At 61.5% G+C, this 109,676-nt stretch carries 114 protein-coding genes, 1 tRNA gene and 3 riboswitches (2 of these 118 cut by a window edge); of the genes, 33 read left to right on the forward strand and 82 right to left on the reverse strand.

What is annotated here, in order from left to right:
• Positions 1-154, forward strand: partial view of a heme exporter protein CcmD gene (gene ccmD / locus AC02Y0_RS19285; RefSeq protein WP_476380548.1) — the 3' portion only. It extends 26 nt beyond the left edge of the window; only the last 154 of its 180 coding nucleotides appear in the window; its start codon lies off the left edge, out of view; it ends in the stop codon at positions 152-154.
• A complete protein-coding gene (locus AC02Y0_RS19290; protein WP_476380550.1) occupies positions 151-741 on the forward strand; it encodes a DsbE family thiol:disulfide interchange protein in 591 nt (196 codons plus the stop codon). The genes ccmD and AC02Y0_RS19290 overlap by 4 nt, the downstream gene beginning before the upstream one ends.
• A 6-nt stretch (positions 742-747) precedes the next feature.
• On the opposite strand, the gene AC02Y0_RS19295 is transcribed toward AC02Y0_RS19290, so the two are convergent.
• The 11 genes from AC02Y0_RS19295 to AC02Y0_RS19345 all read right to left on the reverse strand — a co-directional run bounded on the left by AC02Y0_RS19295 (position 748) and on the right by AC02Y0_RS19345 (position 11,321).
• Positions 748-1,329 carry a DUF2585 domain-containing protein gene (locus AC02Y0_RS19295; protein ID WP_476380552.1) on the reverse strand — a complete coding sequence of 194 codons (582 nt, stop codon included), beginning with the start codon at positions 1,327-1,329 and terminating at the stop codon, positions 748-750.
• Complete coding sequence (locus tag AC02Y0_RS19300) at positions 1,326-1,967, reverse strand: septation protein A (protein ID WP_476380554.1); 642 nt, start codon at positions 1,965-1,967, stop codon at positions 1,326-1,328. The genes AC02Y0_RS19295 and AC02Y0_RS19300 overlap by 4 nt, the downstream gene beginning before the upstream one ends.
• Before the next feature lie 27 nt (positions 1,968-1,994).
• Positions 1,995-3,347, reverse strand: a complete 1,353-nt coding sequence (gene ftsY / locus AC02Y0_RS19305; RefSeq protein ID WP_476380556.1) for a signal recognition particle-docking protein FtsY — start codon at positions 3,345-3,347, stop codon at positions 1,995-1,997.
• Positions 3,348-3,366: 19 nt separating this feature from the next.
• A complete protein-coding gene (gene mtaB / locus AC02Y0_RS19310; protein WP_476384091.1) occupies positions 3,367-4,584 on the reverse strand; it encodes a tRNA (N(6)-L-threonylcarbamoyladenosine(37)-C(2))-methylthiotransferase MtaB in 1,218 nt (405 codons plus the stop codon).
• Positions 4,585-4,655: 71 nt separating this feature from the next.
• Positions 4,656-5,564 carry a diaminopimelate epimerase gene (gene dapF / locus AC02Y0_RS19315; protein WP_476380558.1) on the reverse strand — a complete coding sequence of 303 codons (909 nt, stop codon included), beginning with the start codon at positions 5,562-5,564 and terminating at the stop codon, positions 4,656-4,658.
• Between the two features lie 87 nt (positions 5,565-5,651).
• Positions 5,652-6,257 (reverse strand): thiamine phosphate synthase, encoded by a 606-nt coding sequence (locus tag AC02Y0_RS19320; protein ID WP_476380560.1) that lies wholly within the window; start codon positions 6,255-6,257, stop codon positions 5,652-5,654.
• Positions 6,254-7,030: a thiazole synthase gene (locus tag AC02Y0_RS19325; RefSeq protein ID WP_476380562.1), complete on the reverse strand. Its 777-nt coding sequence runs from the start codon at positions 7,028-7,030 to the stop codon at positions 6,254-6,256. Before AC02Y0_RS19325 ends, AC02Y0_RS19320 begins: the two co-directional genes overlap by 4 nt.
• Before the next feature lies 1 nt (position 7,031).
• Complete coding sequence (gene thiS / locus AC02Y0_RS19330; protein ID WP_476380564.1) at positions 7,032-7,229, reverse strand: sulfur carrier protein ThiS; 198 nt, start codon at positions 7,227-7,229, stop codon at positions 7,032-7,034.
• Positions 7,226-8,209 (reverse strand): glycine oxidase ThiO, encoded by a 984-nt coding sequence (thiO, locus tag AC02Y0_RS19335; protein WP_476380566.1) that lies wholly within the window; start codon positions 8,207-8,209, stop codon positions 7,226-7,228. Before thiO ends, thiS begins: the two co-directional genes overlap by 4 nt.
• The gene (gene thiC / locus AC02Y0_RS19340; RefSeq protein ID WP_476380568.1) at positions 8,206-10,044 is read right to left on the reverse strand and encodes a phosphomethylpyrimidine synthase ThiC; all 1,839 of its coding nucleotides are present in this window, start codon (positions 10,042-10,044) and stop codon (positions 8,206-8,208) included. The genes thiO and thiC overlap by 4 nt, the downstream gene beginning before the upstream one ends.
• A gap of 92 nt (positions 10,045-10,136) precedes the next feature.
• Positions 10,137-10,257: riboswitch (TPP riboswitch) on the reverse strand.
• Between the two features lie 47 nt (positions 10,258-10,304).
• The gene (locus tag AC02Y0_RS19345) at positions 10,305-11,321 is read right to left on the reverse strand and encodes an MBL fold metallo-hydrolase (RefSeq protein WP_476384092.1); all 1,017 of its coding nucleotides are present in this window, start codon (positions 11,319-11,321) and stop codon (positions 10,305-10,307) included.
• Positions 11,322-11,697: 376 nt separating this feature from the next.
• Between AC02Y0_RS19345 and ffh the strand changes: the two genes are divergently transcribed.
• From ffh to trmD, 5 genes are all read left to right on the forward strand, one after another.
• Positions 11,698-13,269: a signal recognition particle protein gene (gene ffh / locus AC02Y0_RS19350; protein ID WP_476380570.1), complete on the forward strand. Its 1,572-nt coding sequence runs from the start codon at positions 11,698-11,700 to the stop codon at positions 13,267-13,269.
• A 10-nt stretch (positions 13,270-13,279) separates the two neighbouring features.
• Entirely contained in the window at positions 13,280-13,600 is a 321-nt protein-coding gene (locus tag AC02Y0_RS19355; protein ID WP_102021148.1) for a chorismate mutase, read from the forward strand.
• A gap of 67 nt (positions 13,601-13,667) precedes the next feature.
• Positions 13,668-14,042, forward strand: coding sequence for a 30S ribosomal protein S16 (gene rpsP, locus AC02Y0_RS19360; protein WP_476380572.1), 375 nt, complete (start codon positions 13,668-13,670; stop codon positions 14,040-14,042).
• A 389-nt stretch (positions 14,043-14,431) separates the two neighbouring features.
• Positions 14,432-15,010: a ribosome maturation factor RimM gene (gene rimM, locus AC02Y0_RS19365; RefSeq protein ID WP_102021146.1), complete on the forward strand. Its 579-nt coding sequence runs from the start codon at positions 14,432-14,434 to the stop codon at positions 15,008-15,010.
• A 7-nt stretch (positions 15,011-15,017) separates the two neighbouring features.
• Positions 15,018-15,710 (forward strand): tRNA (guanosine(37)-N1)-methyltransferase TrmD, encoded by a 693-nt coding sequence (trmD, locus tag AC02Y0_RS19370; protein ID WP_476384093.1) that lies wholly within the window; start codon positions 15,018-15,020, stop codon positions 15,708-15,710.
• Here the strand turns inward: trmD and AC02Y0_RS19375 are convergent.
• A complete protein-coding gene (locus AC02Y0_RS19375; protein WP_102021145.1) occupies positions 15,692-16,438 on the reverse strand; it encodes a sulfite exporter TauE/SafE family protein in 747 nt (248 codons plus the stop codon). The two genes, trmD and AC02Y0_RS19375, sit on opposite strands and share 19 nt — an antisense overlap.
• Before the next feature lie 277 nt (positions 16,439-16,715).
• On the opposite strand from AC02Y0_RS19375, the gene rplS reads away from it, so the two are divergent.
• Entirely contained in the window at positions 16,716-17,252 is a 537-nt protein-coding gene (gene rplS / locus AC02Y0_RS19380) for a 50S ribosomal protein L19 (protein ID WP_054150070.1), read from the forward strand.
• An 80-nt stretch (positions 17,253-17,332) separates the two neighbouring features.
• On the opposite strand, the gene AC02Y0_RS19385 is transcribed toward rplS, so the two are convergent.
• Both AC02Y0_RS19385 and leuC read right to left on the reverse strand, forming a co-directional pair.
• Positions 17,333-18,163 carry an EamA family transporter gene (locus tag AC02Y0_RS19385; RefSeq protein WP_476380574.1) on the reverse strand — a complete coding sequence of 277 codons (831 nt, stop codon included), beginning with the start codon at positions 18,161-18,163 and terminating at the stop codon, positions 17,333-17,335.
• Between the two features lie 184 nt (positions 18,164-18,347).
• Positions 18,348-19,757 carry a 3-isopropylmalate dehydratase large subunit gene (gene leuC / locus AC02Y0_RS19390; protein ID WP_476380576.1) on the reverse strand — a complete coding sequence of 470 codons (1,410 nt, stop codon included), beginning with the start codon at positions 19,755-19,757 and terminating at the stop codon, positions 18,348-18,350.
• A 328-nt stretch (positions 19,758-20,085) separates the two neighbouring features.
• Here leuC and ppk2 point away from each other — a divergent pair, with 328 nt between their 5' ends.
• Positions 20,086-20,979, forward strand: coding sequence for a polyphosphate kinase 2 (ppk2, locus tag AC02Y0_RS19395; protein WP_102021142.1), 894 nt, complete (start codon positions 20,086-20,088; stop codon positions 20,977-20,979).
• Between the two features lie 9 nt (positions 20,980-20,988).
• Here the strand turns inward: ppk2 and AC02Y0_RS19400 are convergent, their stop codons facing one another.
• On the reverse strand, positions 20,989-21,810 hold the full coding sequence (locus AC02Y0_RS19400) for an amino acid ABC transporter permease (protein ID WP_476380578.1): 822 nt from the start codon (positions 21,808-21,810) through the stop codon (positions 20,989-20,991).
• Between the two features lie 37 nt (positions 21,811-21,847).
• The gene (locus AC02Y0_RS19405) at positions 21,848-22,645 is read right to left on the reverse strand and encodes a basic amino acid ABC transporter substrate-binding protein (protein ID WP_476380580.1); all 798 of its coding nucleotides are present in this window, start codon (positions 22,643-22,645) and stop codon (positions 21,848-21,850) included.
• 226 nt (positions 22,646-22,871) lie between these two features.
• Between AC02Y0_RS19405 and AC02Y0_RS19410 the strand changes: the two genes are divergently transcribed.
• Complete coding sequence (locus AC02Y0_RS19410) at positions 22,872-23,378, forward strand: nuclear transport factor 2 family protein (RefSeq protein WP_476380582.1); 507 nt, start codon at positions 22,872-22,874, stop codon at positions 23,376-23,378.
• 69 nt (positions 23,379-23,447) lie between these two features.
• Here the strand turns inward: AC02Y0_RS19410 and AC02Y0_RS19415 are convergent, their stop codons facing one another.
• Together AC02Y0_RS19415 and AC02Y0_RS19420 are read right to left on the reverse strand one after the other, a co-directional pair.
• Complete coding sequence (locus AC02Y0_RS19415) at positions 23,448-24,278, reverse strand: aldo/keto reductase (RefSeq protein ID WP_476380584.1); 831 nt, start codon at positions 24,276-24,278, stop codon at positions 23,448-23,450.
• Between the two features lie 153 nt (positions 24,279-24,431).
• Entirely contained in the window at positions 24,432-24,989 is a 558-nt protein-coding gene (locus AC02Y0_RS19420; RefSeq protein ID WP_476380585.1) for a L,D-transpeptidase family protein, read from the reverse strand.
• Between the two features lie 125 nt (positions 24,990-25,114).
• Between AC02Y0_RS19420 and AC02Y0_RS19425 the strand changes: the two genes are divergently transcribed.
• Complete coding sequence (locus AC02Y0_RS19425) at positions 25,115-25,798, forward strand: response regulator transcription factor (RefSeq protein WP_102021136.1); 684 nt, start codon at positions 25,115-25,117, stop codon at positions 25,796-25,798.
• 122 nt (positions 25,799-25,920) lie between these two features.
• A complete protein-coding gene (locus AC02Y0_RS19430; RefSeq protein ID WP_476380587.1) occupies positions 25,921-26,376 on the forward strand; it encodes a cyclic nucleotide-binding domain-containing protein in 456 nt (151 codons plus the stop codon).
• A gap of 22 nt (positions 26,377-26,398) precedes the next feature.
• Here AC02Y0_RS19430 and AC02Y0_RS19435 read toward each other — a convergent pair whose 3' ends face one another.
• The 6 genes from AC02Y0_RS19435 to tesB all read right to left on the reverse strand — a co-directional run bounded on the left by AC02Y0_RS19435 (position 26,399) and on the right by tesB (position 33,874).
• The gene (locus AC02Y0_RS19435; RefSeq protein WP_476380588.1) at positions 26,399-27,205 is read right to left on the reverse strand and encodes an exodeoxyribonuclease III; all 807 of its coding nucleotides are present in this window, start codon (positions 27,203-27,205) and stop codon (positions 26,399-26,401) included.
• A gap of 115 nt (positions 27,206-27,320) precedes the next feature.
• Positions 27,321-27,977 carry an outer membrane lipoprotein carrier protein LolA gene (locus AC02Y0_RS19440; RefSeq protein ID WP_444556796.1) on the reverse strand — a complete coding sequence of 219 codons (657 nt, stop codon included), beginning with the start codon at positions 27,975-27,977 and terminating at the stop codon, positions 27,321-27,323.
• Positions 27,978-28,104: 127 nt separating this feature from the next.
• Positions 28,105-30,756, reverse strand: coding sequence for an FtsK/SpoIIIE family DNA translocase (locus tag AC02Y0_RS19445; protein WP_476380590.1), 2,652 nt, complete (start codon positions 30,754-30,756; stop codon positions 28,105-28,107).
• Positions 30,757-30,962: 206 nt separating this feature from the next.
• Positions 30,963-32,396 carry an ammonium transporter gene (locus tag AC02Y0_RS19450; protein WP_444556798.1) on the reverse strand — a complete coding sequence of 478 codons (1,434 nt, stop codon included), beginning with the start codon at positions 32,394-32,396 and terminating at the stop codon, positions 30,963-30,965.
• A 27-nt stretch (positions 32,397-32,423) separates the two neighbouring features.
• Entirely contained in the window at positions 32,424-32,774 is a 351-nt protein-coding gene (locus AC02Y0_RS19455) for a P-II family nitrogen regulator (protein WP_076396987.1), read from the reverse strand.
• Positions 32,775-32,989: 215 nt separating this feature from the next.
• Positions 32,990-33,874 carry an acyl-CoA thioesterase II gene (gene tesB, locus AC02Y0_RS19460; RefSeq protein ID WP_444556799.1) on the reverse strand — a complete coding sequence of 295 codons (885 nt, stop codon included), beginning with the start codon at positions 33,872-33,874 and terminating at the stop codon, positions 32,990-32,992.
• 83 nt (positions 33,875-33,957) lie between these two features.
• Here tesB and AC02Y0_RS19465 point away from each other — a divergent pair, with 83 nt between their 5' ends.
• Positions 33,958-35,172: a ubiquinone biosynthesis hydroxylase gene (locus AC02Y0_RS19465; RefSeq protein WP_476380592.1), complete on the forward strand. Its 1,215-nt coding sequence runs from the start codon at positions 33,958-33,960 to the stop codon at positions 35,170-35,172.
• A gap of 37 nt (positions 35,173-35,209) precedes the next feature.
• Here AC02Y0_RS19465 and AC02Y0_RS19470 read toward each other — a convergent pair whose 3' ends face one another.
• From AC02Y0_RS19470 to AC02Y0_RS19485, 4 genes are all read right to left on the reverse strand, one after another.
• Positions 35,210-35,407, reverse strand: coding sequence for a Trm112 family protein (locus tag AC02Y0_RS19470; protein WP_102021130.1), 198 nt, complete (start codon positions 35,405-35,407; stop codon positions 35,210-35,212).
• A 4-nt stretch (positions 35,408-35,411) separates the two neighbouring features.
• Positions 35,412-36,089, reverse strand: coding sequence for an LON peptidase substrate-binding domain-containing protein (locus tag AC02Y0_RS19475; protein ID WP_476380594.1), 678 nt, complete (start codon positions 36,087-36,089; stop codon positions 35,412-35,414).
• 87 nt (positions 36,090-36,176) lie between these two features.
• Entirely contained in the window at positions 36,177-37,145 is a 969-nt protein-coding gene (gene trxA / locus AC02Y0_RS19480) for a thioredoxin (protein WP_476380596.1), read from the reverse strand.
• Positions 37,146-37,209: 64 nt separating this feature from the next.
• Positions 37,210-37,713, reverse strand: a complete 504-nt coding sequence (locus AC02Y0_RS19485) for a prolyl-tRNA synthetase associated domain-containing protein (protein ID WP_476380598.1) — start codon at positions 37,711-37,713, stop codon at positions 37,210-37,212.
• Between the two features lie 273 nt (positions 37,714-37,986).
• Between AC02Y0_RS19485 and AC02Y0_RS19490 the strand changes: the two genes are divergently transcribed.
• The 4 genes from AC02Y0_RS19490 (at position 37,987) to AC02Y0_RS19505 (ending at position 40,663) form a co-directional block, all read left to right on the forward strand.
• Positions 37,987-38,061, forward strand: a tRNA-Gly gene (locus AC02Y0_RS19490).
• Positions 38,062-38,237: 176 nt separating this feature from the next.
• The gene (locus AC02Y0_RS19495) at positions 38,238-38,543 is read left to right on the forward strand and encodes a hypothetical protein (RefSeq protein WP_476380600.1); all 306 of its coding nucleotides are present in this window, start codon (positions 38,238-38,240) and stop codon (positions 38,541-38,543) included.
• Positions 38,544-38,851: 308 nt separating this feature from the next.
• Positions 38,852-39,025 (forward strand): hypothetical protein, encoded by a 174-nt coding sequence (locus AC02Y0_RS19500; RefSeq protein ID WP_476380601.1) that lies wholly within the window; start codon positions 38,852-38,854, stop codon positions 39,023-39,025.
• Between the two features lie 33 nt (positions 39,026-39,058).
• Positions 39,059-40,663: a hypothetical protein gene (locus AC02Y0_RS19505; protein ID WP_476380603.1), complete on the forward strand. Its 1,605-nt coding sequence runs from the start codon at positions 39,059-39,061 to the stop codon at positions 40,661-40,663.
• Positions 40,664-40,900: 237 nt separating this feature from the next.
• Here AC02Y0_RS19505 and AC02Y0_RS19510 read toward each other — a convergent pair whose 3' ends face one another.
• The 9 genes from AC02Y0_RS19510 to AC02Y0_RS19550 form a co-directional block, all read right to left on the reverse strand.
• Entirely contained in the window at positions 40,901-41,983 is a 1,083-nt protein-coding gene (locus AC02Y0_RS19510; protein WP_476380605.1) for a beta family protein, read from the reverse strand.
• 20 nt (positions 41,984-42,003) lie between these two features.
• The gene (locus AC02Y0_RS19515) at positions 42,004-42,510 is read right to left on the reverse strand and encodes an ImmA/IrrE family metallo-endopeptidase (RefSeq protein WP_476380607.1); all 507 of its coding nucleotides are present in this window, start codon (positions 42,508-42,510) and stop codon (positions 42,004-42,006) included.
• Positions 42,511-42,525: 15 nt separating this feature from the next.
• Positions 42,526-42,930 carry a hypothetical protein gene (locus AC02Y0_RS19520; protein WP_476380609.1) on the reverse strand — a complete coding sequence of 135 codons (405 nt, stop codon included), beginning with the start codon at positions 42,928-42,930 and terminating at the stop codon, positions 42,526-42,528.
• A gap of 116 nt (positions 42,931-43,046) precedes the next feature.
• On the reverse strand, positions 43,047-43,613 hold the full coding sequence (locus AC02Y0_RS19525; protein WP_476380611.1) for a DUF4376 domain-containing protein: 567 nt from the start codon (positions 43,611-43,613) through the stop codon (positions 43,047-43,049).
• Position 43,614: 1 nt separating this feature from the next.
• Positions 43,615-44,649 (reverse strand): hypothetical protein, encoded by a 1,035-nt coding sequence (locus tag AC02Y0_RS19530; protein WP_476380613.1) that lies wholly within the window; start codon positions 44,647-44,649, stop codon positions 43,615-43,617.
• 39 nt (positions 44,650-44,688) lie between these two features.
• Positions 44,689-47,664, reverse strand: a complete 2,976-nt coding sequence (locus tag AC02Y0_RS19535) for a hypothetical protein (protein WP_476380615.1) — start codon at positions 47,662-47,664, stop codon at positions 44,689-44,691.
• Entirely contained in the window at positions 47,665-49,062 is a 1,398-nt protein-coding gene (locus tag AC02Y0_RS19540; protein ID WP_476380617.1) for a hypothetical protein, read from the reverse strand.
• Positions 49,063-49,126: 64 nt separating this feature from the next.
• Entirely contained in the window at positions 49,127-49,582 is a 456-nt protein-coding gene (locus AC02Y0_RS19545; protein ID WP_476380619.1) for a hypothetical protein, read from the reverse strand.
• Positions 49,575-50,147, reverse strand: coding sequence for a hypothetical protein (locus tag AC02Y0_RS19550; protein WP_476380621.1), 573 nt, complete (start codon positions 50,145-50,147; stop codon positions 49,575-49,577). Before AC02Y0_RS19550 ends, AC02Y0_RS19545 begins: the two co-directional genes overlap by 8 nt.
• A gap of 196 nt (positions 50,148-50,343) precedes the next feature.
• Here AC02Y0_RS19550 and AC02Y0_RS19555 point away from each other — a divergent pair, with 196 nt between their 5' ends.
• The 5 genes from AC02Y0_RS19555 (at position 50,344) to AC02Y0_RS19575 (ending at position 52,516) form a co-directional block, all read left to right on the forward strand.
• Entirely contained in the window at positions 50,344-50,514 is a 171-nt protein-coding gene (locus AC02Y0_RS19555) for a hypothetical protein (protein ID WP_476380623.1), read from the forward strand.
• A gap of 415 nt (positions 50,515-50,929) precedes the next feature.
• A complete protein-coding gene (locus AC02Y0_RS19560) occupies positions 50,930-51,127 on the forward strand; it encodes a hypothetical protein (protein WP_476380625.1) in 198 nt (65 codons plus the stop codon).
• 11 nt (positions 51,128-51,138) lie between these two features.
• Positions 51,139-51,780 carry a recombinase family protein gene (locus AC02Y0_RS19565; protein ID WP_476380627.1) on the forward strand — a complete coding sequence of 214 codons (642 nt, stop codon included), beginning with the start codon at positions 51,139-51,141 and terminating at the stop codon, positions 51,778-51,780.
• A gap of 38 nt (positions 51,781-51,818) precedes the next feature.
• Complete coding sequence (locus AC02Y0_RS19570; protein ID WP_476380629.1) at positions 51,819-52,079, forward strand: hypothetical protein; 261 nt, start codon at positions 51,819-51,821, stop codon at positions 52,077-52,079.
• A gap of 185 nt (positions 52,080-52,264) precedes the next feature.
• Positions 52,265-52,516 (forward strand): helix-turn-helix domain-containing protein, encoded by a 252-nt coding sequence (locus AC02Y0_RS19575; protein ID WP_476380631.1) that lies wholly within the window; start codon positions 52,265-52,267, stop codon positions 52,514-52,516.
• Positions 52,517-52,641: 125 nt separating this feature from the next.
• Here the strand turns inward: AC02Y0_RS19575 and AC02Y0_RS19580 are convergent, their stop codons facing one another.
• The 6 genes from AC02Y0_RS19580 to AC02Y0_RS19605 all read right to left on the reverse strand — a co-directional run bounded on the left by AC02Y0_RS19580 (position 52,642) and on the right by AC02Y0_RS19605 (position 59,844).
• A complete protein-coding gene (locus AC02Y0_RS19580; protein ID WP_476380633.1) occupies positions 52,642-52,929 on the reverse strand; it encodes a hypothetical protein in 288 nt (95 codons plus the stop codon).
• Between the two features lie 15 nt (positions 52,930-52,944).
• Positions 52,945-53,550 carry a hypothetical protein gene (locus tag AC02Y0_RS19585; RefSeq protein WP_476380635.1) on the reverse strand — a complete coding sequence of 202 codons (606 nt, stop codon included), beginning with the start codon at positions 53,548-53,550 and terminating at the stop codon, positions 52,945-52,947.
• 295 nt (positions 53,551-53,845) lie between these two features.
• Positions 53,846-56,692: a DUF3987 domain-containing protein gene (locus AC02Y0_RS19590; protein WP_476380637.1), complete on the reverse strand. Its 2,847-nt coding sequence runs from the start codon at positions 56,690-56,692 to the stop codon at positions 53,846-53,848.
• A gap of 119 nt (positions 56,693-56,811) precedes the next feature.
• Positions 56,812-57,129, reverse strand: a complete 318-nt coding sequence (locus AC02Y0_RS19595; protein ID WP_476380639.1) for a hypothetical protein — start codon at positions 57,127-57,129, stop codon at positions 56,812-56,814.
• Between the two features lie 88 nt (positions 57,130-57,217).
• The gene (locus AC02Y0_RS19600) at positions 57,218-58,108 is read right to left on the reverse strand and encodes a hypothetical protein (protein ID WP_476380641.1); all 891 of its coding nucleotides are present in this window, start codon (positions 58,106-58,108) and stop codon (positions 57,218-57,220) included.
• Positions 58,109-58,575: 467 nt separating this feature from the next.
• Complete coding sequence (locus AC02Y0_RS19605) at positions 58,576-59,844, reverse strand: tyrosine-type recombinase/integrase (protein WP_476380643.1); 1,269 nt, start codon at positions 59,842-59,844, stop codon at positions 58,576-58,578.
• A 91-nt stretch (positions 59,845-59,935) separates the two neighbouring features.
• Between AC02Y0_RS19605 and AC02Y0_RS19610 the strand changes: the two genes are divergently transcribed.
• Positions 59,936-60,073: a hypothetical protein gene (locus AC02Y0_RS19610; RefSeq protein ID WP_476380645.1), complete on the forward strand. Its 138-nt coding sequence runs from the start codon at positions 59,936-59,938 to the stop codon at positions 60,071-60,073.
• A 57-nt stretch (positions 60,074-60,130) separates the two neighbouring features.
• On the opposite strand, the gene AC02Y0_RS19615 is transcribed toward AC02Y0_RS19610, so the two are convergent.
• The 5 genes from AC02Y0_RS19615 to AC02Y0_RS19635 form a co-directional block, all read right to left on the reverse strand.
• Positions 60,131-61,141: an aldose epimerase family protein gene (locus tag AC02Y0_RS19615; protein WP_476380647.1), complete on the reverse strand. Its 1,011-nt coding sequence runs from the start codon at positions 61,139-61,141 to the stop codon at positions 60,131-60,133.
• 46 nt (positions 61,142-61,187) lie between these two features.
• A complete protein-coding gene (locus tag AC02Y0_RS19620; RefSeq protein ID WP_476380649.1) occupies positions 61,188-62,372 on the reverse strand; it encodes a vWA domain-containing protein in 1,185 nt (394 codons plus the stop codon).
• A 90-nt stretch (positions 62,373-62,462) separates the two neighbouring features.
• A complete protein-coding gene (gene metA, locus AC02Y0_RS19625) occupies positions 62,463-63,389 on the reverse strand; it encodes a homoserine O-acetyltransferase MetA (protein ID WP_444556805.1) in 927 nt (308 codons plus the stop codon).
• A 92-nt stretch (positions 63,390-63,481) separates the two neighbouring features.
• Positions 63,482-63,559, reverse strand: a riboswitch (SAM riboswitch).
• Between the two features lie 1,151 nt (positions 63,560-64,710).
• Positions 64,711-64,917, reverse strand: coding sequence for a DUF1737 domain-containing protein (locus tag AC02Y0_RS19630; protein ID WP_113459052.1), 207 nt, complete (start codon positions 64,915-64,917; stop codon positions 64,711-64,713).
• Complete coding sequence (locus AC02Y0_RS19635; protein WP_476380651.1) at positions 64,914-65,834, reverse strand: HpcH/HpaI aldolase/citrate lyase family protein; 921 nt, start codon at positions 65,832-65,834, stop codon at positions 64,914-64,916. The genes AC02Y0_RS19630 and AC02Y0_RS19635 overlap by 4 nt, the downstream gene beginning before the upstream one ends.
• A gap of 110 nt (positions 65,835-65,944) precedes the next feature.
• Here AC02Y0_RS19635 and AC02Y0_RS19640 point away from each other — a divergent pair, with 110 nt between their 5' ends.
• Positions 65,945-66,175: a hypothetical protein gene (locus AC02Y0_RS19640; RefSeq protein WP_476380652.1), complete on the forward strand. Its 231-nt coding sequence runs from the start codon at positions 65,945-65,947 to the stop codon at positions 66,173-66,175.
• Positions 66,176-66,345: 170 nt separating this feature from the next.
• Positions 66,346-66,951, forward strand: coding sequence for a 3-isopropylmalate dehydratase small subunit (leuD, locus tag AC02Y0_RS19645; protein WP_476380654.1), 606 nt, complete (start codon positions 66,346-66,348; stop codon positions 66,949-66,951).
• Between the two features lie 58 nt (positions 66,952-67,009).
• On the opposite strand, the gene AC02Y0_RS19650 is transcribed toward leuD, so the two are convergent.
• Positions 67,010-67,942: a pyridoxal-phosphate dependent enzyme gene (locus AC02Y0_RS19650; RefSeq protein ID WP_476380656.1), complete on the reverse strand. Its 933-nt coding sequence runs from the start codon at positions 67,940-67,942 to the stop codon at positions 67,010-67,012.
• A 176-nt stretch (positions 67,943-68,118) separates the two neighbouring features.
• Between AC02Y0_RS19650 and leuB the strand changes: the two genes are divergently transcribed.
• Together leuB and AC02Y0_RS19660 are read left to right on the forward strand one after the other, a co-directional pair.
• Positions 68,119-69,231: a 3-isopropylmalate dehydrogenase gene (leuB, locus tag AC02Y0_RS19655; RefSeq protein WP_102021119.1), complete on the forward strand. Its 1,113-nt coding sequence runs from the start codon at positions 68,119-68,121 to the stop codon at positions 69,229-69,231.
• Between the two features lie 316 nt (positions 69,232-69,547).
• The gene (locus tag AC02Y0_RS19660) at positions 69,548-70,420 is read left to right on the forward strand and encodes an RNA polymerase factor sigma-32 (RefSeq protein WP_102021118.1); all 873 of its coding nucleotides are present in this window, start codon (positions 69,548-69,550) and stop codon (positions 70,418-70,420) included.
• 68 nt (positions 70,421-70,488) lie between these two features.
• On the opposite strand, the gene AC02Y0_RS19665 is transcribed toward AC02Y0_RS19660, so the two are convergent.
• The 4 genes from AC02Y0_RS19665 to thiB form a co-directional block, all read right to left on the reverse strand.
• On the reverse strand, positions 70,489-71,988 hold the full coding sequence (locus AC02Y0_RS19665) for a M48 family metalloprotease (protein ID WP_476380658.1): 1,500 nt from the start codon (positions 71,986-71,988) through the stop codon (positions 70,489-70,491).
• Between the two features lie 249 nt (positions 71,989-72,237).
• The gene (locus AC02Y0_RS19670) at positions 72,238-72,981 is read right to left on the reverse strand and encodes a thiamine ABC transporter ATP-binding protein (protein ID WP_476380660.1); all 744 of its coding nucleotides are present in this window, start codon (positions 72,979-72,981) and stop codon (positions 72,238-72,240) included.
• The gene (gene thiP / locus AC02Y0_RS19675; RefSeq protein ID WP_476380662.1) at positions 72,971-74,629 is read right to left on the reverse strand and encodes a thiamine/thiamine pyrophosphate ABC transporter permease; all 1,659 of its coding nucleotides are present in this window, start codon (positions 74,627-74,629) and stop codon (positions 72,971-72,973) included. Before thiP ends, AC02Y0_RS19670 begins: the two co-directional genes overlap by 11 nt.
• A 6-nt stretch (positions 74,630-74,635) precedes the next feature.
• Complete coding sequence (thiB, locus tag AC02Y0_RS19680; protein WP_476380664.1) at positions 74,636-75,661, reverse strand: thiamine ABC transporter substrate binding subunit; 1,026 nt, start codon at positions 75,659-75,661, stop codon at positions 74,636-74,638.
• Positions 75,662-75,706: 45 nt separating this feature from the next.
• A riboswitch (TPP riboswitch) is annotated at positions 75,707-75,823 on the reverse strand.
• Positions 75,824-75,948: 125 nt separating this feature from the next.
• Between thiB and AC02Y0_RS19685 the strand changes: the two genes are divergently transcribed.
• Entirely contained in the window at positions 75,949-77,727 is a 1,779-nt protein-coding gene (locus tag AC02Y0_RS19685) for an ABC transporter ATP-binding protein/permease (protein WP_476380666.1), read from the forward strand.
• Between the two features lie 19 nt (positions 77,728-77,746).
• Here AC02Y0_RS19685 and AC02Y0_RS19690 read toward each other — a convergent pair whose 3' ends face one another.
• From AC02Y0_RS19690 to AC02Y0_RS19700, 3 genes are all read right to left on the reverse strand, one after another.
• The gene (locus AC02Y0_RS19690; RefSeq protein WP_102021113.1) at positions 77,747-79,576 is read right to left on the reverse strand and encodes an ABC-F family ATP-binding cassette domain-containing protein; all 1,830 of its coding nucleotides are present in this window, start codon (positions 79,574-79,576) and stop codon (positions 77,747-77,749) included.
• 4 nt (positions 79,577-79,580) lie between these two features.
• Complete coding sequence (locus tag AC02Y0_RS19695; protein ID WP_476380668.1) at positions 79,581-80,234, reverse strand: thiamine diphosphokinase; 654 nt, start codon at positions 80,232-80,234, stop codon at positions 79,581-79,583.
• Positions 80,235-80,457: 223 nt separating this feature from the next.
• Positions 80,458-80,748, reverse strand: coding sequence for a cold-shock protein (locus AC02Y0_RS19700; protein ID WP_476380670.1), 291 nt, complete (start codon positions 80,746-80,748; stop codon positions 80,458-80,460).
• A 361-nt stretch (positions 80,749-81,109) separates the two neighbouring features.
• Between AC02Y0_RS19700 and AC02Y0_RS19705 the strand changes: the two genes are divergently transcribed.
• Positions 81,110-81,949, forward strand: a complete 840-nt coding sequence (locus AC02Y0_RS19705; RefSeq protein ID WP_476380672.1) for an AAA family ATPase — start codon at positions 81,110-81,112, stop codon at positions 81,947-81,949.
• Positions 81,950-82,043: 94 nt separating this feature from the next.
• Here the strand turns inward: AC02Y0_RS19705 and bfr are convergent, their stop codons facing one another.
• From bfr to AC02Y0_RS19730, 5 genes are all read right to left on the reverse strand, one after another.
• Positions 82,044-82,529: a bacterioferritin gene (gene bfr / locus AC02Y0_RS19710; protein ID WP_143708350.1), complete on the reverse strand. Its 486-nt coding sequence runs from the start codon at positions 82,527-82,529 to the stop codon at positions 82,044-82,046.
• A gap of 226 nt (positions 82,530-82,755) precedes the next feature.
• Complete coding sequence (locus tag AC02Y0_RS19715; RefSeq protein ID WP_102021108.1) at positions 82,756-83,079, reverse strand: (2Fe-2S)-binding protein; 324 nt, start codon at positions 83,077-83,079, stop codon at positions 82,756-82,758.
• A gap of 117 nt (positions 83,080-83,196) precedes the next feature.
• Positions 83,197-86,577 carry an error-prone DNA polymerase gene (locus AC02Y0_RS19720; protein ID WP_476384094.1) on the reverse strand — a complete coding sequence of 1,127 codons (3,381 nt, stop codon included), beginning with the start codon at positions 86,575-86,577 and terminating at the stop codon, positions 83,197-83,199.
• 15 nt (positions 86,578-86,592) lie between these two features.
• Positions 86,593-88,020, reverse strand: a complete 1,428-nt coding sequence (locus AC02Y0_RS19725; RefSeq protein WP_476384095.1) for a Y-family DNA polymerase — start codon at positions 88,018-88,020, stop codon at positions 86,593-86,595.
• A 40-nt stretch (positions 88,021-88,060) separates the two neighbouring features.
• Entirely contained in the window at positions 88,061-88,981 is a 921-nt protein-coding gene (locus AC02Y0_RS19730; RefSeq protein ID WP_476380674.1) for an ImuA family protein, read from the reverse strand.
• Between the two features lie 159 nt (positions 88,982-89,140).
• On the opposite strand from AC02Y0_RS19730, the gene AC02Y0_RS19735 reads away from it, so the two are divergent.
• Positions 89,141-89,584: a metallopeptidase family protein gene (locus tag AC02Y0_RS19735; protein WP_444556822.1), complete on the forward strand. Its 444-nt coding sequence runs from the start codon at positions 89,141-89,143 to the stop codon at positions 89,582-89,584.
• 69 nt (positions 89,585-89,653) lie between these two features.
• Here AC02Y0_RS19735 and ftrA read toward each other — a convergent pair whose 3' ends face one another.
• Positions 89,654-90,679, reverse strand: a complete 1,026-nt coding sequence (ftrA, locus tag AC02Y0_RS19740; protein WP_476380676.1) for a transcriptional regulator FtrA — start codon at positions 90,677-90,679, stop codon at positions 89,654-89,656.
• A gap of 69 nt (positions 90,680-90,748) precedes the next feature.
• On the opposite strand from ftrA, the gene AC02Y0_RS19745 reads away from it, so the two are divergent.
• On the forward strand, positions 90,749-91,159 hold the full coding sequence (locus tag AC02Y0_RS19745) for a rhodanese-like domain-containing protein (protein ID WP_476380678.1): 411 nt from the start codon (positions 90,749-90,751) through the stop codon (positions 91,157-91,159).
• Positions 91,160-91,213: 54 nt separating this feature from the next.
• On the opposite strand, the gene AC02Y0_RS19750 is transcribed toward AC02Y0_RS19745, so the two are convergent.
• Positions 91,214-91,468, reverse strand: coding sequence for an Atu4866 domain-containing protein (locus AC02Y0_RS19750; protein WP_476380680.1), 255 nt, complete (start codon positions 91,466-91,468; stop codon positions 91,214-91,216).
• The gene (locus AC02Y0_RS19755) at positions 91,465-91,986 is read right to left on the reverse strand and encodes a hypothetical protein (protein WP_476384096.1); all 522 of its coding nucleotides are present in this window, start codon (positions 91,984-91,986) and stop codon (positions 91,465-91,467) included. Before AC02Y0_RS19755 ends, AC02Y0_RS19750 begins: the two co-directional genes overlap by 4 nt.
• A 180-nt stretch (positions 91,987-92,166) precedes the next feature.
• Here AC02Y0_RS19755 and AC02Y0_RS19760 point away from each other — a divergent pair, with 180 nt between their 5' ends.
• Complete coding sequence (locus AC02Y0_RS19760; RefSeq protein WP_476380682.1) at positions 92,167-93,072, forward strand: LysR family transcriptional regulator; 906 nt, start codon at positions 92,167-92,169, stop codon at positions 93,070-93,072.
• Positions 93,073-93,081: 9 nt separating this feature from the next.
• Here the strand turns inward: AC02Y0_RS19760 and AC02Y0_RS19765 are convergent, their stop codons facing one another.
• The 10 genes from AC02Y0_RS19765 to obgE form a co-directional block, all read right to left on the reverse strand.
• Positions 93,082-93,615: an RNA pyrophosphohydrolase gene (locus AC02Y0_RS19765; protein ID WP_476380684.1), complete on the reverse strand. Its 534-nt coding sequence runs from the start codon at positions 93,613-93,615 to the stop codon at positions 93,082-93,084.
• 7 nt (positions 93,616-93,622) lie between these two features.
• Entirely contained in the window at positions 93,623-94,804 is a 1,182-nt protein-coding gene (locus tag AC02Y0_RS19770; protein WP_476380686.1) for a divergent polysaccharide deacetylase family protein, read from the reverse strand.
• Positions 94,805-94,888: 84 nt separating this feature from the next.
• The gene (locus AC02Y0_RS19775) at positions 94,889-96,208 is read right to left on the reverse strand and encodes a S41 family peptidase (protein WP_102021100.1); all 1,320 of its coding nucleotides are present in this window, start codon (positions 96,206-96,208) and stop codon (positions 94,889-94,891) included.
• Positions 96,198-97,610, reverse strand: coding sequence for a murein hydrolase activator EnvC family protein (locus AC02Y0_RS19780; protein WP_476384097.1), 1,413 nt, complete (start codon positions 97,608-97,610; stop codon positions 96,198-96,200). The genes AC02Y0_RS19775 and AC02Y0_RS19780 overlap by 11 nt, the downstream gene beginning before the upstream one ends.
• 147 nt (positions 97,611-97,757) lie before the next feature.
• Positions 97,758-98,240: a 23S rRNA (pseudouridine(1915)-N(3))-methyltransferase RlmH gene (rlmH, locus tag AC02Y0_RS19785; RefSeq protein ID WP_006724334.1), complete on the reverse strand. Its 483-nt coding sequence runs from the start codon at positions 98,238-98,240 to the stop codon at positions 97,758-97,760.
• Between the two features lie 103 nt (positions 98,241-98,343).
• Positions 98,344-98,754, reverse strand: a complete 411-nt coding sequence (gene rsfS, locus AC02Y0_RS19790) for a ribosome silencing factor (RefSeq protein ID WP_245408013.1) — start codon at positions 98,752-98,754, stop codon at positions 98,344-98,346.
• Positions 98,755-98,885: 131 nt separating this feature from the next.
• Entirely contained in the window at positions 98,886-99,476 is a 591-nt protein-coding gene (locus tag AC02Y0_RS19795) for a nicotinate-nucleotide adenylyltransferase (RefSeq protein ID WP_307374661.1), read from the reverse strand.
• Positions 99,477-99,513: 37 nt separating this feature from the next.
• Positions 99,514-100,797, reverse strand: coding sequence for a glutamate-5-semialdehyde dehydrogenase (locus AC02Y0_RS19800; protein ID WP_476380688.1), 1,284 nt, complete (start codon positions 100,795-100,797; stop codon positions 99,514-99,516).
• A complete protein-coding gene (gene proB / locus AC02Y0_RS19805; protein ID WP_476380690.1) occupies positions 100,790-101,965 on the reverse strand; it encodes a glutamate 5-kinase in 1,176 nt (391 codons plus the stop codon). The genes AC02Y0_RS19800 and proB overlap by 8 nt, the downstream gene beginning before the upstream one ends.
• Positions 101,965-103,053, reverse strand: a complete 1,089-nt coding sequence (obgE, locus tag AC02Y0_RS19810) for a GTPase ObgE (RefSeq protein WP_476380692.1) — start codon at positions 103,051-103,053, stop codon at positions 101,965-101,967. The genes proB and obgE overlap by 1 nt, the downstream gene beginning before the upstream one ends.
• A gap of 87 nt (positions 103,054-103,140) precedes the next feature.
• On the opposite strand from obgE, the gene AC02Y0_RS19815 reads away from it, so the two are divergent.
• A complete protein-coding gene (locus AC02Y0_RS19815; protein WP_476380694.1) occupies positions 103,141-104,004 on the forward strand; it encodes an endonuclease/exonuclease/phosphatase family protein in 864 nt (287 codons plus the stop codon).
• Positions 104,005-104,037: 33 nt separating this feature from the next.
• Here the strand turns inward: AC02Y0_RS19815 and AC02Y0_RS19820 are convergent, their stop codons facing one another.
• From AC02Y0_RS19820 to phnE, 8 genes are all read right to left on the reverse strand, one after another.
• Positions 104,038-104,625, reverse strand: a complete 588-nt coding sequence (locus AC02Y0_RS19820) for a GNAT family N-acetyltransferase (protein WP_476380696.1) — start codon at positions 104,623-104,625, stop codon at positions 104,038-104,040.
• Positions 104,622-105,260, reverse strand: coding sequence for a GNAT family N-acetyltransferase (locus AC02Y0_RS19825; RefSeq protein WP_102021091.1), 639 nt, complete (start codon positions 105,258-105,260; stop codon positions 104,622-104,624). The genes AC02Y0_RS19820 and AC02Y0_RS19825 overlap by 4 nt, the downstream gene beginning before the upstream one ends.
• A gap of 126 nt (positions 105,261-105,386) precedes the next feature.
• Entirely contained in the window at positions 105,387-105,656 is a 270-nt protein-coding gene (gene rpmA, locus AC02Y0_RS19830) for a 50S ribosomal protein L27 (protein ID WP_102021090.1), read from the reverse strand.
• Positions 105,657-105,692: 36 nt separating this feature from the next.
• On the reverse strand, positions 105,693-106,007 hold the full coding sequence (gene rplU / locus AC02Y0_RS19835; protein ID WP_076396955.1) for a 50S ribosomal protein L21: 315 nt from the start codon (positions 106,005-106,007) through the stop codon (positions 105,693-105,695).
• Between the two features lie 319 nt (positions 106,008-106,326).
• Positions 106,327-106,926, reverse strand: a complete 600-nt coding sequence (gene phnN / locus AC02Y0_RS19840) for a phosphonate metabolism protein/1,5-bisphosphokinase (PRPP-forming) PhnN (protein WP_476380699.1) — start codon at positions 106,924-106,926, stop codon at positions 106,327-106,329.
• Positions 106,926-108,062 carry an alpha-D-ribose 1-methylphosphonate 5-triphosphate diphosphatase gene (locus AC02Y0_RS19845; protein ID WP_102021088.1) on the reverse strand — a complete coding sequence of 379 codons (1,137 nt, stop codon included), beginning with the start codon at positions 108,060-108,062 and terminating at the stop codon, positions 106,926-106,928. The genes phnN and AC02Y0_RS19845 overlap by 1 nt, the downstream gene beginning before the upstream one ends.
• Positions 108,063-108,066: 4 nt before the next feature.
• Positions 108,067-108,768 carry a DUF1045 domain-containing protein gene (locus AC02Y0_RS19850; RefSeq protein ID WP_476380701.1) on the reverse strand — a complete coding sequence of 234 codons (702 nt, stop codon included), beginning with the start codon at positions 108,766-108,768 and terminating at the stop codon, positions 108,067-108,069.
• A gap of 53 nt (positions 108,769-108,821) precedes the next feature.
• Positions 108,822-109,676, reverse strand: partial view of a phosphonate ABC transporter, permease protein PhnE gene (gene phnE, locus AC02Y0_RS19855; RefSeq protein WP_476380703.1) — the 3' portion only. The gene runs 672 nt beyond the window's last position; 855 of the gene's 1,527 nt are visible here — the last part of the coding sequence; its start codon lies beyond the right edge, outside the window; it ends in the stop codon at positions 108,822-108,824.

The following is a 109,676-nucleotide window of genomic DNA, read 5'->3' on the forward strand; positions in this document are numbered from 1 at the left end:
GTCGTATGCCTTGACCGCCGGCATCTGTCTGGTCCTGACCATCTGGATCTATCTCGACGGTCGGGCGCGGCAGGCTGAACTGAAGACGCTGGAAGCACAAGGGATCCGGCGACGCTCGGCCTCAGCCTCTTCCGTACAGGATCCGAGCGCATGACGCAGCAGAGCGAAAGCGATGTACCGGTCGCAAAGGGTCGCGGGCGATACCTGATAGCCGCGCTGCCACTGTTGCTGTTCGCGGGCCTTGCCGCAGTGTTCATGACCCAGCTTCAATCCGGCCGGGACGTTTCCGAGATCCCGTCAGCGTTGTTGGGCACCAAAGCGCCGCTGCTGCAAATGGAGGCACTCGACGGGTCCGAGCGTCCGGCGCTCACCACCGCGGCAATTGACGGCAAGCTCACGCTGGTCAACGTGTTTGCCTCCTGGTGCGTGCCTTGCCGCCAGGAGCACCCGATGTTGCTTGAACTTTCGAAGGACCCCCGGGTCAACGTCGTTGGCATCAACTACAAGGATCGCAACGACAATGCATTGCGGTTCCTCGGGGAACTCGGCAATCCCTATGCGGCGATCGGTGTTGATCCAAACGGGAAGGCTGCTATCGACTGGGGTGTCTACGGCATTCCGGAAAGCTATCTCGTCGGTCCTGACGGCACGATCCTCTACAAGAAGGTGGGCCCGTTCGATCCCGAGACCTTCCAGACGCAGCTGATGCCAGCGATCGAAAAGGCGCTCGCCGGTCTCTGAGAGACCTTAGAGAGCGCCCTGCCAGGTCTTCACCGCCTCGATCGGCCAGACCAGCATCAGAACGTTGAGGGTCAGGTTGTCTCTGATGACGATAGCCGTGAGAATTTCGAAGCCCAGCGCGATGATGACAGTCAGCCAGATCGGCATGCGGGCCGCAAAGAAGAAGCCTGCAATCATCGCCACCATGTCCATTCCGGAATTCAGAATGCTGTCGCCGGTATAGCCTACCGCCATGGTCGCTGTTCGATAGCGATCGATCACGATCGGCGAGTTTTCCAGGATCTCCCAGGCGGCCTCGATCAGCGCCGAAAGCGCAAGCTTGGCGGTGATCGGCTTCCTGCGCATCACCAGCCAGCCCAGGCCGTAAAACAGGAAGCCATGGATGATGTGTGACGGCGTGTACCAGTCGAACAGGTGCTGCGAGTTGCCGGGCGTATTCACACCGGCTTCAAAGAGCTTCACGTAGCCGCATTCACAGATCCAGATCCGACCCATGAGATACTGGGAGACGATCTGAACCAGGATGATGACGAAGGTCACCGACGCCCAAAAACGAGTCGTGGAGTGTTCGCTGCCCTCGCTGGTCATTTCTGTTCCTTGTCTTCCAGCGAGTGCTTCATAATCAGCGGCATCTGCGCCAGCGTGAAGAGGATGGTGATCGGCATCGTGCCCCAGACCTTGAAGCTGACCCAGACATCATCCGAAAAGTTGCGCCAGATGACCTCGTTCAGCACTGCAAGGAAGAGGAAGAAGATGCCCCAGCGCAGCGTCAGCTTGCGCCAGCCCTCTGCATCCAGCTGGAAGGCTGCATTAAAGACATAGCCCAGCAGCGATGTGCCGAAGGCGAGGCCACCGAGCAGAACAACGCCGAAGAGCGTGTTGACGATGGTCGGCTTCATCTTGATGAAGGTGTCGTCCTGGAGCCAGATCGACAGGCCGCCGAAGACCATGACGACGATACCCGAGACGAAGGGCATGACCGGCAAGTGCTTGAAGACGATCTTGGAGATGATCAAAGACAGCACTGTCGCGCCCATGAAGAGGGCGGTCGCAATCAAGAGCGGTCCGCCGATCGCGGTCAGTCCCGGAAAGGTCTTCGCCAGCCACTCGCCGCGCAGGTTTCCGAAGAAGAAGATCAGGAGCGGCCCGAGTTCGAGCGCCATCTTCAATACGGGGTTCCGCTTTTCGGCTTTGGAGGCGTGGGTATCGGTGGATGTATCCGACATGGTGTCGTTTCCTAATGTTTCCGGCGCTCAGCGCGCGATGCCGGCGATGGCGCTGGCGAAATCTTCCGCCTCGAAGGGTTCAAGGTCGTCGATGCCTTCGCCGACGCCGATGAAATAGACGGGCAGCTTATGTTTGGCCGCGATGGCAACCAGGATGCCGCCGCGCGCCGTGCCGTCGAGCTTGGTCATGATCAGGCCGTTGACGCCCGCCACGTTGCGGAAAATCTCGACCTGCTGCAGGGCGTTCTGGCCTGTCGTTGCGTCTAGCGTCTGCAGCACGGTATGCGGCGCATCCGGATCGAGCTTGCCGAGAACGCGGACGATCTTTTCGAGTTCCGCCATCAGCTCCGTCTTGTTCTGCAGACGGCCGGCGGTGTCGATGATCAAGACGTCGGCTTTGTCGGCCTTGGCTTTTTCGAAGGCTTCATAGGCAAGGCCTGCGGCATCGGCGCCGAGTTTGGTGCCGATGAAGGTCGAGCCGGTGCGATCGGCCCAGATCTTCAGCTGCTCGATGGCGGCCGCACGGAAGGTGTCGCCGGCGGCGAGCATTACCTTTAGCCCCGAGCCCGATAGCTTTGCGGCCAGCTTGCCGATGGTCGTCGTCTTGCCGGTGCCGTTGACGCCGACCACCAAGATTACATGCGGCTTGTGGCTGAGATCGAGTGCCAGCGGTTTGGCGACCGGCTTCAGTACCTTGACGATCTCTGTCGCCATGATCTTGGTCACGTCCTCGCCGGTCACATCCTTGCCGTAACGCTCGGAGGCCAGCGTGTCCGTGACGCGGAGTGCCGTTTCGACCCCGAGGTCGGCCTGGATCAGCAGGTCTTCCAGTTCTTCCAGCGTCTCATCGTCCAGCTTGCGCTTGGTGAAGAGCGCGGTGATCTGGCTCGTCAGCTGCGAGGAGGTGCGGAAGAGGCCAGCCTTCAGGCGCTGGAACCAGCTCAGCTTTTCCGCAGGCGCTGGGGCTTCGGGCTCCGGAGCTCTCGCCTCAGCCGCCGCGAAACCTTTGGGCAGAACGGGGACAACGGGCTCCAATGCCGAATCCGAGACGGCCGCAGATTCACCTTCTGCTTCCGGCTCGTCGGCCGTCACGGCTTGAGCTTCTTCAACCTCTTCCTCGGCTTCCGCTTCAAGCAGTTCGAGGGGCACCATCGAGAGATCTTCAGGCGAAAGATCATCGGACGGTCCGCCGGCCGTTTCCATTTCTTCTGCGAGAACCGGATCCTCGGCCAAAGGCAAATCTTCGTCGCGACCTTTCGGCTCGCTTTCAGCCGAAATTGCAGCCTTCTCCTCGGCCGTCAGCTCCGCCGGCACCGCAGGCGCTTCTGCGGGCTTCTCCTTGCCGAAGGTGAAGACTTTCTTGATGAAGCCGAGGGCCATGGTCACTCTATTCCGTGTGTCAGGCAGCCGCGCTTGCTGCTGCCGATGCAATCGTCAGATGGCGACCGTTATGGCCGCCAATCGAGACCTCGACGAGGCTGCCGGGGTTCATGCCGGGCGCTGCGACGAGGGTGAAGTCTTCCGTATGCGCCATTTCGTTGCGCTCGACCAGCAGCTTCTGGCGGGTGCCGACATGCGAAGCCAGATGCACAGCCTGCAATCTTTCGGCCACCGCGCGAAGCTCTGCAGCCCTTGTCTTGACGAGCGCCCGGTCGAGTTGCGGCATCCGGGCCGCCGGCGTGCCGGGGCGGGGGCTGTATGGAAAGACATGCAGATGCGCGATGCCGATTTCCTCGGCGAGGCGCGCGGAGTTGGCCGCCATCTCCTCGGTCTCTGTCGGGAAACCGGCGATCATGTCGGCACCGAAGGCAAAGCCGGGGCGCAGGCGGCGGACCTGTTCGGCAAAGGCAATCGCATCGGCGCGTGAATGCCGCCGCTTCATGCGCTTCAGGATCATGTCGTCGCCATGCTGCAGCGACAGATGCAGATGCGGCATGAAACGCGGCTCCTCGGCAATCAGGTCGAAGAGATGGCTGTCCGCCTCGATGCTGTCGATCGAGGAGAGACGCAAGCGCAGGATCTCCGGCACCTGTTTCAAAAGCGTCTTCGCGAGAAGGCCGAGGGTCGGCGTGCCTGGTAGGTCGGCTCCATAGCTGGTCGCGTCCACTCCGGTCAGCACTACCTCCCGATAGCCGTTTTCGACGAGCTTGCGCGCCTGCTCGACGACGGCCCCCATCGGCACCGAGCGTGAGTTGCCGCGGCCATAGGGGATGATGCAGAATGTGCAGCGATGGTCGCAGCCATTCTGCACCTGCAGGAAGCCGCGCACATGGCCGTCGATATGCGCCACCATCTGCGGGGCCGTTTCGGTCACGCTCATGATGTCGTTGACGGTTACCTTCTCTTCCGCCGAGACACCGAAATCCGGCAGGCGGCGATAGTGCTCGGCCTTCAGCTTTTCCTCGTTGCCGAGGACGGCGTCGACCTCGGGCATATCAGCGAAGTTTTGCGCCTCTGTCTGAGCAGCACAGCCGGTGACGATGATGCGGGCTTCCGGGTTCTCCCGACGCGCCCGGCGGATCGCCTGGCGGGCCTGGCGTACGGCCTCGGAGGTGACCGCACAGGTGTTGACGAGGATGGCATTGTCGAGCCCGGCCTTGGCGGCTTCAGCTTTCATGACTTCGGATTCATAGGTGTTCAGGCGACAGCCGAAGGTGATGACCTCGACGGCGCCGTGTCGCGCGGAGGTCACTGGGTAGCAGCCTCTGCCTCGGTACTGGCATCGCGATGCCAGTGGCCAGTAGCCGGATCAACCATGCCTGACCACTCCCATTCGGCGGGGCCTGTCATGACGACCTTGTCGTCGGGGCGCCAGTCGATGGTCAGCGTGCCGCGATTTGGGCTCGACGCCACCGTGATTGTCACCTTGCGTTCCGTGCGCCCGGTGCGCGCTGCGGAGACACCAGCGGCGCAGGCGGCAGAGCCGCAGGCGAGCGTCAGGCCGGCGCCGCGTTCCCAAGTGCGGGTGATCATTGATGTCTTCGAGGTGACGTGGGCCAGCGTGATATTGGCCTTTTCCGGGAAGATCGGATGGTTTTCCAGAAGCGGACCGAAGCGTTCCAGGTCATAGGTCATCGGATCGCGATCGACCCAGAAGACGGCATGGGGATTACCCATCGACATGGCCGAGGGCGAATGCAGGATCGGCGCGTCGATCGGGCCGATCTGCAGCTCGATGCGGCTGGTATCGTGGAATTCTTCCGAGAGCGGGATCTTGTCCCAGGCAAAGACTGGCTTGCCCATGTCGACGGAGATCGTGCCATCCGCATGCTCGACGGCGTTTAGAATGCCGGCGATGGTCTGGAAGGTGAAGCTCTTGCGACCGGTTTCGCTGGCAAGCGCCTGCACCACGCAGCGGGTGCCATTGCCGCAGGCCTGGGCCTTCGAGCCATCGCAGTTCAGGATGTCGATATAGGCGTCGGTGCCGTCGACCTTTGGATCATGGATGGCCATGATCTGGTCGAAGGCGGTCGCGGGGTCGGCGGCGAGCGCGACTGCGGCAGTCGGGGTCACCCGGTCGGTGCGACCGCGCATGTCGACGACCAGGATCTTGTTGCCAAGCCCGTTCATCCTAGCGAATTCGACCCGATCCGACATCGTCACTCCATACAACTGCACTTTCAACCTATATGGCGGAAATACAGCCAAATTACCAGTAGAGCGACCAAAACCGCGCAACCGTGGTCAACGCCATGGCTCGGTCACTTCAAGCCATTCCCGGGTTCGCGCCTCGGGATCGGCATGCAAGGTGATGTCCGTCACCACCGCCGCACTATCAGCGCCGGCCGCGAAGACACCGGCAAGCCGGTCAGGCCGAAGCCCGCCGATCGCGACCAAGGGCAGGGGGCCGATCTTTTCCTTCCACACCGTCAGCCGTTCCAGACCCTGCGGCGCCCAGGGCATTTTTTTCAGGATCGTCGGATAGACGGGGCCGAGGGCGACATAATCAGGCTTTGCGGCCAGCGCCGTTTCGAGTTCGGCCTCATCGTGCGTCGAGAGGCCAAGCTTCAGACCCGCGCTGCGGATCGCGGCGATATCCGCCGTTGCAAGATCCTCCTGGCCGAGATGAACGAAGTCGCAGGCCTCGTCGATGGCGATCTGCCAGAAGTCGTTGACGATGAGCTGGCAGCCATGATCGGCACAGCATTGCCGGGCGCGGCGGATGTGCTGGCGAAGCACGATTTCCTCGGCGTCTTTCATCCGCAGCTGCACCAGTTTGACCCCCAGCGGCACAAGCCGCTCGATCCAGTCGGCACTGTCGACGATGAGGTAGAAGGGATCGAGCTTCATGCGAAGACCCCCTTTCCGATCACAGGCGTCGAGGGCACGGCCATGTCGCGCGGTTCCAGCATGCCGGCCTGATGGGCGATGTGTCCTGCCTCGATCGCCTTGGCGAAGGCCTCGGCCATCTCAGCCGGATCTCCGGCCGAGGCAACAGCGGTGTTGAGCAGCACGGCGTCGTAGCCGAGTTCCATCACCGCCGTGGCATGGGACGGACGCCCGATGCCGGCATCGACGATCAGCGGCACGTCGGGAAATTCCGCCCGCATGGATTTGAGCGCCGGCAGATTCTGCGGCCCCATGGCGCTGCCAATCGGCGCGCACCAGGGCATCAGCACCCGGCATCCGGCGGCAAGCAGCTTCTCCCCGACCACCAGATCGTCGGTGGTATAGGGGAATACCTCGAAGCCCTCGGTAACAAGGATCTTTGCCGCTTCCACCAGTTCGAAGACATCAGGCTGCAGCGTGTCGTGATGGCCGATCACCTCGAGCTTGATCCAGGTGGTGCCAAAGACCTCGCGTGCCATCTTTGCCGTCAGCACCGCCTCGCGGGCGCTGTGGCAGCCGGCGGTGTTGGGCAGAACCTGAACGCCGAGGTCGCGGATCAGCTGGAAAAAGGCCCCGCCCGCCTTGCCGCCTGCGGTTTCCCGGCGCAGCGAAACGGTGACGATCTCGGTCTTCGATCGCCGCACCGCCTCCGCCAGGATCGCGGGCGAGGGGTAGCGGGCGGTGCCGAGCAGGAGGCGCGACGAGACGGTCTTGCCATAGAGTTCCAGAGCCATTTCAGCCTCCCTGCATGGGCGAAAGGATCTCGATCCGATCGCCATCGTTCAAGGGATGGGCGGCGCGCTCCTCGCGGTGAACCAGGTCGCCATTGACGGCGGTTGCCAGCCAGTCGCCCTGGTAGTCGAGCTTGGCGAGCAGATCGGCGAGGTTGCCCGCATCGAGCTCTCGCGTTTCTCCGTTGATGGTGAGCTTCATGCCCTCCTCCTTCTCTCGAATGCGTTTGTTTTCGTGAGCCTGTCTGCCGCCTCACGCGCCAGTGCCGGCGCGAGCAGAAAGCCGTGGCGGTGCATGCCGGCGACCGCCAGTCCTTCGGATGTTTCGATGAGGCGGGGCACATTGTCCGGGAAAGCTGGGCGGATGCCGGTGCCGGTTTCCACGATGCGGGCCTCGGCAAAGGCCGGGTGCAGCGCATAGGCGGTGTTGAGCAGTTCCATCATCGAACGCGCGGTGATCGGCCCGTCATCCTCCGCCTCGATCATGGTCGCGCCCAACATGAAGCGCCCGTTGCCGCGCGGCACGATGTAGAGAGGGTGGCGGGGATGCAGGAGCCGCACGGGGCGGGAGAGGGTGACATCGCCCGTCTGCAGATAGAGCATCTCTCCCCGCACACCGCGCAGCCCTTCGATCTCGCCGATGGCCTGTGGGCCCCGGCAATCCACGACGCTCGCATAGTCTCCCGTCTCACCGACCACCTCCCCGAAGCGGAAGGAGACACCGAGTTGCCGCGCCGCCTGATAAAGACCCCGTAATGCCTTGCGGGGATCGAGATGGGCCTCCTCTGAAAAGAAGAGGCCGCTGCCGAAGCGCCCTCCGAGATCCGGCTCGAGTTCTGCGATCTCTTCCTCGCCCAGCCAGCGATGGCCGCGCGTACGGGTCGCAAAGCGCTTGAGGTCGGCGAGATCTCGCGGGTTGGCCAGCACAAGCGTGCCCCGGCGTTGGACGAGACCGGGCACAGCCTCGTCCCACCAGTCGGCGGCCAAGAGACCTGATGTCAGCACGATCTCTTCCGCTGCCTCCCGTTCGCAATAGGGGGCGAGCATGCCGCCCGCCCAATGGGAGGCGCCAAGCCCGATATCGGCCCGACGCTCCACGACTTCCACAGGAACACCCCTGCGTGCCAGTTCCAGCGCCGTCGCCAGCCCTGCGACACCGGCGCCTTTCACCAGAACGGTCATGACAGTTCCCCCGTCTCCAGCGCTGCGATCTCGTCTGCCGTCATATAGAGATCGCCGCCCGCCCGATATTTCTCGGCCATCGCGGTCAGGCCCTCTTTCTGGGCCTCTGCGCGGATGTCATGGGAGATGCGCATCGAGCAGAATTTCGGCCCGCACATCGAGCAGAAATGGGCGACCTTGTGCGCCTCCTTCGGCAGCGTTTCGTCATGGAAGGCGCGCGCCGTTTCCGGGTCGAGCGACAGGTTGAACTGGTCTTCCCAGCGGAATTCGAAGCGGGCGCGGGAAAGCGCATCGTCGCGCAGTTGTGCCGCCGGATGACCCTTGGCGAGGTCTGCGGCGTGCGCTGCGATCTTGTATGTGATGACGCCGGTCTTCACATCGTCGCGGTCGGGCAGACCCAGATGCTCCTTCGGCGTGACGTAGCAGAGCATCGCCGTGCCAAACCAGCCGATCATCGCAGCCCCGATCCCGGAGGTGATGTGGTCGTAGCCGGGCGCAATGTCCGTGGTCAGCGGCCCCAGCGTATAGAAGGGGGCTTCACCGCAGGTCTTCAGCTGCTTGTCCATGTTCTCCTTGATCTTGTGCATGGGAACATGGCCGGGTCCCTCGATCATCACCTGGCAATCCTTAGCCCAAGCGATCTGCGTCAGCTCACCCAGCGTCTCCAGTTCGGCAAACTGGGCGGCATCATTGGCATCGGCAATCGAGCCTGGACGCAGGCCATCGCCGAGCGAGAAGGAAACGTCGTAGGCGCGGCAGATATCGCAGATCTCCTCGAAATGCTCGTAGAGGAAGCTCTCCTTGTGATGATGCAGACACCACTTGGCCATGATCGAGCCGCCGCGCGAAACGATGCCGGTGACGCGGTTCACGGTCAGCGGGATGTAATGCAGCCGCACGCCGGCATGGATGGTGAAATAGTCCACCCCCTGTTCGGCCTGCTCGATCAGCGTGTCGCGATACACTTCCCAGGTCAGGTCCTCGGCAATGCCGCCGACCTTTTCCAGCGCCTGGTAGAGCGGCACGGTGCCGATCGGCACGGGCGAATTGCGCAGGATCCAGTCGCGGATGTTGTGAATGTTGCGGCCGGTCGAGAGATCCATGACCGTGTCGGCGCCCCAGCGGATCGCCCAGACCATTTTCTCGACTTCTTCCGCCATGGAGGAGGTGACGGCGGAATTGCCGATGTTGGCGTTGATCTTCACCAGGAAGTTCCGGCCGATGATCATCGGCTCGAGTTCCGGATGGTTGATGTTGGCCGGGATGATCGCCCGGCCTGAGGCGATCTCTTGGCGGACGAATTCCGGCGTCACGTGATCGGGGATCGCGGCGCCGAAGCTTTCGCCGTCTCGGACGAGCGCTTCCTTCATGGCCTTGCGGCCGAGGTTTTCGCGGATCGCCACATATTCCATTTCCGGCGTGATGATGCCGGCGCGGGCATAGGCGATTTGCGTCACGGCCTTGCCGCCCGTTGCGCGAAGCGGCTGATGTTTCACGGGAAACGCCGGTGTCAGCTTATCGGCAGAGACGAAGCCGTTGTCCTCCGGCTTTACATCGCGGCCGTCATAGGCCTCGACATCGCCGCGTGCCTGGACCCAGGCAGTCCGGTGCCGGGCAAGCCCCTGGTCGATGCCGATGGTCGCCCGCGGGTCGGTATAAGGTCCCGATGCGTCATAGACATTGACCGGTGGTTCGCCCGAAGTCGGGTGTAGCGCGATCTGGCGCAGGGGCACGCGGATATCCGGGTGGATGTCTCCGGGCAGGAAGATCTTGGTCGAGGCGGGAAGCGGCCCTGTGGTGACGTCGGGCCTGTTGAAGTCAGGGGCAATGTTCATCGTGGAGCTCCAAGTGTTCAGGTTGGAGACCCAGTCATGTCAGCCGGAATGATGGAAAGACGCCACGGGATTCGGGTTTCCGAATCGTCGTTGTTGCAGCGCTCGCACCGTCCCTACGCCAGTATGAACTGGATCAGGTTCAACGGGTCACCGCGCTGCCATCTCGGCGTAGCGATATCTCAGCCCCTTGTCGGGACACCCCTGGTGAATGCGTGAAGTGTGGTCAAAAGCGTGGGCCGTGTCAACGAGCCCTTTGGCTCTCAAGTGTTTGTGAGAGGCACCTCGAACTGCTGGCCGGGCCGCAGGCCCTTGAAGCGCTCATTGCCGATACCGGCCGCAGACATGGCCGTCACAAGCGCCTTCGGCGGATCGTCGATGCCTTCATTGGTGAGCTGGAAGGTACCGAAATGATGGCCGATTCCGAAGGCCGCTCCGCTCAAGCCGAAGCCTGAAATCGCTTCCTCCGGGTTCTGATGCTGCGCCTTCATGAACCAGCGTGGCTCGTAGGCGCCGATCGGCATGATGGCGAGCCTGATGTCGCGGTGTTTTTCGCGCAGTTCGCGATAGTGTTTGCCCTCGGCATAGCCGGTGTCACCGATATGGTAGATCTTGCCGCCAGGGGTTTCGATGACAAAGGCGGCCCAGAGCGCCATGCGTCGGTCGCCCATGCCGCGCGCCGACCAGTGGTGGCAGGGCTCGCAATGGATGGTGACACCATTGTTGGCCTCGATGCTATCGCCCCAATCCATCACATCAGCCTCAATGTCTGGCACATCGCTACGAATGATCGTGTCATTGCCGAGCGGCGTGACGAGGCGCGGCCTGTCGCGCTCGATGAGGCGTTTCAAGGTTACGATGTCCAGATGGTCGTAGTGGTTGTGCGTCACGATGACGATATCGATCGGTGGCAGGTCGTCGAAGGCGACGCCGGGTGGGTTGTTGCGTTTCGGCCCAGCAAACGAGACGGGACTTGCCCGTTCCGACCAGACGGGGTCGGTCAGAATGTTCAGGCCCGCCGTTTGAATGAGCAGCGTCGCATGGCCAACCATGGTGACGACAAGCCGGCTTCCCTGGACACGTTGCTCGGGTTTCGTCGTGACGAAATCCGCTGCCGCCACCGCCTTGGGCCAGTCAATCTTGCCGCCGCCGAATTGCCAGCGGAGCAGATCGGTGAAGCCACGCGGCTCTTCACCACCTGGATTGAAGAAGATCTTGCCGTCAAAGTGATCCGAGAGCGGACCTGAATAATAGCGGTTGCCGGCCTGTGCTTCACGCATGCCGAGGCCTCCGAGTGTGGCGGCAACGAGCCCGAAGCCCGACCATTTGAGAAAGCTGCGTCTGTTCATGGCTCACCCATATGTGGTTTCGTCAATTCTACGACAATAGGGCTGATGTAGATCGCTGAACGGGGCCGAATCCCTGAAAATCGGGGCTTCGCTTGACTTCCAGGCTATTTTCCTGTTTATCCCGCGCAATCTGCGACGAGACAAGCACTCCGAGCCGCCGACCGGGACCCGTTAAGGTATAAAGAGATCCCGGAGGTCAACACCCGACAGCGCGTTGCGCCCTCGGGTGCTTTTTGGCTTTGCGTCTTGTTTTCCGCGTGGAGAAGACCGAGGTTTCGGGTGTCCGAAACCATGCAAGGAAGAGCCGATGTTTGAAAACCTCCAGGACCGTCTTGGTTCCATTCTGAATGGACTGACCGGCCGTGGCGCCCTGTCCGAGGCGGATGTCTCGGCAGCGATGCGCGAGGTCCGTCGTGCGCTTCTCGAAGCCGACGTCGCGCTCGAAGTCGTCAAGGGCTTCACCGACCGTGTTCGTGAAAAGGCCGTTGGCGCCGCCGTTCTGAAGTCGATCAAGCCCGGCCAGATGGTCGTGAAGATCGTCCATGACGAACTGGTCGAAATGCTGGGCACCGATGGTGTCGGCGTTGACCTGATGGCTGCCGCCCCTGTCGTGATCATGATGGTCGGCCTTCAGGGCTCGGGTAAAACCACCACGACCGGCAAGATTGCCAAGCGGCTGACGGATCGCGAGAAGAAGAAGGTCCTGATGGCCTCCCTCGACACGCGTCGACCGGCCGCCCAGGAGCAGCTTCGCCAGCTCGGCGTCCAGACCGGCATCGATACGCTTCCGATCATTGCAGGCCAGTCGCCCACCGATATTGCATCGCGTGCTGTGCAGGCCGCGAAACTCGGCGGCCATGATGTCGTCATTCTCGACACCGCCGGCCGTACGCATATCGACGAGCCGTTGATGATCGAGATGGCCGAGATCAAGGCCCGCTCGAAGCCGCATGAAATTCTGTTGGTCGCCGATGCGCTGACCGGTCAGGACGCCGTCAATCTCGCCCGCAATTTCGACGAGCGCGTCGGCATCACCGGCCTCGTGCTGACCCGTATGGACGGCGACGGACGCGGCGGTGCAGCCCTTTCGATGCGTGCTGTCACCGGCAAGCCGATCAAGCTGATCGGCGTCGGCGAAAAGATGTCGGAGCTCGACGAGTTCCATCCGCGCCGTATCGCCGACCGTATCCTCGGCATGGGCGATATCGTCTCGCTGGTCGAGAAGGCCGCCGAGAACATCGACGCGGAAAAAGCCCGCGCCATGGCCGAGAAGATGGCCAAGGGCAAGTTCGACCTCAATGACCTGGCCGAGCAGATCAAGCAGATGCAGGCCATGGGCGGCATGGGCGGGATCATGGGCATGATGCCGGGCATGGCCGGCATGAAGGACAAGATTTCGGCCGCCGGCCTCGACGACAAGGTCTTCAAGCGCCAGCTCGCGATCATTTCTTCGATGACCCGCGCCGAGCGCGCCAACCCGGATATCCTCAAGCATTCCCGCAAGAAGCGCATCGCGGCCGGCTCCGGCACCGACGCCTCCGACATCAACAAGCTGCTCAAGATGCATCGCCAGATGGCCGACATGATGAAGGCCATGGGCGGCAAGAAGGGCGGCGGTATGATGAAGCAGATGATGGGCGGCCTTGCCTCGAAGATGGGCCTCGGCGGCATGGGCGGCGGCATGGGCATGCCGGACCTGTCGAAGATGGATCCGAAGCAGCTCGAGGCACTCGCCAAGCAGGCGGAAGCCGCTGGCATCAAGCCGGGTGGTCTGCCCGGTCTGGGCGCCGGTGGCCTGCCGGGTCTCGGTGGTCCGAAGCTCCCCGGTCTTGGCGGCGGCGGTTTCCCGGGCCTTCCCGGCCTGCCGAAGAAGAAGTGAGGAGGGGCGCATGACAGATCAGAGTGTGAAACAGCAGCTCGCCGGTTACCGGCAGTCGATTGACAATATTGACGCGGCGCTGGTGCACATGCTGGCCGAGCGCTTCCGCTGCACCAAGGCCGTCGGCGTGCTGAAGGCTACCTACGAATTGCCGCCGGCAGACCCGGCGCGCGAAGAATACCAGATCGCCCGCCTGCGCCGCCTGGCCCAGGATGCTCATCTGGATCCGGATTTCGCCGAGAAGTTCCTGAACTTCATCATCACCGAAGTCATCCGGCATCATGAAGCCATTGCCGCCGAACATGGCGGTGCAACCGAAAAGACCGCCTGACGGCGGCCTCAACAAGAAAAACAGGCATGCCCCGGCAGCCTGCATCGAAAACCTAAGGAGTAATACAATGTCCCTCAAGATTCGTCTCGCCCGCGGTGGTTCCAAGAAGCGCCCGTACTACCAGATCGTTGTTGCTGACGCCCGCGCTCCGCGCGACGGCCGTTTCCTCGACAAGGTCGGTTCCTGGAACCCGATGCTCGGCAAGGACAACGAAAAGCGCGTTGAGCTGAACGTTGAAGCCATCAAGGCATGGGTTGCCAAGGGCGCCCAGCCGACCGACCGCGTCCTGCGCTTCATGGCAGAAGCCGGTCTCGCTGAGCGCGCTGCCCGCGTAAACCCGGACAAGGCAAAGCCGGGCAAGAAGGCCCAGGAACGTTCCGCTGAGAAGGCACAGAAGGCAGCCGACGCTGCTGCAGCTGCTTCGGAAGCCGCCGCAGAATAATCGGCATCCAGCCGTTTACAGCGGGCGGTGGGTCACCCCACCGCCCGTTTTTGCGTTTTCTTTCCCCGTCCGTTCCGCCTAATACCAAGTGTCGATGATAGGAACCTATAGGATGGCTTATTGTGGGTCGCTGGCTAGACGCGGTGCGCCGGGCGATGCTGTCGCATCGGCCAAGCGGCGCAACAACGCCAGGGGCCCACAATAAGCCACCTTTGGTCGGCTTCCCGCCCGTTCTGGCGTCGTCGAGCTCCTTGACCGATGCGACAGCATCGCTCTTCGGACCTCTCCTAGCCAGAAAGGGCGGTCGAGCCGATCCTATGGGTTCCTATCATCGACACGTGGTATAAAAGGAATGTCGAACCGATGCCTCTGCAGGACCGTTCTCACCCATGAGCAAGCTTGAAAACCCGATACTGATGGCCGTGATCGGCGCTGCCCAGGGGCTGCGCGGCGAAGTGCGGGTGAAGACATTCACCGAAGACCCGCTTGGCCTCGGCGACTATGGCTTCCTCTTTGCGGCCGACGGTCGCAAATTCGAGATCCTGGAGATCCGTGACGGCAAGACCGTTGCCATCGTGCGCTTTCGCGGCATCAATGACCGCAACGCTGCCGAGGTGCTGAACGGGACCGAGCTCTTCGTCGATCGCGATGCCCTGCCGGATGATGATCTTGACGAGGACGAGTTCTATTATGCGGATCTCGAGGGCCTCGAGGTCTATGACGCCGAGAACAATCACTACGGTGCCGTAACGGCTGTCTATGACTTCGGCGCCGGTGATCTCCTCGAACTCAAGGGGCCGGGCAAGCGCCCCGTGCTCATTCCGTTTTCCGAAGCCGCAGTGCTCGAAATCGATCTCGAAGGCGGCCGGCTTCTGGTCGATCCGATTGCCGCTGGCCTGAAGGATGACGGCGAAGAGAAGCCCTATGGCAATGCCGGCGGCAAGCCCCGCCCGAACAATGGTCGCTGAGCGCCCGATGCCCTTCAAGGCCTCCATCCTGACGCTCTATCCGGACATGTTTCCGGGTCATCTGGGTCTTGCGCTCGCAGGACGCGCGCTTGAGCGTGGCGACTGGGAAATCGAGGCGGTGCAGATCCGCGACTTCGCCGAGGACAAGCACCGCAGCGTCGACGATACCCCCTCGGGTGGCGGTGCTGGGATGGTGCTTCGACCCGATGTACTTGCGCGCGCGATTGATTCCATAGCCGACGATGGACGGCCGCGGCTGCTGATGAGCCCGCGTGGCCGACCCCTGACGCAGGAGCGGGTGAGGGAGCTCGCTGCAGGCGAGGGCGTGGTCATCGTCTGTGGTCGTTTCGAGGGCGTGGATCAGCGTGTGATCGATGCGCGCCAGCTCGAAGAGGTCTCGATCGGCGACTACATACTTTCCGGCGGCGAGCCTGCGGCACTCACAGTGCTCGATGCCGTCGTGCGCATTCTTCCGGGGGTCATGGGAAACCAGCTCTCGGGCGTGCATGAGAGTTTCGAAGGCGGGCTGCTCGAGCACCCGCAATATACCCGCCCCCAGGTCTTCGAGGGCCTAGATATCCCCGAGGTTCTGACCTCAGGCAATCATGCTCTCATCGAGAAATGGCGGCATGAGCAGGCTGTCGCGCTGACCCGCGAGCGTCGCCCCGATTTGCTGTCGCCTCAGCCGGTGAAGAAATAGTAGGCCGCGAGCCCGAGCCCTGCCGCAACCACCATCCAGCGCAGCACGGATTGCGGCACCTTTTTTGCCATGGCCACACCCGCGTAACCGCCAGCGGCCACGGCCGGGATCATGATCGCGGCATGCAGCCAGGAGATAGCGCCTGCGCTCGCGAAGATCACTATGGCGACGGCGGCGATGACGATCGACAGGAAGTTTTTCAGCGCGTTCAAGCGATGATAGTCACCGCCGCTCGCAAGCCCGAGCGAGGCGAGCATCATGATGCCCATGCCTGCGCCGAAGAAGCCGCCGTAGAACGAGGTGATGGCCTGAAGCGCGAGCCCGAGCGGACTTGCCGGGTGGCTTTCGCCCTTCGTCTTCGGCCTCAGTTTCGGGCCAGCTGCAAAGATCGCGGTGGCGCCGAGCAACAGCCACGGCACCATGGAGCGAAAGGCTGGATTCGACAGTGATATCAAGAAGAGCGAGCCGCCGACGGCACCCACGGCCGAAATGAGGCCGAGCACGATCGCGCTGCGCTTCATCTCTTTCAATTCGTTGCGATAGGCGAGCGTCGAGGTGATATAGCCGGGGAACTGGGTCACGGAAGAGGTGGCATTGGCACTGATCGGCGGCAGGCCGGCAAGTGTCAGCGCTCCGAAGGTCAGGAAGGTGCCGCCGCCTGCGATCGCGTTCACGGCGCCGGACAGGAAGCCGGATGTGAAGAGCAGGAAAATCATGGCAATGGTCATGCGACAGCGCTCCCGATACTTGGAGGCGAAGTCTTAAGGGCAGGAATCCAACGCAGCAAGGCGTTCAGGGTGCCTCGCATGCACGAAATTTGTCTTGTATGGGGTGACAAGCCGGCCTGCTTGGTGTAATGGCCCCCTCGGAAATGGGCTCATTGCCCGTCTGCCAAAACAAAGAACTGCGAATTCGCTCCGACCCATCAGGGTCAATATCCTGCGGCATAGACCTGGGGATGACAGTTGAGCGCTCTGGCTGTTTCAGAAGAAACCGAGGTTAGACATGAACATCATTCAGCAGCTGGAAGCCGAACAGGCCGCCAAGATCGAAGCCAAGCGCAAGCTTCCGGAATTCTCCCCGGGCGACACGGTTCGCGTCAACGTGACCGTCAAGGAAGGCAACCGTACCCGCGTGCAGGCCTATGAAGGCGTTTGCATCGCTCGTTCGGGCGGCGGCATCAACGAGAGCTTCACGGTTCGCAAGATCTCCTACGGCGAAGGCGTCGAGCGCGTATTCCCGGTCTACTCGCCGCTCGTCGAAAGCGTCGAAATCGTTCGCCGTGGTAAGGTCCGTCGCGCCAAGCTGTACTACCTGCGCGATCGTCGCGGCAAGTCGGCTCGTATCGTCGAGAACACCGGTACCCGCGCCCGCAAGCTGAACGACGCCGAGCGCGCCGCCGTTGCCGAAGAAAAGGCACGTCTGGAAGCCGAGAAGGTCGCAGCAGCACAGGCTCTGGCCGCCGAAAAGGCAGCAGCCGAAGCCGCTGAAAAGGCCGCTGCCGCTGAAGCTGCAGCAGCAGCCGAAGCTTCTGCCGAATAAGCAGACGCAAAACGCATTGATGAAAGGCTCCGGTTTCCGGAGCCTTTTTTCGTTTGGGCCTATGGAAGCAGGTTGGTCGCTCAGAGGCTGATGCTGATCGCACCACCGGCCACGATCATGCAGGCTAGCAGCCTGCGAACGGTGAGCGGTTCGCCCAACAGGAACGCCCCGATCAGCACTGCAAAGACAACGCTTGTTTCCCGAACTGCGGTGACCAGGCCCGCAGGTGCATAGGCATAGGCCACCACGACAAGCCCGTAGGCCAGCATGGCGACCACGCCGCCAGCGGCAGCTTTCCAGGTGAGCGGAGATCGCACGTCGATGACAAGGCCCCTTCGGGTCACCGCGAAGGCGATCGTGATCATGATGCCGAAGAGAAACAGCACCCAGAGCGCATAGGCGACTGGTTGCTCGACCAGTTTCACTCCCCGAGAGTCGACCGTGGAATAGCAGGCGATGATCAGGCCGGTCGCAAGTGCAAAGAGGATGGATGAGGTTGCAGCGCGGCTCTTGCCGAGCGACAGGCTCATGATGCCGGCGGCAATCAGGATGACACCCAGTGTTTGCCAGAGCCCCAGCACCTCACCAAAGAAGAGGAGGCCGCCCAGAGTGACCAGCAGCGGCACGGTGCCGCGAACGATCGGGTAGACCTGGCCCAGTTCGCCATGCCTGTAGGCCGCAACCAGGAACAGGCTGTAGCCAACCTGGAGGCCCGCCGACAGCAGGATGTAGGGCCAGGCGGCTGCTCCGGGGACGGGAAACATGAACAGCAAGGGCAGGGTGATGATGCTTCCGGCGAGGCTCATCACTGTGATCGACCAGAGCCGGTCCGCTCCGGTGCGCAGAAAGGCATTCCAGCTGGCATGCAGAACGGCAGCTATCAGCGCCAGGCCGATGGCGACGGTACTCACGGCCGCAGCCTGCGGGTCGAGAGATCTAATTCACGGATGTTCATGGAAGACCTGCAAGGCGGCATATGACATTTTTGTGACAGCCCGACGATAGCGGCTTTGGGTGCCTTTGCAACGGTCCGGCCAAAAGAAAACCGCCCGCTTTTCAGCGGGCGGCTACGGTGCATACCAGCGTGTCGATGTCTTACTTGAAGCTGCGGATGTCTACGAAGTGACCCGCAACAGCGGCAGCTGCCGCCATTGCCGGCGAGACGAGATGCGTGCGGCCCTTGAAGCCCTGGCGGCCTTCGAAGTTGCGGTTCGAGGTCGAGGCGCAACGCTCGCCCGGCTTCAGACGGTCGTCGTTCATGGCGAGGCACATCGAGCAGCCCGGCTCGCGCCAGTCGAAGCCTGCAGCCTTGAAGATCTTGTCGAGGCCTTCCGCTTCCGCCTGTTCCTTCACCAAGCCAGAGCCCGGGACGATCATGGCCGATACGGTGGAAGCCACCGTCTTGCCTTCGACGACCTTGGCCACTTCGCGCAGGTCCTCGATACGGCCGTTGGTGCAGGACCCGATGAAGACGCGGTCGACGGCGATGTCGGTGATCTTGGTGCCCGGCTTCAGACCCATATAGTCGAGGGCGCGCCACTTGGAGGTGCGCTTCGTCTCATCCTGGATGTCATCCGGGTTCGGAACGATGCCCTCGATGGAGACGACGTCCTCGGGCGAGGAGCCCCAGGAGACGATCGGCGGCAGGTTGGCAGCGTCGAGAACGACGACGCGGTCGAAATGTGCACCTTCATCGGACTTCAGCGTCTTCCAGTAGGAAATCGCCTGCTCCAGCGCGTCGCCCTTCGGCGCGCGGGGCTTGTCCTTGATGTATTCGAAGGTCTTTTCATCGGGTGCGATGAGGCCAGCGCGGGCACCGCCTTCGATCGTCATGTTGCAGACGGTCATGCGGCCTTCCATCGACAGCGCTTCGATCGCTTCCCCGGCGAATTCGATGACGTGGCCGGTGCCACCTGCCGTGCCGATCTCGCCGATGATCGCGAGGATGATGTCCTTTGCTGTCACGCCTTCGGGCAACTTCCCGTCGACGCGCACCAGCATGTTCTTGGCCTTCTGCTGGATCAGCGTCTGGGTCGCGAGCACATGCTCGACTTCAGACGTGCCGATACCATGGGCCAGCGCGCCGAAGGCGCCATGCGTCGAGGTGTGGCTGTCGCCGCAGACGATGGTCATGCCGGGCAGGGTGAAGCCCTGTTCCGGGCCGACGATGTGCACGATGCCCTGGCGCTTGTCGGACGCGGAGTAGTATTCGACGCCGAATTCGGCAGCGTTGGTGGCGAGCGCCTCGACCTGGATGCGGCTTTCCTCGTTCTTGATGCCGAGATGGCGGTCCGGCGAGGTCGGAACGTTGTGGTCGACCACGGCCAGCGTCTTCTGCGGTGCACGAACCTTGCGGCCGGCCATGCGCAGCCCTTCGAAGGCCTGCGGAGACGTCACTTCATGGACGAGGTGACGGTCGATGTAGAGAAGACAGGTGCCGTCGTCCTGGCGATCAACGACGTGGTCGTCCCAGATCTTGTCGTAAAGGGTGCGGGGTGCGCTCATGGGTTAAGTTCCGTCCAGACTGAGGAAAAGGGATTTCGGTTTTTAGGATGCAACAAGGTCGGCCGCAGCCGAAGGCGGTCAGCCGCGAAGGCTCGCCAAGGCCCCTTGAACGCGCGCGAAAAAGCGTGCCGGCAGACGCTTGTGGTCCTGCAGCACGATAAACTGGTTCGCGAGGCATCCGAATTTCGATCCCATGAGCGGCGTCTTACCAGTTTTCGCTGTTGTCGGCAATTGCTTCGCTGGTCCTATGACATCCGTCTGTCATGAAGCAGTCGTGCAAGCATGATTGATCTTCGTCAGTATAGATCATCCTCTCGGAACCCGCGTCATGAACGAAGACATCCATCGCATCAAGAATGAGATCCTCGACAGTTTTGATGAGGAACTGGAGCAACAGCTGGACGAGGATCGTCTCGACGATCTCGTCGCGGACGGGATGTCGGAACCGACGATCGACAGACGAATCTATTTCCGCGAACTCTTTCGCCTGCAGCATGAGCTGGTCCGTCTGCAGGACTGGGTTCAGTACAAGAAGCTGAAGATGGTCGTACTGTTCGAGGGCCGCGATTCAGCCGGCAAGGGCGGCGCGATCAAGCGTGTTACCCAGCGGCTCAATCCGCGCGTCTGCCGGGTCGTGGCCCTTCCCGCCCCGACCGAACGCGAGCGGAGCCAGTGGTATTTCCAGCGCTATGTGCAGCATCTGCCGACGGCTGGCGAAATGGTTCTCTTCGACCGCTCCTGGTACAACCGGGCTGGCGTTGAGCGCGTGATGGGCTTCTGCGGACCGGACGAACTGGAGGAGTTCTTTCGATCCGTGCCTGAGTTCGAGCGTATGCTGGTTCGCTCCGGCATCATTCTCGTGAAATACTGGTTCTCGATCACCGACGAGGAGCAGGAATTCCGCTTCCGCATGCGGATCAACGATCCCTTGAAGCAGTGGAAGCTGTCGCCCATGGACCTGGAGAGCCGCGTCCATTGGGAGGCCTATACGCGCGCCAAGGAAGAGATGCTGGAGCGTACACATATCCCGGAAGCCCCATGGTGGGTGGTCCAGGCAGTCGACAAGAAGAAGGCGCGTCTCAATATGATCGCCCATCTTCTGTCGCAGGTGCCATACGAGCATGTGCCGAAGGAAACGGTGGAGCTTCCTGAACGCGTTCGCAACGCCGACTATATCCGCCACCCGGTGCCGACCGAGATGTATGTTCCCGAGCGTTACTGACGGGGTGCTTCAGTCGCGCATGCGGGTTCGCATGCGCTGCTCGAAGCCGCGAAGCAGGATCGACAACCCGATCGTCAGCACCAGATAGACATAGGCCACGATCGAATAGGTCTCGAAGAAGCGGAAGGACCCGGAAGCGTAGACTTTGCCCATCTGGGTGATGTCTGCGACGCCGAGTACCGAGACGAGCGACGAGTCCTTCACCATCGCGACGAAATCGTTCGAGAGCGGCGGGAAGATCACGCGGATCGCCTGGGGGAAGACCACTAGGCGAAACCGTTGGCTGCGGCTTAAGCCCAGAGCCTTTGCCGCCTCTATCTGGCCCTTGTCGATCGACTGGATGCCAGCGCGGAAGATTTCGGCGATAAAAGCCGAATAGCCGATCATCAGGGCGATGATCGCTCGCCACATCAGCGAGAAGTCGCGCACGACCATGGCGTCCGTCAGACCGATCGAGATCAGTGGCGCGGTCACAAGGTTGTAGAGCGCCACAAAGGCGGGCGCGCCGACAAAGGCGATGTAGAAGAGCAGCACCAGGATCGGGATGCCGCGCACCACTTCCACGTAGAAGCGGGCCACTTGCCGCAGGGCCATATGGTCCGACATGCCGAGCAGGGCGATCAACAGCCCCAGTGCCGTGGCCAGAAGGAAGCCGACCAGCGTCACGAAAACAGTGACGCCGAGCCCTTTGACCACGGTGTTGAAGACTTGCGTGTAGATATCGCTAACGAAGAGGACGATCCCGAGGGATAGCGCCATCACGACGAAGGCGATCAGCCACCACGGCCGATCGCCTTTCTGGTCACCCTGAGGCAGGGTCTGGAATGCCATCAGTTACCCGCCTTCAGGTCGCAGGTCTGAAACTGGCTCATTCGCCCATCTTGTAGTCGAGGAACCACTTCTTGTTCAGGGCTTCGATCGTGCCATCGGCTTTCATCGCAGCGATGGCTGCGTTCACCGGGGCCACGAGATCGGAGCCCTTGGTGAAGATGAAGCCGAAGTCTTCCGAACCGAGCGGACCACCGATGAGCTTGAGGCCGCCGTTCGAGGAATCGACATAGCCCTTGCCGGCCGTGCCGTCCGTCAGGACCACGTCGACGTCACCTGTCTTCAGCGCCTGGACGGTCGCGCCGAAGGTTTCAAACAGCTTGATACGCGGGTTCTGTTCGTTGCCGTCGAGGATCTCGTAAACGGCCGTATAGAAGGGCGTTGTCCCCGGCTGTGCGCCGACGAGACCATCCTTGAATTCGCCGAAGCTCTTGCCATCCGTGAAGCGGCTTTCATCGCCACGGACCAGCATGAACTGCTCGGAGCGCATATAGGGCTCGGAGAAATCTACCTTCTCCTTGCGATCTTCCTTGATAGTGATGCCGGTCATGCCAATGTTGAACTGACCGTCCGAGACAGCCTGGATCATCGCGTCCCAGGAGGTGTTCTGGTATTCAACCTTGAAGTTCAAACGCTTGGCGATCTCGTTCATCGCGTCATATTCCCAGCCGATCTGCTGGCCGGACTTGGGGTCCACGAATTGCAGCGGCGGATAGGCGTTTTCCGTTACGACAACGACGGATTTTCCGCCGAGATCCGGCAGGTCGCTCGCATGCGCGGCGAAGGGAACAAGGGCAAGGGCGGACAGACCGGCAAGAACGGCGCGGCGGAACAGCATGGAAATCTCCCGAATTGTGGCAGCGCAGAGTGTCACATCTTGTTCCATGCTGGCAAGGACTGCCAACGCGACGACGAACACCTGACGCATCTTGTTCTAGCAGTGCCGCTGGGGTGGGTGGTTCTGTTTTTCAGACCTTAACTGGAAAAACTGCCTTCTGGCGGCGCCCTCCAGCAAACGATATCCCTTCGGGCAATTTTCCTCGCTGTTCCCAAGGAATAAGTTCATGCTCAAGCGATCCGCAGTTCTGGCCATCAGCCTAGGCTTGTTCACGCCTTTGACCTACCCCGTTTTGGTCTCTGCCCAAGAGGCTGTCGTCGCCGCGGCCGACAAGGAAGCCTTGTTCACAAGTGCCGATCCGAAGCTGCATGCCAACAAGCAGGTCGTCTACCACATCATGCGCGACCTCCTGGAAGCCGGGCATTGGGACAAGGCTGATCAGTTCCTGACCGAGCGCTACCTCCAGCACAATCCGAACGTCCCTTCGGGTCGTGATACGGTTGTCGGGTTTTTCACCCAGGTCCTGAAGGTCGAAAAGAAGCCGATCCCCGAGAAGCTGTCGACACCAGTGGCTTTCGTCACTGCCGAGGGTGATCTGGTCACGGTTGCCATCGTTCGGGAGGAGAAGGACCCGAAGGATCCTTCCAAGACCTATACCACCACGTGGTATGACACCTGGCGTATTGTCGACGGGAAGGCCGACGAACACTGGGATTCGGCAATCAAGGAATAAAGTAAAAGCGGGCCGCCCGCGTTTCCGCAGGTGGCCCGCACAATTCTGTTCAGTCGTGTCTCACGTGAATCAGAAGGTCGCCGTCTTCGGGTCCGGTCCGATACGAGCGCCCGCGTCATCCAGTCCGTTCAGCCTGTCCAGATCCTCCGCCGACAGCTTGAAGTCGAAAACCTTGAAGTTCTCGCCGATGCGCGACGGCGTGACCGACTTCGGGATGACCACAAGGCCATTCTCGATATGCCAGCGAATGATCACTTGAGCCGGCGTGCGGCCAAGTTTCTGGGCAATCTCTGCGATGACAGGATGGCCAAGCAGCTTGCCCTGGCCGAGGGGGCTCCAGGACTGCGTGGCGATCTTGTGCTTCTCATGGAAGGCGCGGGTTTCGCGCTGCTGGAAGTCAGGGTGAAGCTCGATCTGGTTGATGACAGGCACGACGCCGGTCTCGGCCACGATCTTTTCGATATGCTCCGGATAGAAGTTCGATACGCCGATCGACTTCGCCCGACCTTCTTCCTTCAGCGTCACAAGTGCCTTCCAGGTGTCAACGAAGAGACCGCGATGCGCTGACGGCCAGTGGATGAGATACAGGTCGACGTAGTCAGTGCCGAGCCGCTTGAGGCTCGCTTCGAAAGCCTTCAGCGTCTGCTCGTAACCCTGATCCGTGTTCCACAGTTTGGTGGTCAGGAAGATGTCGGAGCGCGGAAGGCCAGACAGGCGGATACCCTCTCCCACGCCCTGCTCGTTCTCATAGACGGCAGCCGTGTCGACATGCCGATAGCCGGCGTCGATTGCTGCCTTGACCGCCGGTGCCGCCTCATTGTCGGGCGTTTGCCACACACCAAGGCCAACCTGCGGGATGCGGGTGCCATCATGCAGCGAAAGGTAAAGCTGATCTGTCATATTGAAATCTCCAGGTCGGGGATGGTCAACGCAATGGATGCGGAAGGAAAATGGAGCGGTAAAATCCGGGCTTCGATGCCGGCCGCCTTTCCTAACTAGTCCGATCCGGCCGCGATAAAAGAGGCATGCGGTCCAATTCGCCTGAACGGGATATCAGAGAACCTGAAGGATCGTCCTGCGGTCAAGATGCGGCAGGAGGCGGCACATGTCCCGGTGGCGAATGGCTACGCATCCCTCCGTCGGCGTGAAGCCCGGTCTTGCAATGTGGAAGAAGATCGCCGATCCGCAGCCCCTCTTTCGCATGCGCATGTTCCAGTCCATCACGACGCAGATGTCATAGAGTTCGTCCACGCGCTCGATACGTTCGTGGCTTGCCGTGAAGGGCGCGCGAACCGGGCGATTGTAGTTCGGGTGACCATTGGCGTCGCACCAGAGCGTGTCGCTGCGGGTGCGCAGCAGCCGGAGCTGGCTTTGTGGTGGCTGGATGCGATCACCTCGGTGATAGGCATAGAGGAGGGGCATGCTGGCAATTGGCGTTGCGCCATCACCCTCGCGCTTGCGGCTCGTCCTGCCGCTTCGGCCGATGGCCGCGGGAATGCTGAGGGTACCCGCTTGTAGAATAGCCCGGCGCTGGTCGCGCGGAGCCGAGCGGACCACAATACGGGCCAAAGTCTTTCGTTGCTGTCGCGAAACCTTCGGTCTCTTGGTCACGACTTTTTGCCTTGTTCGTGATTATTGTTGTACGCTGAGCTCTTCAACTGCTGCAACAACGACTTACATGCCGTGCAAGAGGGCAGCAAGGCCTTCGCCGATGGACCATTCTGGAAGGATGACGGATGACGACGCGGACCATTCTGCTCGTGGATGACGACGATGATCTGAGGCAGATCCTGGTCGAGCAGCTCTCGCTTTACGAAGAGTTCTCGCTGCTTCAGGAAAGTAACGCCACCCGCGCCATGCAGACGGCCAAGACTGCGCAGGTCGATCTGATGATCATGGACGTTGGTCTGCCGGACATGGACGGTCGTGAAGCCGTGAAGCTGCTCCGCAAGGGCGGGTTCAAGTCACCGGTGATCATGCTCACCGGGCATGACACGGATTCCGATACGATCCTCGGCCTTGAGGCCGGTGCCAACGATTATGTCACCAAACCCTTCCGCTTCGCCGTTCTGCTGGCCCGCATCCGGGCGCAGCTACGCCAATACGAGCAGAGCGAAGATGCGACCTTCGGCGTCGGTCCCTATCTGTTCAAGCCGAGCCAGAAGCTGCTGACCACCGACGATGGCAAGAAGATCAGGCTGACGGAGAAGGAATCGGCGATCATCCGATACCTCTACCGCGCTGGTCAGAAGGTCGTGACACGCGACGTGCTGCTCGAGGAAGTCTGGGGCTACAATTCCGGGGTGACCACGCATACGCTGGAAACCCATGTCTACCGTCTTCGCCAGAAGATCGAGCGGGATCCGTCCAATGCCGAGATCCTTGTTACGGAAAACGGCGGGTACAAGATCGTTCCCTGACCGGAATGAGAGTGCATCATATCGGGGATGAGGACGGCTGACGGGTCGTCACTCTCCCCGTTTTGCGTTATGGACGGTCGACGGACGGATAACATCCAAACCGTCTGCAGGAGATGAACGCCATGGCACTCAGCGACGATATCGGGCTCCTGTCGGAATTGCCGCTCTTTTCCGGCCTCGACACCGATCAGTTGCGACTGATCGCGTTTGGCGCTGAGCATCGACAGGTCGCTGCCGGCCAGGCCCTGTTTCGCGAGAAAGCGCCTGCGGAATGCGCCTATGTCATCGCGCGCGGCGAAATCGAGCTCTACGTGATCGGGCGGGATGGCAAGCCTCATCTCGAGACGCGCGTCGGGCCCGGGGTTATGCTGTCTGAACTCGCATTGGTGACCATGGTGGAGCGCAAATACACCGCAGTTGCTGCGCAGGACGTCGAAGTCATCCGCATCACGCGCGCGCTTTTTCACCGGCTTCTCGAAGAATATCCGCAGATGGCCCGCCAGGTCGAGGGCAGGATCAAGCAGTCTCTGGCCGCTTTGATCGAAGGGTCTGAAGCCCTGGCACCCCGCTTTAATTAAATAGCTTACTGTCTATCGCCTGCTATGCGGCCTTGAAGTGTGCTGTCACCGGCACATGGTCGGACGGTTGGGTCCAGCCGCGCGCTTCCTTCAGCACATCGACGCCAGTGAGCAGCGGTGCCAGATCTGCGGACGACCAGACATGGTCGAGGCGTCGGCCGCGATCGGCTGCTGCCCAATCCTTGGCGCGGTAGCTCCACCAGGTGTAGAGCTTCTCAGAGGCCGGCACCTGCTGGCGCATCAGGTCGACCCACTTGCCCTGTCGCATGATGTCGAGCAGTCCTTCGGTTTCTACCGGCGTGTGACTGACGATCTTCAGCATCTGCTTGTGTGACCACACGTCATGTTCGAGCGGCGCGATGTTGAGATCGCCGACCAGGATCGATCCGGTGTCCGGCTCGGCTTCCGCCGAGAGCATCTTCATCTCCTGGATGAAATCGAGCTTGTGGCCGAATTTGGGGTTCACGTCGCGGTTCGGTTCGTCGCCACCGGCCGGAACATAGAAGTTGTGCAGGCGGATCCGGCGGCCGGCCCATTCGAAGACTGCGGAGATGTGGCGGCTGTCGCCCACACCGCAATAGTCCTGGCGGTGATCTTCGGCGAGCGGCAGCTTCGAGCAGATCGCGACGCCGTGATAGCCCTTCTGGCCATGGATCACGATGTTGGAATAGCCGAGTGCCGCAATCGCGTCCGTCGGAAACTGGTCGTTCTGGCACTTGATCTCCTGCAGGCACAGGATGTCCGGGTTCACGCGCTTCAGAAAGTCTTCGACGATCGGAAGGCGCAGGCGCACCGAATTGATGTTCCAGGTGGAGATCGAGAGTGTCATGGCGTCCGCTTTCCAGGTTCCCACGCGTGTTTAGGGGATTACAGCGCGCATGAACAGAAAAAGGCGGCCGGACCTCTCGGGTCTGCCGCCTTCTCCACAACTCGAAAGGTTTGCCTTAACCGCCGCGCTTCTGGCCATGGACCTCGGCATAGGGAATCTCGAACACGCTCGGATCCAGCTGCACACCATTCTGGACGTTGAAGATCATGACGGACGTGTCCTTCTTCTGCATGTCGGTGATCGTCCACTGACGCAGTTCGAAGCTCTTTGGGTCGAACATCAGGGTAATGGTCGAGTCGCCGAAGATCGTCCGGTCGCCGAGCACGATGGTGGTCAGATCGGCTTCCTGCTTCACATCGCGAACCATCTGATTGCCGAGGTCGATGCGCTCCGAAAGCAGAATGCTGAGCGGCGTCTTGTTCAGCGGATAGAGGTCCCAGGTCTTCAGCTTCATGTTGCCGATGACCACGTTCTTGCCGTCGGAAATGACGCGCATCGGCGACGGCTTCTCATAGTTGAAGCGCAGCTTGCCCGGGCGTTCGATAAAGAACTTGCCGCCGGTCTGCTCGCCGCGCGGACCGAACTGGACGAATTCGCCCATCATGGTCTTCACGCTCGAGAAATGGTCGGCGATCTGCTGTGCCGCGCCGGTGGCGGCGAAAACAGGAAAGGGCAGGGCGGCGCAGGCCATGAATGCGGCCGTGCCCAGCACGAACTGGCGACGGCTGGCCACCACCGGCATGTGTGCGTCGCGTTCAGTTTTATCGGTCATGCGGTACTCCTTCATATGCTAACGGTCTCGCCGAAAAAGGCGGCGGCTTCATGGCCATGCGCGCCCTTGCTGCTGCGGCAACTCGTCCCGTACCGTTGTTGTTCCATGATGGAACGCGGTCCGGCTGTTACTCTTCGGTCGGGACCAGGATCTCGCGTTTGCCCGCGTGATTGGCCGGGCCGATGATGCCTTCCTTCTCCATGCGTTCGATCAGCGAAGCGGCCCTGTTATAGCCGATGCCGAGGCGGCGCTGGACATAGGAGGTCGATGCCTTGCCGTCTCGAAGCACGATCGCGACGGCCTGATCGTAGGGATCGTCCGACTCGCCGAGATTGCCGGTTCCGATCGGACCGCCGCCGTCTTCGCCATCTTCATCGTCATCGATGGTGATGGCTTCCAGATACTGCGGCGAGCCTTGTGTCTTCAGATAGGCGACGATCTCCTCGACCTCGTGGTCGGAGACGAAGGGGCCGTGGACACGCTGGATGCGACCGCCGCCGGCCATATAGAGCATGTCGCCCATGCCGAGCAGCTGCTCTGCGCCCTGTTCGCCGAGGATGGTGCGGCTGTCGATCTTCGAGGTGACCTGGAAGGAAATACGGGTCGGGAAGTTCGCCTTGATCGTGCCGGTGATGACGTCGACCGAGGGACGCTGCGTTGCCATGATGACATGGATGCCGGCCGCACGTGCCATCTGGGCGAGCCGCTGTACGGCGCCTTCGATGTCCTTGCCGGCGACCATCATCAGGTCGGCCATTTCGTCGATGATCACGACGATATAGGGCAGGGGCTGCAGGTCGAACTCTTCCGTCTCGTAAATCGCTTCGCCGGTCTGACGATCGAAGCCGGTCTGGACGGTACGGGTCAGCACCTCGCCCTTCTCCAGCGCCTGGGCAACACGGGTGTTGAAGCCGTCGATGTTGCGCACACCGATCTTCGACATCTTCTTGTAGCGCTCTTCCATCTCGCGGACGGTCCATTTGAGCGCAACGACAGCCTTCTTCGGATCGGTCACCACCGGTGACAGCAGGTGCGGGATGCCGTCATAGACAGAGAGTTCCAGCATCTTCGGGTCAATCATGATCAGGCGGCACTGCTCCGGCGTCATCTTGTAAAGGAGCGACAGGATCATCGTGTTGATCGCGACCGACTTGCCCGAGCCGGTGGTGCCTGCGACGAGCAGATGCGGCATCTTGGCGAGGTCGGCGATCACGGGTTCGCCGCCGATCGTCTTGCCCAGTGCCATGGCGAGCTTCGCCTTGTTGCCGTCGAAGTCACGGCTGCCGATGAGTTCGCGCAGATATACGGTCTCGCGGGTCTGGTTCGGAAGTTCGATACCGATCGCGTTGCGGCCGGGCACGACCGCGACGCGCGCAGCGATCGCGCTCATCGAACGGGCGATGTCGTCTGCCAGACCGATGACACGGGAAGACTTGATGCCCGGTGCCGGCTCTAGCTCGTAAAGTGTTACGACAGGGCCGGGGCGGACATGGATGATCTCGCCCTTGACGCCGAAGTCGTCCAACACGCCTTCGAGCAGACGCGCATTGTGCTCCAGTGCTTCGGCCGACAAGGTGGCATCTCGCGCGACGGCGCGGGGCTCAGCGAGAAGATGCACCGACGGCAGCTGGAAGCCTTCCGGCCGCAGAAGCGATCCTTGCGCATCGCGGTCGACGCGTGCACCGGGTTTGGGCCGGGCGGCAGGTGCAACGACCCGGGCAGATGCGCCGCTTGCGCGTGCGCTTGCTGCCCGCGCGCCGCTGTCGGGAAGGATCCCGGCCGGACGAGGCATGTCGTCGAGATCGAAATCCTCGTCCTCGTCATCGAAGCTGCCGGTGGACATTGGCGGGGGCGAGACGATGGAACGGCCGACAGGGCGCGCAGGAGCGCCTTCCAGCGACGGCTCGACACGTGCGTTAAGTGGTAGGGCCTTTGCCCTCACGGGTTCGTTCAGGGTGCCGAACTCGTCATCATTGAAATCATAGGGCTGGTCGAAGTCGCGGTCGCGACGCTCGTTTGCCTTCAGGCCGAAAAGGCGGCGGACCCGGGCGCGCGCTGTATACCAGTTGTGCGTGACCGCACCCATCATCAGCGCGATCGGTCCCTCGCTGTCCTCGTCGTCTTCGCCGTCGTCGAAAACAGGTTCCTTCGGCTGGCGGCGCACGATCGGGGCGACGGGCTCATCGTCCTCGACCTGCTCGGACGCCTTGCCGAGAATGCCTGCGGCAAACAGCATCAACCATGTGGCGGGCAGCGCCAGAATGCCGCCGAGCACCATTGCGAATGTCGACGTCGGATAGGCGCCGATAAACAGCGCCGGAAAGCGCAGAATGAGGTCGCCCAGAACGCCGCCGGTGCCGCTCGGAAGTGGCCATGTGTTGGGCGGCGGAAAGCAGCCCACGGCGGCGGCTGCAATCAGCGCGCCCGCGAACCAGGCGGCGATCCGGGCCGGAATGCGGTTGAGCTTGCGTCCGCCGATGAGCGCGAAGGACCATGCGAGAACCGGCAACAAGGCCAGCAGGCTGCCAAGGCCGAAGAACTGCATCATCAGGTCTGCAAAGACGGCGCCTGGCAGACCAAGGATATTGGTGGGCGGATTGTCCGTTGCATAGGAGAGGCTTGGATCGGACACGTTCCAGGTGGCGAGCGCTGCCACTGCGAGCACCAGAAGCAGGAAGAGTGCAAAACCGGTCAGCGCGAAAATCTGCCGAAACAGGAACGCGGACAACGCGGAGCGGGTGGAATGCTCCGGAAGCGCTGCGGAATTGCTTCTGCTCATGGGGTCTCTGTCCGTCCTGTTGCCGGTGATGCCTTCGGACGCCCGGCGTGAACCGGGATCGCCATCTGGGACCCTACAGGATGGAGGGTTAATGGTGCATTAACCATGCGTTTGCGTCCCGCAGCGGGCGCTTCGCAAAAAAAAACGCCCGGGCGATGAGACCCGGGCGCTGCCGCATTTTTGGAGGTGAAGATCCGCCAGGGATCTTAGTTGTGGTAGGCGGCTTCGCCGTGCGAGGCGAGGTCGAGACCTTCGCGCTCGGCTTCGACCGGCACGCGCAGGCCAACGATCATGTCGACGATCTTGAAGAGGATGATCGACACGATACCGCACCACAGGACGGTGACGACAACGCCCTTGAGCTGAGCGAAGACCTGGGTGGCCGTGCCGGCATAGCCAGCTGCGAAGTCGGCTGTCGAGTAGTCGACGATACCAGCGCCGCCGAGGGCCGGGTTGACGAAGACGCCGACCAAAATCGCGCCCATGATGCCGCCAACGCCGTGGATGCCGAAGACGTCAGCCGTGTCGTCGTAGCCGAACTTGTTCTTCACGGTCGAGCAGAAGAAGTAGCAGACCGGGGAGACCACAAGGCCCATGACAATCGCGCCCATCGGGCCGGCGAAACCGGCGGCCGGGGTGATGACGACGAGACCGGCGATTGCACCGGAGACGGCGCCGAGCATCGAAGCCTTGCCACGCGAGAAGGTTTCGACAAGTGCCCAGGACAGGATTGCAGCAGCAGTTGCAAGGAAGGTGTTGATCATGGCGAGTGCGGCATAGCCGTTGGCTTCGAGGTTGGAGCCGGCGTTGAAGCCGAACCAGCCAACCCAGAGAAGGCCTGCGCCGATCAGGGTCATGGTCATGGAGTGCGGAGCCATCATGTCCTTGCCGTAGCCGGTACGCTTGCCGACCATGATCGCGCCGATCAGGCCTGCGACACCAGCATTGATGTGAACGACGGTGCCGCCAGCGAAGTCGATCGCGCCGAAGCCGAAGATCAGACCCGTCGGATCAGCATAGGCGCTCGGGCCGCCCCAGAACCAGACCATGTGCGCGATCGGGAAGTAGACGAAGGTGAGCCACAGGGCCGAGAACAGGATCACGGCCGAGAACTTCACGCGCTCGGCGAAGGCGCCGACGATGAGGCCAGGGGTGATGGCTGCGAAGGTCATCTGGAAGCAGACGAAAGCCAGCTCCGGAATGGCGACGCCCTTAGAGAAGCTTTCCGCCATGGTCGAGACGTCGACGCCGGCGAGGAACATCTTGGAGAAGCCGCCAACGAAGGAGTTGAGGCTGCCACCATTGGTGAAGGCGAGCGAGTAGCCGTAGATGACCCAGAGGATCATCGCCATGGCGGCGATCGTGGTGACCTGCATCAGGACCGACAGCATGTTCTTGGCGCGGACAAGGCCACCATAGAACAGGCCGAGGCCCGGGATCGTCATGAGAAGAACCAGCAGAGCCGAAACCAGCATCCAGGTGGTGTCGCCCTTATCGACGGTCATGGCGGGTGCCGCTGCGGCGACAGCTTCGGCTGCAGCCGGGGCTGCTTCCTGCGCGAAGGCGACAACCGGCGCCAGCAGGGCTGCGGACGCGGCGCCAATGCGCACGAGGTTGGAATTCAACTTGGCAAATGACATCAGTAACAACTCCCCTTACAGCCGTTCTTACAGCGCTTCGGTATTGGTTTCGCCGGTGCGGATGCGCACGGCCTGATCGATCGCGTAGACGAAGATCTTCCCGTCGCCGATCTGGCCGGTCTTGGCAGCAGAAGCGATCGCTTCAACGGCCTTGTCGGCAAGTTCGGACGAGACGGCGATTTCGATCTTCAGTTTCGGCAGAAAGCTGACGGCGTATTCGGTGCCGCGGTAGATTTCGGTGTGCCCCTTCTGGCGCCCATAGCCCTTGACCTCGGTCACGGTCAGGCCCTGGATCCCCACAGCCGTCAAGGCCTCGCGTACCTCGTCCAGCTTGAACGGCTTGATGATAGCCATCACAATCTTCATCTGGTTTCCCATCCTTTGCTTGTCCTCGGCTCGGAGCCGACTCTCCTTGCCGCCGGCAGGAACTTTCGCGCAGCGACTGACAAGTGACATTCAAAAGGCGTGCCAGATTCAGAATTTTCTATAAGTTATTGAAATGTAAAGCTTCTGTGAATTCGAGCTAATAAACAGGCAGTTGAATGCGCAATGTGCGCACAAAAAATGTGCACAAAAGAAAGTTTGATGCCGTTTTAGTCATTTGCTCGTTTGCGGATCAGGCCTTCCTGCGCCACCGACGCGACAAGCCGTCCATCCCGCGTAAATATGCTGCCGCGGGTCATGCCGCGGGCTCCGGCGGCACTGGGGCTGTCCTGCGTGTAGAGCAGCCAGTCGTCCAGCCGGCAGGGTCTGTGGAACCACATCGCATGGTCGAGGCTCGCCACCTGCAGCTCCGGATCGAAGATCGATGTGCCATGGGCGTAAAGCGAGGTGTCGAGCAGGGTCATGTCTGAGAGATAGGCGAGGATGGCCGCCTGATAGTGCCTGTCATCCGGCACAAGCCCCGAAGCCCGCACCCAGATATGCGCTTCGGGCTCGAGTTTCTCGCGTGACAGATAGTGGGTCAGCGACGTCGGGCGGATTTCGATCGGGCGTTCGCGCCCCCAGTATTTCTTCACCGTATCCGGCGCCTGCGCGAGGAAAGCAGCGCGGAACTCGGCTTCGCCCATCAGGGTTTCAGGGGCGGGCACGTTCGGGATCGACACCTGGTGGTCGAAGCCCGGCTCCTCCACCTGGAAGGATGCCGACATCGAGAAGATGGCCTTGCCATGCTGGATCGCGACGACGCGGCGCGTGGTGAAGGATGAGCCATCCCGGATGCGCTCGACCTGGTAGACGATCGGAATGGACGGGTCGCCCGGGCGCATGAAATAGGCATGCAGCGAATGAACGATGCGATCCGGATCGACGCAACGCTGTGCCGCCATCAGGGCTTGTGCGATGACGAGGCCGCCAAAGACCCGCTGCCAGCCATTTTGCGGGCTACTGCCACGAAACAGGTTTTCCTCAAGCTTTTCGAGATCGAGACGTTCGATCAGCTCCTGCATCGGTTTGGTCTGTCCAGCTGGCTGCGACATAATGCATTGCTCCGCTTATAGGCACCCGTTCAAGGCTGATCTATATAGGTGTCGTCAGGTCTACAAGAACAAAGGAATTTGCCATGCTGGATGTGCTCGTCGTCGGCGGAGGCTATGTCGGTCTGTCCGCAGCCGTTGCCATCAAGCAGGCTGCTCCCCACCTCGCGGTCGAAGTGGTCGAGGCGGCGCCCGAAGAAGCCTGGAAAAAGGATCTGCGCGCTTCCGCGATCATCGCGGCCGCCACCAAGATGCTCGATGTCTTTGGTCTCTGGGACCGAATCGAGCCCGATGCGCAGCCGATCACCCGGATGATCGTCACCGATTCGAAAACGTCGGACCCTGTGCGTCCCGTCTTCCTCACCTTTGACGGTGCGGTCGAGAACGGTCGACCCTTTGCGCATATGATTCCGAATGCCAGCATGGTCGCAGCGCTTCGCGAAGCCTGCGCCGATCGCGGGATCGCCATTCGTCACGGCCTGCGCGCGACCGGGTTTCGCGATACGGGGCCGAGTGCCGAACTGACGCTGTCTGACGGCAGCGTCGTTTCATCACGGCTTGTCGTTGCCTGCGATGGCGTGCGCTCGAAGCTCCGGGATCTTGCCGGCATCAAGACGGTCACCTGGCAATATGGCCAGTCCGGCATCGTGACCACCGTCGAACATGAGCGCCCGCATGATGGCGTTGCCGAAGAGCATTTCCTGCCTGCCGGCCCGTTTGCGATCCTGCCCCTCAAGGGCAAGCGCTCTTCGCTGGTCTGGACCGAGCGGACAGAGGATGCTGATAGGCTGGTTGCTTCGGATGATCTGGTTTTCGAGGCTGAGCTCGAACGGCGCTTCGGCCACAAGCTGGGCACGATCCGGGCGACGCCGGACCGCCGCGCATTTCCACTTGGCCTGACATTGGCCCGCGCCTTCATTGCGCCGCGTCTGGCTCTGGCCGGCGATGCCGCCCATGGCATTCACCCGATTTCGGGCCAGGGGCTCAATCTCGGCTTCAAGGACGTCGCAGCACTCGCCGAAACGGTGGTCGAGGCGGATCGTTTGGGGCTCGATATCGGTTCAGTGAATGTGCTTGAGCGCTATCAGATCTGGCGCCGGTTCGATACGTTCCGGATGGGTGTCACGACCGATGTGCTCAACCGGCTCTTCTCCAACGACATCACGCCGATCCGGGTGATGCGCGATTTCGGCCTCGGCATGGTTGATCGCATTCCGGGTCTGAAGAGCTACTTCATTCGCGAGGCAGCAGGTGCTTCCGGCCGCGATCGTCCTCGCCTGCTGGGCGGACAGAGCATCTGACCGCAGACCCCATGGGGGGGAAGCGAGGCGGCCTTGCTCAGGCCGGCATTTCGAGCTTGCGGGCTTCCGATACCAGCATGATCGGGATGCCGTCGCGGATCGGATAGGCCAGCCTGCCCTTCTCCGAGACGAGTTCGTTCTTCTCACGGTCCCATTTCAGCGTGCCCTGCGTCAGCGGGCACACCAGAAGCTCGAGCATCTTCGGATCGACAAGGCTGGTCGGATTGTCGGCCATCGGCTCACTGCAACATGGTGTCGGCATCGCCGAAGGTGCGTGCCAGCAGGATCTCGGTGATCGCAATCAGGGTCTCGGCGCGGGTCTTCAAATCCGGTGCCTCGAGCAGGGCCTGCTTTTCCGGCGGACCGAACGGCGACATCATCGACAGGGAGTTGACCAGGGTAAGGTTGGAGGCGCGTTCGACGCTCTCCCAGTCCGCTTCCAGCTTGTTGGCCTCCAGGTAAGCCTTGAAGGCGCCGAGCAGGCCCGCGCGGTCCACCTGTCCCTCATCCTCTGCGCTTGTCAGATCGGCGACGAAGGGGGCAATATGGAAGGTACGGAACGGCTTTGAAGTCTGGACCTCGTCAATCAGGCGAAAACGGCACACGCCCGCCAAAGACACGATGTAGCGACCGTCACCGGTCTCGGTAAACGAGGTGATCCGTCCGATGCAGCCGACCTGAGCCAGTTGCGGACGCTCGGGCAGGATGTTGGCCTGCACCTCGGTCATGGCGGGCTGGATCATCCCGATCAGCCGGTTGCCCGAGATTGCTGCGTCGAGCATGGCGAGGTAACGCGGCTCGAAGATGTTGAGGGGGAGCTGGCCGCCGGGCAGCAGCAGCACGCCGGAGATGGGGAAGACCGGGACCGTCTCTGGAAGGTCCGCAGCCGTCAAGTATCGGGCATTTCCCACTTGCATTGAAGCACATCCTGTCCGGAGAAAATCCGGTGTTCATTCTTGCTTCTATCTGGGTCGCGGCGGCCAAAACTCAAGGCCTGCGGCGGCTCACGAAAAGAGGATCGACGAGAGCTTGCGACGCGCCATGACGGTTGCCGGCTCCTTCGGACCCCAGACTTCGAAGAATTGCAGCAGCTGCTTGCGCGCGCCGTCGTCGTCGAAAGTGCGGTCGCGCTTCATGATCAGCAGCAGATGCTCTGCCGCTTCTTCGCGACGACCCTCGACATTCAGGATCTTGGCGAGCTTCATGCGTGCCTCGTGATCGTCGGGATTGAGCGACAGCGTGTGCTCAAGTGCCACAGGGTCACCCAGCTTGCGGGCCTCGTCGATCTGGTCGAGCCGCTTGAGAAGCGCCTGCACCTCTGGCGCCTTGGCCAGCTCCTCGGGCAGTTGCGTCAGAAGCTCCCGCGCCCTCTGATGCTGATTGGCGCCGATCATGCACTCCGCCAGACCTGCGATCGCCTGCGTATTGTCAGGGTCTGCCTGCAGGATTGCGGCGAAAAGCTGGGCTGCCCCATCGATGTCGCCGCCAGCAAGCAGGCCGGAGGCTTCTTCAAGCACAGCCGCGATCTCTGCCGCCTGATCGGCGCCAGCGGGCCCTGCCACCTTGTCGATGAATGCCTTGACCTGGCTTTCGGGCAGCGCGCCCATGAAGCCGTCCGCGGGTCGGCCGTTGACGAAGGCGACCACGGCGGGGATCGACTGGATGCCGAGCTGTCCGGCCACCGATGGATGGTCGTCGATGTTCATCTTGACCAGCTTCACGCGTCCGCCAGCTTCGGTGACCGCTTTTTCGATGATCGGTGTCAGCTGCTTGCACGGACCGCACCAGGGGGCCCAGAAATCGACCAGAACCGGCTGGTTGCGCGATTCGTCCATGACGTCGCGGGCAAAATTGGCCGTGGTGGTGTCCTTGATGAGTTCACCTGCCGGCGGAGCCGCTGCAGCGGGGCCACCGAACTGGGCCGTCATGGTCTGGTTGCCATAGCCGCCGTAAGGGTTGCCGTAGTCGCTCATCATGCATCTCCCGCCTGTTTCGCGACCTACAGGTGGCCGCCGTCATTGCCGTTAAGATCGTATGTCAGGCCGTGACTTTCAAGACAAGCGGCGTGTGGCCGGTCGCCTCCATGAAGCGGACGAGATCGTCACGGCTGATCGAGGTCGTGGCGTCATTGGAGAGCGGATGGCAATTGATGATCTCGTGCTCCATCAGATCCGTGTCGAGGACGAAGGTCACGTTCTTGCCCGTATCGTTGATCGCGCCAAAGGCGGTCACGGCCCCTGGCACCACGCCGAGATATTCCATCAGCTTCTCCGGCTTTCCGAAGGACACCTTGCTGGCCGCGCCAATGATCGTGTGCACGGTTTTCAGATCGACGGAGGCATTTTCTTCTACCGTCAGCAGGAAGAAGTTGTCCTTCTTGTCCTTCACGAAGAGGTTTTTGGTGTGGCCGCCGGGGATCTCGTCGCGCAACGACACCGATTCCGCAACAGTGAAGACCGGCGGATGGGTCTTCGTCTTGTGGGCTGCTCCCAGTTCATCGAGGAAACGGAAGAGATCGTCTGCTGTTTTCGGCGTCGTCATGGTGCCTCGCTTCAAATGTCAGGGTTTTGCCCGGGCCATCTACTCGATTTCTGTTCGAGCCATAGGCTCAAGACCGACATACTGCAATCTTTCTTGGCGCCAAAAACCCCGCAAAAGCTGAGCTTTGTCAGCCTGTTGTGAAGATTTCGAATTTTTTTGCCCCTGATCCGTCATTTCCCTGTTGCATTTAAAAATCGTTTGGGCCATATAGCGCCCGTCGCCGCAAGACGGACGGCCCACGATCCAGACACTACCCCAGGATCGAGGTTATGAGCGGGTGTAGCTCAGGGGTAGAGCACAACCTTGCCAAGGTTGGGGTCGAGCGTTCGAATCGCTTCACCCGCTCCATTTTCTCTCAGAATATCAGTGAGTTACGGCCTTCGGGCCAGCAAGTTCGGCGTTCGTGTCTCGACGCGGGCAGCACCTGGGCAGCACGAGTGCGTTTGCGTCTCCGTCGGCTGTTGATCGCGCTGGTTTTATGCGGCCTTGCTGGATGCCAAACCAACGCCGAATATCAAGCGAACGTGAACGCTAGCCTGGACGCTCGCCTCGAGGCCTATACCGGCAGGTCGATGGCCGAGTTCATCGGCCGCACAGGGATGCAGCCCGAAAGCAGCTATAACGTTAGCGAAGGCCGCGTCTTCGTGTTCAGGACGATCCCCGTCTACATGACCCTCCCCGCTACCCACGTCACGCCGGCCGTGACGACCTCGGCACAGTGCCAGCTTCTCATTCGGGCAGTTCGGACGAGCCCGGAGCTCGTGGCGAATAGCTGGAAGATCATGGGCACCCAGCGGAACGGGCCGTGCAACAATCTCCAAATATGGTGAAACGAGACCTTTCTTCCTGTTCCTCGGCGATCAGGCGGCGTGCAACAAAATGGTGCGGTCTTCGGTTAACACGGCAAACGTTCATGGGAGCGCTGCATGAGCACCAAAAAGAAAGTGCGAGCGACGGTCGGGCGCAACGAAAAACGTGCATGTCAACAATTTAGTGGATTATTTCCAATCAGTATGCATACTGCGGAGCACAAGAACCTTGTAACTTGTTGATTTTCAAGGGTAATGCCAATTCACCTGCTGACTTAAAATCGAGTCAGATCAACAGTTTACCTTAGTCCAATGCTTGGAGCGGAGCCATGGAACTGAAGCGAATCAACGATTCAGCACAGCGAAATCAACAGCAAGCCGGCCAGCAGCGCATTAATAATCTTGATACGCGGATCTCGCATGAGACTGCAGAGGCACTTCGGCAGGTGGATGCCAATATCCGGGCTGCCGAGCAGAAGGCCGGCCTGCTTCTTGTCGCGTAATCAGTTGCCGCTTCGTTTTAGGTTAGTCCTCTAATGACCATAACGGCTGTCTTGCTGGACGGGAGTGGTTGGGCGCAGCTCAAGGCAATTCTCGACGACAAACAGTTGAACCCGCATCTCACTGAAAAATTGGTTGAGCAACTGCAGGCGCTGGGCGCCCAGACATTTCTCATGGAAGACGAGTACGTGGATCGCGATTTCAGCGACGCGTTCGCAGCTTACTACTCCCGTCTCTTCAAACGTCACAGCAAAATTTGCAGACGCATCCACTTCTTCAGTCAAAGCTTGGAAACGGTCCTTAACAGTCCCTCTGACGCCGAGATGGCAGAGGCATTAGAGGGCTGCCAGAAAGATTATCTGGGGTTCGTAGTACTTAGACCTGTCCACCAAGCTCCCATCGCTTCTGCTGTTTTGCGAACCCCCGTTCCACCGCCAGGCCATGAAGCGCACCCTTTGGTGCGAGCGAAGTACCACGTCCACCTGCTAGGGGCGGAACTTCTGATCGAGGCTTTTCCGATGACACAGCAGGATCAAAGAATCGGGGCGTGTGCTCAAGCCACCATCTGGTCAGCTGCTCGGCATTTCCATGCGCGACATAGTGGGCCATGGGTCTCAATGGTCAGCGTAACCGAAGCGGCGATGATGCAAGAGGTGTTTACCGCGAGCTCCACCCTGCCGAACGGTTCCGAATTCTTGAGCCTTAGCGGCATGGTGTCTGCGCTACGGGTCTCTGGGCGCAAGCCTCTAATTTACATGGCCGATGGCCCCCATGCCACATGGCAGGGGATACGTCCTACGGACGTCATCAATAGGTACGTTGATTCCGGAATCCCAGTGATTGTTGGACTAGCCTTCCCCGCCCAAAATATTGGCCACGCCGTTATTGCGTCGGGACAGGTTTTCTCACAGGCTGCTCCAATATCTACAGACCTGCCTCCTCGTCCCACGCGAGGGTCTTTTTGCTCTGCCTTTTATGTCAATGATGATCAACGAGGGCCAAATCTGCGCATGCCCGTAAATCAGGGCGATGCGGTCGGTGAAACTGACTACAGCGTGCAACAAAACGTCAAGTTTCTGATCATACCTCTGCCCGATAAAGTATTCCTGCCGGCAGAGAAGGCAGAACTGTTCGCGTGGGATCTCATCGCGAAATACGCTATGAATTGGTCGTCATTGAAAGCTTCAGAGACCTTGGGTGGCTCCGAGGCCCTTGGTGACGACTTTACCCAGGCGCTGAATTCGAATTCAGTCGTGGCCCGGACGTATTTAACGTACGGGTGGAAGTACAAACACCGGATGTTGCGCAACCAACTCACGAACGCAACAAAGAGCTTGCTAAACTTTACCGAGCTACCCCGGTATGTTTGGGTAACTGAATTTGGTACAGTGGATTCCTTCGCTCCAACCTCCCCGGCGGACAGACGGATCTTCTCCCACTGCGTTGTTGATGCGACTGCTAAGAACATGGGTGAAGATAGCTGCCTGTTCTTCCACGCCCCAGGTTTGGCCATCCGCAGAACTCACAGTGTTACCGAGCCATACGGCCCGTATGAACAGTCGACCCATGCTATACTAGATGACCAGAGCTACTTTCCGAAAATACGTGGTCGTCTAGATTTTAAGTCATACGCAGCTTGAAACTGCTTTTTGCCTTAGAGAACCGCTGCGTTGTGCCGCTCACTCAATTCGCCGAACCGGATCGCACCTCCAAGCCGTAAGGCGGCGCCACGCCGCTGATGCTCTTCGCGGGGTCTGAGTCACGTGGTGGGACGCGCGGTCTCTTCGGCTTCCTGACGAAGGGGCTGCAAAGGTCGCTTTAGGATGATGAACTGATGTTCTTGCAGCTGAGCGCGAAAGAATTTCCGCCGGCTGAAATCAGTCTTCCCATGGTTCATCAAGATTGATGCCAGTGATGTTACCCAAATCATAAAAAGCCTGCATGTGTAGGTGCAGGTTGACCCTCGATGCGACGTTTTTCTGAGGTGAGTTGATGCCGAGCGCCGGGTTAATGACGGTTTGCCTGATCATAAACTCGCCCCAAACGCCAGCGCCGTCGACCTGTTGCCATTCCGGGCTGTTCAAAATTTCTGAGGCGGCGTCATCATAGTCCCAATCGTCGGGGCGGTTTCGCGCAGAAAGCCAGCCATTCCTTAATGCAAGATCGATGCGTGGCTTAGGACGGCTTGCAATTCCCTGCTCACGCGGGCGAGTGCTTCCCCAATCGCCGTAGGTGATCCTCTGGCGATTGGTCAACTGGCGAAGTTCTGTCAGGAACTCGCGATTGTCGAAAACTGCGAGCTCAGTCCCTTCAATGTCAGCAAAATCCTTTGGGATTGTTGTGTATGAAACGACGATCGGAACCTGGGCGCCAATCTCACTTAGCTGCGTCGTAATCGTGTTCGCGATCCGTAAGCGCGCTGGCTGAGTATCTGCGAGCCAGCCTGCGTCCAACATGATCGCGTAGTCGGCAGATCCAACTTCATTAATGGCTGAGATCACGTCTGCGATGTTCGGAGGGAACCGCCTTAGATCAATTCGGAATGCGAATGTGCGCTCCATCTCTTGGAACGCGGCTATCTGGTTGATAATCTGCGCACGGCTGCATCCTGCCACCTGTAGGCACGGACTAGCGTTAGGGACGCCCTCGACGAAGCCGATCCAGTTTGCGTACCCATCCGCCGGATCTTGTAATTCGAGCCATTGCTGTTGAGCTTGAACCTCGAAATTGGTGATCTGGTAGTCCTTGTCGATGTCCAGAAAGAATGGGCGCGCAGGAAAGGCCTTAACGACCCGGTCTATGGCCCTCATCAGGTCCAGTGCGTTCGGCCAAGGAGCGAGGAGGAATGTCGGCTGAAGCCTGTCCTTTGTTGCGGCGGGCAACCGCTCCAAACCGTTCATTTCGCTCGCACGAATTGAGAGAGTGGGAACGTAGTTTAGATTTTCGATATCTACTGCCATCGCCCGTCGCAATCCGCTGTTCACGCTGCCATTCGAATCTCCATAGCAGCTTTAGATACTCCGAACTGCTCCGCAAGTAACTCAACGGTTGTCTCACTGAGGTTTTCACCGCCATATTGCCTGAATGCGCTTTGCAGGGCATTTTCAGGCATTACGATCTGTGCCGCCAGCCGATTGGCCTCGTACTCGATATGCTCAGCCGCGCCAGATCGATAGAGCACGTTGTCAGTCAGCTTTCCTCCCATTCCATCGATGGTATCGCGGTGCAGCAAGAAATGCGCAATTTCATGCGCGAGGGTGAACCTCTGTCGCTGCTTGCTCTCGTGTCGATTGATCTTGATCTGATACCGGCCGTCCAACTTGGAAATCTCGCCGGATATGCTTAACGGCAACGAGGAAAGCACCACCTCGACGCCAAGGTCTTTCGCGATCGCTCCTAACTTCACCGGAACGGAGCCCAGGTGTCGTTCAAGAACTTTCCGATCTTCGTCTCTGAGTTTTTGCCACTCTCTCGATGAGGATGTCATGGTGGTTGACCTCTTCTATTCCTGCTCTGACAGATCGCCATCAGCATCTTCTGAACCGCCTGAATAGATCACACGTTCCAGCGCATTCTTCAGACGGCCGTCTTTCTCCATTTTGCGAAGCTCTTTGTCCACCAAAGCCGGTAGGTCGTCTTTGACGCGAGCCTCTGCATTCGTCACGGCTTCATGCCTGATCACCTGAAAACCAAATACGGCCGCGACTGCTACGATCAACGCAACGCCGCCCAAAACGACTGTTGCCACGGTAAGGTTGATCGAGGCTAAATCAGCATATTCCAATTGGGCGGGCTGAGCCACATATCGCCCGCCGGTAACATGGAAATTGATATCGAAAATTGCTACTGCGACAGCGCCTATAAAGACGCCCACTGCAATTTTCAGGATCTCAGAAAAAATGCGCATCTCGTCGCCCCCGCGGACAGATCATTTTGCTCAATTTGTCGCGACTAACGCAATTAGGCCAGGTCAGTCACGCATCGTTACCTCTGCCTGAAGTTGCCTTTACCGGATGTCATCATTCACGGCCAGTAGCTATCGCTGGCGAAGTCCGCCGGGATTGGTTCCACCGCCTTCAGCGTACGCTTTGCTTCGTGCAGAGCCTGCATGAAGGCTTTGCCGGCGTTGACCAGATCGACGACTTGGTCTGCCGTCAGATTGTGGTCGCCGTTGTCCCGATCGGTGAAGAATAGGACTGGCGCCGTGACGCCTGCCTCCTGAAGATCGCGGGCAGTATCTTTGAGGGCGAGAAGCACCGTCTGGGTGCGCAGCGATCCCTCCAGCGGTACGGGACCATAGCCAGGCACCTCGAAGACCTTGCCCGCGACAGCGCGACGATCGTGCTCAGCGTCGACGTCTGCTCCGGTGATCGGAAGCGGTTCCGGAGGTGGCGTCCTGTCCTTCCACTCGCCAATTTCCCAGACATGGTGCTCGGATGGGCGCGGGGGCCGGATCGAGAAGCCGCCGTCAATCGTCACCTCCAGACCCTCGAGCATGGCTGAAAGGGCGGCCTCATATTGCTCCTGACTGATCCTGATACCACCCTTAAAGGGGCTCTGCCTGATAGCGCCGTTCTGAGCGTAGGGCATCTTATTTGATCCTCATGTAATAGCTGACGCCAAGGTTCTTCGGGCGGGTTTCCGTTCCGACACGCGCGCCTGCTGCGGCAGATGTGTCTCGGTAGATCCCGGTGTTCTCAGCGTTGCCGCGGGAAATTGTCGTCGTTGCAGTGCCGGCAGCTGTCGCTACCTGCATCGAATGAGTGTGGTCTTGCACCTGGTCGTTCTCAGCGGTGCCGGCTGAGCCTGCCCGCAGGAACCGACGTTCCGTATTGATCAGGTTGATGCTCTGGCCGAGCAAAGGGCTGCCGCTCAGATTTACCGTCGCTGTCGCCACGAGCAGCGGTGCGGAGCCGCTGACGCTTTCCGCCGTCAGGCACCCGTTGTTGTAGGCACCCGAGCCGGTCAGCCCTGCCGTGAGTTTCACGAACCGGAAGCGGGCGTCGTTTGTCGGCGGGATAGCGGCGCCAGCCTTGCTGTCATCGACTGCGTAGAAACCGCCGATGCCGCACGCGAACCAGGGAGCGCTGGCGATCAGGTCATTGAGCGCGGACTGCAGTCCGGTGATGGTTGAGATCGCTTGCTCTCCGATGTGGTTCTCACGCGCGAACGCATCGCCATTGATTTCCTGCGGGTCGTAAACTGCCCGGAGCATGTCGCCGCCGCCCGGCAGGAAGCCCCAGGCGCTGTCTCCGGCGGCTGACGACTGCTTGATCGGGACTTGCCCGAGGGTGCCACCTAGCGGCAGCACGCGCGAAGCCAAAGGCGGGATATCTGTGGCGAGCTCAGCAACTGTAATGATGTCATCGATGTTTAGCGCGACAGTCGAGAGATAGGTGCTGGCGCCGAGCAAGGCTTGCACTGCGGGCGATAGGCTCTCGACAGTGACAATGCCGTTCTGCAGCTTGCCGTCCGAACGCCTGATGTCCTTGATCGCTTCAACGATCGTTTCGGTCGACGTTTCGACACCCGCAAAGTCCTGATTGAGCTTGGTGGCTGGGAATACGGATGGGGTTCCGGGGTAGGAGTAGCCCCGGGTGAATTTCTGCGGATCAGCCACGGCCATGTCCTCTTTCTGAAAATTCGGTTTTTGAGGTGATGCTGCTCATCGCTGCAACTCCTTCGGTGGTTCGCGAAAGATCGCGTCCATCGTCTCGTCGTCCTCGTCTTCGTTGAGCATGTCGAGAACCGTTGCGGCCTGGTTGCCCATCCAGCCCTTCGTGCGGCGGGCAAGGGCGGCACGGTTGGCCGGGTTGTTCTCCATCAGCAGCGTCTTCGCGACATCCGGATCGAGCAGCGCACGATCAAGAAGAAGCTCGAAAGCCTTTGCCCGCTGCTTACCGACCACCCCGCGGGCGATCTTGCCGGCGAGATAAGTGCCGATGTAGGCCCAAGAGGCGCGGCCGATCTGAGCCTGGTAGGCCTTGGAGCCGACTTCAGCGAGCGTGACCGGCGTCTGGCCGCGGCCCATGAGCGCCGTACCTGACGGGTTCACGGCGTTGCCGATCCGGGCGCCGGAGTTGACCCCTCGCAACGCTTCTGCGAGGTCTCGGATGTTTGCCAGGTGCTCCGGATTGTCGCGGTACAGACGTTCGGCGACGGCGGCGTTCTTCGGGTCCTCGAGATAGGCGATCATCTTCTTCGGGACGAACGGCATGATCCCACTGGTCGTTTCTGCGGCTGCGTTGGTCGATCGGCTCGATGCGTCCAGGTCATCCCAGAATGCAGCCCGCAGTCCGTCGATCGCCTGCTGGTCGTTACCTGCGAAGGTAACCAGTTCATCGGCCGCCTTGCCGGGATCCTTCGAAGCGATCACTTCGCGGATCGCCTTGCGAGAATTGGCGGGGCTGTACTGCAGAAAGCGGCCAACTGCGCCGCGCCCGGGTGCCGTAGCCGTTCCCAGATCGCGCTCCATCGCCGACTTGCGTGTGCCGGCCTCTGCGGCAGCGGCGCGCGCCTTGGCGGCCTGGGTCAGCTCGTCGCGAAGGCCGGGGAAGCGATCGATCTGTTCGCTGTAGTCGGCCATGAAGCGGTTGATCCGTTCCGCGCTCGACGTGTCGCCACGGGACAGCACTTCATCGCGGATAGCCCGGCGCACTTCCGGCGTCGCGGCCTGCGTGAAGAGATTGTCCATGGCCTGCGGGCTGACGAACAGGCCGGCGACACGATCGTCGGCGACGCGGGGTCGGCCGCCATCATATTCGGCGAGGGCACGGCTGACCGGATCCCCCTGACGGGTGAAGCGCTCGGCCTCATCGAACTTGGCGCCTCGAGCAGCAGACAGGGCGGCTTGCTCCGTCTGGTCCAGGTTGCCGGTGATGAAGCCGTCTACGCTGTCGATCATCTGGCCGAGCACGCGGGCAGCGTTACGGCCGCCTTTCTCTGCCTTCGGATCCGCGAGTGCGGCGCGCTGCAAGCGTTGAAGTTCGGATTTGAGATTGGCCGCTGTCTGCAGCTGGATCGGTTCGGGGCCTGGCGCAGGGCGGGTGATGGGCCTGCCGCTGGCATCGAGAAGACCGGTCGGTACGGGCGCGTCATCTGCTACGCGGCCGAGATTGGCCACGCCGTCGATCACGGACTGCGGGACCAGCGAACGTTCGACGGGATCGAGCGCAGCAAGCGATCGGTCGAGGGTAGCCGTCAGAGGAGCGGCATCGACCTGTTTGCCACCAACGCCAGCAGCCTCGTAAGCCTGCGCTGTGCGCTCGCGTGCAGCGTCCCGCGCGGTCGTCAGGCTCTCTCGGACGATGCCGCCGCGCTGGGCAGGCGTCGTTTGAGGCGTGATGGTGCGAGCGGCCATCTGCGCGGCCTCTTCGGCAGCGTCGCGGCCCATGATGACGTCCATCAAACGGCGATCTCGCTCGGCAGCGATAGCGTCGAAGGCAGAGGCGGGTGACGCGTCTGGGCGCATCGACGCGATTGCGTTGTCGACAGCCTGCGCGTTTGCATCGGCTCGCGGACGGAAAGCGCCTGGTGCGGAGCGGGCACGGGCGTTTTCGAGCGTTGCAAGGCCGGCATCTCCGGCACGATCAGCCGTGGACGCCCGGAAGCCCGGGACCAGAGTTTCGGCTGCCGCCGGCTGCATGATCGTGTTGACGAGTTCCTGCGTGTCGAGCGGCCGGCGCAAGTCGGACGGATCGACTTGTCGGCTCATGATGTCCGAGTTTGAGATCAGGGTGTCGGCCACGTTGTCGCGAACGACCTGTGAGGTGAAGCTGGGGTTCCCAAGTGCTGCCGCTCCAACATCCCGAACGCCCCTGGCCATCGATGTGCCTGCACCGACCATCCCGGCGCCCGTGATGGCGCCGACGAGATCAAGAAGCTGGTTATCAGGTGCGACCTCATTCGCAGCAGCGGCGCCCATACCGGCACCGGTGGCGACGGTGACTTCGTTGCCCACGAACCGTGCGGGGTTTACTGCGGCGCTCTCGACGTAGCGACCGACGAGGCCAGGCATCCGGCGAGCGCCTTCGATGCCCACGTGGGCAGCCTTGTTCACCGCACCTGCGACCGGCACAGCCATTGCGCCGACCTCTTCCATGATCCGGTTGGTCGCGCGTTCGGCGAGATTGTCAGGCTCGGCGCGGGGGCGCTCGATGCCCAAGGCGTCTGCGGTCGCGTTGTTGGCCGTGTCGACAACTCCCTGCATCTGTTCAGCGCTTGGCAGATAGCGCGGAAGGATGGCAGCGCCTGCCGCATCACGTACCCAACCGGGAGCGCCAGCCTTGTCCAGCGCCAAATCAACGCCGGCGGCCTGCAGGTCGCCGATAGCGCGCGGAAGCCCTGCCAGGTTTGTCACGCCCTCGACAACGCCGCGCACGCCTTGATCAACAACGCCACCCAGGCCAGAGAGGAAATCGATCGCATAGCCGCCATCGCTCCGCATTTCGGGACTGTCGACAGCCGCCGGATCGGCCATGGGCGAGGTTGGCGCGCCGATTGCGCTCTCGATCCGCTGAGTGAGCGACGGCGCCTCGGGTGCCGAGGCTGGCGACGACTGCAGCATTTCTGCGATCTGCTCGTCGGTGGCGGCGTCGGGGACCTGGATGCGCCGGCCCTGAAATTGGATGATCCGTGGCATTTACTGCACCCTCTGAAGCTTGCCGTCGATGATATCCCACTGCTCGACGGGACCCTCTGCCCCTGCCGGCGGCTGGAAGGTCGTATCCGTGCGGCCGGTGCCGGGCGCGCGAAGCGTGCGAATGCCTTCAAGCTGGGAATTCACGACCTTCCGGAGCGCGCCAACGGCGGCCTTTGCAGACTGCGTGTTCGCGAGCAGACCGCCGCCCTTCACACGCTCAATCGCGCGCTCATAGGCCTGACGGCTGACCTCGCCGGAAGGGTTCTCCGTGCGCGCCAGCGAATAGGCCAGCGTACCTTGAAGGAAGGCGATCTCCGGAATGGACGGATCGAAAAGATCGGGAGCGACGCCCTGAAGGCCGGCGCGGAGTTCGTCGGCCGCTTCGGCGACTTCCGGGGCCGTCCCGCCGAACGTCTTGGCGAGATCGGTTGCCGTGGCGACAGCATTCTGCGCAGTTCCGCGGACAAGACCAGCGAGACCGAGGGCGCCGGGGTTGTTGTCCAGTGCGCTTTCGTAAATGTCGAGCAGGTTCAGGGTGCGCGAGACTTCGGCCTCCTGGTTGTTGGCGCTGGTCGCATTCGCCGTCGTTGGTGCGAAGCCGACGTCTGCGGCCGATCCTTCCGCCTTCGGGAGATCGAAGATTTCGATGCCTTCTGGCAGTTCTTGGCCTGTCTGCGCGTGGACCCACTTGCCGTCTGGACCCTGAATGGCCGGGACACGGGTCTTGCGATCGGGCATAAGCGCGACGGCGTTCTGCGGCTTGGCCTGGGCTCCCTTGTTTACATAGGCCGGCGCTCCGGTGCGGACGGCCGCTCCGGGAGACATGAACATCGGTTCGCCGTTCGGGCCGACAGCCTGGACCGGTGGTTTCTCGCCCATGATTGTGTCGAGCAGAGCCTGATCGGTGAGCATGCCGTTGTCGAGGAGGCGGGCCCGCTGCTGAGCGTTCCATTCGGTCTCGGAAAGCGGCTTGTCGGGTCCCATGATCATGCTGCCGTCAGCCCGAACGACCTTTTCGCCCTGGGCGGCTGAAGTCTGACCGGTCAGAACGGGTCCAAGGCCGGAGTTGCGGCTGTGCTGGGTAGGCACGTAGACCGTGGCGTTTTCATTCACCTGGACGGGCGTGGCGTAGAGCTGCGCAAGCGCGCCGTCGTTGGCCAGACGCTGCTTGTCGAGCGTGGTCCGGTTGCCCTGGTCGACGCTGTAGAACGTGTTGTTCGCGTTGCCGTTCAGCGCATAGTTCATCCTATCGGCCATCTCGCGGTCGTAGGTCGGATCGGTCGTGTAATCGAATGCCTTGGCCAGCCGAGCAGCCTCTTCCCGCTTGGCCTTCGCGCTCGCGTAGTTGACCAAGTCTCCGCTGTCTGGCGGAGCAAACATCTGGGCGATGTTCGACATGGCAGCCCCAATGTTTGGATCCGAATAATACCGGTTCGTTCGAATGCCTGACATGGCGCGCTCCTCAGTGGAAAGACGTTGACGGGGCGGGCGCGGATAGCGCGCGGTTGAAGCTGATCAGGCGCGCGAGCGGGTCGCCGTGCTCTGCGATGGCCTGTCGGCACATTGCCCCTTCGAGCTCAACGATGAGCAGCGCCACGTATATCCGTCGATCGGCTGCCAGTCCGGGGAGGTGTGACGAGGCGAGGCCGGCCGCACCGCTGGCGAGCAACAGCCAAGTGCGTTCCTGGGCAATGAACGGGCGGGCGGCTTCGGATATCCGCATGGTCGCGGCTTCGATCGCCACGCTCAGATCTGCGGCAAGCTGCGGATAGCGGGCCGGCAGATCGTCGGCCGCAACGCTCGCCCTCAACAGGTCGCGCAGTGCGTGGGCCGCCGTGAATAGTGGGTTGGTGCTCGTCTCGACACTGCGAAAGCCTGTCAGGGCGCTTTGCAGGAGGTTGGCAACGGGATCAACCATAGAACCGGCCCTTTGTGTTGGGCGCGGGCGTGGGGCTCGACGCCGGGCTGGCGCAAGTGATCTCTTCGCTCTTTGCGAAGCGCTCCTGCAGAGCCAGATTGGCAAAGATGTTGCGCAGGAAGTGAACCCGGTCCCTCATCTCGTTGACGAACCCGCGCGGCCGTTCGAAGCGGTGCAGGTCGTTCCAGCAAATGAGCAGCGCGCACGCCGCATCTACGGAAGCCGCGGCGATGACGATTTGAGCCGTTCCTTGATCCTTGATCAGATCCAGGATGTTTTCGCGAGCGGCCATCATCAGCCCCAAAAGCGTATCTCGATCATCCTGCCAAAGCGGAAAGCCGCCTTGCTGGGCTGCGAATTCCTCAATCGTCATCAGGGCTGAAAGAACCGATGGGACGATGACGCTGCCGCCAAAGAGGTTCCCGGCTTCCGAGAGATCGCGCGTGAGGGCGTCCACCCTTTTGCGGTGATCGGCCTGCTGGTTCTTAAGCTCCCCGAAAGAGGGCACGCCCCCTTCGCCGCCGCCGCCGCCGTTGGCCGGGTGTAAAACGTGAGTGCTTGCCATGCGTTGCGCGTCCAAAGTTGTCTCTCGCATCGATCGAAAGAATGCGGCTGATCCGAGCGAGAAACTATGGGGTGTTTACGTGTGGCTTTCTCGGCTGAAATGCCTGCAGCATCGACGTTTCGGTCGGTTTTTCTGGCGCTTTGCGCGCAGCTGCCCTATCGTGCCTAGCTCACCGACCGACTGAGGAACCGAAGGCATGGCACTGAGCCCACTGCAACTGCCTCCCGATATTGCAGCACTCTTGGAAGCGGCAGCCAAACGCGCTGGCGTGCCGGTGCGCTCGCCCTTGCTCGACCAGATCGAGCCACAAGACGCCCGGTTCGCTGACAACGTCATCCCATTCCGGAAGATCGCGCGCCGCGGATAACGACCAGCCTGATCTGGCGACACGGCCGCCCAGGCGGTGGTGGCGAAGCGCGGAAATCACCCTGAACGACCTGCAAAATAGGGCTTTTGGGGCGGTTCTCTGCTTGAAGGAAATCGGGCTTTTTGGTCTGATCGGGCTGTTTGGGTGTCGCACGCGCGCACCGGCACTTCTCAACCTCACGCCAAAAGTTTGGACGGCCCGCGATTTTGTGTGCGGGTCAGCCGACGTCAGCGGATCGCGCTTTGAACTGATACCTGGGGTCGGGTAGGCGGGGCAGGGCATGGCTGCCGTGTACGTACGGGCATACCCGAGCGGGCAGACGGAAAACTGCAGAAAGAGGTGTACGTACGGGTTGACTTTGTTTATGCGTACGCCATTATATGCGTACAAATCCGTACGTACAAAGGAGCAGACAATGCAGACCACCATTCGTGAACATGAATTTCGCATCCTCACGGAGGCACGCCTTGAACTGCAGCAGGCCATGACCGGCGGAAATCGCCGTGAGGCCTACCTGTTGCTCGAAGAGATCCGCGCGCTCGAACAACATACCGATTGGCCCACATTTCGCACCCGTTGCCGCTCGGCCCTGTCTGAATACTCGGTTCATTGAAGGGGCAAGCCATGACAAAGACTGTTCTCTACATGCGTGTGAGCTCGCAGGATCAAATCGCCGAGCATCAGCTTACCCAAGCACAACAAGCGGGCTTCAAGGTCGACGAGACGATCGTTGACCAAGGCGTTTCGGGCGTCTCGGTCACCCTCAAGGATCGCCCGCAAGGCCGACGGCTCTTCGACATCCTCCGTGCTGGCGATACGTTGCTAGTGCGCTGGGTGGACCGCTTAGGACGCAACTACAGCGACGTGACGGAGAACATCCGAGAATTCATGCGACGCGGCGTGATCGTTCGGACTGTGATCAACGGAATGGTTTTCGACGGCAGCACCAAAGAGCCCATGGCGATGGCGGTTCGCGACGCGCTCATCGGTTTCATGGCGGCAATGGCACAGGCGCAAGCCGAAGCAACGAAGGAAGCGCAGCTGGCAGGTATCGCGCACAAGAGGGCCAAGGGTGAGCCGAAGGCCTACAGAGGCCGCAAACCATCCTATACACGCAAGGAACTGACAACCGTACTCGACATGCTGGCCGCGAACTCTGGCGCGTCAGAGATTGCCAAAGCAACCGGCCTGACGCGCCAGACAGTGTTGCGCATCCGAGCGGATCAAGCCGGAGCCGACGAAGTGCTGAAAGCGTGGGGGATGTAAGGCCTCCTCGCAGCCACTTCGGGGAACGGCACCACGACATGAGAAAAACGGAGCCCCGTCAGTCTTTTGGCCATCGGCGCAAGTGTTTCAAGCGGCGCCGCGAACTCCAAAATTACGTAGGGGCTTTCTTCCTCATCGAAGATCAGGCGCCAACGCAACCCCAACGCTATCGCGGCTTGCGCGACACGGTGCGCGCTGCTCTTGTGCGTCAACACCTCCAGGCGATCGCCTCCGTCCTCTGTATTCATGAAAAAGCAAAAGCGCTTGCCAGGCGTCGGCTGCGCTATCGGTTCCTCTGAGAACCGGAGCGTAAGGGTTTGTTCGTCCGTAACATGATCCATAGAGCACCTCTCGTCTTTCAAAAGCCCGAGAGACTGCAAGTCTGTCAACGCTGAGGCTTGACGACAGATGTCGGCTGACAGCTATCGCATTGACAGACAAGGTAGGCGGAAGGCCTCTTGGCTCGCAGGAGGACGCTATGAAAATGCTGCTGCAGTCGGAAGCCGCCGAATTTCTGGGCTGTTCAGAACAGAAAGTGAAGCGGCTCCGCCTCTCCGGGCGACTGCCCTACATTCCGGGGCGACCGGTTCTGCTCGACGAAGCGGATCTGGTCGCCTTTCTGGAGGAGGAACGGCACGCGCAATTGCAGACGGAGGAAGCGCGACGCCCAAAGCCGAGGCCTCCCATGAAGGCAGAAAAGTGGGCGAGGATCGCGATCCTGCTACGTCGCCGCTGATCTCTCGCTGCCAGCCACCGTCGCCTAAAAGGCGTTTAGCTCGATTGCCGGCGGCCTGGGTCGGTTGGCCGCGCAGCGTCTCTTGCTCACCTAAAAGAGGTTTAGCTCAATCGGCGGCGCCGGGGTCAGTCAAAGATGCCGGGGGCCTTCGCTTTGGTAGCAGCGCTAAGCCGTTTGATCTCAGCCGTGATCTCTTCCTGCGTCATTTCGTGGGATTGCTTGCCGCCACCCCCCGGATCGCGGGGGCTGAACAGACCTGCCACGCGAAATAGGACGCCTGAGGCTGTCGCTCGCGCGGGTGCCGGCGCGTCTTTGTCCCGGCAGACGTCCAGGGCGGCCTCATATGCTGCCATGATGCCTTCGGTGCGGACGCGGCGAAGAAGATCCCGCTCAAAACTGAATTCGTCATCCATTTCGTAGTCTCCTGATCAATCAAATATCGAGGCGCCGCTTCGGGCCTGCTCGACTATGTCTGGTGCGCTGGCGCTGGATTGCTTCAATAGGGCTTGCAGCCGGTCGATCTCCCTCTGCAGATCTGCGGCCTCTGGCGACACCGGCGGCGGTGACATTGCCTGTAGCTGAGCGGCGAGATTAGCATTCTGCCGACGCTCTTTGCGGGCGGCAGCGCGTTGCGCAGCGGGACCCGGCTCATGTGATTTCTGCCATGCTGCGTGCCGTTCTCGCTCCTCCGGCGATGCAGCCGCAATCTTCCTCTCTCGCTTCTTCGCCGCTTTCGCCAGATCCTTCAGCTTGCGCTGCAACTTCGCTTCCGCGTCTGGTGAAGTGCGGTTTGGCCAACGCGGCATATGCCAGGCAGCCCCGGATCCGGTTCTGCCGCCGTGGTATCGGCATTTGCCATTCGCCATTGCCGGCTGCCCGCACTGTTCACCGGTTGATTTCGCAGTGGCGGTGCATTTCGGCAGCTTCGGCCGATCGATCTTATTCCATCGCGTGATCGCATCGCGCCCGATCTGACGGAAGCGCGCGGACTGCTGCCACGTCGTCAACTTCTTCCCACTGCTCCGGCGCTTCATGGTCGAACCGCCCTATCAGCAGGAAAGGACCCTTGAGGTATCAAAGCACGCGGCGCGCCGATCGCACCAAATGACTTCAGCCCTACGGACATCTTGTCCGGACGAGAGGCCGCTACCGCCGTCACTCGCTTCCCAACTCCGTCTGCCGCCTCTGGAGACGAGTGGGGCGGATGGGGCTTGTGCGTACGAGATATAAATCCAGAGAGAAGTACCGGGATAGATAAGAGAGATAGACGAAGAAGAACTTTATCTCGCACGCGCAAGCCCCATCCGCCCCACTGACACGCCAGTCTCTTCATTCTTGGGTCTCCTCTAGAGCTTTACGCGCCTGTCCCGCCTTACGCAGCGCCTCTTGCCTCCGCGCACGTTCAGCCCGCTCGATCTCAGCACGAGCCTGGAAACGGGTGTGAATACGTGGGTTGACGCGCCAGGCGGAGGCTCCTTGTTCGTCCCTGCTCGTTTCTTGCAGCCACCCTGCCGCCTCCAGACTGCTCGTCACCTGGAGGAGAGTGCGACGGTTCTGCGGACCTTTGAGTGCTCCCCGGGCCTGATAGACGCCACGGCGCGTTATGTCCTTCACGTCAGGATGCGCGAGCAGATAGCCGGCAAGCCCCACCGTCTCGGCGTGGGTCGTGTCGGGCTCGAAATAGCTGTTGTAGAAGCTGAGTTGGTGCCGAAGCATGAAGCGGCAGAACGACAACGCCCGCTGCACAGTCTCCGGTGGCACCTTCTGCGATGGATCGACCTCACCGCACGCCAAGAACTGTTCAGCGGCATGAAAGTTCAGGATGATGCGTGCGCTGAACTTTTCCCACTTATCCACGTGGCCTTTCCACGCCGCAGAAGCGCCGGGGATTTCTGCGAGGGCAAGCACCTGGTCGACGAAAGTGTTGATCGCCCCGCGGGCCTCGGCAGCGATCTGGATGGGTCCCGGGAAGATGTATTCAGCCGATGCCAGGTGTTTGATCAGGCGGCGATAGTCGGCCATCGCGGCATGGTCCGGCTCTTCGTCAATTGAAGCGCGACCCGTGCGGGCGCTGAGCACGAATAGGAAGCGCTGCAGAAGCCCGTCGCTCTGTAGATCGCGCACCATTGGCGCCAGCTTGTCGGGCTGCGTTGTGGCCAGCACGCCCATCAGCGCGCGTTCAGCGAAAGTCGAGCCGCTGCCGACGCGATCCACTCTGATCTGCTCGCCTTCGAACAGGCGTAGCATGGTCGAGCGATCGCCGCCGCCACCTCGCTTATAGGCGCCCATCGTCTCGAGCATGCCGGCAAGCTCGTCGGTGCTTCGCATCAGCCCGCGCGGATTGTCGGCGTGGATCCTAAGCTGCATCTCGGTCGTGACATCATCAACGAATGTACGGCGGATCTTTGCCTCAGGGGGAGGTGCGGCCGACGACTTGGCAGCCTTCTTCTTCAGCCGTTCCCATTCTTCGCGCTTCGGGGCGTCTGCCTTCCGCCATTCCGCATCGAGATCTTCCAACGGCTTCAGAGCGCCTTTCACAACAGCCGATTTCGCGCTGCCCGGCTCGGCAACGAGCACCACCCATAGCGAGCCTGGCTGCACGAAGTCTGTGTTGCGCTCTTTCACCTGGATCTGCAGCGACGAACCGACCGCACTGCCGACTGCCGCAATTGCCGCCGCTGCCGTGAAGGCCAGGGACGCGCCTTTCCGCCGCGCCTCGCTCCGGGCGAAGCGCTCGATGACGGCTGGAAGGCAACCGGCCGGCGGCTCCGATATCTGCAGCGGGTGGTCATGGCCAAAGATGTCGTGGGGTTCGACCCAATCGCCGGTGTCCTCGACAGGGACCGTAGGGGCGGCGGTTGCGAGCGTAGTCTCCGCGCTGGTCGTCGTATCCGGCTCGCTGCTCTCGTCGTCGAGCACGTCGAAATGATCCGTTTCATCAGCAGGCGCGGCGCGCACCCACGCGCGAACAACTTCCCGCGCTGTCAGCTTGTCGTCGGGATCTTCGCCCGGTTTGACAGAATGGTCCCAGACCCAAAGCAAAGAGCTATAGTCGTTGACGTCAAAACCTTCCGCACGCCTCAGATGAGAGGCCAGCGCGAAGCGGCGGCCCGATGCGGTCTGGTCGGGGCCATTGTGTTCGCCCGTCTCCCATAGTTGTGCGAGATTGTCTCTGGCCTGCAGCAGCGTTTCGAACCGACCGCGCAAATCGGCGCCGAGTTCCTGGTAGTTGGCCGCCATCTGCGTCGAGGCGTGATGCAGTTCCGTAAAGGCAGCGGCCAGTTCACCGTCTTTTTCGGGCCGCTTCTGAAGGCTGACGCGCGGCTCGTACCAGTTCGCCATCTCTGCCAGGGTGTAGCGTGCACCTGACACCCCTATGAGCGAAGACGTGTTTGGCACACGCCCCTTGGCGACTTTAGCGGCGGTCGGGATGTTGAGCGTGCCAGGCAATCGGAGGAGGCGATCAATATTCTGCGTGGGATCTCCGCCGAGCTCGCTAGCGATGCCCGCGCTCTGCGCCTCTGCGGCGTCTTGGTACTGTCGCGCCGACAGTTTCTCCTTGAGCATCCACAGCAGCTGAATTCCCGAACCGCTGTCGATCGCGAACGATGGCGGTGTTTGTCCGTCGATCAGGCTCGACGCGAGCTTTAAGAGCCGTTCGCGTTCGGCAGACAACTCTTCCCCGTGGCGCGGATCGGCGTCAGCGTACACGCAGCGGATGGTGCCGATGTTTGCCTTTCCCAATTTGGTGTCAGGCGCGCCCTCAACGGGTTCATTTGCGGAGAAATATAGGTTCAATCTCCCCTCGCGCTCCCTCACCCACTCTGACATCGCTTCCCATGCGCCGGGCCTGAAGGTCTTCCCTTTCACTTCGCCAGTGGTCGGGCAGATCGTGACAAGGTTATGGCGCCCATCGCTGTCGAGCCTGTGCAGAAACTGGATGCCCGGATGCAGCACCGGCTTGGGCGGGACGACCTGGAAAAACTCCCGCATCGCTTCCGCTGCGGCGGCCAAATGCGGATCAAGGGCCTTCCGCGGTTGATCGATTGGCCGGGCAGCATTGGCAACGGCAGGAGCGGCGGGGCGCCTCAGGTCTGAGGCAGGCGGAACAGCGGGTACGCGGTTGAAGCGCTGTGCCGGCGGAACGAATTTGTGGTTCGGGGCGGGTGCATCCATGGGTGTCTCTCTATTGCCGTGGGCAGCGTCTCGACGTACAATCGAAGCTGCATCTGCGAGTTGTCCGCTCGCGTCTCTCTGAGGCCGTCCCGTCTGCTCGGGGCGGCCTTTTCAATTCATCAGGTGTTGTCGACCACGAGGCGCGGCCACCCACCGATGGTGGTGCTGTCGAGCACGCGGGCGCCGTTTCTCATTGGCTCAAGACCGCTGGAGACCACGTGCAAACAGGGCCTGGGCTTACGCACGACCTTTCGAGAGCGGCGGAGCAGCGCGAGAAGGCTGGCAGTGGTGACCGCCTGTTCTCCGTCGATCTCGTCAGGGACCAGAGGGCCGAACCTGCGGTATCTGCGGACCCAGGATGCGCTTCGCTCTGCAAATGCTGCTGCAGCCGTGACCGTCATCGATCTCGGAAGGTTTTGAATGTCTGCTGTGTTCATCGGTCTAACTCCCGTTGAGCGGCCCAGAGGCACAGCATCAGCGATCGGGTCGCGCGAAAATAGCGGCCCTCTGTGTGAGGATTTCTCATCATTGGCGGCCTCGCGCGGCAGCTTGGTTCAGCTTCTTGAGTTTGCCTTTGAGATGACGGGCCTGCTGAAGAAGAAGGATGCTGCATGTCTGCCGCAGGCGATCGACGGGCGGCATCGGCGCTTCTGCCTCGGCTGCCGTCAGCCAGTCGAAGATCAAGCCTTTGCGGTGTAGGTGACGCACGAAGTAGCGATCCACGGGCTCTGGCGACCTCGCTGCCTTGACCTTCTTCCACACGGTACCGGTTGCCGCTTCTTCCCAACCGAGCGAACGCAACGCTGCATCCAGGCGAGTGAAGGTCGGATCGGCCGGTGTAACTTCGAACAGCCATTGATTGTCGCCGGCGAAGCGTCGGCAAGCGTTCCGGATGTTGTCCATCTGGATGGTCGCGAAATTCGCGTTATTGCGCGGCAAGCCGTCATTGAGGCAGTCCGCCGTCTCTGCCAGGCTCCCGGTTTCCGCCGCAATGGTGCCAACCACACATTCAACTGCGGTGCTGCGCGCCGGGTGCCATTCGCCGTCGCGCTGCCACACGCGGCGAGGCTTGCTGTTTCGCATTGCCTCACGGTGGGCCTCGAGGTCGAGAGTTCCTTTCGCGAAGAGGGACGTCAGAAGCTTGGCGTCCGGGTGCTCAAGGGCGCCCGGCGCGATATGCGTAAGGCACGATCGAACCAACAGTTCGGCGCCGCTCCATACGCTTTCAACCTGTGCGCTGAGATACATCTCTTCGGACGCGGTAAGGGGCCGGCTGTCTTCGGGTGTCGGAAGTGTACGGATGAAATAGGGCAGTTTCGCCCTGACGGCCTGCCGCTCTTCTCGAAGCCAACATGCGAACGCGAGCCGGGAGCGTTCATGGGGTGATGTCAGACGGGCTTGGATTGCTGTGCTCATCAGCCGAAGATCCCCGATGGGGAACGAGCGGCCAGGCCCATCCAGTTGCGGACATCCTCGGCTCTGTACCGGGGCCGGCCCTCGACACGAGTGATCTTCGGTCCTCGGCCTTTCGCTGCCCATATTTGCAGGGTGATCTGGGCGTAGCCTGACAAAGCGGCAAGCTGTCTGCGATTGAGCAAAGCATCTGCCGGCAGCTTCTGCAGGTCAGGTGCATCTTGGCGATGGACGCGGGGGTGCGGTGAGTTGCGACGCATTGCGGGCCTCTTCCAAAGTCGTTTGGCTGATGGGAAGGGGCGTCCAAGAACACAAAGACCTGATAGACCAGCAAGCAATTGCCCCACCGATATGGATACCGGAGAGATATGGCTGCGTCAATGGAGAGAATCTAAAATATATATATATATATATATATATATAAGTCAGTAAGTTAGGTGACATACAAGTGACATAACAGCCCCTGAAGCTCAGCCGAAAATGCCTTGATCTTCGGCACGTTTAGCCTCTGCAGTCGCGACCGTTTTCGCCACGTGGGCCGACCACAAAATAAATGCCTCGTGGACCTTCTCCGAGCCTTCTCGGCGATCGTAGATCTCGATCAAGTGCTCCCGGGCATGCCCCAAGGCGAGCTCTGCGGTTTCCGTGTCGACGCCGAGGCGAGACAGAGCTGTGCGAAAGGTACGGCGCAAATCGTGGAACGTGAACTGAACCCCGCTCGCCTTTACCAGAGCGGCGGTCATCTTGTTCCAGCCGCTCATCGGCCCGCCTGTGCGTGTCGATGGAAAGAACAGGTCGGTGTCCGCTTGATTGGGGCATAGAGCGAGCAGCCGGTCGAGTTCGTCTGTGATCGTGACTTTGTGCCCTCTTCCCTGCTTCACGAACGCTGCGGGGAAGTCGATGACCGGCCTCTTTGGATCGCTGCGGTCGGCCATGCCTCGGGTCACCCCAGCACCCTCGCCGCGGCGGCAGCCCGTCAGGATCAGGAAACGCACGAACCGGCCGAACACTGTGTCGGGTGAAGCGGACAGCCAGACTGCTGCGAGTTCAGTATCTGACAGGGCTCGGCCATGCTCCTGCTTCGCTAGGCGGTCAGCCCGGGTCGCTCGCTGGCGTCTGAAGCCATAGAGAGGGTTTGCGTCGATGACCTTCGCCTTCGTCATGCAGAAGGCAAGAAAGGCGCGGCAGCGAGAGCGAAACTCCTCGGCGGCACCGCCCAGCCCTTTCCGCTCAAGGCTTTCAATCACGGAGGCGTAGTCGGCACCCTTGAGCTCGGCGATATCGCGGTCGGCGTACTTCTTGAGCTCCCGACGCAGCAGGTTCATCACCATCCCCTTGGCGACATAGTTCCGACGCTCCAGGTCTTCCTCATAGCGATCGAGAAGGTCGATCACCCTCGACTTTGCTTTGCGCTTCTCTTCCGCGCGGTCTTTCGCAGGATCGCCGCCGGCAGCAACTTTCCCCAGCATGGCAAAGGCGATCTTCCGGGCCTCGGCGGCGGTCTTGATCGTTTCCGGGGATCCGATCTTCACGCGCTTCATGTTCGCCGATCGCCCCTGGCCGGCAGGTCGATAGGCAATGATGTAGGACTTCGTCTCGCCTCTCAGGCGCAGGCCAAAGCCGGACACTTCAGTGTCCCACACCATATGCTCCGCTTTACCCTCAGGAAGCTCTGCGCGGGAGACGACAGTGTCGGTCAGCTTGACTTTGGAAAGCATATCTTGAACCTTGGGCAGCACAGGGGCAGCACCGGTTTGATATGGTGCTGCCTATGATCATATATGCCAATAAGGCGATAATGGCCTGAAAATCAAGGGGAGCAAGACGTCGATGTATGAGGAGAAATATTTAGAAATGAAGAGCCACAACCTTGCCAAGGTTGGGGTCGAGCGTTCGAATCGCTTCACCCGCTCCATTTTCTCCTCCGAGAATGGTAACTTTGTCACGATCCAAGCCAATGCGGCCTGATCGTTTTCAGTATGCGACCGACTGCAGGACATCCTGCAGCCGACCGCTTTTCTGACATCATGCCCTTGAGAACACGTAGTCCGTTTCCTGACGCAGCACTTCGCCGGGGCGCAGGACTGCGTTCGGGAAGTTCGGATGATTGATCGCATCCGGCCAGACCTGTGTTTCCATACAGAAACCGGCAAGGGCGCCGTAGCGGCGGCCTTCGAGGCCGGGGACGGCGGGTGACACCTTGCCGCCGGCATAGAACTGTACGCCCGGCTCCGTCGTCAGGATCTCCATGGTCACGCCCGAATTGACGCTGCGGGCGAGCGCCACGCTGCGTTTGGCGACGCGGCTGCTGGAGAAGCAGAAATTGTGGTCGTAGCCCAGTTGCTCCCCATCCACCTCAAGGCGAATCGGTCGCATTTCGCGGAAATCGAAGGCCGTGTTCTCGACAGGGCGGATTTCGCCTGTTGGAATCAGCCTCTCGTCGACAGGGGTGTAGTGATCGGCGGCGATCATCAGGTCATGGCCGAGAATGTCGGGTCGGCCATCGAGATTGAAATAGGCGTGGTGGCAGACATTGGCGATCGTCGGCTTGTCGGTCACGGTTTCATAGAGCGCAGAGAAAGTGCCACCGGCTTTCAGCGCAAAGGTCGCGCGTGTCCGCGTTGTGCCGGGATAGCCGGCGCGGCCATCCGGATCGGTAACCTCCATCACGACGAAATCTGACCCGTGTTCCAGGATCGTCCAGTTCTGGCGTCCCATACCGTCCGAGCCGCCATGCAGATGGCTGACGCCTTTTTCGTTGAGCTCCAGCTGGTAGGCAGTGCCATCCAGCGTGAACCGGCCGCCACCGATGCGGTTGGCGCAGCGACCGGGGGTCGCGCCGAAATAGGGCGAATGATCGAGATAGCCGGCGAGGTCCTCGAAACCGAGTACCAGCGGTGCATCGTGGCCGTCGAGGCGCAGGTCCTGCAAGACCGCACCGAAGGTGATGATCGAGGCTTCAAGACCGCCTCCCTTCAGGGTGACCTTCTCGACCGCTTCTCCCGTCGGCATCACGCCAAACACTGTCTTCGTCATCTTGTCGCTTCCTCGCCTATTCTCATCAAAGTCTTTTATCTCGCCGTCACCGCGCCAGTTCACGTGCGGCGGCCTCTAGGCCACCGAGCGTCAGGGGATACATGCGGTCGCCGATCAACCGGCGAATCAGGCCGACGGACATCGTATAGTCCCAGTTCGCCTCCGAAAGGGGATTGATCCAGAGGTGGCGCCGGAAATGGTCGGTCAGTCGGGTGAGCCAGGCCGCACCGCTTTCGGTGTTCCAGTGCTCCACCGAGCCGCCGGGATGCGTGATCTCGTAGGGGCTCATCGCGGCATCGCCGACGAAGATCAGGCGGTAGTCCGAGCCGAAAGTCCTGATGACGTCTGATGTCGCAATGGTGTCGGCATGGCGGCGCTGGTTGTCCTTCCAGACGCGCTCATAGGGGCAATTGTGGAAGTAGAAATATTCCATGTGCCGGAATTCGGAGCGTGCTGCCGAGAACAGCTCCTCGACCTCGCGCACATGGTCATCCATCGAGCCGCCGATGTCGAAGAACATCAGGAGCTTCACCGCATTGCGCCGCTCGGGTTGGGTCTTCACGTCGAGATAGCCGTGTTCTGCTGTCGACCGGATCGTGCCGGAGAGATCGAGCTCTTCCGTCGCACCTTCGCGAACAAAGCGGCGCAGCCTGCGTAAGGCCACCTTGATGTTGCGGGTGCCGAGTTCGACGCGGTCATCGAGATTGCGGAATTCTCTGCTGTCCCAGACTTTTACCGCGCGCCGGTGCCGGCTTTCGTCCTGGCCGATGCGCACGCCTTCGGGATTGTAGCCATAGGCGCCGAAGGGAGAGGTACCGGCCGTGCCGATCCACTTGTTGCCGCCCTGGTGGCGCTCCTTCTGCTCGGCGAGGCGCTCCTTGAGCGTCTCCATCAGTTTGTCGAAACCGCCGAGCGCTTCGATCAGCGCCTTGTCTTCATCCGAGAGATGCTTTTCCGCGAGCTTGCGCAGCCAGTCATCGGGAATGGCTCGCGCATCGACGCCGTCTGCCGCGCCCTCGCTCAGGATACCGCCGAAAGTCTCCGAAAAGACCCGGTCGAAGCGGTCAATGAAGCGCTCGTCCTTCACCAGCGTGGTACGGGCGAGGTAGTAGAAGCCCTCCGGGTCGAAGTCGACCAGACCTGCCTGCAGGCCTTCCAGCAAGGCGAGATATTCCCGCAGCGTGACGGGAACCTTCTCTTGTTTCAGACGCAGGAAAAACGGCAGGAACATCGATCTGGAAAAGCTCGGTTTACAGGCGCGCGCATCCTGTCACAGAGGACGCAGACTGTCCCGACAAAATCCGCTCCGGTCTCCAAGCCGTCAGCGCGGGGCCTTGCCGATCTCGTTCAGGTCGTAAGGCGTCATCTGATAGATTTCGTTGATCCAGTTACCGAACAGGAGATGCGCGTGACCGCGCCAGCGGTTGAGCGGGGCGAGCGTGTCGTCGTTGTGCGGGAAGTAGTTGTGCGGCAGCTTGATCGGGATGCCGGCTGACTTGTCGCGGAAATACTCGTCGCCCAGCGAGGTCGAATCATACTCCACGTGATTGAACATGTAGAGGCGATTGGCCTGCTTCTCCTGCACCAGGCAAACCCCCATCTCGTCGGATTCGAGCAGGATTTCGAGGTTCGGAACCTTCTCGATGTCGTCACGGCGGACTTCCGTCCAGCGCGAGACGGGTACCTGGAAGTCGTCGGAGAAACCGTTGAGATAGACCGATGACGGCGCGAGGTTGCGGTGGCGATAAACGCCAAAGGCCTTTTCCTTCAGGGGATGCTTCGGCACCTTGTGGAAGTGGTAGATCGCAGCCATGCCGCCCCAGCAGACATTCATCGTCGAATGCACGTTGGTCTCGGTCCAATCAAGGATCTCTTTCAGCTCCGGCCAGTAGGTGACTTCCTCGAAGGGCAGCGTCTCGACAGGCGCGCCGGTGATGATGAAGCCGTCAAACTTGCGGTCCTTCACCTCGTCCCAGGTCTGGTAGAAGGAGAGGAGATGCTCTTCGGGGGTGTTCTTGGCCTTGTGGCCGCCGACACGGACCAGCGTCAGCTCGACCTGCAGCGGCGAAGCGCCGATCAGGCGGGCGAACTGGACCTCTGTCTTGATCTTGTTCGGCATGAGGTTGAGCAGGCCGATCTGCAGCGGGCGAATGTCCTGGCGGATAGCCATGGTTTCGGTCATCACCCGCACGCCCTCATGCACGAGGGTTTCAAAGGCGGGCAGCGTATCGGGGATCCTGATCGGCATCTTACTCTCGACTTTCCTTGTCACGGCGGTTCGAGGACCGCGGAAACAAAAACACCGGCAGCTTTTATATCGCTACCGGTCCTCGGAAAGTCTTCGAACTCGCCTCGGCCCTTTAGCGACTTATTTTACGTGGCTGCAAGCCGGCCGGCCAAATCACCACGGAACACGAGGCCTTTTACGCCTGTCAGGGGCGCGAATCAATGGGCAAGGCGATGGAGGCCTTTGCCCCTAATACGCATCACGTCAGCCCCTCATCCGCCCTTCGGGCACCTTCTCCCCGCAAGCGGGGAGAAGGCCAGGACGGCCACCGCTTGCGCCCCCTCTCCCCGCCTGCGGGGAGAGGGTAGGGTGAGGGGCAAGGCAACAAACTCGGCGAATCCGCCTAAAAAAGGGGGATGAGTTTGAGAAAATCGTGAGCAAAATCAAACCTCGGCATGTTTTTTCATCCCCCACCATTTCCACCCTTTTACACTCACCCCCGTCCCGCCCTCGGATACACCTGACGATGCGATGTCAGGCGAGGCGGGGCCGGCGCCGGGATGGAAGGTTGTCGCAGACCTGAAAACCCGGCCCGCTGCAACGGTCTCCCTCCGGACGAAGGGGTGGAAGTGATGGCGGACGGTCGGATGCCCGACGCCTGAAACCCCTGATCGGAAGGACGTGCCTCAGAGGCACACAGACAAGGCGCCAGCGCTGTCGCGAACACCCAGACAGCGGGGCGAAACAAACGGCGGGGATGAGCGCCGGGCCGCAAATGGCCAGACGATCATCCCCCGGGCGAGGGTCCCGGTCGGATTGGTGCACCATCCGGCGGGAACCTCCCGGGCCACCGGCCAGGCTGAAGCGTCATCATGTGACGCCGCAGCCGGACCCGCGCCCGGTCATTCCTCGGTCATCCTCGGGCCTGACCCGAGGACCAAGGACCGTCGCCGCCTTGCCAGAGAGACGCATGCAGCGGGAATAGACGCCGAACGGGGCGCCGGAAGGAGCCACAAAAACTACTTAGACAGGTTGCTTCTGGCGCCTCGTCCGAGACAAGCATGACCCCACCCGGAGGACGACGAGTCCGACCGGTGGCGAAGCTTGGGGTTTTTGACAAATTGGTTTTTCCCTCTCCCCCTTGTGGGAGAGGTTACAAAATCGAGGGCTTAGCCCGATCAGGGCTAAACCTCAGATTTTGTTGGTGAGGGGATCGGTGATGGTGGCATAGGATAACGGACCCCCTCACTTGCGATTTCTGATGTTTAGGCGGCTTACGCTCGCCTAATTCATCGAAATCGCTTTCTCCCCCACCAAGGGGGAGATGGACCTCACGAGCAAATCACTGCTCGCCGAGCTTCATCGACGGATCGTAATCCTTGCCATGCACCGTCTTCACGACGGCCTGGCCGCAATACAGTCTGTTCTCTGCTGCATTGAATGTGTGGCTCGGCGATCCGTGCAGCTCCCAGCCCTTGTTCAGCGCGTCGGTGACGCGGTGGCAGAAGCTGGAATCATCCGGTCCGGTGAGAAAACGATAGACTTTCATGGCTTGTCCTTTCTGGCGGTAATCAGCGCGACCTTGGCGAGAAGACGTGTTGCCTCCTCGGCATGCAGTCGCTCGATCATGCGCCCATCGATGTTGATGACGTTGAGGCCCGCATGGGCCGGGTCGGCAAAGGCGTCGGCCACCAGGCGGGCCTCCGCGATGGCTGCCGTCGAGGGGCCGAAATGGTGGTTTGACGGTTCGATCTGGGCGGGATGGATCAGCATCTTTCCATCAAAGCCCATGGCACGACCTTGAGCGCATTCGGCCGCAAGGGCTTCCATGTCGCGAAAATCGTTCGACACGCTGTCGATGGCATCGAGGCCATAGGCCCGGGCGGCCAACACGATCTGCATCAGATAGGATACGAGATAGGTACGGCCGGGTTCGGCCGGGATGCCGGTGGCCTTGCGCAGGTCGTTCAACCCGACAACGAAGGCATCGAGGCGACTGTCGCTTGTCCGGCCCGAGGAAGCGATGGCGGCCGCGTTCAAGACGCCGCGCGGCGTTTCAATCATGGCCCAGATCCTGAGACCTTCCGCCGCATCGTGCTCGCCCAGCATGTCCGCGACGTCCTGGATCGTGACCGGCTCTTCGACCTTGGGAAGAAGGACTGCGTTGGGCAGCGCTTCCACAACGAGCGCCATGTCCTCGCGAAAATGCTGCGTGCCGGCTGCGTTGATGCGAATGATGCACTCGCGATGACCAAGGTCATTTTTCTGCAGAAAATTCAGAAGCTTGCTGCGCGCATCTGCCTTGCGATCTTCAGCCACGGAGTCTTCCAGATCGAAGATGACGGCATCGCAATCGAGGCTTGCCACCTTCTCCATGGCCCGGTCGTTGATTGCGGGCACAGTCAACACGGAACGGCGGAGCCGGGACGGATGGTGAAAGCGGAAGGAGGAGACTTCAGATGTCATGGCCGAGTTCTGGCAAGCTTTGGCCGGCCATGCAAGATGACAATTGGGTGAAAGGCCCTTGCAATGCGGGAGAATAAGGACCACCTTGGCTGTCGAGAAAGGACACGATCATGCAGAATTTCCGCACCGCCGCCTATGCCATTGCTGGCCTCGCCTTTGTCGGCCTCGCAGCCGCTTTCGCGGTTTCGCTGACGCTCCTGATTGGCGCACTGCTGACCGTGACGCTCGGCGCCCGTATGCTGATGAGCAAGACGAAGCGCGCACCTGTTTACGTCAAGGCGAAGCGTCGCGACGACGTGCGCGTCTGGAACGATGGCAAGGGCACGATCATCGACCTTTGACCGGGCTTTAGCTTGATCGGTCCGCTCACCCTTATCTCGGGTGAGCGTCGGCCAGCGTGGTCGCGCACCGACGCAACTCGCCGCCGCTTCAAGATTCTCCTTCAATTTTGTCCAGTTTTGCTCTATGGGCGGGGCATTACACGCGCATTAGCCAGATCGAAGGCAGACTGATGGACAAGTTCGTAAAGCTTACCGGTGTTGCGGCACCGCTTCCGGTCGTCAATGTCGACACGGACATGATCATTCCGAAGGATTACCTGAAGACCATCAAGCGCACCGGTCTCGGTGCTGGCCTCTTCGCTGAGGCACGCTTCAAGGAAGACGGCTCGGAAAATCCGGATTTCGTCCTCAACAAGCCGGCCTATCGCAACGCGCAGATCCTCGTTGCCGGCGATAACTTTGGTTGCGGCTCTTCGCGCGAGCATGCTCCTTGGGCGCTTCTCGACTTCGGCATCCGCTGCGTGATCTCGACGTCGTTCGCCGACATCTTCTACAACAACTGTTTCAAGAACGGCATCCTGCCGATCGTCGTCAGCCAGGAGAACCTGGACAAGCTGATGGACGATGCCAGCCGCGGTTCGAATGCCGTGCTGACGGTTGACCTGGAATCTCTGGAAATCACCGGCCCCGACGGCGGCAAGATCTCCTTCGAGATCGATGCCTTCAAGCGCCACTGCCTGCTGAACGGTCTCGACGATATCGGCCTGACGCTCGAAAAGGCTTCGAACATCGCGACCTTCGAGCAGTCCAATGCAGCCCAGCGCCCCTGGGCCTGAGACCATCTAACAAGATGAAATGATGAGGCCGGGCTCACGCCCGGCTTTTTCTTTGGCTTCAAAGGAAGCGCGTGCGCCAAGTCTCAAGGGCGGCAAGTGACACGCCGATCCCGCCACAGACCTCGATCAGCGGTGCCTTGAAGCGCGACAGCCTATCCGAATGCACGTCCGCCACGGCCAGGGCTGCACCGCAGGCTGGTTCGACCAGGATCCGCTGCGCATCGGCAAACTTGAGGCAGGCGGCAACGGCCTGCGCATCGGTCACTGTCACGCTTTCGATTGGATGCGTGTCAAGAAGGTCGAATACGTGTTGCGCGATCTGGCGCGCACCCAGCGAATTGGCGATCGAGGTGATCGCCGGAAGCGTCACACGCGCCTTGGCGGCCACGGCGGCGTTCAGCGAGGCAGCCCCTTCCGTCTCGACTGCAATCACGGGCACGTCGCCCAGGCCATTGCGCTTCAGGCCTTCGACGATGCCAGCGAGCAGTCCGCCGCCGCCGACACTGGTGACCACGCAGTCGAATTCGGCCCCAGCCTTCACCACTTCATCGATCAGAGTGGCGTGACCTTCCCAGAGGAGGGGGTGGTCATAGGGGTGCACATAGGCCGCCTTGCGTTCTGTCGCGAGAGCTACGGCATGAGCGTTCGCTTCATCGAAGACCGAACCATGCACCAGAACCTTGGCGCCGGTTGCGGCGATCCGGGTGCGAACCTCGGGCGACGTCGTTTCCGGCACGACGATGGTCACCGGTACTCCCAGGGCTTTGCCGGCGACCGCTGCCGCGATGCCTGCGTTGCCGCCGGACGCGCAGAAGATTTCCTTCGCGCCCTTGGCGACTTCATGCTGGCAGAGCAGGCCCACGCCGCGCAGCTTGAAGCTGCCGGAGGGCTGCAAGGCATCGAGCTTCAGCCAGAGCGGTAGGCCGCTCTCGCTATAGTCGGCTGCGGTGCGCAGAAGCGGGGTTTCAATATGCAGGGGGGAGAGAGGCATGGTGAACTCGAACATGCTGGAGGGATGCTGTCTTTTGGACCTCGCCATCCGACGGGTCAACCTACAAAGCCTCTTCTGCAGTTCCCCGAACCGTACCGTTTCCGGCCTATCTCGCTTGAAAAGGCCCAGCCCCGCGCGTAAGAAACCGCGACTTCTTTTTCGAGTGGAGGGTTTCCATGACGGCTCGCAATCTTCTCCTGCTGCCCGGTGACGGCATCGGCCCCGAGGCCATGGCTGAGGTCCGCAAGATCATCGCCTACATGAACGAGGCGCAGGGCGCCGGCTTCGTGACCGATGAAGGTCTTGTCGGTGGTTCCGCCTATGACGCGCATGGCGCGGCGATTTCGGAAGAAGACATGGCGAAGGCGCTGGCTGCGGACGCCGTACTCTTCGGTGCCGTCGGTGGCCCCAAGTGGGACGACGTACCTTATGACGTGCGCCCGGAAGCTGGCCTTCTGCGCCTGCGCAAGGATCTCGAACTGTTCGCCAACCTGCGTCCGGCGATCTGCTACCCGGCGCTCGCCAATGCGTCGTCGCTGAAGCCTGAGCTGGTCGAAGGTCTCGACATCCTCATCGTTCGCGAACTGACCGGCGGCGTCTATTTCGGCGAGCCGAAGACGATCACCGATCTCGGCAATGGCCAGAAGCGCGCTGTCGATACGCAGGTTTACGATACCTACGAAATCGAGCGCATCTCCGCCGTCGCTTTCGAACTGGCCCGCACCCGCAACAACCGCGTCTGCTCGATGGAAAAGCGCAACGTAATGAAGTCAGGCGTGTTGTGGAACCAGGTCGTGACGGCAACGCACAAGGAGAAGTTCTCCGACGTCAAGCTCGACCACATGCTGGCCGATGCCGGTGGCATGCAGCTCGTCCGCGCGCCCAAGCAGTTCGACGTCATCGTGACCGACAACCTGTTCGGCGACATGCTCTCCGACGTTGCCGCCATGCTGACCGGTTCGCTCGGCATGCTGCCCTCCGCCTCGCTCGGTGCGCCCGACGGCAAGACGGGCAAGCGCAAGGCACTTTACGAGCCTGTCCACGGTTCGGCGCCTGACATCGCGGGCCAGGGCATCGCCAACCCGATCGCCATGATTGCCTCCTTCGCCATGTGCCTGCGCTACTCCTTCAACATGGTGGCGGAAGCCGACCGTCTGGAGAAGGCGATCGCCAACGTGCTCGATCAGGGCGTTCGCACCGGCGACATCATGGCTGACGGTTGCCGCCAGGTCGGCACCGTCGAGATGGGTGATGCCATCCTTGCGGAGTTCAAGGCGCTTTCCGCCTAAGCCAGGTCTTTCAGCTTCAATTTGACGGCGCGGGGCAACCCGCGCCGTTTTGCGTTTCCAGGTCTTTGCAGCGCTCAATCGGCTCCGATTCTCACTTCCGCGTGATCACCCCTCCTCGACAGAAGGTCGCACCCCGACCGGCAATCCGATGTCGCATGGGGCGCGTAATACTGGTCAGACAAGCAGATGAGAGCGACGCAACCACCACCGCGCCCGGCATTCGTTGGAACCTGACCGACGTTCACTCGTTCAGGAGACAATGCCGGCAAGAGGGCCTGCAAGAGGCCTGCGGTCCAAGAGACCATGGAGATGTCCGATGAAAGCCACATCCGCTGACAGACACATCATCAAGTATGCCATGTCGCAGCCCTATCTGGAGCGTGAGGAAGAACTCGATCTCGCGATCCGCTGGAAGGAGCATGACGACCAGGGCGCCCGCAATCGCATTGCCCAGGCCCATATGCGTCTGGTCATCGCTATGGCCTCGAAGTTCCGCGGCTTCGGTCTGCCGCTCAACGATCTGATCCAGGAAGGCTATATCGGCCTTCTTGAAGCGGCCGCTCGTTTCGACCCCGGCCGGGAAGTCCGCTTCTCGACCTATGCCGGCTGGTGGATCCGCGCTTCCATGCAGGATTACATCCTGCGCAACTGGTCGATCGTCCGCGGCGGTACGAGCTCCAGCCAGAAGGCACTGTTCTTCAACCTGCGCCGCCTGCGCGCGAAGCTCGCCCAGGGTGACAACCGTCTCTCAGATCAGGCGATCCATCAGGAAATCGCCACGGCCCTCGGTGTGAGCCTCTCGGACGTGCAGTCGATGGACGCACGCCTTTCCGGCAATGACGCGTCTCTGCAGACGCCTGTCGCCGGCCGCAATGGGGAAGGCACGGAGCAGCTGGAAATGCTGGAAAGCAAGGAAGCTCTCCCCGATGAGCAGGTCACATCGATCATCGACGGCGAACGCTGGAACGGATGGTTGAGGGATGCCATGAACCGCCTCAACGAGCGCGAAAGCCGGATCATCAAGGCGAGGCGCCTGACCGAAGACGGTGCTACGCTGGAAGAACTCGGTGCCGAACTCGGCATTTCCAAGGAACGAGTTCGCCAGATCGAGACGCGGGCCCTGGAAAAGCTGAAGGTCGCCCTCACTGACAAGGCGCCGACTTCAGCACGGCTGGAAATGGCTTATTGATATCCAAATGAGCAAACAAAAAAGCCGGCCTTCGTGCCGGCTTTTTTTGTTGGGCGGCGCTAAGCCAATCACTCGGAGATGATCTTCACCCGCATGCCCTGGCTGACCGTTGAGGTCGGCCCGAGCGCATTGATCAGGCGGAAGAGTTCCAGCTTCCGGTCAGTGCCCATCATCCGCGCGGACAAGGTGCCGATGCTGTCATTCGCCGCGACAGTTACGACGCGAACGCGCAGTGGCTTCAGAGATGCCGCTTCCTGCGAGGTGATGCGACGGAAGGATGCACGCAGCTGGGCAGCGGTCGTCTCCAGAGCCGGGCTGCCTTTCGGCACGGCGGTCAGGAAGCGGAAGATCTGTGGGCCGATCCGAATAACCGTGATGTCGAAGTCCCAGCGGTCGGCAGAGGCCCGGGCTGTTGCGGCTTCGAGACCGTTAACGGTGATCGTACGGATCGTGTCGGGCAGCAGGCCGGTTACCCATCCGCTCGAAATGTAATTTGGCAGGCTGATCTTCTGGCTGTCCGCCACGCCGTCAAACCGGATCGCAACATCACCCGGGCCGGTGGCCAGGACCGCTTCGACCTTGTTGTCGATCTGGAACCCGACCGGCACATCGAAACGGATACCGAGCTGCCCGTGTAGGAAGGTCTGGCCTCGCACGAAACCTTCCTGAGGGCTGTCGCCGTAGAGCAGGCCGTCGATGCCGTTCAGGTAATAGTCGCGCCCGGTTTCGCCATGGGTGCCTTCCGGACCGAAGGCGCGGGCGTGGCGCTTGGCCAGCTCGACGCGCTGGGGAGCGTTGGGGTGGCTCGACAGGAAGTCAAGGCTCTGGTCGGCATCGGGGTCGACGGAGGTGAACTGGCTGTAGCGCGCCATGGAATCGAGGAAACGGGCCGCGGCATAGGGATCATAGCCGGCTTCGCCGAGCGTGCGCACCCCGATAACGTCGGCCTGCAGTTCCTGCTGGCGCGAGAATGCGGCGAGGCGCAGCTTGCCACGGGCGAGTGCCTGCTTGCCGGCGAGATCGCTGGACAGCACTTCGGCCACCACGCGGCTGGCAATCACTTCGGCTTCTTCGCGGCGCTGACGCTCAATGCCGTGGTTTGCCGTGACGTGGGCCATTTCGTGGCTGAGAACGGCAGCCACTTCCGAGGCGTCATTCGCCAGAGCCAGGAGGCCGCGCGTCACATAGAGATAGCCGCCGGGCAAGGCGAAGGCGTTGATTGCCGGCGAATTCAAGATGGTGATGCGATAGGACTGGTTCGGGTTTTCCGAGACCGCCGTCAGAGCGCCGGCAATGCGGGCGACGAGGCGCTCGGTCTTGGCGTCGGAATATTCCCCGCCATAGGAGGCGACGATGCGCGGATGCTCGCGGGCGCCCATCTGAGCGCGCGGATCGCCCTTCTGGACTTCGTCGACGATTTGCGGATTGCGTGATGGCGCGACGGACGGCTCATAGGCCTGTTCGAAGAGCGACTGGCAGGAGGAGAGCACCAAGCCCGCTGAGACAAGCACCGCAACGCTCGACGCGAGCCTGAAGGGCCGGCGCCGCCGATACGTTTCGGCAGCCATCGCGCTGTTCCGGCTCAAAAACTGCATCCTGCCCCTTCACCCTGTGCCCAAACGATCGCCGATAGGCAGACCGCCGGGTGCAGCATCCAATTGCCTTCTGCCGGCATCGCTTAGCGCCGATCCGGCAGTCCTTCACATAATGCGAAAACGCCGCATGCTCCAGAAGATAGTCGCGCCATTTGAAATGACCAATGGTCTGACCGTAGGAACTACCATTCCCCACGCGCATGGCAGGCCTGGGCGACCAAATTAAGGCGATTGAGGTGCAAACGGTGGTGTGCCGAGGAAGTTCCCGACCGCTGGCAGGTCCCCCCGAGTCAGGAAAACGTCCTTCTGAGCGTCGATGAGGACATGGCCATCCTCGATGAAAAGCACATGATCGGCCAGGCGATCGACATCGCGCGGATAATGGGTGACGAGAAGAATGGTGGCTCGTGTTTCAGCGTGGAGGTCAACGAGCAGTTCGACCATAGCCGCGCGCAGGCCGGGGTCAAGGGCCGCAAACGGTTCGTCGAGCAAAAGTACGGGCCGATGCCGCACCAGTGCCCGGGCAAAGGCTGCCCTTTGTCGTTCGCCGCCGGAGAGGGAGCCTGGCAGCCGGCTTTCGTACCCATCGAGCCCGACCCGCACGAGGGCGTCAGAAATTGCGTTGCGGTCAGCTGGCGTGAGCCGCATCGCCGGATGGATCCCAAGTCCGATATTGGTGAACAGGTCCAGATGGGAGAACAGATTGTTGTCCTGGAAGACCAGCGAGATGGGGCGCTCTGCAGGGGCGAGTTCGGTGACGTCTCGCCCGTCGATCAGAATTCGTCCGCTGTCCGGTCTCTCGAAACCCGAGATCAGATTGAGCAAGGTCGACTTCCCCGATCCGGACGGGCCAACGACCGCCGTCACCTGCCCTTCGTTGATACCGCAGTCGAAATGGAACTTCCGGCTGCCGAGCGTGAGATGGACATCGGCGAGACGGATGTTGGTCGAGGGGTCATCGCGCATCGGGTGTCTCCCGCTCATTTGCATGTTTTCCTCTGCCGGGCGCCCCGATCATGGCCAGTACCAGGCAAATGGCGCCGAGCAGAAGGGCCAGCCCATCGGCATCGGTGCTGCGATAGCTGCCCATCCTGGAATAGATGAGGGCGGGCAGCGTGGTGATGTTTTCCGAACCGAAGAGTGCCACCGCACCCAGGTCACCGAGGGACAGGGCCATGGCGAAGGCGAGCGCGGTCATAAGCGGGCGCTTCAGCACCGGCCAATCGACGCGGCGCAGCCGTTGTGCAACGGAGAGCCCGAGGCTTTCGGCTAGTCGTCCCGTGCAGGCCCTGTGTTCCCTGTAGGCGGGTTCCAGCACCCGCACCGCAAACGGAAGCGCCATCAGCGCATTGATCCCGGTCACGACGAAGGGTGCGAAGCTCGCTATCTCGCCTCTTGGCCTCAAGGCCAGGAACCATCCGGTGGCCAGCACGCTGGTCGGAACGAGCAGTACCAGTGAGGAGACCGATGCGAGGGTTATGGACAAAAGCCGGTTGCCGGGATGAGCAATCCGCGCAGCCGTGATCTCGGCACGCGCGGCGACTGTGCCATAGGCAAGCAGGGTGGCGATCAACCCGGCCGCCAGAGCCACGCAGAGGCTGGTGCGTGCTGCTTGCTGGAAGGCGTCCTGGGAGAGAAGCCGAAGGAGATCGGCCTGGAGGCCTGAGACGATCACCTGGCCGAGCGGCAGGATCAGAAACATGGTGACCAGCAGGAGCAGGATGCCATCGGCTGCCCGGATCAACGGACGTCGCCCGTCGAAGCGCGTAAACGCGCGGCCGGTCGTGACGCCCGTGTCGGAGGCCGCGGGCAGAAGGCTCAGTCCGAGGAGGATTGCACCCGTAACCGTGATCTGAAGCAGTGCCAGAGACACGGCGCGCTCCGGATCGAAGTCGAAACGCAGCGCCTGGTAGATGGCGACCTCGATCGTGGTCGCAGCCGGGCCGCCGCCGAAAATCAGGACGAGGGTGAAACTCGTGACGCAGAGCATGAAGATCAGGCCTGCCGCGCCGGGGATGACCCGCGCCAGCACGGGCCATTCGATGAAGCGGAAGGTGGACAGCGGCGAGAAGCCGAGGCTCGCCGACATGCGCCAGTATTCCGCCGGCACGCGCTCGAGAGCCGACAGCATCAGGCGCGTGGCAAGCGGCAGGTTGAAGAAGACATGGGCAATGAGGATGCCGGTCAGCCCGTAGATGGAGATCGGCTGGGAGAGCCCGAGGCCGGTCAGGACATCGTTGATGATGCCGCTCCGGCCAAAGATGCCGATCAACCCCAGCGCGCCGATGAGAACGGGGAGGCCCATCGGGACTGCCATCAGGCGAATCAGCCAGATACGACCCGGAAAATCGGGCTGCCGGGCGAGGGCGCTGGCGACGGGCAGGGCAATGCCGACCGAGAGAAGCGTCGACAGGAAAGCCTGCCATAGCGTGAAAGACAGCACCGAGCGGACGACGGGGTCGGCGAAGGCCTGGAGAAGGCCGCCGGACAGTCGCCCTGCGAGCAGGGCTGCGAGTGCGATACCGATGAAGCCCAGGACGACCACAAGAACGAAAAGGCCGCCCGCGAGCGCGGGCAGCCTCCGTCGTTTCGACTGGTGAAGCGGGCGTAACATCCGGTGCTACTTCAGCGTCATGGCCTTGAGCCACTCGTCGATCCACGCCTGACGGTTGGTGGCGACTTCAGCCGGGCTCATCAGGAAGGTGGTCTTGGGTTCAACGAGCTTGCCGAAAGCCTCCGGCAGGGGCTCGGTGGTCGCGGCGACCGGCATCATCCAGTTGTTGGTGGGGATCGTGTCCTGGAAGCCGGGCTGGAGCATAAAGGCGAGGAACTGGCGGGCGAGCTCCTTTTCCGGCGCGTTCTTGAGAAGACCGGCCACTTCGATCTGGATGTAATGGCCTTCGGAGAATTCCGCCGCCTGGTAGCGGTCGGTCTCTTCGGCGACCATGTGATAGGCCGGCGAGGTGGTGTAGGAGAGCACCATCGGCGCCTCACCCTTGGTGAACAGGCCATAGGCTTCCGACCAGCCCGGCGTGACGGTCAGGACGCGGTCCTTGAGCTTGGCCCAGGCTTCCGGCGCCTTGTCGCCATAGACCGACTTCACCCAGAGCAGGAGGCCAAGGCCCGGAGTCGAGGTGCGCGGATCCTGGATGACGATCTTCTGGGACGGGTCGCCTTCGACCAGTTCTTTCAGGCTCGTCGGCGGTGTCTTGATCGTTTCGGTGTCGTAGATCACGGCGAAATGGCCGTAGTCATAGGGCAGGAAGACGTCGTCGCTGAAGCCGCCGGGTACTTTCACGGCGGACGCATCGACGCCGTTTGCTTCGAACAGGCCGGTCTGCTTGGCTTCCTCGACGAGATTGGTGTCGAGGCCGAGCACGACATCGGCCTTCGAGGTTTCGCCTTCGAGCTTGAGGCGGGTGAGGAGTGCAACGCCATCGGCGACACCGACGAATTCGACCGTGCAGGCGCAGGTCTTCTCGAAGGCTTCCTTCACCTTGGGGCCTGGGCCCCATTCGGAAACAAAGCTCTCATAGGTGTAGACGGTGAGTGTCTTGTCGGCAGCGGCTGCCGGCAGGGCAAGCCCGGTGGACAGGATGGCTGCGGCAAGGCCGGAGCGCAGGAATACGGGTAGATTTGACGGCATGACGCCCTCCTCCAAAAAACAATTGATGTCGGGATAGGGCGCTTTGCGAACGACGCGTCTAATCCCTCCGCCGGTCTTAACCGGATCAGGTTCCGCGGGTTGGCATCACTGCCTCTCAGCATTCCGGTCCCGGAGGATCGGAAGGCACCCCGTTAGAGCACGGTTGAGATAGCGCGCCGGCTGCTCTTGCGCAAGGTGCGGACAATCGGCCGCGGCGCGGTTGCTGTCAGGAAATCGTCAAGTGCGCCATGGTAGGAGGGCTGACACAGTCAAATGGCCAGGTGCTGATGGCGAATTCGAAATCGAGCGGTGGAATGGCGTTGGAGAGTTTTGTTGCCGATGTCGAAGGCAGTCTGTGGCGCCAGCTCAGGATGGCTTCTGACAGTTTCTGGAAGTCTTCAGTCCGCAACCGGATCCTCGCCTTCACGTCCGCTCTTGTCGTGGTCATCCTCGCGACCGCCTATGGAACGGTGGCGCTGAACCAGTGGAATGCTCCGTTCTACAATGCGCTGGAGAGGCGAGACCTCACCGCCTTCCTGCTTGAACTGCGCAATTTCGCGATGATCGCGGGCGTTCTTCTCGTGCTCAACGTCATCCAGGCCTGGCTCAACCAAATGACGGCGCTCTACATGCGTGAAGGCCTGTCACGCGACGTTGTGGATCAGTGGCTGAACGGGGCGCGAGCTTACCGGCTGTCGATCTCAAGCCCGCTCGGCATCAATCCCGATCAGCGCCTGCATGAGGATGCCCGCAAGCTTGCGGAGATGACCACGTCGCTCTCGATTGGCCTGTTCAACGCCACGATCCTCCTGGTGAGCTTCATCGGCGTTCTCTGGAGCCTGTCGAGTGACTTCACGTTTCGCAGCGGGGACACCAGCTTCCAGATCCCGGGCTACATGGTCTGGGGTGCCCTAGTTTATGCGCTTGTCGCCTCGCTGCTCAGTCAACTGGTTGGGCGCAGCCTGTCGAAGCTCAATGCGGAGCGCTATGCCCGAGAGGCGGATCTGCGCTTCTCCCTGATGCGCGCCAATGAAAATCTGGAAGCCATCGCGCTCACGCATGGCGAGGAGACCGAGCGGCGCCATATCCACCAGTCGCTGGATGGTGTGCTGTCTTCGATCCGGCATCTGGCCCTGGCGCTGACCAATCTGACCTGGGTGACCGCCGGTTTCGGCTGGCTTGCGATCATCGTGCCGATCCTGATTGCCTCACCCGCTTATTTCGCCGGGACCATCTCCTTCGGTGGCCTGATGATGGCCGCTGCCGCCTTCACCCAGGTCTATTCTGCTCTGCGTTGGTATGTCGACAATTTCGGCGCCATTGCCGACTGGCGTGCAGCACTGATGCGCGTCACCGTCTTTCGGGCGGCTCTCACCAGCATGAGTGCGATAACGCCTGGGCCTGGCCGGTTGGAGCTGGCGCGCAGCGAGGATGGCATGCTCCGGCTGGAGAACCTGGAAATCTGCGTCCGTGTCCATGGCGACACCTGCGAGAGTGCCCTCCGGTTTCAGGAGCGCAATGTGGTCATCGCGCCCGGTGACCGCGTGATGATCAATGGCGATCAGGGTGTCAGCCGCAAGCTGTTGTTCCACGCCATGGCCGGCCTCTGGCCATATGGTGAAGGCCGGATTGTCTTGCCGGGGGAGACGGATATCGTCTTCGTTCCGCAATCGGGCTACCTGCCCGAGGGCCGCTTGCGCAGCCTGCTCGCCTACCCCCTAGCCTCGGCGCAGTTTACCGACGCCGAGATGACCGCGGCGCTGAGTGCTGTCGGGCTCGCCGAGTTTGCGGGTCGTCTCGATGAGCGGGCGCGTTGGGAGCGGGTGCTCGACAAGGACCAGCAGATGTCCCTGGCATTCGCCAACATTCTCGTGCGTAAGCCGCGCTGCCTGATCTTGCAGGATGTGCTGGAAGGGCTGGAGCCGGAGACCGTGGGCCGGCTGATGCCTCTGCTGGCCGGGATGAGCGAGACGACGCTGGTCTATCTCGGTCGCTCGACGGCCTTTGCCGATGCGACCGGCGCGAGGGCTGTGCACCTCGAGAAGACGGGAGTGACTTCCGCTTAGTGCCGAAGATCGGGTGACCTCAGCCCTCCAGCTCCTCGCGCAGCATTTCAAGCTCCAGCCATTCCTCTTCCATGCGTGTGACATCGGCGCGCAGCTTCTCCATCTCGGCAGCGAGCTTGTTGAAGGTTGCGGGATCCTTGGTGAAGAGTTTGGGATCGGCCATTTTGGCTTCGCGCGCAGCGATTTCCTTCTCGGCCTTTTCCATTTCCTTCGGCAGGTTTTCGAGCGCGAATTTCTGCTTGAAGGAGAGCTTGCCCTTGCTGTTTGCGCTGCCGGCCGGCTTGCCGCCCGACGCTTCCTGCGCCTTGGCCTTCTCGGCCTTTTCAACCCGCTTGCGCTCGTCTTCGACACCCTTGCGCTGGGCGAGCATGTCCGAATAGCCACCGGCATATTCGATCCAGCGACCATCCGGTGCGTCGGGATTGGCAGGGGCGATCGTCGAGGTGACGGTGCGGTCGAGGAAGTCACGGTCGTGGCTGACGAGGATGACGGTCCCGGTATAGCCGGCGACGATTTCCTGCAGCAGGTCGAGCGTCTCGATGTCGAGATCGTTGGTCGGTTCGTCGAGGATCAGGAGGTTCGAGGGCTTGGCCATGATCCGCGCCAGCATCAGGCGCGCGCGTTCGCCGCCCGAGAGGTTGCGGATCGGCGTGCGGGCCTGTTCCGGCTGGAAGAGGAAGTCCTTCATGTAGCCGGTCACATGCTTCTGCTCGCCGTTGACCAGCAGGTTCTCGCCGCGTCCATCGGTCAGGTAATGGGCAAGCGTATCTTCCGGGTTCAGATCCTCGCGCTTCTGGTCCAGCACAGCAATCTCCAGATTGGTGCCGAGCTTCACGACACCCTCGTCCGGTGCGAGCTGGCCCGTCAGCATCTTCAGAAGCGTCGTCTTGCCGGCACCGTTCGGGCCGATCAGACCGATGCAGTCGCCGCGATGGACACGGATCGAGAAGGGGGCGACGATCGAGCGATCGCCGTAGGTCTTGATGATCTTGTCGGCCTCGATGACGAGCTTGCCGCTTTCCTTGCCTTCTGTGGCCGATGCCTGGATGGTGCCCTGCGGGCCCTTGTGGCCGCGGTAATTGGCGCGCAGGGCCTGGAGATTGCCGAGGCGGCGCATGTTGCGCTTGCGGCGGGCGGTCACACCATAACGCAGCCAGTGTTCCTCGCGCTCGATCTGGCGGCCGAGCTTGTGCTGCTCGATCTCCTCTTCTTCGAGCACCTGGTCACGCCATTCCTCGAAATGGGCAAAGCCCCGGTTCAGCCGGCGCGACTGGCCGCGATCGAGCCAGACGGTGGCCGTGGAGATCTTCTCCAGGAAGCGACGGTCGTGGGAGATGAGAACGAGCGCGCTGCGGCTCTTCGACAGCTCGCCTTCGAGCCATTCGATCGTCGGCAGATCAAGATGGTTGGTCGGCTCGTCCAGCATCAGAATGTCGGGCTCGGGCGCCAGTACGCGGGCGAGCGCTGCGCGACGGGCTTCACCACCGGAGAGCCGGGTCGGATCTTCCTGGCCCGTCAGGCCGAGATGCTCCAGCAGATAGGTAACCCGGTAAGGATCGTCGCCAGGTCCGAGGCCGGCCTCGGCATAGGCCTGAACGGTGGAATAGCCATCGAAATCCGGTGCCTGCTCCAGATAGCGGATCGTCGAGGACGGATGGCGGAACACCTCGCCGGACTGTGCTTCGACAATCCCGGCGGCAATCTTCATCAGGGTCGATTTGCCCGAGCCGTTGCGGCCGACGAGGCAGATCCGGTCTCCGGGCTCAACCTGCAGGCCGGCGCCTGCGAGCAAGGGCGTTCCGCCGAAGGAAAGCTGGATGTCATCGAGTTTCAGAATGGGAGGCGCCAAGGCTTCAGGCTCCGGAAAAATCATTGGGACGGGCGAGCAACATGGCCCGGCCACGGGAAAGCGAGACCGAGATCGGCCCCTCTGCGAGGTTGGATATCGTGCGCGACGAGCCGAAGGGCAACCGGAAATCCTGAAGGGGATAGCGGGCATTGCGGATCGTCAGGCCTTCAAGCGTGGTAAAGCCCAGCACGGAGAAAAGCGCGCCCTTGGGCAGTTCGAGCGCAAGCTCGCTCTGCTCGACAAAGGGATAGGCCTCTTCCTCGCCGGAGGTCAGCACCACTTCGTAGCCGTCTTCGACGAGGCCGAGGGCGTTCAGATAGTGCTGCAGCGCATGGTCGGAACGTTCGCCACCCAGGGCGCCTGCGAAAATCAGGCGGGTGGCGCCGCGGGCGATTGCCTCGGCCACCGCGATTTCTCCGTCGGTCACGGCCTTGGCGGCTGGATAGGTGCGTCGTTCGACGGTCGGAAACCGCGCAATCAGGTCAGCGTCGCTGCTGTCGAAATCACCGACCCAAAGCTCCGGTGTCACACCCAGGTTTGCCGCATGGCGCATGCCGCTGTCGGCCGCAATGACGCGGCTGCCATGCGTCAGTGCCCGCAGGCGATCGGTGACGGTCAGGCTGCCGCCGAGCAGGAGGGTGAACGAGGTCGAAGTCATGCGCCAGCCCTTAGCGCATCTTCACGGAAAAGGGAAAGGTCAATGCGGCAGGGGAGAGCTTGGGTGCCGGCAAACGAAAGGCCCGGACAAGGCCTTTGAGAGGCGATCCGGGCCTTTAGGTCTCAGCGCTTCTTGGTGGAAGACGCTTCGGCGCTTTTGATCTGCGTAGCAAAGGTCGAGACCGGGGCAGCGGAGGCCTTGGGCTTGTCCTGCTTCGGCTTTCTTACTTCGCGGTTCGAACGCTGTTGGCCTTTAGCCATGATGTGCTTTCCTTCTTCGGGGTGTTGGCAGGCGCCGGTGCCCGGGCAGATGCTTTGCTGCGGCTGGGATCGATGTCGGATTCGGCGATGCAACGGTCGAAGCTCTCGCTTTCGAACCGAACGCGGTACTGGCGGCTTCCACCCGTCTCGGGCAGTGTTGCCAGTACCTTGCAGGCACCATTGCTGCGAGCGAGACGGACGGGGCCGTCCTTCAGAACCACTGTGTCGCCAATGGAATAGACGTGTCTGGTCATGGGGTCTCCTGCAGCTGAGAAGCTGCGGTCGTGGCAGGCGTCCGAAGACCTGCGGATCAGACGAAACGTCCTGCCGGTGTTCGGGAGCCTGCCGTTGTGCGGATCTTGGCTGTCGGACAGTGCTGTCCGGACGGCTATAGTCGGGTCGTGGAGAAGGTCGGTGATGTCCGGTGCCGGAAAGTCCGTCCTTGCGGATGGGGCACTTGCAGACGGACACGCATCAGCGTTCGTGGAAAACAGCCTGTCAGATTGGCGCCAAAATACAAGCTTTATCTGGTGAAAGGGCGAAAGCGGGGCCGCGCTTGCGCCCCGTGACGCGCGTGACTAGGTTGCGGCCAAGGATGAACGAGGCTGAGACACGATGCAGTTCCAGGGGACCGCCGACTACGTTGCCGACAAGGATCTGATGATCGCGGTGAATGCCGCCATCCGTTTGGAGCGACCGCTGCTGGTCAAAGGTGAGCCTGGTACCGGCAAAACCGAGCTTGCCCGTCAGGTGGCTGCGGCTCTCGGGCTCGAGATGCTGGAATGGAATGTCAAATCGACGACCAAGGCGCAGCAGGGGCTCTACGAATATGATGCCGTCTCGCGCCTGCGCGACAGCCAGTTGGGCGACGGACGTGTCAACGACGTCAAGAATTACATTCGCCAGGGTAAGCTCTGGCAAGCCTTTGCCGCCGACAAGAAGTCCGTTCTGCTGATCGACGAGATCGACAAGGCGGATATCGAGTTTCCAAACGATCTGCTGCAGGAACTCGACCGCATGGAGTTCCATGTCTACGAGACGGGCGAGACGGTGAAGGCCCGGGTAAGGCCGATCGTCATCATCACCTCCAATAATGAGAAGGAGCTTCCCGACGCTTTCCTGCGACGCTGCTTCTTCCACTACATCCGCTTTCCCGATGCCGAGATCCTCGAGAAGATCGTCGAGGTCCACTATCCGGGCATCAAGAAGACGTTGCTGCGCAATGCACTCACCCAATTCTATGAGATCCGAGAAACGCCTGGGCTGAAGAAGAAGCCTTCGACATCGGAAGCGCTGGATTGGATCAGGCTTCTGGTCGCGGAGGATGTCGATCCGGCTGATCTGCGGGGCGAAGCGAAGAATGCGCTGCCGAAGCTGCATGGCGCACTGTTGAAGAACGAACAGGACGTGCATCTGTTCGAGCGTCTGGCGTTCATGGCACGACGGGACCGCTGATCCCGGTTGCCATCGGAGCGGCCCGGGCGGGTAGCAAAGCCGAAAACGAAAAAGGCCCCGCGAACGGGGCCTTCATGACAGAGGCGGCAGCCGATTATTCGGCCGAGTCGGCCGAATCTGCGTTCAGCTGGCCGTATTTCTCTTCGCCGATCTTGGAGAGAAGCTCGAGCTGCGTTTCGAGGAAGTCGATGTGGCCTTCTTCGTCGATCAGGAGCTGTTCGAAGATCTTCATCGAGACATAGTCGCCAGCCTGGTAACAGATGTCGCGCGAGGCCTTGTAGGAGGTGCGGGCGTCGTATTCGCCGGCGAGATCTGCCTCCAGCACTTCCTTGACGTTCTGGCCGATGCGCAGCGGGGCGACCTGCTGCAGGTTCGGGTGGCCTTCGAGGAAGATGATCCGGTCGATGATCTTGTCTGCGTGCTGCATTTCCTCGATCGACTCGGCGCGCTCCTTCTTGGCGAGCTTCGTGTAGCCCCAGTCGTTCAGCAGGCGGTAATGCAGCCAGTACTGGTTCACTGCGCCAAGTTCGAGAAACAGCGCCTCGTTGAGCCGTTCAATGACCTTCTGATCACCCTTCATGAATTTCTTCCTTCGTATGAAATCAATGATGGAACTCTAGCGCCACCATTGGAAGCTGTCGAGTGTTTTTTAGAAGGGTTCTAATTCGGACGGATCGCGCAATACGGCTATGACTAGGCAGGCGCACATGGCCGAGGGGTGCCTTATGGACAGTGGTCACGGCTACCGGCTTCGCAGGAGGCAAGCCAATTCAGATAGGATCTTGAGGTGATCTGGTTGAGGAGGTTCAGCCGGCAGCGCGGCGCGCGGCGGTCAAGGCCTGGCGGCGCTCGGCAAGCGCTGCCTTCTGCTCTTCATGGAACTGCTTCAGGCGCTCCATGAAGTTGATGACCTTGGTTTCCTCGGTCTTGCGCACGGCATGATATTCTTCGGTGGTGCGAATGATGAGGTCGACCACATTGGGGAAGCATCCGCAGCAGCGGCCGCGCTTGCCCATGGCGTGATACACTTTGCCGGGAACGATCAGCTGCCAACAGTCTTCATCGAGCATCTCGGTGATGACCGCCTTGATCTCCTTATCGGTGATGTAATTGCAGCTGCAGACCAGCATGGTCGGGGCACTCGACAAACATGACATTCACTGTCGTCTTTCTCGTAAACACGATGTCCTTTGTCAAGAAAAATCGCAGGCAAGCGGATAGATGTGATCGACCCTGCAACAGATCCGTCAGTGAAAGTTGCGGCCCTTCGGCATGAGATCCGCCATGGCGCTGCGGCGAGGATGGCCCGGCGGCGGTGCGGCAACCGGCAGCGCGGGCGCCGGCTTTGCCGGCATGGCGCGCGCCTGTTTCTCTCGCTTTGCCTGACGCGGGTCGATTGCCGGTCGGCGGACTTCGTCTGCATGGGCAAGCGTATCGAAGGTCTTCAAGTCTTCGAGCAGCAGGCCGAGCCGGGCGCTGGCATCGACCAGATGGTCGGCCACGACATGGATGACCCCATGGGCCTTTTGCAGGCGTCCACGCAGGGCAACCAGTCTTGCCCCCATGACGACCGGCCGATAGCGCTCGAAGACCTTCGGCCAGACGATGGCGTTTGTCGTGCCTGTCTCGTCCTCCAGCGTCATGAAGATCACGCCCTTGGCTGAACCCGGACGCTGGCGCACCAGAACCAGGCCTGCGATCTCCACCTTCGCCCCATGGGCCATGTTTTCAAGGTCGGCCGCCGATTTGAGACCTGCCCGATGCATGGCCTCGCGCAGGAAGGACAAGGGGTGGGCCTTGAGGGAAAAGGACAGGGTCCGATAATCGCTGAGGACTTCTTCGCCCGGCAGCATGCGAGGTAGGATCACCTCTGCCTCCTGCTGCAGATCGGCACCCGGAAGTGTCAGAAAAAGCGGCAGGTCTTCGACGGCCGCTCCCGCATCGAGCGCCTGGGCGGCCCAAAGCGCATCGCGTCGGTTGAGCCCGAGAGAGGAAAAGCAATCAGCATCGGCGAGTTTCTCGATCGCTGCGCGGGGCAGGCGCGTGCGCAGCCAGAGGTCCCGGACGGAATCATAGCCTTGCCCACGCTTCTCGACGAGAAGTGCCATCTCGCTCTCCGAGATACCTTTGATCTGGCGAAAACCAAGACGCACGGCGTGGCGGCTCTTGATCACGCGGGTCATGGAGCGGTGACGGGATGCAATGCGGGCGGGATCGAAGGCGGGCTGCTCCTGTTCGTCTCCTTCCAGCGTACAGTCCCAGACGGAATGATTGACGTCGACGGGCCTTATCTCGACGCCGTGCTCGCGGGCATCGCGCACCAGCTGGCCCGGCGCATAGAAGCCCATCGGCTGGGAATTCAGGATCGCGGCACAGAAGATGTCCGGATAGAAGGCCTTGAACCAGCAAGACACGTAGACGAGCAGCGCGAAAGAGGCCGCATGGCTTTCCGGGAAGCCATATTCGCCGAAACCCTCGATCTGGCTGAAGCAGCGGGCGGCGAAGTCCGGGTCGTACCCGCGTTCGACCATGCCTTCGACCATGCGCTTCTGGAAGCTGGAAACCTGACCAGTGCGGCGGAAGGTGGCCATGGCGCGGCGCAGCTTGTCGGCTTCGGCGGGTGTGAAGCCGGCCGCGGTGATGGCGATCTGCATGGCCTGTTCCTGGAAGAGCGGCACGCCCAGCGTACGCTCCAGCACCTGGCGGAGTTCGGGACTGGGATAGTCGATCGGCCGGCCCGCGAGTTTGTCCGCACGTCGCTTGAGATAGGGATGGACCATGTTGCCCTGGATCGGGCCGGGGCGGACGATGGCCACCTCGATGACCAGGTCGTAGAACTCGCGGGGTTTCAGCCGGGGCAGCATGCTCATCTGGGCCCGGCTTTCGATCTGGAAGACGCCGAGCGTATCGGCACGGCAGATCATGTCGTAGACTTCGCCGCGCTGGTCTTGGTTGACCGAGGCGAGGGTCTCGTGGCGCTCATAATGGCTGGAAAGCAGCTTGAAGGCCTTGGCCAGGCAGGTGAGCATGCCGAGCGCCAGCACGTCGATCTTGAGGATCTTCAGCGTATCGAGATCGTCCTTGTCCCATTCGACCATGTAGCGGCCGTCCGCCGTGTTCATGATCGGGACCACCTCGTCCAGACGATCCCGGGTGATGACAAAGCCGCCGACATGCTGGGAGAGATGTCTGGGAAAATTCTGCAAGGCCTGGGCATAGGCGAGGACGTGGCGGGTGGTCGGATCCTTGAGGTCGAGCCCGGCGGCCTTTGCCTGATCCTCGGTGAAATCGCTGGTCCACCAGCCCCAGATCGAGCCGGCAAGCGCCGATTGAACATCATCCGACATGCCGAATGCCTTGGCGACCTCGCGGCCGGCCGAGCGGGCGCGGTAGCTGATGACGGCGGCCGTCAGCGCCGCATGTTCCCGGCCATAGGTCTCGTAGATGAACCGGATGACCTCTTCTCGCTTCTCGTGCTCGAAGTCGACATCGATGTCAGGCGGCTCATCGCGTTCGGTGGACAGGAAGCGATCAAAAAGCAGGGTCGTCTTTTGTGGGTCCACTTCGGTGATGCCGAGGCAGAAGCAGACGGCGGAATTGGCCGCAGAACCGCGGCCCTGGCAGAGAATGCCCACATCGCGCGCATGGCAGACGATGCGGTAGACCGTCAGAAAATAGGGCTCGTAACGCTTCTCGGCGATCAGCTTGAGCTCATAGTCGAGAAGGCCGAGGACCTTGCGCGGGATTTCATCCGGGTAGCGCTTTCGTGCGCCTTCATAGGTGAGCCGACGCAGCGCCAAGGCCGGAGATTCGCCGTCGAAGATCTCGTCGGGATACTGGTGGGACAGTTCATCGAGAGAGAATTGAAGCCGGCTAAAGAAATGGACATTGTTGTCGATGGCTTCCGGCCAGGCGCGGAACAGGCGCGCCATTTCGGCCGGGCTCTTCAGGTGCCGTTCGGCATGGGCATGCAGGCGCAAGCCGGCTTCGGCAATCGGCACATGCTCTCGGATCGCCACGACCACGTCGGCCACGGGTTTGCGTTCCGGGGCATGGTAGAATGCATCGTTTGTCGCGATGAGCGGAAGACCGAGCCTTCTGGCTATCCCGTCGAGTTCGCCGAAGGTCTTGTTGTCGAGGCCGTCATAGCGGGGAACGAGGGCCAGATGCAGGCGATCCCCAAGCCAGGGTCTGATATGGGCAAGCGCCGTCTCGAACCTCTCGACATCGGCCACTTTGGGCAGTGAAGGCGGTATGGCAACAAACAGAAGATGTTCCGACCAGTCGCGGAGATCCGTCTCCCAAAGCGTGCAGATGCCCTTTTTCGAACGCATATTACCGGCGCTCAGCATTCGACAGAGATTGCCCCACCCCTTGCGGTTCATCGGATAGGCGAGAAGCTCCGGCGTGCCGTCCTCAAAGAGGAGACGGGCACCCGGGCGAAATTCCAGACCGTTCAGCTTGGCCGAAGCATGCAGGCGCACGACACCAGCAACCGTATTGCGATCGGCAAGACCGAGGCCGGAAAGGCCAAGGGAAAGTGCCTGTTCCACCAGTTCTTCGGGATGGGAGGCGCCATCCAGAAAGGAGAAATTGCTCCGCAGTCCGATCTCGTAAAAGGGCCTCATGGTCATCAGTGTGCCTCACGCAAAGAAGCCCTGGAGGAACCAGGTCGGGTGGACGGTTCGCCGCTCGTAGAGGCCCTGGCGATAAAGCCAGAATCGTTGGCCTTCGGTGTCCTCGATGCGGAAATAATCCCGCGGCGGGGCATCCTCGCCATCGACCCACCATTCCGGGGCAAGCCGTTCCGGTCCTTCTGCGCGCAGGATGCGCCGCTGGACACGACGCCAGCGGAAGCTTGCCGGCGGACCGTCCGGCACGGCAGACATGACCTCGACCTCTTCAGGGCGATCGAGCAGCCGCAAGGGACGCAGGCCTCGAACCGGCCTTGCGGCCACATCCGTTCGGGCCCCCGGGAGATCGAGGCCCTTCAGCGCATCGCTCGCCGTCGCATGCATTGTCGCTCTCTCTGGCCAATGGCTGGCAAGCGGCACAGGCAGGCGCAAAGCACGCTCGCCCAAACGGGCTGAAACCTGATCCAGGAAGCGGGTAAGGCCTTCGCAGTTGCCCTCTTCTCCGGCGAGGGCGGGTTGGCGGGCATCGAAAGTTTCGCTCAAGAGAACGTTGAGGCGGACGAGTTCGAAGCCGAAGCCGGCGTCGAGATCATCCCGCAGCACGGCGAGCCGCTCCTCGAACAGCGACCGGATGCGGGTTGCATCCCGCAAAGGGGCGGAGGCGCTGACCTCGATGCGGAAGACACAGCCGTCAACGCGGAATACCAGAAGTTCGAAGAGGCGACCGCCTTCGCCGCGAGCCTCAAGCGACGTCTTCAGGCCTGCTGCCAGGCGGCCCGAGAGATCAAGGACCTGATCCTCGGTCATGATCGGTTCGGCGAGGCGGCGTTCGGCGGACAGGAGCGGCAGATGGCGGCGCGGCGAGATCGGTTCGCCTTCCCGGCCGAGAGCCTGATCAAGACGCAGCATCGGACCTGCGCCGAAGCGGCGCGTGATGGGTGGTCTGGAGGCTGCGAGCAGGTCGGCAACCGTCTTCAGGCCAACCCGGGCGAGATCGATGACCGTTTGGGGCTCGAGGCGCAGCGATGCGAGAGGCAGGGGGGCAAGTGCAGCGGCTGCCTCGGATGGTGTGACACGCTGCGGACCGCCAAAGCGGCTACAGGCGCGTGCGAGGCCCGGTGTCGGGCCGACCGCAATGCGGACGGCGAGGCCGAAAGCCGTCAGGCGGCGCTCGGCATCCTCGAGCAGTTTTTCTTCGCCACCGAAGAGATGGGCGCAGCCGGTGATATCCAGCATCAGGCCGTCGTCACCGTCCAGGGCCACCAAGGGGGTATAGCGGTCGCACCAGTCAGCGATGGCGTTGAGCAGCGCGCGGTCTGCTGCGGGATCCGCCTCGATCACGTCGAGGTCCGCACAGATGGCACGCGCTTCGGCCAGACCTTGTCCGATCCGCAGACCAAAGGTTTCCGATGTCTCGTCCAGTGCCGTGATGCGCATGGCATTCGCGACCCGGCCGGCACAGGCCAGCGGCGGATATTCAGGATGCGCGGTCGAGACGGGGGGCAAACGCCAGGAGAGACCCCATCGACGCCGGGCGATGCGGTCTGTCGGCAGTTTGGGGAAAAAGAGCGAGAGGATGCGGCGATCCGAGACCAGATGATTTGAAATGGTCGTAGAGGTGAAGGCGGCGTTCATCGGAATTCCACTCCAGAATGAGTTCGGGTGAGCCCGGGATGCGGGATTTCTCAAGTGTGATGTGAAAGACGGGTGACCCGATGCTGCCGCCCAGCAGGGACCCGTCGGCGAGATGCCGCGCCGCCGCCGGCGCGGGTTCGACAGCCAGGCGAAGAAGGGCGCTCGACGCTTCTTCCTCGCCCGCCTGGCGTAGAACCAAAAGCCTGCCACCGGTGGCGCGGGCCTTCAGGCTCAGGCGCCGGCTCTCGGTGAGGCCGAATTTCTTGGGGTTGCCATGTACTTCCAGCAGTATGGCGGAAAAGGCCCGGGAGGTGAGTGCTGCCTCGACAAGCCAGAGCGCATCCTCCAGGCGGCGCGGCAAGGCATGGACCAAAGTCAGTGGTGACAGCCCGAAATCGAGAAGGCCCGGCGCATAAGCGAGGCCTGCTTCGCGCACGACATGGGGATCGGCGACGAAAAGCAGGCGCTGCCTCGCCGCTTCATCCCTTTCCATGGCCATGAGCGCCAGAGCCATGCCAAAGCCCATCACGGCCCCGGACTGTTGCAGCCTTTGGCCCCTCATTTCGAGCAGATTTCCCGGGGCCAGCATCTGGCCCATCAGGGCGTCAAAGAGGTCCTGTTGGTCCGTGCCCGGCGCGCGATCCGGAGTTTTCGGCTCTGCCGTTGCTGCCAAGCGCGCGACATGATCAGGCTTTCCCTCGATCCGGGCAATCGCCTCCCGCAGGGCAAAAAGCGTCTCGCGCGTCTGAGGGCTCTCGCCCATGACGATCTCTCCTGATGAATTGTTCTCTATTTGTTCCTATGGATTCCAGAGCTGCCCGAAAGAGTCAACCGGATTCAAATGAGAATTTATTCCTTGATTGAATTCACTCTCGAAATGGCGCGGCAAAACGCCTATATGTTCGCCAAGTAAGGAGTATCCATGGCCCGCATAGACCAGAGCGAGGATTGGCGCGAACGGCATGCCCCGACGATCAGCACATTCGAGTCGCTGGCGATCGAGGCTTATGGCCACCTGCCGCAAGAATTCCGCGACCTGAGCAAGGATCTCATCATCGAGATCACTGATTTCCCGACCGACGAAGTGTTCGAAGACATGGCGCTCGAAACGCCCTTCGACCTGCTTGGTCTGTTCGAAGGGCGGGGAATTTCAGAACGGTTTTCCATGGAAACCGGCATGATGCCGAACCGCATCATTCTCTATCGTCGTCCGATCCTCGATTACTGGGCGGAGAACGAAGAGACGCTGGGTGATATCATCACCCATGTGCTGATCCACGAAATCGGCCACCATTTCGGCCTGTCGGACGACGACATGGAGCGGATCGAGGAAAGTGCCGAAGAAGCGGCCTCTGCCGAGCGGTAACTCTCGTCATTCGCGCGGCCGCGATCGGTGACGTTTCCGGTCTGCGCATGCACTCTGCTTTTCCAGAGCTTAGCCTGTCTGCCCGAACCGTGACCGATAGGCCGTCGGGCTGATATCCAATCGCGTGCGAAAATGATGGCGCAGCGTTGCCGGCGTGCCAAAGCCTGAGGCGATGGCGATGTCATCGAGCGACAGTGCTGACCGCCTTTCCAGGAGGTCGCAGGCATGGCGCAGTCTCCGGGTGAGGAGAAACTCGCCGGGGCTCGTGCCGGTCAGGTCGTGGAACCGGCGCTGGAACGTTCTTGTGCTCATTCCGGCTCGGGTGGCCATCTCCGCAAGCGTCACCTCGCGCTCCAAATTGGCGTCGATCCACTCGATCAGCGGCCCCAGCCGCTGGCCCTCACGCTCCTCAGGCACGGGTCTCACGATAAATTGCGCCTGGCCGCCCTCGCGATGGGGCGGAACGACAAGCCGACGCGCGACGCTGTTGGCGGCTTCCGCACCAAAATCGCGGCGCACGACATGGAGGCAGAGATCGATGCCAGCCGCACTGCCGGCCGCCGTCAGGATCTCGCCTTCGTCCACATAGAGCACATCCGGGTCGAGGTGGATTTCTGGATGACGGGCAGCAATGGTATCGGCGTAACGCCAATGCGTCGTGGCCCGGCGGCCGTCGAGCAGGCCGGTGGCGGCGAGGACTGCGACGCCGGAGCAGAGCGACATCAGTCGCGCACCTCGGTTGTGGGCGGCGCGCAAGGCTTGAAGCAGTGGATCGGGAACAGGTTCTGTTATCCCGCGCCAGCCGGGGACGACGATAAGGTCAGCTTCTTCCAGCAGTTCCAGCCCGCCGCCTGCGGTGACGCTCAGTCCGCCGGCCGCGCGCAGAGGACCCGACTCGATCGCAGCCGTCATGTGGCGATACCAGCCTTCACCCATTTCCGGCCGGGCAAGGCCGAACACTTCCACGCCAACTCCGAATTCGAAGGTACAGAGCCCGTCATAGGCCAAGGTGACGACGCGCGGGCCGGTCAGTGTCAATTCGGTGAAGGCAGATGGTCTTGTCGTCATTGGCGTGATCTTTACGCATCTTGTCATTCACGCCAATTTCGCTGATGTGAGCAAAAAGGCAAGGTCCGCTCATCGTCCAGATGAAAGGAACCCGTCATGCCGAGCCTCGTCAGTGAAATCCCCGCCGCCGATCCCGCCCTCGTCGCTGCACATTATGCCGCGCGGCTCGCCTTCGAGACCGATTGCTGGGACGTGAATGAGGTAATGAGTCGGGGTGATCAGGACTTCGTGTTGCTCGACGTGCGTGGGCCAAAGCTGTTCGAACGGGGTCACGTGCCCGGTGCGATCAACCTGCCGCATGGCAAGATGACCGAACGGAAGATGGCGGAATGGCCCGAAGATACGCTGTTCGTCGTCTATTGCGCCGGACCGCATTGCAACGGCACCGATCGGGCGGCGCTTCGGCTTGCGCGGTTGGGGCGCAGGGTCAAGGTGATGATCGGCGGCATGACCGGCTGGGCGGATGAAGGTTTTGCCGTTGGGACCGGCACTAGTGCTGCTGCCTGATGGCGTGTCAGGCAGTAGGGCGGCTCCGAGGAGCCGCCCTTCAAAGGATCGGGATCAGCGGACCCGGCGCAAGACCATGCCGGCATGGTAGAGGACACCATCGCGAAAATCGCCGTCAGCGGTAAAGCCCGTGTCGTCCCAATAGTCGATGTGGGTTCCGGTTACCTCGTAGCGGCCGAGATAGGCCCGCTCGCGATTGCCGCGTGCTTCGACATAGCGGTTGTTGGGCAGAAGTTCGTGGCGGATATGCCCGTCCTCCGTCACCCATAGACCGACATAGGGATGGCTTGCCTGGGTGTCACCGGTCACGGAGTGAGCTCTCCCTTTCCCAGCACACCGGCAATGGTTTCGGGTTCGACGACCCAGGCATAGTTCAGCTCCTGGCGGATCTTCCAGGCGCCATCCGTGCAGGTCCAACCAAGCTGAGAACGCCCGTCAAAGGCCAGAACCTCCCCATTCAGCCGTTCGAGACGGCCGACAAAGCCGAGCGTGGTGGAGGCAACCTTGCCATCTATCAGCTGGTCATGGCCTGAGGTCAGACCGTGGAGAACGGAGCGTGCGGCATTTTGCAGATCTTCCCAGTTGGAGCCGTAGCGGCTGGAATCGTTGAAGAGCTGCGTCTTGCCGGGGGCGAAGTTGTCGTAGAACACGCCTTTTGTCTGCTTGAGATCGTAATAGCGTTGCATCTTCGTGGCGAAGACAAAGGCGGGGTCGCCTTCGCGCCGTTCCCAGCCTTCCATGATCCAGTCACGGTGCAGTTCCAGCGGGCTTTCTGCGCCTGATGTGGCGCAAGCTGTATCGGCGGCGGCCGCCTGGGTCAGGACCATGGGGAGGGTGGCGAGGACAAGCGCGCCTGTCAGGATCGATCTGATGGTGATGGTCATTGAGAAATCCTCTCGTCTTGTGGGTCGGCGCGGATTGCTTTGCCGATGCAAGGGACCCTAGACGGGTGGCGTTGTCGTCGGTATCCATCTGATGATGACCAGATTGGTGAGTAAGGCTTTACAATGATGCTGGATCTGAACCTGTTGCCGCTGTTTCTCGCGGTTGCCGAGGAGCAGAGTTTTGCCGCCGCCGCCCGGCGCCTCGGTGTCACCCGTTCGGCTGTCAGCCAGGGCGTTCAGCGACTGGAAAACGCCTGTGGCATCGCGCTTGTGGTGCGCACGACGCGCAGCGTTCGGCTCACCGAAGCCGGGACGAGACTGTTGGCGATGCTTGGCCGTCCGATGGCGGATATCGGGGCAGCGCTTGAGGATCTCGGCGGAGACATCAGGCCGGCGGGGCACTTGAAGATTGCCGTCACCTCGATTGCCGACGCCTTTCTGTCCGGGCCGCTGCTTGGCAGCTTTGCCGAGGCTCATCCTGATATCACTATCGATGTGACGGTGACCGACGAGACCTGGGATATCGTTTCCCGTGGCTTCGATGCGGGCGTGCGGCTGGGCGAGGTGATCGAAAAGGATATGGTGGCGATCCCGCTGACGGGTGCGCAATGCGAGGCAGTGGTTGCCTCACCCGCCTATCTTGCCCGTCACGGTGTGCCGCAGCATCCGAAGGAGCTTGCTCAGCATCGCTGCATCGGCTGGCGACCGGCGCCGGACGAGGTTCCGGCACCCTGGGAGTTCGAGGAGGACGGGCGCAGCTTCGACGTGGCGATTACGCCGCAGCTCACCACCAACGATCTGCGGTTGATGCTCCGCATGGCGCTGGCGGGTGCAGGGCTCACCTATGCGGTGCGCGAGACCTTCGAGCCATATCTCGAAAGCGGCGAACTCGTCTCGGTTCTCGATGGCTATCTGAAGCCCTATCCGGGCTTCTATCTCTACTTTCCCAATCGCCGCAACATGGCGCCCAAGCTGCGTGCTCTCGTCGATCACGTGCAGCGCTATCGGCGGGTCCAGCGCACAGGCTGAGGGCCAACCTTACTTTGCCAGATGGGCGAACTCTGCGACGACCTCTTCATAGACGCGGCGCTTGAAGGGCACGATCAAATCCGGCAATTCCTGCATAGGCTTCCAGGCCCAGGCATCGAATTCCGCCTCGTGACCACCAGGCGGCGGGTTGATGGCGATCTCGCTTTCGTCGCCTTCGAAGCGGAAGGCGAACCAGCGCTGGGTCTGGCCGCGGAACTTGCCCTTCAGGCCGATGCCGATCAGTTCTGCGGGCAGATCGTAATTGATCCAGCGGCTTGCCTCGGCCAGAAGCGACACCGTCTTCATGCCGGTTTCCTCGTAGAGTTCGCGCATGGCGGCGGGCAGCGCATCTTCGCCGGGATCGATGCCGCCTTGCGGCATCTGCCAGAGCTGTGGCGAGCCGTCATATTCGGAATTGCCTTCTGCAATACGCCGGCCAGACCAGACCAGACCTTCCCGGTTGAGCACCATGATCCCGACGCAGGGACGATAGGGAAGATCCTCGGCCTTTACCTTGGGCTTGTTCGACGGGTGATCGGTCATGGTGTCCTCAGGGTCTGTTTTCGTTGGCCAGCGCAGAGACGCCGACAAATTCGATGCCGCGGGCGACAGCCTCGTTGCGCCACTCGGCGACGGCTGCAATCGTTTCGTCGAAGGCGGCACCAACGCCGATCGCCTGGCCATTGCGCCGTGCGATGCGCTCCAGTTCGTCGAGCTTGGCAAGGATCGCCTGACGATCAACCTGGGCGTCGATCATGACGTCTGCATAGGCGTGCGGGATGCCGATTGCCTTGGCGAAATCGCCTGAGAGCGATCGTGCGGTCGATCCGTCATCGAGGAACATCAGGCCGCGTTGACCGATGTCGCGCATGACCGGATCCATGGCCTTGTCGTCGGCCATGAAGCGGGCGCCCATGTAGTTCATGATCCCGGTGTAATTGGTGATCTGCGCCATTGCCTGGTGGAGGTTGGCAAGATTGCTGGCTGCTGCCTTTTCGGCCAGGAGGGTGCCCCGTCCCGGATCCATGGCGGGATAGTCGAAGGGCTCCATCGGCACCTGCAGGACGATCTCGTGTCCCTTGCGGCGTGCCTCCTGCATCCAGCGCTGCAAGCTGTTGCCGGTTGCGGCAAAGGCGAGCGTGATGTCTTCGGGGAGGTCGGTGACGGCCTTCTGGCTGCCGGTCTGGCTGAGACCGATGCCGCCGATGACGATCGCGATCCGGGTACCCCGCGCACCGGACCATCGCCGGGCGTAGAAATCGACGGGGCGAAGACCGGAGGCGGAGACGGTTGGAAGCTCTCCGGCATCCGTCAATTCGATCAGATCTTCATTGGGCTGTCCGGCAAGACGGGGATCCTGGGTGGAGCTTGCGCCGATGACGACGGGACCCTGCCGGGCATTCGGACTGAAGGTGGTGACGGTATTGCCGTCTGCCGTCGTGGTGCGGCGGATCACGGCGCCGTCGTTCGGGCCGCTGGTGGCCAAGCCTCTGGGGCTTTCCGTCGGATCGATCGCCGTCTCGTTTTCGGCAACGGTCTTTGCTTCCGGAGGCGTGGGTGTCAGACCGATCGGTGGTTCGGTGCGCAGTGCCACCGGCGAGAGTGCCGTCCATGCAGACAGGCCTGTCAGCGCCAGAACTGCAATCACCGATGACACGGTGGACAGGCGGAGGCGCCCGCCTCTCCGGTTCTTGTCCTTTCGCTCCTGACCGAGCGGTGCATGAAGGTCCATGCGAAACTTCCAGTGATGCCGAAGGCCCAGATACGAAAAGGCCGCCCGCGCATCATCGATACGCGGGCGGCCAATTCAAGTGCTTTACTGAAGCGACGCCTTCTGAGGATCGGCCGGGAAGGCCGGATCGTTCTTTACGCCGCGCAGCAGATCGAGCGCATAGTTGAGCTGGACGTCGTCCTTGGCTTCCGGCGGCACGTAAGCGACGGAGCCTGAGCCTTCCTCGCTCTCGTTCTGGCCCTTGATATGGCCAGGCAACGAGGATTCGCCTTCGGTGCGAACCTTGCCCTGGAGTTCTTCCGGCAGCGGCTGGTCGACCTTGATATCCGGCTCGATGCCGGTGCCCTGGATCGACTTGCCCGACGGCGTGTAATAGAGCGCCGTCGTCAGGCGCAACGCACCCTTTTCGCCCATCGGGATGATCGTCTGAACCGATCCCTTGCCGAAGGAGCGGGTGCCAAGCACCGTCGCACGCTTCAGGTCCTGCAGAGCGCCGGCCACGATCTCGGATGCCGAGGCAGAGCCGCCGTTGACCAGCACGATGACTGGCTTGCCATCGGTCAGATCGCCTGCCGTCGCGTTGAAGCGACGGGTGTCCTGCGGATCGCGCGAACGGGTGGAGACGACTTCGCCACGCTCCAGGAAGGCGTCAGAGACGTAGATCGCCTGGTCGAGAAGGCCGCCCGGATTGAGGCGCAGGTCGAGGACATAGCCCTTCAGCTTGTCGCCCGGCAATTCCTTCTTGATCTTCTCGATCGCGGCTTCCAGGTCGTCATAGGTCTTCTCGGTGAAGGAGATGACGCGGAGATAGCCGACATCGCCCTCGACGCGCGACTTGACGGCACGGATCGGAATGATTTCGCGCGTGACGCTGAGCTCGATCGGCTTGTCGGCGCCTTCGCGCAGGATGGTCAGCTTGATCGGTGTGTTGACCGCGCCGCGCATCTTCTCGACAGCTTCCTCGAGCTTCAGACCGCGAACACTTTCGCCGTTGATCTCGGAGATGAAGTCGCCGGCGAGGATGCCAGCCTTGGCGCCGGGCGTATCATCGATCGGGGTGATGACCTTGACCAACTCTTCTTCCATCGTGACTTCGATGCCGATGCCGCCGAATTCACCGCGGGTCTGGGTCTGCATGTCAGCCGCATCCTTGGCGTTCATGTAGACAGAATGCGGGTCGAGCGAGGTCAACATGCCATTGATGGCACTTTCGACCAGCTTGTTCTCGTCTGGCGGCGTGACGTATTGGGCGCGGATGCGCTCGAAGACGTCGCCGAAGATGGAGAGTTCTTTATAGGTAGAATTGCCCGCCGCTTGCGCCGGAACACCTGCCGAATAGATGACGCTCATCGCAGTTGCGCCCATCAGTGCGCCGACGAGAAGAAGAGAGACCCTACGTATCATTCTGTGCCTTTCCAGAATCGCCTCCGGCCCACCAGGGACGGGAATCAACCGGTTTACCGTCTTTCCGAAGTTCAATGTAAAGCGTCGGCCGATCGGTTTCCAGCGCCAAAGCGGTGGCGCTTGCCACTCTTTTCTCACCCATGGTCGCCAGAGGCTCCCCGGAGAGCACGAACTTGCCTTGACTGGTGCTGATCCGGTCCATGCCCGATAGCACCATGTGATAGCCGTCGCCCGTGTTCAGAATGATCATCTGGCCGTAGCTTCGGAAATTTCCAGCAAACACCACCCATGCATCCGCCGGTGCGGTCACGAGCGCGCCGGGCTGTGAGGCAATAACGACGCCCTGAGCCTGGTGGCCTGTTCCGTCCGGATCACCGAACTGCCGCAGGGTCTCGCCGGCAACCGGCAATTCCAGTTTCTGCTTCAGATCAGAGAAAGGATATGCTGGCGCAATGCGGTTTTTATCGGGCAGTCCAGACTGGGCGAGCTCCAGGGCGCGGGCCCGTTGCTCCTCGCTCATCTGGCTTCTTTTCAGCTCTTCTGCCCTCGCCAACTCGGCCGCCTGCCGCACCGAGGTGATCTCGTTTTCCAGCGAGCGGATCAGCGCTTCCATCGTCGACGCTCGCTCGGCAAGTGCCTCTGATTGCTTACGTTCGGCCTGAAGCTGGAGGGAGTTGGTGCGGGCGAGCCTCTCGTTTTCCGCCACCAGCAAGTCCATCCGCCGCTCTTCTTCCTGACGGTTGGCGATGGCGGCAACCATGCCATCCATTTCCTTTTTCCCGGCGTCACGGAGCGCGATCAACTCTTCGAGATCAGCGGCCAGCTTGTCCGTCTCGTGGCGGATCCCGGGTACGACTGCGCCGAGCAGGATCGCGGTGCGCACCGAGCCCAAGGCATCCTCGGGGCTGACGAGAAGAGCGGGCGGCGGGTTCCGTCCCATGCGCTGGAGGGCTGCGAGAACCTCAGCCAGCATCGACCGACGTTCGCGGAAGGAGGCCCGGATATTGTCCTCACGCAGGCCGATGTCAGCCAGGCGTTTCTCGCCTTCGCTGATCTGCTTCTCGATATCCTTGCGCCGCTGGGCAGACTCGATCAGGGCCGTCTTCAGGCTCTCCGAGGTCTTCTCGAGATCGTCGATGCTTTTCTGCAGTTCTGTCGTCTTTTCTTCCGACAGCTTCATGCTGGACGCGATGGCCTGCAGTTCGGCGCTGACCTGATCGCGTTTGGAGCGCAGTTCCAGCGCCGGGTCGGGTGCTGGCTCCGCGACGACACGGTCGCCTGCCTGAGCTACGGTTGTCGGCAGCGATCCCGTTGTCGTGCCAGAGGCCGGTGCCGGGGTCTGCTGGGCTCGGGTTGAAATCGGCGAAGCCGAAGCCAGGAGGCTTCCCAGAAGGCAAGCCATCGCCAGACCGACCTTGTGGCGGCGGCCTTCAATGACGGCTGCTGTATCTCTGGCGACAATGGGCAAGGGCTCTATCCGGTTCGGCCGCGAAAATACGCTGATTTGCGGCCAAGGCAAAGCATTGCCTCGCCGATCGGTCTCGGTGCATCAAACGCGGTGATAGGGGTGTCCCGTCAGGATGGTCACGGCCCGATAGAGTTGCTCGGCGATCAGGATGCGGACCAGCTGGTGCGGCCAGGTGAGCTTGCCGAGATTGAGGACGAGGCGGGCGCGATCTCTAAGGTCGGGATCGATACCATCGGCACCGCCGATGACGAAGGCCATGTCGCGCTGGCCGTTATCGGCCGCGTCACCGACGAATTTGGCGAATTCGGCACTGTCGAAGGCCTTGCCGCGCTCATCGAGGACCACGATGAGCGCGCCGTCGGGGATCTGGCGGGAAAGCTCTTGGGCTTCCTCGCGCTTTCTCGTGTCGGCATTGCCGGCGCGGCTTTCATTCAGCTCCACGGAGCGTGTGAATTCCAGGCCGCATTGCGGTCCGGCCTTGGCGAAGCGATCCAGATAACGGGACGCGAGTTCCTTCTCTGGTCCGGCTTTCAGCCGGCCAACGGCATAGATGCCAATTTTCATACGGGCAGTCCCAGTTTCAGGTCACAAAACCATCTCTATCGGCAGGAAGAGCCCCGCCGTGTCAATCCGGCTTCGGGACCGTCCGACGGACGGCCGGCCGTTTTCAGTGCAGGCGATCCTCGATCTCCGGCGCTGCCCACATCCTTTCCAGGTTGTAGAATTCGCGGATTTCAGGTCGAAACACATGCACGATGATGTCTCCTGTGTCGATCAGGACCCAATCGCCGGTCTCCAGGCCCTCGACGCGGGCGGAGCCCATGCCTTCGTCCTTGAGGTCGGAAATGAGATGTTCGCTGATCGCCGAGACATGCCTGTTAGAGCGTCCGGATACGACCACCATGTAGTCGCCCAGCGCCGATTTTCCGGCAATGTCGATGGAGACGATGTCTTCTGCCTTCGAGTCCTCGAGGCTTGCGAGGACCAGCTCAAGCGCACGGGCTGCAGCATCGGCGCCACGTTCCATGCTCTTCGGGATAGCGCGGGAAGCGCGTCCCTTGGTGTGTACTGTTGTCAGAGTTCGTCCTTTCCTTGGCAAAACAGAACAGCACGTCTGCGATTCTCCTAACTGGGATCGCAGATAAAAGGTGGCACTGATCTGTTAATCTTTCAAGGCATGGTGGAAAATGTCAGCCTTGATCGTCTGTCTCATGGTTTGTGCGCCGCCGCCCTGATGGCAGAGGAACTCAGCGTCGAGCGCGGCCCATGAATGAAGGTCCATGCCGGCGCCCGCTTCTGCCAGAGCACTCCCGCATCTTCCTCGTCGATCCGAGCATAATCGAACGTCCGCGCCATCTTCGACGAGAGATAGGCGAGGGTCGATCCCGGCCGGTCGATGACGGCAACCGGGAAGGTGCTCGCGATCTTCTGCCAGCGTTGCCAGCGGTGGAAACCGGCGAGGTTGTCGGCACCCATGATCCAGATGAAATGTACATGCGGATTGCGGGCGCGGATGAATTCCAGCGTCTTTGCCGTGTAACTCGTTCCGAGCGTTTTCTCGAAGGCGGTGACCTTGATTCGTGGGTCTACGGCAAGCGTCTCGCAGGCGGCCAGGCGCTCAGCGAGCGGTGCCAGTTCCTTCTGGCTCTTCAGCGGGTTGCCCGGTGTTACCAACCACCAGAGCTGGTCAAGACCGAGACGCCGCAAGGCGATCTCGGCCACGAGCAGATGCCCCTGGTGTGGTGGATTGAAGGAGCCTCCGAAGAGGCCGATGACCATGCCGCGTTCGGCATGCGGCATGACCGTATGGCGATGGGCGAGTGCCGTTTCCGCCACGTCAGGGACGGACCTGGCCGTTGCCGCGAACGCGGTACTTGAACGACGTCAGCTGCTCGACGCCGACTGGGCCGCGGGCATGCATCTTGCCGGTGGCAATGCCGATCTCGCCGCCCATGCCGAACTCGCCACCGTCTGCAAATTGCGTCGAGGCATTGTGCAGCAGGATGGCTGAATCGATCTCATTGAAGAAGCGTTCGACCACTGCAGGGTCTTCGGCGATCACCGCTTCCGTGTGGTTCGACGAATAGCGGGCTATGTGATCAATGGCGCCACCGATGCCATCGACAACAGCAACGGAGATGATCGCGTCGAGATATTCGGTGCGCCAGTCCTCATCGGTCGCGGCCTTGAGGCCTGGAATGATGCGCAGAACGGTGGCAGAGGCTCGGATTTCGCAACCGGCCTCCGTCAGCGCTTCGATCAGCGGCTGCAGATGGGTGGCGATTGCCGCACTGTCGACCAGCAGGGTTTCGGCAGAGCCGCAGATGCCGGTCCGCCGCATCTTGGCGTTGACGACAATCTTCTTCGCCATGTCGAGATCGGCCGAGCCGTCGACATAGACGTGGCACAGACCCTCGAGATGGGCGAAGACGGGCACGCGGGCTTCCTGCTGGACACGCGCAACGAGGCTTTTGCCGCCGCGCGGAACGATCACGTCGACCGATCCGTCGAGCCCGGAAAGAAGCGCACCCACGGCTGCTCGATCGGTGGTCGGCACGAGCTGGATCGCATCGGCGGGCAGGCCGGCCGCAACGAGGCCCTTCACCAGGCAGGCATGAATGAGACGCGAAGAATTCGCGGAGTCCGAGCCGCCGCGCAGGATGACGGCATTGCCGGCCTTGAGGCACAGCGCACCGGCATCGGCCGTCACGTTCGGCCTGCTCTCATAGATGACGCCGATCACACCAAGCGGCGTGCGGACGCGCTCGATATGCAGGCCGTTGGGGCGATCCCATTCGGCGATGATGGAGCCGACGGGATCCTGCAATTCAGCAATCTCGCGCATCGACTGGGCGATGGCTGCGACGCGGGCGGAATTCAGGGTCAGGCGGTCGATAAAGGAGGCGGCCACACCTGCCTCTGTCGCATTCTTGAGGTCGATCGCATTGGCGGCGAGGATGTCTGCCTCGGCAGACACAAGCGCATCGGCCATGGCCAGGAGCGCCTTGTTCTTGGCTTCGGTCGAGGCGATCGCCAGGGGGCGTGCGGCGGCGCGGGCGCGTCGACCGATATCCAGCATCAGGCCTTCGACGGAATTCTGGTTCGACACGGTATCAAGCATGGGCTGCATCCTTCCGGTCTGCGGCTGCGGTATCCCGCTGTCCGAGTTCGGTCATCACGAGGTCGTCTCGGTGGATCATGGCGGCGCGGCCTGCATAACCGAGGATCTTCTCGATTTCGTTGGATTTGCGACCGCAGATCCGGCGCGCTTCGTCTGCGTCGTAACCCGCGAGGCCACGGGCAATCTCGCGCCCCTCGGTCGTGACGATGGAGACGGTATCGCCGCGATGGAAGGCACCGGAAACCGAGCGGACGCCGGCCGGCAACAGGCTTTTGCCGGAGCGGAGCGCGCCTTCGGCTCCATTGTCGACCTGAAGGGTGCCCGCCGGCTGCAATTGACCGGCGATCCAGGTCTTGCGTGCCGTGACCGGAGATTTGGACGCGGCGAACCAGGAATGGCGAGCACCGTTCTCGATGCCTGCGAGCGGGTTCATGGTCTTGCCGGACGCGATGATCATGGCGCAGCCGGCGCTGGTTGCGATCTTGCCGGCATCGATCTTGGTGCGCATGCCGCCGCGCGACAGTTCGGACGCGGCGCCGCCAGCCATGGCTTCGATCGCGGGCGTGATTTCCTCAATCATGTCGAGGAACTTCGCTTCCGGATCAAGATGCGGGGGCGCCGTGTAGAGACCGTCGATATCGGAGAGCAGGACGAGAAGGTCGGCACCCGCCATCGTGGCGACGCGGGCGGCCAGACGATCGTTGTCGCCGTAGCGGATTTCGGTCGTCGCGACCGTATCGTTCTCGTTGATGATCGGTACGGCGCCGATCTTCAGCAACTGGTTGAGAGTGGCGCGCGCGTTGAGATAGCGGCGGCGCTCTTCGGTATCGCCGAGCGTCAGCAGGACCTGGCCGGCGACCATCTGATGGCGTGACAGACTTTCCGACCAGTGGCGCGCGAGCGCAATCTGGCCGACGGCAGCACAGGCCTGGCTCTCTTCGAGCTTCAGGGCGCCGGAGGGCATGTCGAGCACGGTGCGACCGAGCGCGATGGCGCCCGAGGAGACGACGAGAACGTCGGTCCCACGGGCTTTCAGGGCTGCGATGTCATCTGAGATGGCATCGAGCCAGGTTTTCCTGATGCCGGAACCGCGATCGACCAGAAGGGCAGAGCCGATCTTGATGACGACCCGCTTGACGCGGGAGAGCGAGCGGAGCCGGGTGGACATCAGTCGTCGCCTTCTTCGTCCATGCCGGCTTCGAGATTGCCGTCGTCATCACGATTGCGGCGGTTCTTTTCGCGTTTCTCGGGAAGCGGTCGATTGCCCTGGGCCGCAACGATCACGTCACGCAGCGCGCGCAAGGCATCCGTCATGCCCTTGCTGGTGATGGCCGAGAGCAGGAGAGGCGTCTGGCCGCAGGCCTTTTTCAGCTCGGCTGCCTTCTTCTTCAGCTCCGCCTCGTCGAGCACGTCGATCTGCGACAGCGCGACGATTTCCGGCTTGTCGTCCAGGCCGCCGCCATAGGCGTCGAGTTCGTGGCGCACGGTCTTGTAGGCCTTGCCGACCTCTTCCTCCTGGGCGGAGACAAGATGCAGTAGCACGCGGGTGCGCTCGACATGGCCGAGGAAGCGGTCGCCGATGCCCACGCCTTCATGCGCGCCTTCGATCAGGCCGGGAATGTCGGCCAGGATGAATTCGCGCTCGTCGATGGTGGCGACGCCGAGGTTCGGATGCAGCGTGGTGAAGGGGTAGTTGGCAATCTTCGGCCGGGCGCGGGTGACCGAAGCCAGGAAGGTCGACTTGCCGGCATTGGGAAGGCCGACGAGGCCGGCATCGGCGATCAGCTTCAGCCGCAGCCAGACGGTCATGTCCTCGCCTTCAAGGCCGGGATTGGCCCAGTCGGGCGCCTGGTTGGTCGCGGTCTTGAAATGGGCATTGCCGAAGCCGCCATTGCCGCCCTTGGCGATGCGGAAACGCTGGCCCTCGACCGTCATGTCGACGATCAGGGTCTCATTGTCTTCCTCGAAGATCTGTGTGCCAACGGGAACCTTGAGCGTCACATCTTCGCCGTTGGCGCCGGTGCGGTTGCGGCCCATGCCGTGGGTGCCGGTCTTGGCCTTGAAATGCTGTTGGAAACGGAAGTCGATGAGCGTGTTGAGGCCGTTGACGGCCTCCACCCAGACATCGCCGCCGCGACCGCCGTCGCCGCCGTCAGGACCGCCGAACTCGATGAATTTTTCGCGCCGAAACGAGACAGCACCGGCGCCGCCGTCGCCCGAGCGAATATATACCTTAGCTTCGTCGAGAAATTTCATCTTGCTGCCGTCAATTCTTCTGTCAGGTTCTGCGCGGAGAGTTGCGGCCATCGATATAGCCGCTTGGTGCGGAGGTCAAAGAGTATCGTGAAGTTCGTAAGCTACAACATCCAGTATGGTTTCGGCCAGGACGGGCGTTTCGACCCAGGCCGGATCGCCGACAGCATCCGTGAGGCCGACGTGATCTCGCTGCAGGAAGTCACGCGCGGTTATAGCCGAAACGACTACGCCGATCTGGTCGAGACCTTTTCGGCGCTCTTTCCCACCTATTTTGCCGCTTTCGGTCCGGCCTGCGACGTGCTGGTCGATCACGCGATGATCGATGGCCGGCTTCGCGAGCGCCGTTTTCAGTTCGGCAACATGGTGCTGTCGCGTTATCCGATCCGCGCCAGCCGCAACCTGCTTTTGCCGCGCAACCGGACATTCGACAAGCTCAACCTCCAGCGGGGCGCGCTGGAAACGGTCATCGAGGCTCCGGGCGGCGCGCTGCGGGTCTATTCGGTTCATCTCGATCACATCTCGCCGGACGAGCGGCTTGCACAAATCGCCTTCCTCAAGGATCGCGTTCAACTCTACGCCGAGGAAGGTGGAGCCTTGACCGGGGTCAACGAATTCGGCCTGCCGGATCCGCCGCTGCCGGCGGAGTTCCTGATCATGGGCGACTTCAACATGGAACCGGAAGGTGCGGAGTATATCTCCATGGTCGGCCGGAACGACGCCTATTACGGACGCACGCCCCGCGCGGGCTACCCCACAGATGCTGAGGCGCATCTGAAGTCTCGCCCGACGGACGGCTATAGCTGGATCAGCGACGATGGATCGCGGCGCATGCATCTCGATTACTGCTTCATCAGTGGTGGCCTCACCGGGCGTCTCAAGGCCTGTCAGGTGGACAATTCCGCCCGCGGATCAGACCATTTTCCGGTCTGGGTAGAGCTCGCGGAGGCATGAACTCCGGGCGGCGGGCGCCCGGAGTATTGTCGGCTATGTTTTAGCGTGGCGGTTGGCGAAGTTCGCCTGCGACAGCCGGGATTCGACGAGCGGCACCATGGTGTTGCGCGCCTTGGAGAAGACATCCCGGACGCCCGTGATCTGGAACCCTCTTGCCTCGAGCAGTCGCAGCGAGGCCGGGTTGTCGGCGAAAGCGCCACCCAGGATTTCGGCTTGTGGCATGCGCATCAAGAAGCGGTCGAGGGCGGCATCAACCGCCTCCGACATCAGGCCCTTGCCCCAATAGAAGCGGTTCAGCCAGTAGCCGATGTGCCAGAGGCCATGACGGACCTCCAGGGAAGCCACGCCGACATGGACACCATCGAGCGTGATGGCGAAATGCCAGTCGGGCTTCATCCCCGAGGTCACCATGTTCAGCCAGTCACGGCCATCCTCCTGGTCGTAGGGAACGGGTACGCGCGTCAACATGCGGGCGACGGCGAAGTCGCTCAGCGATGTGACGATCGCATCGGCGTCCTGCATCCGGTGTGGACGCAAGACGAGGCGTGCCGTTTCGATGACCGGGCAGGGGCCGGGCATGGATGGCGCAACCGTTGGTCTTTCTGCCAGCATCGCGCTCATCGCATTTCTCCCCAGCTCTTCAGGGACAGCCAGGTCTTGCGATCGAGCCTGTACCATTCGACGGGAACCGGGCCGCCCATGGCGAGGTTGCCGACCATGCCGGTGCCCTGGAACTGGAAGCCGGACTTCTGAATGACGCGCCGGGAGGCAATGTTCGTCACCCGGCAGCGCGCATCGATCCGGCTCACCCATTCGCGGGTCCGGAAGGCCATGTCGATCAACGCATGGGCTGCTTCGGTGGCATAACCCCTGTTCCAGTAGGGTTCACCCAGCCAATAACCCATTTCCAGAATGGTATCGTCGGCCGGGTTGGGCTCCAGCGCGCAGCAACCGAGGAACTCGCCGTTATCCGCTTTTGTGATGGCATAGACGCACTTGCCAATCTCGCCGATATTCGTGCGTCGCACGAAGTCGGCCGCGTCTTTCGCCGTGTAAGGATGCGGCATGCGGGCCACCATGGTGGCGATTGCGGCGTTGTTGGCGAGATGGGCAAGGGCGTCGATGTCTTCGATGTGGGGTGCGCGCAGGACGAGCCGTTGCGACAACAAGACAGGGCAATCACTCCTCGGCCGATCAGGCCTTGGTTGTTCTTCGGGTGACCGTGATTGGTCATCCCTTAACATCAGACTTTGCATGGTTCAGTCTCCTTCGTTGGACAAGAAAAAAGGGGAGATGGCGCCCCATCTCCCCTTTTTTCTAAACTGAACCTGATGCGGCCAGCCGGGTCGATGAGACGCCGGCTGTTTTAGAGCGCTACCGGCTTATTCCGCTGCTTCGGCTTTCGGCATGATCGACACGTATACGCGGCCATTGGCCTTCGTACGGTAGTCCACATTGCCCGCCGTGAGTGCAAAGAGGGTATGGTCCTTGCCCATGCCGACGTTTGCGCCCGGATGCCACTGGGTGCCGCGCTGACGCACGATGATGTTGCCCGGAATGACGACTTCGCCACCGAACTTCTTCACGCCGAGGCGCTTGGAATTGGAATCGCGACCGTTGCGCGAGGAACCGCCAGCTTTTTTGTGTGCCATGGGAGTTCTCCTTTAAACCTTGTAGTTAGACGCGCTTCAGGCAGCGACGATGTCGGTGATACGCACCACGGTGTGGTGCTGACGATGGCCGCGCGAACGCTTCGAGTTCTGACGACGACGCTTCTTGAAGGCGATGACCTTCTTGCCGCGCATCTGCTCGACAACTTCGGCCGTGACCTTGGCGCCGGCCACGAAGGGCGCGCCGATGGTCGCTGTTTCGCCTTCGCCGACGATCAGGATCTCGGTGAATTCGATGGTTGCACCAGCTTCGGCTTCCAGCTTTTCGATGGTCAGCACGTCGTTGGCGTTGACGCGGTACTGCTTACCGCCAGTTTTGATGACTGCGAACATTGTTTATCCTTTCATGTTCGTTCCGGCTCTCCTCTTGCAAGGGGCCGTCTTTTTGCCAGTCGGAGGAGCGGAACCTTCGTTCCGCCGGTTCAACTTCGCTCGCGCGAAGAACACAAGGCGCAGTTCGCCTACGCTTTTAGTCGAGCGTCGCATACGTGACGTGCCCTATGGAGTCAAGACGAAAGCGGGGAAAACTGTCGTATTGATCACGCCTTGGAGGTCGAGTTGCCGCAATGATACAACCATGCGCCATCCAGCGTCGATCAATGTGAGGCAGAGGGGGGCAAAAAGTATTCTGCTTCGATCGCCGAATCGAAGCTTATGCCTCGCGGAACAGTCCCTCGATCAACTCGATCAGCTCCTGCCCGGCAGCCTCAAGCTCGCCGCTGTTGTCGATATTGGCGACATTTAGGTCCGCCGGCAAAGCGGTTGTCGAGCGAGCGAGGCGTGCCTCGATGTCGGCAGCTGTCTCGCGGCCACGGGCTGCCAGGCGTTTGGCCAGCACGTCCGGGCGGGCGGTGACATTGACCACCAGGAGGTTGGGGAAGGCTTTTCTGAAAGCGTCGAGTGCCGAGCGGGAGCCGTTGGCGATGACGATATGGCCAGCGGCGAGATCAAGGTGGACATCTGCGGGGATGCCGTAGCCGAGACCGTGAGCCTGCCAATGCACCGCGAATGCGCCGGAGCGGGCGAGCTCGTCGAAGGCCTCTGGTTTCACCGCGTTATGGTTCTCGCCGGTGGATCCTTCCGGGCGCGTGATCATGCGGCGCACGAAGCGGATATCGCGCCTGTCGGCAAAGTGGTGCCGTGCGATGTCCATCAGGCTGTCCTTGCCGACACCGCTCGGGCCAACGACGGCAATCAAAATGCCGCTCGCCGGTTCGTTCTGCGCCACCTTGTCTTTTGCGGCTTGCGTCATCAGGCGACCCGGCGTCCTTCCCGCCAGACGGCGCGGATGACCGGGACGCCCTCATCTCGGCGGACACGGACGAGGTCTGCGCGCAGGCCGGTTTCGATGCGGCCCCGATCAGACAGGCTGACTGTGCGGGCCGGAGTCGCCGTCACCATGGCAACAGCCTGGGGCAGGGAAATGCCGTCGATCTCGTCTGCCAGAACGAAGCTTGCATGCAGGAGGCTCAGCGGCACGTAGTCGGAGGACAGGACGTCGAGCACGCCGCGCTTTGCGAGATCGCGGGCGGCGATGTTGCCGGAATGGGACTTGCCGCGCACCACGTTGGGCGCACCCATCAGCACGCTCATGCCGGACTTATGCGAGGCTTCGGCGGCCTCGAAGCTGGTCGGGAATTCCGCGAGTTTCACGCCGTGTCCCTTTGCTTCCTCGACATGGGCGAGCGTCGCGTCGTCATGGCTGGCGACCGTGATCCCGCGCTCGGCGCAGGCCTTGGCGAGCGCGTCGCGATGCACCGTCGAAAAGCGCTCCGACAGCGAAAGGCGGCTTTCGACAAAGCGGGCGAACTGCTCGTCGGTCAGGCCGCGCTTGGTCTTGTAGTAGAGCGTGTACTGCTCCATCGTCTGGAACTGGCGCTGGCCCGGGGAGTGATCCATCAAGGAAACCAGACGCACATGCGGATCGTTTTCGAAGTCGGCGAAATGATCGAGCACGTTGTCGGAGGCGACCTCGCAGCGCAGGTGGATCAGGTGTTCGGCCCGGAGGCGGTCGTCGCGTTCGGCGGCCTGAATGGCGTCTGCCATGTCGCGCATCTCGCCCTTGTCGAAACCGCCGTCCTCGTCCGAGCCCATACGCAGGCAGTCGAAAACCGTTGTGATGCCCGACGTAACGATCTGGGCGTCATGCGCCTGGATGGCCGAGGTCATGTGCCAGCGCACGCCGGGGCGGGGCGAATAATGCGATTCCAGGTGATCGGTGTGCAGTTCGACGAGGCCGGGGATCAGGTAGTCGCCGCCGAAGTCCTCGCCGGTGCGGCTCGAACCCTCGTCGATCGCTGCAATCTTGCCGTCGCGGATGACGACGCTGCCCTCGACGATCCGGTCTTCGAGGACGATGCGGGCATTGGAGAAGATCTGTTCGGACATGGGATCAGCCGTTCGGTTGGGCGGCCCTCAATGGCAGCCGTGAATGGACGAGGAAAGGGGCGCCGCGTTCGGGCTCGACGAAGAGCGCAAGCCCGTCGATCCGGAGGGGACGCCCGACGAAATCGGCAAAACGGTCGCCCAGAAGCCTCGCCATACCAGGTGCTCGGGCTTCCGGGACAGGGCCGGTCAAGGTCATGTGAAAACGGAACTCATCGAAGACGTAAGGATAACCCCAGCGCATCAGGTTTTCACGCTGTTGCGGGGGAAGACTGTCCGGCTTTCGCCTCTGAATGTCGGTCTCCGAGAGCGGCGCGCGAAATGGCTCGAAACTTTCGACGACGCTGGCTGCGAATTGCTGCAGCGGTTGATGCGGCGTCTGGGGAACCAGAGCAAAGAATGGTCCGATCTGCTCGACGGCGACCGAGGGGATGTCGAAGGGTGCTGTTTCTTCCGCGAATGCGGCAAGGGCAGCCAGCAGATCTGCCTCGTTTGCACCATCCGTGAGATGAAAGGGCGCCTTCAGCGTCGCATGAAAGCCGTAACGTCGCGGATCGGCCGTGAGTTCGTCCAGTTCTTCCACCGTGAGGTCGTGCTCTGCCGTCCGTGGAAAGAGTTCCCCGGTGAAGGCGTCTCGACCCAGCCAGGTCGCCGCTGCACGGGTCAGCGGTTCATCTGCGGTCGGTGAAAAGTAGATTGCATAACGCAAGGGTATGTCTTTCGTATCGGTCGGTGCGGGGTTGGTGTTCCCGCACCGCGCAGTCAGTGGCGACTCTTGCCGATCAGGCGCGAGCGCAGGCTATTGGAGATGGCATCGAAAATGAACACCACGACCAGAATGAGAAGAACCATATAGGCGACATTTTCCCAGTCGGAATTGGTGCGCATGGCTTCCCAGAGCTTGAGACCGATGCCGCCAGCACCGACGGCGCCGATGATCGTTGCCGACCGGGTGTTCGATTCCCAGAAATAGAGGGCCTGGGAGGCAAAGACCGGCATGACCTGGGGCAGCACGCCAAAGCGCTGGACGGCCGCTGTCGGGGCGCCGACCGATTTCACGCCTTCGCGCTGCTTGTCGTCGATGTTTTCCAGTGCCTCGGCATAGAGTTTTCCGAGCGTGCCGGTGTCGGTGACAAAGATCGCGGAAATGCCAGCAAGCGGTCCCGGCCCAAAGGCGCGGGTGAAGAAGAGGGCCCAGATCAGCATGTCGACGGATCGTACAAAGTCGAAGAAGCGCTTGGTGATCTGGTTGATCGGCCGGTTACGGGTGATGTTGCGGGCAGCGACGAAGGAGAGCGGGAAGGCGATCAGCATGGCGAGCAGAGTGCCCATGAAGGCCATGACGATGGTCTGCAGAAGCTTGGTCCAGACGTCCAGATGCTGCCAGGAGGCGTTGTAGAGGATGTTGTTCCAGGCGAGCGCCAGATTGCTCATCTTCGGATCGATGCGCTCACCGGAGGTCACCTTGTCGAACACTTGCCCGGCGGACAGGCCGAAGAAGGGCGAGTTGGTGTCGAAGACGAAGTTTTCCCAACCGAAGAAGCGTTTGCGCACCCGGACGCGATCGGATGACACGTCGATCCAGCCGGCCGAGCCGAAGTAAGCGATAACACGGCC

It is taken from the genome of Allorhizobium sp. nf9_anc, assembly GCF_056323085.1.

Excerpts from the sequence above, each read along its gene's own strand:
- AC02Y0_RS19290 (WP_476380550.1), top strand. The coding sequence starts at position 151 with ATGACGCAGCAGAGCGAAAGCGATGTACCGGTCGCAAAGGGTCGCGGG.
- AC02Y0_RS19295 (WP_476380552.1), bottom strand. The coding sequence starts at position 1,329 with ATGACCAGCGAGGGCAGCGAACACTCCACGACTCGTTTTTGGGCGTCG.
- AC02Y0_RS19300 (WP_476380554.1), bottom strand. The coding sequence starts at position 1,967 with ATGTCGGATACATCCACCGATACCCACGCCTCCAAAGCCGAAAAGCGG.
- ftsY (WP_476380556.1), bottom strand. The coding sequence starts at position 3,347 with ATGGCCCTCGGCTTCATCAAGAAAGTCTTCACCTTCGGCAAGGAGAAG.
- mtaB (WP_476384091.1), bottom strand. The coding sequence starts at position 4,584 with ATGAAAGCTGAAGCCGCCAAGGCCGGGCTCGACAATGCCATCCTCGTC.
- dapF (WP_476380558.1), bottom strand. The coding sequence starts at position 5,564 with ATGTCGGATCGGGTCGAATTCGCTAGGATGAACGGGCTTGGCAACAAG.
- AC02Y0_RS19320 (WP_476380560.1), bottom strand. The coding sequence starts at position 6,257 with ATGAAGCTCGATCCCTTCTACCTCATCGTCGACAGTGCCGACTGGATC.
- AC02Y0_RS19325 (WP_476380562.1), bottom strand. The coding sequence starts at position 7,030 with ATGGCTCTGGAACTCTATGGCAAGACCGTCTCGTCGCGCCTCCTGCTC.
- thiS (WP_476380564.1), bottom strand. The coding sequence starts at position 7,229 with ATGAAGCTCACCATCAACGGAGAAACGCGAGAGCTCGATGCGGGCAAC.
- thiO (WP_476380566.1), bottom strand. The coding sequence starts at position 8,209 with ATGACCGTTCTGGTGAAAGGCGCCGGTGTCGCAGGGCTGGCGACGGCG.
- thiC (WP_476380568.1), bottom strand. The coding sequence starts at position 10,044 with ATGAACATTGCCCCTGACTTCAACAGGCCCGACGTCACCACAGGGCCG.
- AC02Y0_RS19345 (WP_476384092.1), bottom strand. The coding sequence starts at position 11,321 with ATGCGTGAAGCACAGGCCGGCAACCGCTATTATTCAGGTCCGCTCTCG.
- ffh (WP_476380570.1), top strand. The coding sequence starts at position 11,698 with ATGTTTGAAAACCTCCAGGACCGTCTTGGTTCCATTCTGAATGGACTG.
- AC02Y0_RS19355 (WP_102021148.1), top strand. The coding sequence starts at position 13,280 with ATGACAGATCAGAGTGTGAAACAGCAGCTCGCCGGTTACCGGCAGTCG.
- rpsP (WP_476380572.1), top strand. The coding sequence starts at position 13,668 with ATGTCCCTCAAGATTCGTCTCGCCCGCGGTGGTTCCAAGAAGCGCCCG.
- rimM (WP_102021146.1), top strand. The coding sequence starts at position 14,432 with ATGAGCAAGCTTGAAAACCCGATACTGATGGCCGTGATCGGCGCTGCC.
- trmD (WP_476384093.1), top strand. The coding sequence starts at position 15,018 with ATGCCCTTCAAGGCCTCCATCCTGACGCTCTATCCGGACATGTTTCCG.
- AC02Y0_RS19375 (WP_102021145.1), bottom strand. The coding sequence starts at position 16,438 with ATGACCATTGCCATGATTTTCCTGCTCTTCACATCCGGCTTCCTGTCC.
- rplS (WP_054150070.1), top strand. The coding sequence starts at position 16,716 with ATGAACATCATTCAGCAGCTGGAAGCCGAACAGGCCGCCAAGATCGAA.
- leuC (WP_476380576.1), bottom strand. The coding sequence starts at position 19,757 with ATGAGCGCACCCCGCACCCTTTACGACAAGATCTGGGACGACCACGTC.
- ppk2 (WP_102021142.1), top strand. The coding sequence starts at position 20,086 with ATGAACGAAGACATCCATCGCATCAAGAATGAGATCCTCGACAGTTTT.
- AC02Y0_RS19400 (WP_476380578.1), bottom strand. The coding sequence starts at position 21,810 with ATGGCATTCCAGACCCTGCCTCAGGGTGACCAGAAAGGCGATCGGCCG.
- AC02Y0_RS19405 (WP_476380580.1), bottom strand. The coding sequence starts at position 22,645 with ATGCTGTTCCGCCGCGCCGTTCTTGCCGGTCTGTCCGCCCTTGCCCTT.
- AC02Y0_RS19410 (WP_476380582.1), top strand. The coding sequence starts at position 22,872 with ATGCTCAAGCGATCCGCAGTTCTGGCCATCAGCCTAGGCTTGTTCACG.
- AC02Y0_RS19415 (WP_476380584.1), bottom strand. The coding sequence starts at position 24,278 with ATGACAGATCAGCTTTACCTTTCGCTGCATGATGGCACCCGCATCCCG.
- AC02Y0_RS19425 (WP_102021136.1), top strand. The coding sequence starts at position 25,115 with ATGACGACGCGGACCATTCTGCTCGTGGATGACGACGATGATCTGAGG.
- AC02Y0_RS19430 (WP_476380587.1), top strand. The coding sequence starts at position 25,921 with ATGGCACTCAGCGACGATATCGGGCTCCTGTCGGAATTGCCGCTCTTT.
- AC02Y0_RS19435 (WP_476380588.1), bottom strand. The coding sequence starts at position 27,205 with ATGACACTCTCGATCTCCACCTGGAACATCAATTCGGTGCGCCTGCGC.
- AC02Y0_RS19440 (WP_444556796.1), bottom strand. The coding sequence starts at position 27,977 with ATGACCGATAAAACTGAACGCGACGCACACATGCCGGTGGTGGCCAGC.
- AC02Y0_RS19445 (WP_476380590.1), bottom strand. The coding sequence starts at position 30,756 with ATGAGCAGAAGCAATTCCGCAGCGCTTCCGGAGCATTCCACCCGCTCC.
- AC02Y0_RS19450 (WP_444556798.1), bottom strand. The coding sequence starts at position 32,396 with ATGTCATTTGCCAAGTTGAATTCCAACCTCGTGCGCATTGGCGCCGCG.
- AC02Y0_RS19455 (WP_076396987.1), bottom strand. The coding sequence starts at position 32,774 with ATGGGAAACCAGATGAAGATTGTGATGGCTATCATCAAGCCGTTCAAG.
- tesB (WP_444556799.1), bottom strand. The coding sequence starts at position 33,874 with ATGTCGCAGCCAGCTGGACAGACCAAACCGATGCAGGAGCTGATCGAA.
- AC02Y0_RS19465 (WP_476380592.1), top strand. The coding sequence starts at position 33,958 with ATGCTGGATGTGCTCGTCGTCGGCGGAGGCTATGTCGGTCTGTCCGCA.
- AC02Y0_RS19470 (WP_102021130.1), bottom strand. The coding sequence starts at position 35,407 with ATGGCCGACAATCCGACCAGCCTTGTCGATCCGAAGATGCTCGAGCTT.
- AC02Y0_RS19475 (WP_476380594.1), bottom strand. The coding sequence starts at position 36,089 with ATGCAAGTGGGAAATGCCCGATACTTGACGGCTGCGGACCTTCCAGAG.
- trxA (WP_476380596.1), bottom strand. The coding sequence starts at position 37,145 with ATGAGCGACTACGGCAACCCTTACGGCGGCTATGGCAACCAGACCATG.
- AC02Y0_RS19485 (WP_476380598.1), bottom strand. The coding sequence starts at position 37,713 with ATGACGACGCCGAAAACAGCAGACGATCTCTTCCGTTTCCTCGATGAA.
- AC02Y0_RS19500 (WP_476380601.1), top strand. The coding sequence starts at position 38,852 with ATGGAACTGAAGCGAATCAACGATTCAGCACAGCGAAATCAACAGCAA.
- AC02Y0_RS19505 (WP_476380603.1), top strand. The coding sequence starts at position 39,059 with ATGACCATAACGGCTGTCTTGCTGGACGGGAGTGGTTGGGCGCAGCTC.
- AC02Y0_RS19510 (WP_476380605.1), bottom strand. The coding sequence starts at position 41,983 with ATGGCAGTAGATATCGAAAATCTAAACTACGTTCCCACTCTCTCAATT.
- AC02Y0_RS19515 (WP_476380607.1), bottom strand. The coding sequence starts at position 42,510 with ATGACATCCTCATCGAGAGAGTGGCAAAAACTCAGAGACGAAGATCGG.
- AC02Y0_RS19520 (WP_476380609.1), bottom strand. The coding sequence starts at position 42,930 with ATGCGCATTTTTTCTGAGATCCTGAAAATTGCAGTGGGCGTCTTTATA.
- AC02Y0_RS19525 (WP_476380611.1), bottom strand. The coding sequence starts at position 43,613 with ATGCCCTACGCTCAGAACGGCGCTATCAGGCAGAGCCCCTTTAAGGGT.
- AC02Y0_RS19530 (WP_476380613.1), bottom strand. The coding sequence starts at position 44,649 with ATGGCCGTGGCTGATCCGCAGAAATTCACCCGGGGCTACTCCTACCCC.
- AC02Y0_RS19535 (WP_476380615.1), bottom strand. The coding sequence starts at position 47,664 with ATGCCACGGATCATCCAATTTCAGGGCCGGCGCATCCAGGTCCCCGAC.
- AC02Y0_RS19540 (WP_476380617.1), bottom strand. The coding sequence starts at position 49,062 with ATGTCGAACATCGCCCAGATGTTTGCTCCGCCAGACAGCGGAGACTTG.
- AC02Y0_RS19545 (WP_476380619.1), bottom strand. The coding sequence starts at position 49,582 with ATGGTTGATCCCGTTGCCAACCTCCTGCAAAGCGCCCTGACAGGCTTT.
- AC02Y0_RS19550 (WP_476380621.1), bottom strand. The coding sequence starts at position 50,147 with ATGGCAAGCACTCACGTTTTACACCCGGCCAACGGCGGCGGCGGCGGC.
- AC02Y0_RS19555 (WP_476380623.1), top strand. The coding sequence starts at position 50,344 with ATGGCACTGAGCCCACTGCAACTGCCTCCCGATATTGCAGCACTCTTG.
- AC02Y0_RS19560 (WP_476380625.1), top strand. The coding sequence starts at position 50,930 with ATGCAGACCACCATTCGTGAACATGAATTTCGCATCCTCACGGAGGCA.
- AC02Y0_RS19565 (WP_476380627.1), top strand. The coding sequence starts at position 51,139 with ATGACAAAGACTGTTCTCTACATGCGTGTGAGCTCGCAGGATCAAATC.
- AC02Y0_RS19570 (WP_476380629.1), top strand. The coding sequence starts at position 51,819 with ATGAGAAAAACGGAGCCCCGTCAGTCTTTTGGCCATCGGCGCAAGTGT.
- AC02Y0_RS19575 (WP_476380631.1), top strand. The coding sequence starts at position 52,265 with ATGCTGCTGCAGTCGGAAGCCGCCGAATTTCTGGGCTGTTCAGAACAG.
- AC02Y0_RS19580 (WP_476380633.1), bottom strand. The coding sequence starts at position 52,929 with ATGGATGACGAATTCAGTTTTGAGCGGGATCTTCTTCGCCGCGTCCGC.
- AC02Y0_RS19585 (WP_476380635.1), bottom strand. The coding sequence starts at position 53,550 with ATGAAGCGCCGGAGCAGTGGGAAGAAGTTGACGACGTGGCAGCAGTCC.
- AC02Y0_RS19590 (WP_476380637.1), bottom strand. The coding sequence starts at position 56,692 with ATGGATGCACCCGCCCCGAACCACAAATTCGTTCCGCCGGCACAGCGC.
- AC02Y0_RS19595 (WP_476380639.1), bottom strand. The coding sequence starts at position 57,129 with ATGAACACAGCAGACATTCAAAACCTTCCGAGATCGATGACGGTCACG.
- AC02Y0_RS19600 (WP_476380641.1), bottom strand. The coding sequence starts at position 58,108 with ATGAGCACAGCAATCCAAGCCCGTCTGACATCACCCCATGAACGCTCC.
- AC02Y0_RS19610 (WP_476380645.1), top strand. The coding sequence starts at position 59,936 with ATGTATGAGGAGAAATATTTAGAAATGAAGAGCCACAACCTTGCCAAG.
- AC02Y0_RS19615 (WP_476380647.1), bottom strand. The coding sequence starts at position 61,141 with ATGACGAAGACAGTGTTTGGCGTGATGCCGACGGGAGAAGCGGTCGAG.
- AC02Y0_RS19620 (WP_476380649.1), bottom strand. The coding sequence starts at position 62,372 with ATGTTCCTGCCGTTTTTCCTGCGTCTGAAACAAGAGAAGGTTCCCGTC.
- metA (WP_444556805.1), bottom strand. The coding sequence starts at position 63,389 with ATGCCGATCAGGATCCCCGATACGCTGCCCGCCTTTGAAACCCTCGTG.
- AC02Y0_RS19630 (WP_113459052.1), bottom strand. The coding sequence starts at position 64,917 with ATGAAAGTCTATCGTTTTCTCACCGGACCGGATGATTCCAGCTTCTGC.
- AC02Y0_RS19635 (WP_476380651.1), bottom strand. The coding sequence starts at position 65,834 with ATGACATCTGAAGTCTCCTCCTTCCGCTTTCACCATCCGTCCCGGCTC.
- AC02Y0_RS19640 (WP_476380652.1), top strand. The coding sequence starts at position 65,945 with ATGCAGAATTTCCGCACCGCCGCCTATGCCATTGCTGGCCTCGCCTTT.
- leuD (WP_476380654.1), top strand. The coding sequence starts at position 66,346 with ATGGACAAGTTCGTAAAGCTTACCGGTGTTGCGGCACCGCTTCCGGTC.
- AC02Y0_RS19650 (WP_476380656.1), bottom strand. The coding sequence starts at position 67,942 with ATGCCTCTCTCCCCCCTGCATATTGAAACCCCGCTTCTGCGCACCGCA.
- leuB (WP_102021119.1), top strand. The coding sequence starts at position 68,119 with ATGACGGCTCGCAATCTTCTCCTGCTGCCCGGTGACGGCATCGGCCCC.
- AC02Y0_RS19660 (WP_102021118.1), top strand. The coding sequence starts at position 69,548 with ATGAAAGCCACATCCGCTGACAGACACATCATCAAGTATGCCATGTCG.
- AC02Y0_RS19665 (WP_476380658.1), bottom strand. The coding sequence starts at position 71,988 with ATGGCTGCCGAAACGTATCGGCGGCGCCGGCCCTTCAGGCTCGCGTCG.
- AC02Y0_RS19670 (WP_476380660.1), bottom strand. The coding sequence starts at position 72,981 with ATGCGCGATGACCCCTCGACCAACATCCGTCTCGCCGATGTCCATCTC.
- thiP (WP_476380662.1), bottom strand. The coding sequence starts at position 74,629 with ATGTTACGCCCGCTTCACCAGTCGAAACGACGGAGGCTGCCCGCGCTC.
- thiB (WP_476380664.1), bottom strand. The coding sequence starts at position 75,661 with ATGCCGTCAAATCTACCCGTATTCCTGCGCTCCGGCCTTGCCGCAGCC.
- AC02Y0_RS19685 (WP_476380666.1), top strand. The coding sequence starts at position 75,949 with ATGGCGAATTCGAAATCGAGCGGTGGAATGGCGTTGGAGAGTTTTGTT.
- AC02Y0_RS19695 (WP_476380668.1), bottom strand. The coding sequence starts at position 80,234 with ATGACTTCGACCTCGTTCACCCTCCTGCTCGGCGGCAGCCTGACCGTC.
- AC02Y0_RS19700 (WP_476380670.1), bottom strand. The coding sequence starts at position 80,748 with ATGACCAGACACGTCTATTCCATTGGCGACACAGTGGTTCTGAAGGAC.
- AC02Y0_RS19705 (WP_476380672.1), top strand. The coding sequence starts at position 81,110 with ATGCAGTTCCAGGGGACCGCCGACTACGTTGCCGACAAGGATCTGATG.
- bfr (WP_143708350.1), bottom strand. The coding sequence starts at position 82,529 with ATGAAGGGTGATCAGAAGGTCATTGAACGGCTCAACGAGGCGCTGTTT.
- AC02Y0_RS19715 (WP_102021108.1), bottom strand. The coding sequence starts at position 83,079 with ATGCTGGTCTGCAGCTGCAATTACATCACCGATAAGGAGATCAAGGCG.
- AC02Y0_RS19720 (WP_476384094.1), bottom strand. The coding sequence starts at position 86,577 with ATGAGGCCCTTTTACGAGATCGGACTGCGGAGCAATTTCTCCTTTCTG.
- AC02Y0_RS19725 (WP_476384095.1), bottom strand. The coding sequence starts at position 88,020 with ATGCGCATCACGGCACTGGACGAGACATCGGAAACCTTTGGTCTGCGG.
- AC02Y0_RS19730 (WP_476380674.1), bottom strand. The coding sequence starts at position 88,981 with ATGGGCGAGAGCCCTCAGACGCGCGAGACGCTTTTTGCCCTGCGGGAG.
- AC02Y0_RS19735 (WP_444556822.1), top strand. The coding sequence starts at position 89,141 with ATGGCCCGCATAGACCAGAGCGAGGATTGGCGCGAACGGCATGCCCCG.
- ftrA (WP_476380676.1), bottom strand. The coding sequence starts at position 90,679 with ATGACAAGATGCGTAAAGATCACGCCAATGACGACAAGACCATCTGCC.
- AC02Y0_RS19745 (WP_476380678.1), top strand. The coding sequence starts at position 90,749 with ATGCCGAGCCTCGTCAGTGAAATCCCCGCCGCCGATCCCGCCCTCGTC.
- AC02Y0_RS19755 (WP_476384096.1), bottom strand. The coding sequence starts at position 91,986 with ATGGTCCTGACCCAGGCGGCCGCCGCCGATACAGCTTGCGCCACATCA.
- AC02Y0_RS19760 (WP_476380682.1), top strand. The coding sequence starts at position 92,167 with ATGATGCTGGATCTGAACCTGTTGCCGCTGTTTCTCGCGGTTGCCGAG.
- AC02Y0_RS19765 (WP_476380684.1), bottom strand. The coding sequence starts at position 93,615 with ATGACCGATCACCCGTCGAACAAGCCCAAGGTAAAGGCCGAGGATCTT.
- AC02Y0_RS19770 (WP_476380686.1), bottom strand. The coding sequence starts at position 94,804 with ATGGACCTTCATGCACCGCTCGGTCAGGAGCGAAAGGACAAGAACCGG.
- AC02Y0_RS19775 (WP_102021100.1), bottom strand. The coding sequence starts at position 96,208 with ATGATACGTAGGGTCTCTCTTCTTCTCGTCGGCGCACTGATGGGCGCA.
- AC02Y0_RS19780 (WP_476384097.1), bottom strand. The coding sequence starts at position 97,610 with ATGGCTTGCCTTCTGGGAAGCCTCCTGGCTTCGGCTTCGCCGATTTCA.
- rlmH (WP_006724334.1), bottom strand. The coding sequence starts at position 98,240 with ATGAAAATTGGCATCTATGCCGTTGGCCGGCTGAAAGCCGGACCAGAG.
- AC02Y0_RS19795 (WP_307374661.1), bottom strand. The coding sequence starts at position 99,476 with ATGCCGCATGCCGAACGCGGCATGGTCATCGGCCTCTTCGGAGGCTCC.
- AC02Y0_RS19800 (WP_476380688.1), bottom strand. The coding sequence starts at position 100,797 with ATGCTTGATACCGTGTCGAACCAGAATTCCGTCGAAGGCCTGATGCTG.
- proB (WP_476380690.1), bottom strand. The coding sequence starts at position 101,965 with ATGTCCACCCGGCTCCGCTCGCTCTCCCGCGTCAAGCGGGTCGTCATC.
- obgE (WP_476380692.1), bottom strand. The coding sequence starts at position 103,053 with ATGAAATTTCTCGACGAAGCTAAGGTATATATTCGCTCGGGCGACGGC.
- AC02Y0_RS19820 (WP_476380696.1), bottom strand. The coding sequence starts at position 104,625 with ATGAGCGCGATGCTGGCAGAAAGACCAACGGTTGCGCCATCCATGCCC.
- AC02Y0_RS19825 (WP_102021091.1), bottom strand. The coding sequence starts at position 105,260 with ATGCAAAGTCTGATGTTAAGGGATGACCAATCACGGTCACCCGAAGAA.
- rpmA (WP_102021090.1), bottom strand. The coding sequence starts at position 105,656 with ATGGCACACAAAAAAGCTGGCGGTTCCTCGCGCAACGGTCGCGATTCC.
- rplU (WP_076396955.1), bottom strand. The coding sequence starts at position 106,007 with ATGTTCGCAGTCATCAAAACTGGCGGTAAGCAGTACCGCGTCAACGCC.
- phnN (WP_476380699.1), bottom strand. The coding sequence starts at position 106,926 with ATGACGCAAGCCGCAAAAGACAAGGTGGCGCAGAACGAACCGGCGAGC.
- AC02Y0_RS19845 (WP_102021088.1), bottom strand. The coding sequence starts at position 108,062 with ATGTCCGAACAGATCTTCTCCAATGCCCGCATCGTCCTCGAAGACCGG.